This is a genomic window from Mesorhizobium sp. B2-8-1, from assembly GCF_006440955.1.
Taxonomy (GTDB): domain Bacteria; phylum Pseudomonadota; class Alphaproteobacteria; order Rhizobiales; family Rhizobiaceae; genus Mesorhizobium.
Genome location: NZ_VFTX01000012.1, coordinates 169,682 through 251,729, shown reverse-complemented (window position 1 = coordinate 251,729; position 82,048 = coordinate 169,682). Strand labels below are relative to the sequence as shown.

The following is an 82,048-nucleotide window of genomic DNA, read 5'->3' as shown; positions in this document are numbered from 1 at the left end:
CCCAGCCTCCATCCGCTGGCGATAAAACCGGACAACTCACGTGCTACCTAATCCGGACAACTCATCTGCTTACGACAGACAAAACCCGGTCTCGTTGACACGGCGTTTGGTTGCGAGAATAGTGACGGGCGCTGGTCCGAATACCGGTTGCCCGAACCAAAAAAACGGAACTTCAATCGAGCAGGTGGGGTCCTGCATCGTTCGTTTCCGAACCGGGAGAATCGTTTGGCGCTCCAGCGCCTGAGAAATTTGGCCGCATTCACAACAGATATTCTGGGAGGAACATCGATGAAAACAGGTCTCTACGAAACGCTGGTCCGCGCGGGGGCAACCCGACGCGACATATTGAAGGGCGCGGCCTCGATGGCCGCGATCGCTGCCGCATCCGGCGCCGGGCTCGGCGCCCTCACGCGCCCGGCCTCCGCCGCCAGTGAGCTGCGCTCGAAAATCCTGCAGATCCCCGGCGTGGGCAAGGGTCAGCCGACCGACGCCGACTTCCAGAAGGTCGGCGAGCTCTGTCTCGAGGCGACCAAGGCCAATGTCAAGGAAGGCGAATTCGCCGGCGTCGAGCTTACCTTCATGGGTCTCAACAACCAGAACCTGCACAATGTGCTGTTCCGCGGCTTCCTGAAGCCCTGGGAAACCTATACCGGCGCCAAGATCAACTGGATCGATCTGGCGCAGGCCGACTACAATGCCCGTCTGCAGCAGTCGATCGCCACCGGCACGGTCGACTTCGACATCATCGAGATGGGCGCGCCGTTCGAGGGCGACGTCTGCGGCAAGGGCCTCACGTCCGAGATGCCCGACTGGGTCAAGACCCAGATCGATTTCGACGACCTCGTCAACTATCTGAAGCCGCCTGTCGGCACCTGGAACGGCAAGCAGTACCGCGTGACCGTCGACGGCGACGCGCATAATTTCAATTACCGCACCGATGTGTTTTCCGATGCCGACCTCGCCAAGGCCTGGAAGGACGGCGGCGGCGGTGAATGGGGCGTGCCGAAGACCTGGCAGCAGGTCCAGGCTGTCACCAAGTTCCTCAAGGGCAAGCAGGTCAAGGGTCAGGACGTCTACGGCTATCTCGACGCGCCGAAACCCTGGGGCGGATTCGGCTTCTATTTCCTTGGCAGCCGCGCCACCGCCTACGCCAAGCACCCCGACGACAAGGCCTGGCTGTTCGACGCCGACACGATGAAGCCGCGCATCAACAATCCGGCCTGGGTGCGCGCTATACAGGACGTGATCGACGCGCTGCCTTCGGAGCCTGCCGACCAGATCAACGCCGATCCAAACACCACCGCCTTCCAGCAGTTCCTGGCCGGCACCGGCTCGATGGTCACCTGGTGGGGCGATGTCGGCTCGAACGTCAAGACCAACGACTCCTCCGTCGTAGGCGACGTCACCGGCTTCTCGATCCTGCCCGGCTCCGACGATGTCTACAACTCCAAGACCGGGCAGTGGGACAAACTCGCCAGCGGACCGAACTATGCGCCGAACTGCGCCTATCTCGGCTGGGGCGTATACGTCATGGCCCGCGTCGATAGCGACGAGAAGAAGAAGAAGGCGGCATGGTCCGCCGCCGCCCATCTCGGCGGCAAGGACCTGTCGATCTGGACGGCGATGTACCCGTCAGGCTTCCAGCCCTACCGCAACTCGCATTTCGACATTCCGGAATGGGTGGCGGCGGGCTATGACGAAGCCTTCATCACCTCCTATCTCAAGTCGGAATCGGACAGCTACAACCACCCGAACGCGGCGATCGAGCCACGCATTCCCGGCATCTTCCAATACTATTCAGCCGCCGAGGACATTCTGGCTAACACCTTCGCCGGCAAGATGAAGGCCCAGGAGGGCGCAGATGCCATTGCCGCGGCCTGGGAGAAGCTGACCGACCAGATCGGCCGCGACAACCAGATCAAGCTCTACAAGGCCTCGCTCGGCCTGTAGGCAGGCGTTATGATGGATCACGGCCCGGCGGAACGTCGTCGCCGGGCCGTATCTTGGCCGGCTTCGGCCGGTCATTTGCGCAAAAGAGGCAAGAGGCGTGGCTGACCAGACTTCGACCACGAATGCGTGGCCGGCAAATTCCGTACCGACCGATCTGATCCCGCCCGGCCGCAAACGGCTTGGTTGGGCCCTGATGGCCGTCGCGACGCTCGGCCTTCTGGCAACGATCCTGGTGCAAATCCTCTACAAGAGCGAGGTCGACACGATCGGCTTCGAGACATGGCGGCCCGTGGTCTACGCCTATGTGCTGTGGGGCGTGGCACTCGGCGTCGGCCAGGTGCTGACGCGCGGCGAAGACGGCCAGCGGGCGCTGTTCCTGCTGCCGGCGCTGCTGTTCACCATCGCCATGGTGATCTTCCCGACCCTGTTCGGCTTCTACATCGCGCTGACCGACTGGAACCTGAGTTCGTTCTCGGGCCGCAAGTTCAACGGGCTCGACAATTTCTGGCAGATGCTCGGCGATCCCTATTACCGCAACGCGCTGTTCAACATGGTGCTCTATGTGCTGGCGGTGCTGGTCGAATATGTCATCGCCTTCGGCTTGGCGCTGCTGCTCAATGCGCAGATCCGGGCGCGCAAATTCTTTCGCGTCGTCTTCCTGATGCCGCTGATGCTGTCGCCGGTCGCGGTCTCGTGGATGATTGGCAAATCGCTGATGGAGTACCGGTTCGGGCCGGCGGCGACGCTGGCGCGGCATCTCGGCTGGGACAACCCCGCTTTCTTCTCCAACCCGATCACCGCCCGTATCTCGATCATGATGCTCGACGCCTGGACCTTCATCCCCTTCATGATGATCATGCTGCTTGCCGGCTTGCAGGCGATGTCGCGCGAGGTGCTGGAGGCCGCGCGCGTCGACGGCGCCACGGCCTGGCAAACCTTCTGGCAGGTCACCTTCCCGCTGATGCTGCCGGTGTCGGTGACCGCCGTCGTGTTGCGCATCATCTTCAAGCTGAAACTGGCAGACATCATCATCACGGTCACCTCGGGTGGTCCCGGCGGCGCCACCGATTCCGTGTCGAGCTTTATTTATCGCGAGTACCGGGACCGTTCCAATGTCGGCTACGGCACGATGCTGGCGATGGCCTATCTCGTCATCATCGTGGTGTTCGTGACCTGGCTGCTGAAGGTCGCCAACCGCTTCGTGCGCAATGTGAACTAGTGCGGCAGGGATCATGAGCGTTCAGACCACCGACTATACCGTCTCCGAAATCCGCTCACCGGCGAGCTTCATCACCAGCCGCGTCTTCATCTATGGCGCGCTTGTGTTCTGGGCCTTCATCTGCCTCTTTCCGATCTACTGGACGATCACGACCTCGTTCAAGTCGGCGGTAGACGTGACCCAGGGGCATCTGATCCCCTTCGTCGACTTCCAGCCGGACTGGAAGGGCTGGCGATCGCTTGGCCTGTCGCCGGATTCGATCTTCCAGACGTCGACCGTCCGCGACGAATTCTTCAAGCGCTTCATGAATTCGGTCATCACTTCGGTCGGCGCGTCGAGCCTCGCCATCGTCATCGGCAGCCTCGCCGCCTACGGCCTCACGCGCTACCGCTATCACTTCGCCTGGTTCAAGAACGAGGACATTTCCTTCTTCTTCCTGTCGCAGCTCATCCTGCCGCCGGTCGTGCTCGCACTGCCGTTCCTGGTGCTTTACCGCGAAGTCGGACTGCTCGACACGCGCATCGGGCTGATCCTGCTCTACACGCTGATGGTGCTGCCGATCGTCATCTGGATCATGCGCGACCAGTTCAATTCCATCCCGGTCGAGCTCGAGGAAGCGGCCCTCGTCGACGGGTTGTCGATCTGGGGCGCGTTCTTTCGCATCGTCATGCCGATCGCCCTGCCCGGCATGGTCGCGGCTTTCATCCTGGCGATGGTGCTGTGCTGGAACGAGTATTTCTTCGCCGCCCTTTTGACCTCGACCGACGCCAAGACAATTCCGGTCATGGTGGCGAGCCAGACCGGTTCGCAAGGCATCAACTGGTGGTCGATGGCAGCGCTTGCCACGGCGGCAATCGCGCCCTTGGCCGTCATCGGCATCGCGCTGGAGCGCTACCTGATCATGGGTATGACCGCGGGAGCGGTGAAATAGGCGGCGCCGTCCTTACCTTCTCCACAAGGGAGAAGGAGAACCGCGCTAGCCCCTCAGGATCGTGCGCAGGTGATCCATGATCATGGCAACGCCCTCTGCTCCGAGCGCAGCCGAGGCATCCGGAGCGCTGGCCGTATACCAGCTCGTATTGTCGGCGAAATGGCCGGCATCGACAGCCTCAGGGCATAGCGCCAGCATCAGCGAGGTCTCGCCGATGCCGGCATGATCGAACGGGTACTTGCCGTTCATCTCGGCCGGCATCAGCGGATGCACCTGCACCCAGTTGAAAAAATTGCTGCCCTCGGCATGCTCGGCATAGTAGGCGGCCATCGCCTCGGAGCCCCACCAGCCTTCACCTCGTTCCTTCTCAAGGAAGCGGAAGATCGCCTGACGTCCGGCGGCCTTGAAGGCGAGATCGGTCGGCATGCCGGCGGCGAAATTCTCGGTCTGGTGGTGGATTATGGCGTGGATGTTGCGAAAACCGATGCGCAGCAGGCTGTAGAACAGTTCCTCCGCGAAGGGCGCCAGTTGATTGCCGCCAACCTGCACCGAGCCTGTGCCCTCCGGCGGCGCCACGGCGTAGCTCGCCGCGCCGTAGTAGAAGGGCGGCAGGATGACGATCTCCCGCTCCTTCTCAAACAGCTCCAGCGTCTTGACGACCGCCAGCGTGTCCATGCCGACCGCCATGTGCTCGCCATGGTATTCGAGCACGCCGAGCGGCAGGGCGATCGGCCAGTTCTGGGCGATCGCCTTGCGGATCTGGTGCGGCAGCATCAACTCGTAGCGCATCGCACTACTCCATATTGGTGTGACGGGCCCGCATCGCCTCCGGCGAGGCCGCGGTCAGACCCCTGAGTTTCAGCACCATGACCTCGAACAGCAGGAACAGCGCGCCTTCGAACACCGATCCCATCGGCAGGACCGATGTTTTTTGCGGACCCTGGTCGTCGGCCATGGTCTGCGCCGGCACGAGCAGCGTGAAGTCGGCCAAGCGCGCTGCACTGCCGCCGGGCTGAGCGGTCAGAAGCAGAACCGTCGCGCCGGCCTGGCGCGCCACCTGCATCAGGGTTAGCACGGTCGCGGTTTCTCCAGGCCCGGAACTGACCAGGAAGACATCGCCCTGCGCCACGGGCGGCGTGGTCATGTCACCGACCACCGACACCGGCAGGCCCAGATGATGGAGCCGCATGGCGAAGCCCTTGACCTGCAAGGCCTCGCGGCCGCAGCCGTAGACGACGATCTGCCGTGCTCCTGCAAGCATCTCGCAGGCGGCATCGATCCGGCCGTCGTCGACGCGCGCCAGCACAGTGCCGAGCTCGTCCAGAGCGGTCCTGAACATCTGCGAGCCCCCATCGCTCACGACGGTGCCGTCCAACGATCCGAGGTCGAAGAAGAGTGGAAATTCCCGGTCACGTCTCTCCCCGAACAGCTTGTTTTTATTCATGCTATCACCGCCAAAATCCGTGTCCAACGCCCCTGCGCGCTTTTGCTGTGCCACGAGCGTGATAGTGTCATGTCAGACAAATCAATGAGGCAAACGGCAGGATATGAAGACACGGCATTTCGACCGCATCGGCAATGGCGGCATCAGCTTCACCGAACTCGGCTTCGGCACGGCGCCGCTCGGCAACCTCTACCGCGCGGTCTCCGACGAGGACGCCAATGCGACGCTGGAGGCTGCATGGGCGACCGGCTGCCGCTATTACGACACCGCGCCGCTCTATGGGCTTGGCTTGTCGGAGACGCGGCTCAACCCCTTCCTGCGCGGCAAGAAGCGCGACGACTACGTGCTGTCGAGCAAGGTCGGCCGCATCATGCGCGCCTGTCCGCCGCAAGAGCGCACCGGCATCGGCAAGTTCTTCGACACGCCGTCGCGCAAGGAGGTCTACGACTACAGCTATGACGGCGTGATGCGCTCCTTCGAAGCGTCCCTGGAACGGCTCGGCGTCGACCGCATCGACATTCTGTTCGTGCACGACGTCGACATCTTCACCCATGGCAGCAAGGAAGCGTCCGACCAGCGCATAGAGGAGTTTATGCGCTCCGGCTATTACGGGCTGCTTGCCTTGCGCGACCAGGGCGTCATCAAGGCCTTCGGTGGCGGCATCAACGAATGGCAGGTTGCCCAGACATTGGCCGAGCGCGGTGATTTCGATCTGTTCCTGCTCGCCGGCCGCTATACGCTGCTCGAGCAGGAGGCGCTGACATCCTTCCTGCCGCTCTGCCAGAAGCGCGGCATCGGCATCGTTTTGGGCGGCCCCTACAATTCCGGAATCCTGGCCACGGGGCCGAAGCCGGGTGCCTTCTACAACTACACCGAAGCGCCGCGGGACGTGCTCGACCGGGTGGCGCGCATCGAGGCGGTCTGCCGACGGCATGACGTGCGCTTGATCGAAGCAGCGCTGCAGTTCCCGTTGCTGCATCCGTCCGTCGTGTCGGTGATCCCCGGTGGCCAGCGGCCAAGCGAGGTCGAAAGCAATCGGTCACTGCTCGATGCGAGACTGCCGGCGGCACTCTGGGCCGACCTGAAGAAGGACGGCCTGATGCGGGCGGACGCGCCGACCGGGTAGCTCGCAATCACGAACCTATCGACCAGTAGGAGCGCAAAAGAAAAGCCGGGGCTTGCCCGGCTTTTCTGATATTTTGAAATTTAAAAAAGGCGCTTAATTGACGGCGTCCTTGAGACCCTTGCCGGCCGAGAACTTCGGCACGGTGCGCGCCGGGATCTTCACTTCGGCGCCGGTCTGAGGGTTGCGGCCGGTCGAGGCTGCGCGCTTTGACACGGTGAAATTGCCAAAGCCGACAAGCCGGACATCGCCGCCCTTCTTCAGTTCGCCGGTGATGACGGAGAATACCGCATCGACAGCCGACTGCGCGTCACCCTTCGAAATGCTCGCGGCGTCGGCAACAGCGGACACCAGTTCGTTCTTGTTCATAAAAATTCCCTTCCATGAGAACACCGGAACTCACGACTCATCCGGCAGGAAACGGACTTTAGAAAGAAGCGCTCCCGCAACCAAGTCGAAAAGCCGGGAAAGGATGGAAAAAAGCCCGGAATTCCGGGGTTTTTCACATGAAAAAGCCGGGCGCGAGGCCCGGCTTTCTGTTTGTGCGCTGCAACTTTAGCAAGAACTAATGCGCAAGCGACTTTCCGGCGTCATCCGCAGTGTCCGTCGCGGCAGGAGGATTGACCGGTTCGACCCATTCGATTGGCTCCGGCATACGCACCAACGCGTGGCGCAACGCCTCGCCGACCCGCGAGACCGGGATGATTTCCATACCGTTCTTCACGTTGTCAGGAATATCCGCCAGATCCTTGGCGTTGTCTTCCGGGATCAGCACTTTCTTGATGCCGCCGCGCAGTGCAGCAAGCAACTTCTCCTTCAGACCGCCGATCGGCAGCACCCTGCCGCGCAGCGTGATCTCGCCGGTCATGGCGACATCGGCCCTGACCGGAATGCCGGTCAGCACGGAGACGATCGCGGTCGCCATCGCCACACCGGCCGACGGCCCATCCTTGGGCGTGGCACCCTCCGGCACGTGGACGTGGATGTCGCGCTTGTCGAACAGCGGCGGCTCGATGCCGAAATCGAGAGCGCGCGAGCGGACATAGGAGGCCGCCGCCGAAATCGATTCCTTCATCACGTCGCGCAGATTGCCGGTCACCGTCATGCGGCCCTTGCCGGGCATCATGACGCCTTCAACCGTCAGCAGCTCGCCGCCGACTTCCGTCCAGGCAAGTCCGGTGATGACGCCGACCTGGTCGTCTGCCTCGACCTGACCGAAGCGGAAGCGCGGAACACCGAGATAATCGGCGAGATTGTCCGCCGTGATGTTCACAGTCTTCTTCTTCGTCTTCAGGATCTCGGTCACCGCCTTGCGCCCGAGCTTCATCAGCTCGCGCTCCAGGCTCCTGACGCCCGCTTCACGGGTGTAGGTCTGGATGATGGCGCGGATCGCGTCCTCACTGACGGAGAACTCCTTCGGCTGTAGCGCGTGATCGCGCACCACCTTGGGCAGCAAATGCCGCTTGGCGATCTCGATCTTCTCGTCCTCGGTGTAGCCGGCGATACGGATGATTTCCATGCGGTCCATCAAGGGCGCAGGGATGTTCAGCGTGTTCGCCGTCGTCACGAACATCACACTCGACAGGTCGTACTCGACCTCCAGGTAGTGATCCATGAACGTCGAGTTCTGCTCGGGATCGAGCACCTCGAGTAGCGCCGACGACGGATCGCCGCGGAAATCCTGGCCCATCTTGTCGATCTCGTCGAGCAGGAAGAGCGGATTGGATTTCTTCGCCTTCTTCATCGACTGGATGACCTTGCCGGGCATCGAGCCGATATAGGTGCGGCGGTGACCGCGGATCTCGGCCTCGTCACGCACGCCGCCCAGCGCCATGCGGATGAACTCGCGGCCGGTCGCCTTGGCGATCGACTTGCCGAGCGAGGTCTTGCCGACGCCGGGAGGGCCGACGAGGCACAGGATGGGCCCCTTGAGCTTCTTCTGGCGGCTTTGCACGGCGAGATACTCGACGATGCGGTCCTTGACCTTGTCGAGACCGAAATGGTCGGTGTCGAGCACGTTCTGCGCGAACGCCAGGTCCTGCTTGACCTTGGAGTTCTTGCCCCACGGGATCGACAGGATCCAGTCGAGATAATTGCGCACCACGGTGGATTCCGCCGACATAGGCGACATCGTCCTCAGCTTCTTCAATTCGGCTTCCGCCTTTTCGCGGGCCTCCTTGGAGAGCTTGGTCTTCTTGATGCGGGCCTCGATCTCGGCGGCCTCGTCGCGGCCATCCTCGCCTTCGCCGAGCTCCTTCTGGATCGCCTTCATCTGCTCGTTGAGGTAGTATTCGCGCTGCGTCTTCTCCATCTGGCGCTTGACGCGCGAGCGGATGCGCTTCTCCACCTGCAGGACGGAGATCTCGGCTTCCATGAAGCCCATCGCCTTTTCCAGCCGCTCCTTGACCGAGAGCGTGGCCAGCATCTCCTGCTTTTCGGGGATCTTGATGGCGAGGTGCGAAGCGACCGTGTCGGCGAGTTTGGAATAGTCGTCGATCTGGCTGGCGGCACCAACCACCTCGGGCGAGATCTTCTTGTTGAGCTTGACGTAGTTCTCGAAGTCGGTGACGACCGAACGAGCCAGCGCCTCGACCTCAACCTCTTCCTCTTCCGGCTCGACCAGCGCGGTGGCGCGGGCCTCATGGAAGTCGGGACGGTCGGTGAAGGCGGTGATTTTCGCGCGCGAGGCGCCTTCGACCAGCACCTTGACGGTGCCGTCGGGCAGCTTCAGCAATTGCAGCACGTTGGCGAGCGTGCCGATATCAAAGATGGCATCGGGCTCCGGATCGTCATCGGCGGCATTCATCTGGGTGGCGAGCAGGATCTGCTTTTCCTGACCCATCACCTCTTCCAGCGCCTTGATCGACTTTTCACGCCCGACAAAGAGCGGAACGATCATGTGCGGGAACACCACGATGTCGCGCAGTGGGAGGACTGCGAAGACGCCGTCGCTGGGAGCCTTGGTTATTTTGGCCATTGTCCAACCTTTCATGTCGCGGCCGCCAATCGGCCAACCGCGAATCTTATATTAACGACCGGGGATCGTTCCGCCTACCACCGTTGTGACGGGAGTTTTACAGCACAGAAATCGGGCACCTCGGCCTTCTGGTGTTAGGTGGATGCAGGAGGGCCAAAGATCAAGAGTTAACATCGCCGGCTTTCCATTCCCTCGCGAAGGTCGCATGCCTCTCATGGCAAAACGGCGCCCCGAGGGCGCCGTTCCACAAAAATATGGGTTCAAGTGGCATGTCAGGCGCTGACATTGCCCTTCTTTTCCTTCTGTTCGGAATAGATGTAGAGCGGCCGGGCACTGCCGGTCACCACTTCTTCCGAAATCACCACTTCGCGCACGCCTTCGAGCGCCGGCAGTTCGAACATGGTGTCGAGCAGGATCGCTTCCATGATGGAGCGCAGCCCGCGCGCGCCGGTCTTGCGCTCGATGGCGCGCTTGGCGATCGCAGACAATGCGTTCTCGTGGAAGGTCAGGTCGACATTCTCCATCTCGAACAGCCGCTGGTATTGCTTGACCAGTGCGTTCTTCGGCTCGGTCAGAATCTGGATCAGCGCCGGCTCGTCGAGGTCTTCCAGCGTCGCCAGGACCGGCAGACGGCCGACAAACTCGGGAATGAGGCCGAACTTCAAGAGATCCTCCGGCTCCACAAGGCGGAAGACATCGCCGGTGCGACGATCCTCGGGCGATGCCACGGTGGCGCCGAAGCCGATCGAGGTCTTGCGGCCACGATCCGAGATGATCTTATCCAGCCCGGCGAAGGCGCCGCCGCAGATAAACAGGATGTTGGCGGTGTCGACCTGCAGGAACTCCTGTTGTGGATGTTTCCTGCCGCCCTGTGGCGGTACCGAGGCGACAGTGCCTTCCATGATCTTCAACAGCGCCTGCTGCACGCCCTCGCCCGACACGTCGCGGGTGATGGAGGGGTTATCGGACTTGCGCGAGATCTTGTCGATCTCGTCGATGTAGACGATGCCGCGCTGGGCGCGTTCGACATTGTAGTCGGCCGACTGCAACAGCTTCAGGATGATGTTCTCGACGTCCTCGCCGACATAGCCGGCCTCGGTCAGCGTCGTGGCATCGGCCATGGTGAAGGGCACGTCGATGATGCGGGCGAGCGTCTGCGCCAGCAGCGTCTTGCCGCAACCGGTCGGGCCGATCAACAGGATGTTGGACTTGGCCAGTTCGACATCGTTGTTCTTGCCGGCATGGGCGAGGCGCTTGTAGTGATTGTGGACGGCCACCGAGAGCACGCGCTTGGCGTAGGGCTGGCCGATGACGTAGTCGTCGAGAACCTTGAGGATCTCCTGCGGGGTCGGCACGCCCTCGCGCGACTTCACCATCGAGGTCTTGTTCTCCTCGCGGATGATGTCCATGCACAGCTCGACGCATTCGTCGCAGATGAAGACCGTCGGGCCGGCGATCAGCTTGCGCACCTCATGCTGGCTTTTGCCGCAAAACGAGCAATAAAGCGTGTTCTTGGAATCGCCGCTGTTGTTGCCGACTTTGCTCATTTTCATGTCCTTTCATGGCCGCCCGCCGATGGTCTGGCTGAAAGGGCGCATACTCTATTTATCGCGGGAATCCGCCGCCGCCAGTATCCCGGCTCCCGCAACGTATTCCGTACGAAACACAAATCAGAAAACGTGGCAATGATTCGCAGCAACCCCACACAAAGCTAAGCCGTCGAAAATCAACATAGCCTTAACGTAGGCAATCCCGATCGTCGAGGGAACAGCCAATTGTGGCCGAAATGCCGCAAGACACGCCAAAAGCGCGTGATGCCGCCATCCAACTGCCAATATGCCGTTATGCCAGCGCCCCTTCGGCCGCTTCGCGCGACGAAATGACCTTGTCGATCAGGCCGAAGTCCTTGGCCTCGTCCGCGGTCATGAAATGGTCACGGTCGAGCGTCTTTTCAATCTCGTCGTAGCTCTTGCCGGTGTGCTTGACGTACACCTCGTTGAGGCGGCGCTTCAGTTTGATGATGTCCTGGGCATGACGCTCGATGTCAGACGCCTGGCCCTGGAAGCCGCCGGACGGCTGGTGAACCATGATGCGGGCGTTCGGCGTGGCGAAGCGCATGTCCTTGTGGCCGGCGGTCAGGAGCAGCGAGCCCATGGAGGCCGCCTGGCCGATGCACAGCGTCGACACGGCCGGCTTGATGAATTGCATGGTGTCGTAGATGGCCATGCCCGAGGTGACGACGCCACCGGGTGAATTGATGTAGAGGTTGATTTCCTTCTTCGGATTCTCGGCTTCCAGGAACAGAAGCTGCGCGCAGACCAGCGTCGCCATGCCGTCCTCGACCGGACCGGTGATGAAAATGATGCGCTCCTTGAGGAGACGCGAGAAAATGTCGTAGGCCCGCTCGCCGCGATTGGTCTGTTCGACCACCATCGGAACGAGGTTCATGTAGGTTTCGACGGGGTTCTTCATTCGTTATCTCTTGTCTCGCGGTGGGATTCCGGCGCCGGACATGCTGGCAACTCGGGCAGAATCGGTTCTGGATCGTTATTGTGTAAATAGGATGCCGGCTCATCCTTGTGCAAGGCCGACCCCTCCTAGCCATCTGGGTAAGTCGAATCAAGCTTTCCAGGCGAGATTCGCAGCGGCGGGCGCTTCCGCCGGCTCGCGACGGCACCTGCGGCCGAAGACAGGTAGCAGTTTCTTAACCGCATCACTTAACGAAATGCGCCGAAACTGCTTTTCTCGCGGACCGCTTCCCCTACAATTCAACGTTGAACTTGTGTCCACGGTTCAACAGGGGGAATGTCATGTCCAGGAAAACCGCATGCTTCGCCATGGCCGGGCTGACCATGCTTGGCTCGATTTCGCAGACGGCCGCGGGCGGCCGCGCCGTCGAATGCTATGAGCCGGTCCGCACGCCTGATGTCTATGATACCGTCTATGAGGACGTGATGATCAGTCCGCCCAGCCAGCAGGTCGATTATGAAGCGCCGATCTACGGCACGCGCGAGCGCGTGGTGATGACCGTTCCGGCACAGGTGACCTATGAGGTGGTGCCCGCAATCACCCGCACCGTCTACCACACAGTCAAGGTCGACGATGGCGGCTATTCCTGGGAATGGCGCGTCATCCACGGCCGCAAGGTGCTGTGCAAGGTCCGGCACGGGGCGCGCTATGAACGCGTCGCCGAAACGGTGGTGATCCGGCCGGAGCGCACGAGGCGCACCGTCATCCCGGCGCAATATGACAGGATCGCCGAGGAGGTGCTGGTGCGACCGGAGCAAAGGCGCGTCGTCGACATTCCCGCCGCCTACCAGACCGTCGCGCGGCGCGTGCTGGTGCGCGAAGGCTCATCCGGCTGGCGGCGCGTGCATATTCCCAGGCATTGCCAGGACTGAATTCAGGCGATTTCGGCTCGCAACCAACGTTTCAGGCCGGCAATATCGCCATCATCGACAGCCGCCGCCACGCGCCGGCCGACCGCCGCGCCGAATTTATAACCATGGCCCGAGCAGGCCGAGACGATCAGGCATTTGCCCGTCTCATGCGCCAGGAATTTCTCATCGTCCGTGAATGTATAGGCGCAGGTGACCACTTCGGTCACCTCATACTCCTCGATGCGGGCGATCGGCGGCGAAAACAGGTTGCGAATCGCCTCGCCCTCGCCCGGCACCGGCTGCCGGTTCCAGTCGGCGTCGCTGGTCGGCACCCTGTGCAGGCCTGAACCGAATTTCATGCCGGCACCTCGGGTCAGCGGGATCATGTAACCGTCGGTCTTGCCACCTACATCGAGGACTACGGGCGCAACTTCCCAGACGGCCTTGAGGTCCGCCGGCGGTTCGACATAGGCGAGCGCGGTTCGGTACGTCTTCAGTTCGCCGCCGAGTTCGGGGAACAGTTTCAGCACCCAGGCGCCCGCAGCGACGACGATGCGGTCGGCCTGCATCGTCTCGCCGGACGCGAGCACGATATGCCCTGCCTCGGAGTCGACCGCCGTCACCTTGCTGTTCTCGTAGACGTTGGCGCCGTTGGCGCGCAGCCACTTGGCCAGGCCGGACGCGATCTTGCGGCAATGCAGCGCGCCGCCTTCCGGCGAAAAATAGGCGTAGCGGAACGAGCCCGGCTCCAGGAAAGGCCAGCGTTCGACCGCGGCATCAGGTTCCAGCAGGTCGAACGGATAGTTTCCCTCCTCCAGCCCGTCCCGGTATTCCTCGGCTTCGTCGCCCGGCTCGCGCGAGACGCAGAGGAAGCCCCTGGAATCGAGATGGTTCTCGCCGAGGTCGGCCCACATCTCGTCCCAGGCTTCATAGGCCTCGCCGATCAGCCGGCCGTAGCCGGTCCCGGCCCGGTAGGCACGGCGAATGATGCGGTGATGGTCGCCGGATGCCGCCAACGGATTGGGGATCGGCCCCTGCTCGACGATGGAAACGCTATGGCCGGCCTTGACCAGCGACCATGCGGTGGAGAGACCGGCGATGCCCGCGCCGACAACGATCACATTCATCAAATCAGACTTTCCGCAGCCGTTGCGGCTGGCTCAACGCATTGGATTGCGGGCGCCAACATACGGTCTGGAACCAGGCTGGCAAGCCGCGCTATTGGTCTGGCATGACCAAATTGACGCCATCCTACCTCGCCTTTGATCCAGCGACCCGTCACCTGAGGCTTGACCCGCACGAGCGCGCTTTCTTCCAGGATCCGTACGAGGCCTATTCGTTCCTGCACGATGCATCGAATGCCTTTTTCTGGGAAGAATTCGGATTCTGGTGCTTTGGCGGCTTCGACGACGTCAACAAGCTGTTGCGCGACCGCCGCTTCGGCCGCCAGAACCCGGCGGGCATTCCCGACAGTCGTGGCATCGGCCGGGATAGAACACATCTCAAGGCATTCGACGGCATCGAAGCCAATTCCATGCTGGAACTGGAGCCGCCGGTACACACGCGGCTTCGAACACTGGTCAACCGCGCCTTCGTGTCGCGCCAGGTCGAGCGGCTGCGGCCGCGCGTGGAGGCACTCGCCAACGAACTGATCGATCGTTTCGAGCCGGGCAAGCAAGTCGACCTGCTGCCCGCCTTCGCTTCTCCCCTGCCCATCACCATCATTGCCGAGATGCTCGGCGTGCCGGTCGAAATGGGACCGCAACTGCTCGACTGGTCACATCGAATGGTCGCCATGTACGTGCATGGCCGCACTCGCGAGATCGAGGAGACGGCCAATCGCGCGGCGCAGGATTTCGCCGATTTCCTGCGCGGCACCATCGCCGAACGGCGCAAAAATCCCGGCGACGACCTGCTGTCGCTGCTGATCTCGGCGCAGGAGGGCGGCCAAAAATTGTCGGAAGACGAAATGGTGTCCTCGGCGATCCTGCTGCTCAATGCCGGCCACGAAGCGACCGTGCACCAGACCGGCAATGCGGTGCGCTCGATCTTGGCGCAAGGCGGCGACCCGCGCCGTTTCTTCACCTCAGCCGAGGCAACAGCGGCCGCTGTCGAGGAATGCCTGCGCTTCGACGCGCCGCTGCACATGTTCACCCGCTACGCCTACCAGGAGATCGAAATCGCACCCGGGATCGTCGTGCAGCCCGGCCAGACGATTGGCCTGCTCCTCGGCATGGCCAACCATGACCCGCATGCCTTTGCCGAGCCGCGGGCCTTCCGGGCGGGTCGTGTCGACCAGAAGAACGTGTCGTTCGGCGCCGGCATCCATTTCTGCATCGGCGCGCCCCTGGCCAGGCTCGAATTGCAGGTGTCGCTGAAAACCTTGTTCGAGCGGCACCCAAAGCTCCGTCTTGCCCAAAGCCCAAGCTTCCGTGACACGTATCATTTCCATGGGCTGGAAGCGCTCACCGTCGGCTTCTGAAGGAGCGCAGGCCTGAGCTGTGAGCTGCGCGCAGCTCACAGCCTGATCACATACTCCTTGCGGGTGGTTTCAAGCACTTCCCAGCTTCCCTTAAAGCCAGGCCGCAGCACGAAGCTGTCGCCGGCCCTGACGGTGCGCGCTTCGCCACCCTCCTCTTCGATCACCGAAACGCCGGAGAGGATGTGACAGAATTCCCATTCGTCGTAGACGATGCGCCACTTGCCCGGGGTCGATTCCCAGATACCGGCATAAAGGCCGCCTTCGCGCTCCTCGACGTTCCAGGTGCGGAATTTCGGATCGCCCGAGATCAGGCGATCGGGCGCCGGCGCGCCTTCTTCGGCGCCGACAGAATCCGTCGATATCGTCAGGTAATGCTCGGACAGGATTTGCCTCCATGAAGAACCGGCCTCGGGCCGGCTCGCCTTACCCCGGCGTTTTGCGCCGACCCGCCCACGAGGGGGAGGATAGATCAAACTTTGGCGAGTGCCTGTTCGAGATCGGCGACGATGTCGGTGACGTCCTCGATGCCGATGGACAGCCGCACCGTGTCCGGTCCCGCACCCGCCTTGACCTTCTGCTCGTCGGACAGCTGTCGGTGCGTGGTCGACGCCGGATGGATGACCAACGACTTGGTGTCACCGACATTGGCCAAGTGCGAGAACAACTCCAACGCTTCAACGAATTTGACGCCGGCCTCGTAACCGCCCTTGAGGCCGAAGGTGAAGACCGCGCCGGCGCTTTGCGGCGAGTATTTCTTTTGCAGGGCGTTGTTCTTGTCGCTGGGAAGGCCGGGATAGTTGACCCAGGCCACCTTGGGATGGTTGGACAGCCAGCCCGCGACGGTGATCGCATTGTCGCAATGGCGCTGCATGCGCAGCGGCAAGGTTTCGAGGCCTGTCAAAATGAGAAAGGCGTTGAACGGCGAAATCGCCGGGCCGAGATCGCGCAGGCCAAGCACGCGCGCGGCGATGGCGAAGGCGAAATTGCCGAAGGTTTCGTGCAGCACCAGGCCGCCATATTCGGGGCGCGGTTCCGACAGCATCGGGTACTTCCCTGATTTCGACCAGTCGAACGTGCCGCCATCGACGATGGCGCCGCCGATCGAGTTGCCGTGACCGCCAATGAACTTGGTCAGCGAATGGACGACAATGTCGGCGCCGTGCTCGATCGGCCGGATCAGGTAGGGCGAGGCCAGGGTGTTGTCGACGATCAGCGGCAGGCCATGCTTACGCGCGATGTCGCCGATCTTCTCGATGTCGACGAAGGTGCCGCCGGGATTGGCCAGACTCTCGATGAAGATCGCCTTGGTCTTGTCATCGATCTGGCTCTCGAAGGTTGACGGATCGTTCGCTTCGGCCCAGCGCACCTCCCAGCCAAAGTTCTTGAAGGCATGGCCGAACTGGTTGATCGAACCGCCATAGAGCTTGTTGGCGGCGACGAAATTGTCGCTCGGCTGCAACAGATTGTGGAACACGATTACCTGGGCGGCGTGGCCGGACGCGACCGCAAGGGCGGCCGTGCCGCCCTCGAGCGCCGCTATGCGTTCTTCGAGCACCGCCTGCGTCGGGTTCATGATGCGGGTGTAGATGTTGCCGAAGGCCTTCAGCCCGAACAGCGAGGCGGCATGATCGGCGTCGTCGAAAACAAAGGAGGTCGTCTGGTAGATCGGCGTGGCGCGTGCGCCGGTGGCCGGATCGGGCTTGGCGCCGGCATGGACGGCGAGCGTGTTGAAACCGGGCGTGCGGGTCACTGAAACCTCCCTCGAAAAAACTTCTGAAATTCGCCGGCCATTCTTGGCCAAGCTCGACCACGAATGCAAAGAAGAAAATGCCCTTCGGCGTGTCATCTTCGACCGGGCAGCAGGAAAATGCGGCTCCTGCCGGAATAATTTTGCGCCTTCCCGTTGTCTATTTTTGCCGCACGCCGAAACTCTGGAATCCCGACCGCATCAGCGGCTTCTTCGACGACAGCACACCGGAATTGACCCCGGTCCAGCCGATCTCGCCGGACAGCTTGCCGTATTCGATCTTGGGGCAGCGGTTCATCACCACCTTGATGCCGGCGGCTTCGGCGCGCGCGGCGGCCTCGTCGTGGCGCACGCCGAGCTGCATCCAGATCACTTTCGGCAGGGGATCGAGCTTCAGCACCTGGTCGACAACGCCGGGCACCGCCGCCGAGGCGCGGAAGATGTCGACCATGTCGGTGGGCTGCGCAATCTCGGCAAGGCTGCCATAGACCGTACGGCCGAGTATCTCCTTGCCGGCATGGCCCGGATTGATGGGGAACACCTCAAACCCCTTGGCCAGCAGGTATTTCAACACGAAATAGCTCGGCCGCACGTCGTTGGCGGACGCGCCGACCATGGCGATGGTCTTCACCGAATTGAGGATGCCGGCGATGTAGGCGTTGTCGTAGCTATCGTGATTCATGGCTCGTCCTCATACAACGCCTCGGCGAGAAAGCCATCAGGATCACTGCTGAAATCGCGCATCATGCGGAAGTGGTCCGTATCACGAAAATCGGTCGGATCGAGCCCGAACCGGCTGATGCGGAACAGCCGCGCGCCCGGACAGGCCATCAGCAGCGGCGAATGCGTCGCCATGATCACTTGCGCGGTGCCCGACCGATCCATGCGCCGCAGCATCTTGAGAAGCTCGATCTGGCGCGATGGAGACAGCGCGCTTTCGGGCTCGTCGAGGATGTAGATGCCTTGTCTGCGGCAACGTTCCTCGAAGAAGCGGATGAACCCTTCGCCATGCGACCAGGACAGAAAGTCGGGCGGAGGTGGCTTGAACGGATCTTCCAGGGCCACCTGGTCAAGATAGCGAGCCACCGAGTAGAAGGATTCGGCGCGAAAGAACCAGCCGGCGGTGACTTTTGGCAACCAATGGCCACGGAAAGTGTCTGCCAGCGCGGCACCACTCTTGTCGATGGCGCCGGAATGGTCGACGGGCTGATAGCCCTTGCCGCCTCCGGCTTCGTCGTAGCCGGCGAGCGCGCCGATCGCCTCGAGCAATGTCGATTTGCCGGTGCCGTTCTCACCGACGATGATGGTAATTGGTGTGGTGAATTTGAGTTCGAAGGCGTGACCGCGAAACAGCGGCAGGTTCCACGGGTATTTTTCCCAATCGGTCACCCGCTCGGAATCGAGCAGAATGCGCTTGAGATAGGGCGCCTTGAGCCGCGTCAACTGCCTGCGGTGAGCCATCAATCGGGCAGCGAGATCGTACCGTCTTCCGCGATCGGAAAGGCCGGGTTGTGCGCCACTTCCCAGACGTGTCCGTCGGCATCGGCGAAATAGCCGTACCAGCCGCCCCAGAAGGCACGGTCTGCCGGCTTGACGATGCGGCCGCCGGCCTTTTCAGCCATCGCAAGCACCGCGTCCACTTCGGCATCGGAGCGGGTGTTGTAGGCGAGATAGACGGCGGCAGGCGCCTTGGCGAAGGTGATGCCGGAATCCTCCTCGGCGCTGGCGCGCGGGAACAGGCCGAGTATAACACCACCCATCTGGAAGAAGGCGACGCCATCGGTGATGCCCGCATGGCGCTTCAGGCCCATCGTCTCGTAGAAGCGCACCGCACGATCGAGATCGTCGGTGGCGATGGTGATGATGGAGATGCGCGGCTCCATGACTTTCGTCCTTATTCGTCGGTCCATTCCGGCTTGCGTTTGCCGATAAAGGCGCCGATGCCCTCCTGGGCGTCACGCGCCAGCATGTTCTCGACCATGACCCGGCCGGTATAGGCATAGGCATCCGCCAGCCCCATCTCGGCCTGCGCATAAAACGCTTCCTTGCCGGTCTTCACCACCGAAGGTGATTTTGAAGCAATGGTTTGCGCGTATTTGTTGACAATCTGATTCAGGTACTCGCGCGGCACTATGCGGTTGACCAGGCCGAACTCCTTGGCGGTCGCGGCATCGATGGTTTCGCCGGTCAGGAGCATTTCCATGGCGTGCTTGCGCGAGACGTTGCGAGACAGCGCCACCATCGGCGTCGAGCAGAACAGGCCGATATTGACGCCCGGAGTGCAGAACGTCGCCTCATGCGAGGCGATGGCGAGGTCACAACTGGCGACAAGCTGCAGGCCGGCGGCGGTGGCCAGGCCATCGACCTCGGCGATCACCGGCTTGGGGTGGCGCACGATCGCCTGCATCAGCGTAGCGCAGGCGGCAAACGTCTCTTCGAAGAAGGCCTTGCCGCGATCGGCGTCGGCGCGGCGCGCTGTCATCTCCTTGAGATCGTGGCCGGCGCAGAATACCTTTCCGGCCGCCGACAACACTATGACGCGAACGGCCTTGTCGGCCCTGGCACGGTCCAGTTCCTCCGTCAGCGCCGTCATCACCGCCAGGGAAAGCGCGTTCGCGGGGGGATTGGCAAGCGTCAGGCGCAGCACGCCCTCGTCGCGCCTAGCCGCAACCGGCCCTTCAACTGCGACAGGCTTGATGGCAAGGATTTCGGCCATGGCTAAGGTCTCCGCGATTCCGTTCCGCTGGCAGGGTATCTAATATCGGCTGGGGTTTCATCAACACCGTATCGCTTGCGCCAGTAGGATGAAGGTGTTGCCAGAAACGCGCCGCTTCGCCCATACAGGCTTGGCGCAGAATGAGGACCGAGATGCCCGCCCAGACCAAGCTCGAGCCGGTGCTGACAGCAGCCCAGGTCAATGCGCTGATGGAGACCGTGTTTCCGCAGCTCAACGAAAAGGGCGCGGCCTTTGAGGCAACCGACGTGTTTCCCGGCGGCTGCACCGTGCGGCTCAATGCCGGCGAACGGCATTTGCGTCCCGGCGGTACGGTGTCCGGCCCTGCCTTGTTCACGCTGGCCGACATTGGCGGCTATGTCTGCGTGCTCAGCCATGCCGGGCCCGATGCGCTCTCGGTCACCACCAATCTGAACATCAATTTCGTCCGCAAGGCCGAGGCAGGACCGATCGATGGCCATTGCCGCATCCTGAAGCTCGGAAAGAACCTGATGGTCTTCGACATCGACATCGTCGCCGGCCCGGAGGGGCAGACAGTGGCGCACGCCACCGGAACCTATTCGATCCCGCCGAAACGCTGACACGGAGAAGGCCGATCCGGCATCCTGGCCGGAACTCCCGATCGACACGTCCGTTTTGCGGCATGCCCGATCCGACCACATACCTTGCCTTTCTCGGCGCCGTGCTTGCCTACCAGCTTTCCGGCGTCGGGCCCGATATGATGCTTGTGATCAGTCGCGGCGTCGGGCAGGGCTGGCGCCACGCGCTGGCGGCCGCGACAGGCTGCGTATCGGCCGGCGTCGTACAAATTCCATTACTTGCGATGGGACTTGCCACGCTGATCACATCCTCGCAGCCTCTTTACAGCTTTCTCCAAATCGTCGGCGCCATCTATCTGATCGCCATCGGGGTCAAATTCCTGTTGGCGCGCCGGCAGGATGAAAGTCGTACCTCTGCCTTTGCCAACACCGGTGGCACTGCTGCCGCTTTCCGGCAAGGCATGATCTGCAATCTCACCAATCCGACGACGCTTGCCTTCATGTTAGCGATGCTGCCGCAATTCGTTCACCCTTGGGCCGGTCCAGCGGCGTTGCAGTTCGTCATTCTCGGCACGACTATGAAGATGATGGGAATGGTTGTCCTCGGCGCTGTCGCGCTGACCTCCGGCGCGGTCGGCGGCTGGCTGTCGCGCCGAAGCAGCTTCGTCGTGTGGCAGGGAAGGCTGGCCGGAGCCATTATGGTCGCCGTCGGAATCAGACTCCTGCTTGCAGTGACGAGTGGCCGGCGGTGAGCGAAATACCAGCCGTTTTGGCGGTAGGCCGTGTTGTAAAATAATACCACATAGTTTAGTACTTGAAATTTAACGGTTTTTCGTTTTCGTTGACTCCCGATGATGCTTGACGAGGGCTACCCTCCTCCCCTATAAGCCCTCACGAAGCAGCGGCCCGCAAAGGCCGCCGTTTTGTTATTGGCGGCGGGCAAGCGCTTTTCGCCAATCCAAGCAACAAGAAACGCCTTCCTTATCGTTTGTGGATTGGGGAAGGTCCGAACCGAAAGCAGAAAACATGACAACCTTTTCGCAGAAGCCTGCGGATGTGGTGAAAAAGTGGATCCTGATCGACGCCGAAGGTCTCGTCGTCGGCCGGCTCGCCACCGTTATCGCCAATCATCTTCGCGGCAAGCACAAGCCGACCTTCACCCCGCATGTCGACGACGGCGACAATGTCATCGTCATCAATGCCGACAAGGTGGTGTTCACCGGCAAGAAGTTCACCGACAAGGTCTATTACTGGCACACCGGGCACCCCGGCGGCATCAAGGAGCGCACCGCGCGCCAACTGCTCGAAGGCCGTTTCCCCGAGCGTGTCGTCGAGAAGGCCGTTGAGCGCATGGTTCCGCGTGGCCCGCTCGGCCGTCGCCAGATGAAGAACCTGCGCGTCTATGCAGGCGCCGAGCATCCGCATGTCGCCCAGCAGCCAGAAGTCCTCGACGTGGCCAAGCTGAATTCCAAGAACAAGAAGGTCGCATAAGATGGCTGAGCTTTCCTCGCTCGCAGAACTGGGCGCCGCCACCGGCAACACCAATACGCAGGCCGCGGCACCCGTCCATGTCCAGAAGCTCGACAAGTCGGGCCGCGCCTATGCCACCGGCAAGCGCAAGAACGCCATCGCGCGTGTTTGGGTGAAGCCAGGTTCGGGCAAGATCGTCGTCAACGACAAGGAATTCGCGACCTATTTCGCGCGTCCGGTCCTGCAGATGATCCTCAACCAGCCGATCATCGCCGCCAACCGCTCGGGCCAGTACGACATCGTCGCCACGGTCATCGGCGGCGGCCTTTCGGGCCAGGCCGGCGCTGTGCGTCACGGCATCTCCAAGGCGCTGACCTATTACGAGCCGGCGCTGCGTGCCGTGCTCAAAAAGGGCGGCTTCCTGACCCGCGACAGCCGCGTCGTCGAGCGCAAGAAGTACGGCAAGGCGAAGGCCCGTCGTTCGTTCCAGTTCTCGAAGCGCTAAGCGCATCGCAGCTTCACAACCGAAAGGCCGCCTCCGGGCGGCCTTTTTGCGTTGCGCATCACTATTGAGCGGAATGGTCGGCGTCGCGGATGAACAGGAACGCGCAAAGTGCCGAGCCGGCCACCGCGAGCGCCGAGGCCAGGAATGCCAGTTGCATGCCCTCGATCGTGCCCAGCGCCAAGGCGGATCCGAACAGCGCCACCCCGATCGCGCCACCCGACTGGCGCACGGTGTTGAGCACGCCCGATGCCGTTCCCAACATCTCCGCCGGCACGGAAGACAACAGCGCGGTGGTCATGGCCGGTACGGCAAGACCAATGCCGACCGGCAGGAACAGCAGGCGCCACAGCAGCGACAGGTAGGACGTATCGGCCTGGATCAGCGCCATCAGTCCGAAACCGGCTGCCCCGACGAACAGGCCAATCGCCATGGGCGATCGTGGGCCATGATTTGCGGCAATGCGCCCGGCGGCAATGTTCGACAGGGTGACTGCCGCCATGAACGGCAGGAAGGCCAGCCCTGTCATTTCGGGAGAAAAATGCCTTTCCTGCTGGAAATACAGGCTGAGCATGAAGATCGTGCCATAGAGCGTCAGGTTGACGGCCAGTCCCACGAGGCTAGTCACAGCCGGCACGCGGCTGGCAAAGAGACCGAGCGGAAACATCGGCGCCCTCGTCCGGCTCTCGACCAGCAGGAACAGGCTTGCGGCCACCGCCGCCAATACCAGTCCGCCGATGACCGGCATTGAGGTCCAGCCCGATGAACCGGTTTCGATAAAGGCGCCGGTCAGCGAAAACAGCGCCAGCACGACAAGTCCCTGCCCCACCCAGTCGATCGGCGGCCGCTCGGCCTTGAGCGGCGTTTCCTGCAGAAACCGATAAGCCATCCAGATGGCGAGAGCGCCAATGGGCAGGTTGACCAGAAAGATGCTGGCCCAGCCAAGCGACGCGACCATGAAGCCGCCGAGCACCGGCCCTGCCGACAGCGCGATGCCGCCCGCCGCCGTCCACAGCCCAACGGCGCGTGCCCGGCGCGCCTTGTCGGATGCGTAGGCGCGATTGAGGAGTGCCAGCGAACACGGCATCAGCAAGGCGGCACCCGCGCCTTGTGCAGCGCGCGCCGCAATTAGCAACCAGGCACTCTGAGCCAGGCCGCAAGCCAGCGAAGCAATGCTGAACAGCGCCATGCCGCCAACGAAAACGCGGCGAGCGCCGACCCTGTCGCCGAGGGCGCCGCCGGCGAGCAGCAGCGAGGCGAAAGCAAGCGTGTAGGCGTCGACGACCCATTGCAGGCCGCCGACCCCCATCGACAGCCCAGTACCGATCCTGTTCAGCGCGACGTTGACGATGGAGACATCGAGCTGCACGACCACGAAGCCGAGGCTGGTCGCAGCAACGGTGGCGGCATAGGCGGCAGGGCGCTTGATAACGATGGTATCGGGCATGCCCATGGATAACGGGTTTCCCCTGACACCGTTGCGTCAGCAGGCGCCGGCCTGCGACAACCAGGCCGGAACTTCAGCCGCGGCAAATCAATTGATGCTGGCGGTCGCGGCAGGTTCGACGCGTTCGCCCGTCCCCGCATAGGGCACGCGAAACCCATTTGCTGCCAGCCAGCCTATCGCCGCCTTCGGCTCATCGGTCTGGATGATTGTGGCGCCGCGATCGGCCCAGAAGCCCCAGGCTTCACGCGGCAGGCTGGCCTGAACCGCCAGTTCATCGCCCCGACCGCCGGCAAGGAAGCCGCCGGGCTTGTTGACGATGGCGTAGGTGTCGGCCCAGATGTGCCAGTCGCCCCTCACCGCGGCCGCGCGCATGCGCGTGCTGAACAGCGCTCCGCCAGTCTCGGTCAACGTCTCCGCGCCGGCGCGCCAGTTGATCAGCTCGATCGCGCGCGGCGCAAAAGCATGGTCGACCGTCGCGACGAAACCGGCGTCATGCACTGCGTCGTCGGCGATGATCGGCATGAACTGGAAGCCGCTGCCGACCGCTTCCATGGCAGCCTTCACCGTAGCGATCCTGGTCTGGCTCCACAGGTTTTCCTTGACGATGACCTGGTCGGCCATGCCGAGATCTCGCGCCACCGCGACCATACCCGCCAGGTCCCCAACCTCGAGCTTGTTGTCGAGATTGATGAGGATCTTGTCCCGGGTCGCCAGCAGCATCTCGCGCAGCGTCGAGACTGTCTCGTCGGTGACGGCGCCCGTGCCTTCGATCACCAGCCGGCAGCTCTCCAGTTCGGCCAGCGTGTACTTAACCACCTCACCCTTGCAGGTCGTGGTGCGATCAAGCCAGCTGTCATGCATGACGACAAACTCGCCGTCCTTCGAGCGCCGGATGTCGACCTCGACGATCTCGGCGCCAATCGCGATCGAGCCTTCGACGGCGGCGAGCGAATTTTCCGCATACAGCCTCTTGCCGGTCTGCATGCTGCCGGCGCGATGCGCGGCCACCATGACGTGGTCGCGCCAATGGTTGGCATGTTCGAAGCGGTCGAGGATCTGCCTGGCGCGGGTTTCGCCCGCCATTAACTGGCTGGCGGAAGCCGCCAGCGTGACGGAAAGCAGAAGGCTCGGCCAGAAGGTCCGCATCGAGAATCGCTCCATTCCGGATCAAACCGGGAATAGGCGATGCCCGTGACATCTAGGTGAACGAAGCCGGCTAGCGGTTGCCGCGATATGTCGCCTCAGATGCGTTTCGACAGTCGGCGGAACCAGGCCATCGCAGGCATCTCGACACAACGCCAGGTGATCCAGGAGACACCTATCGTGACAAGAAGCATGACGAGGATCGCAACGTCCCCCGCCCAGCCGGCGCCGAAGCCGGTCGCCGGCTCTCCGCGCAAGACGATGTCGCCGACAAGACCGAGGCCGAGCTTGCGCTCGACCAGGCCGGCGACATTGATCATGCGCGCCTGGACGAAGATGTGGACCATGTAGATCGAGTAGGACAGCGCGCCGAGCGTCAGAATGAGTGGGGTTCTCAGAAAGACACTGATCCAGCCCCCCTCATGAGCAAAGAGAAACAATGCCAGTGCAAACACCAGCGGTGCTGCGATCCCGGCATCATTGTCGCCCGCCAGTGCGACGAAAAGCACAATGACAGCCGCCATGACGATTTCGGCAAGGGTCCAGCTCAGCAACGGGCCGGTCCGGGCAAGCGCCTGTCGCGCGCCTGCAATGGAATCATGCTGGAACCAGGCAAGCAAGGCGCCGAGCGAGAAGCCGTACAGGCAGCGTATGAAGCCGAAATCGAAGGACACATCCATATGGTGGGTCGAGAAGCCAAGCAGAAACAGCGGCGCGGTGATGGCGGCGGCGACGAACCACACCCAGGCGCGTGCCCCGGCGGTGAAGACCACTCCCGCGAACAACAGGTAGGCGAAGAACTCCGCCGAAATGCTCCAGCTTGGCGCATTCCAAGTCAATTGGTCCTCGAAGCCGACCCCCTGGAGCAGCAGCAGGTTGGCAAGCAGGCTCTGGAGGCTGAAGCCGCCGGTGAAGGGAGCGGCACCGGCGCCATGCACCTGCGGCAGCATCAGCCGCAGCAGCTCGAATCCGGCAAAGGCGGCGAGCATGAGAAAATGCAGCGGATAGATGCGGCCGAAGCGCACCACCGCAAAGCGTGCGACCTCCCGCGGCTGGTTCAGCCGCCAGCCATAGGAGCTGGCGATGACGAAACCGGAGAGAACGAAGAAGAAGTCGACAAACAGATAGGACGAACCGACAAAGGCGCTTTGCGAGATCGTCGAAGCGGTCGGGAAGTGGAACAGCGCAACCAGCAGGGCGCAGATGCCGCGCCACGAATCGAGAACCAGGAACCGCTCACCCGCCACCGTGCCGGACTGGATCGACGCCGCGCCATGGGGAGAATCAAGAAACGCGGTCTGTGTCATGATGATACAATCCTGTCTCGCGGCGGCACCGCGCCCGCGCCGTTTCGTTTCCCCAAGCTGTGACTGGCATGTTGCGTGCCGGTTCTGTAGTTGTTGCACCCCGATGAAAACCAAGGATCCGTAATGGCGAACAAGAACATCGACCATGCCTTCACAGCCCGCTCGAAGACGGGCGCTTCGCTGGAGCCGACCTATGCCGGCGCGCTGTCGTTCATGCGACGCAAATACACGAAGGATGTGAAGGGCGCGGACGCTGTGGTTTGGGGCATCCCTTTTGATGCCGCCGTCACCAATCGGCCCGGCGCGCGTTTCGGGCCGCAGGCGATCCGCCGCGCCTCGGCAATCCTCGACAACGATCCGCAATATCCCTTTTCGCGCGATCTGTTCGAGCACCTCGCGGTGGTCGACTATGGCGATTGTCTGCTTGATACCGGCAACCACCAGAAGACGCCGGGGACGATCGAACGCGAGGCGGCCAAGATCCTGAAGTCAGGTGCCTTCCTGCTGTCGCTGGGCGGCGACCATTTCGTCACCTGGCCCCTGCTCAAGGCACATGCCGCAATCCATGGCCCGCTCGCTCTGGTGCAGTTCGATGCGCACCAGGATACCTGGGAGGATGACGGCAAACGCATCGACCATGGATCCTTCGTCGGCCGCGCGGTCAAGGAAGGCATTATCGATCCCGACCGCTCGATCCAGATCGGCATCCGCACCCACGCGCCCGACACGTTCGGCATCAAGATCCTCTACGGTCACGAGATCGAGGAGATGCGTGCATCCGACATCGCCTACGCCATCGTCGACAGGACGGGCGGCAAGAAGACCTATCTCACCTTTGATATCGACTGCCTTGATCCCGCCTATGCACCCGGCACCGGCACGCCGGTCGCCGGCGGGCCGTCCTCTGCAAAGATCCTGTCGACGCTGCGCCAGCTCAACCAGATCGATATTGTCGGGGCCGATGTCGTGGAGGTTGCGCCGGCCTACGATCACGCCGATATAACGGCGATTGCCGGCTCGATGATCGCCATGCAGTATCTCGGCCTGCTGGCCGAGCGGAAAGCACGGCTCGAAGAGCTGAACAACGGCAGCCACAACGGTGCCGCGGTGAACCAAGGCAACGGCATATAGTTTTCGATATCAGGGAATTTGATCAGCCAATGAAACCGAAAATCTTCATCGACGGCGAGCACGGCACCACCGGTCTCCAGATCCGGGCGCTGCTTGCCGAGCGCGGCGACCTGGAGATCATTTCAATTCCCGCCGAGCGCCGCAAGGAAACGGCGGCGCGAGCCGAATTCCTCAATGCCGCCGACGTTGCGATCCTGTGCCTGCCGGACGATGCGGCGAAGGAGAGCGTGTCGCTGATCTCCAACGAGACCACCAGGGTCATCGATGCTTCGACCGCGCATCGCGTAGCGCAAGGCTGGGAATATGGCTTTGCCGAGATGGACAAGGAGCAGGCGAAGAAGATCGGGGCGGCGAAACGCGTCGCCAATCCCGGCTGCTGGCCGCAGGGACCGATCGCGACGCTGCGGCCGCTGGTCGCCGCCGGCCTGCTGCCTGCGGATTTCCCGGTCACAGTCAACGGCATCTCGGGTTATTCGGGCGGCGGCCGCCCGATGATCGAGGACTATGTCGCCAAGGGCGAGGACGCCTCTGAATTCCTGCCCTACGGGCTCACCCTCCAGCACAAGCACGTGCCGGAGCTCAGGGCCTATGCGAAACTGTCGCACGATCCGATCATGCAGCCAGCGGTGGGCAATTTCGCGCAAGGCATGATCACGGTGGTGCCGCTGCAGCTCGGTGGCCTCGACCATGTGCCGACCGGTGCGGAACTCCATGCAGCCATCGCCGACCATTTCGCCGCCATCAAGGGCGGCGTGGTCGAAGTGGCGCCCTATGCGCATGTGGAGCGCATTCCGGAGATCGATCCGGAAATCTACAATGGCACCAACCGAATGAAGCTCTACGTCTTTGCCAATGACAAGCGCGCGCAGGCCCTGCTGCTCGCCGTTTACGACAATCTCGGCAAAGGGGCATCGGGGGCTGCCGTACAGAACATGGACCTGATGCTCGGCCTCTGATGGCGGCACCGGCATTTCCGGACCGTTGGAAGATCAGCGCGCCCGAGCTCATCGCCGAGACCTTTTCGAGCCGCATCTGGAAGGTGCGGCGCGAGGACGGCTCGCCGGCGATCGTCAAGGCGCTGAAGCCATTCGATGACGTCGCAGACGAGTTGCGCGGCGAGCATTTCCTTGCCTGGCGGCGCGGCGAAGGCGCCGTGCGGCTGCTGGGCCGCGACGGGCATTCCATGTTGCTCGAATATGCCGGGGAGACCATGCTGTCGCATGTTCTTGCCGAGCAGGGAGATTTGGCCGCCACGGAAATCGCGGCGGAGGTGATGGCAAAGCTGTTTTCGCCATCGGATCACCCCGCTCCGCCCGACCTGCAGCCGCTTCGGGAACGATTTTCCAGCCTGTTCAAGAAAGCGGAGGCCGACCGTGTCGTTGGCCGGAACAGCCTTTATGTCGAAGCGGCGGAAATCGCCGACCGGCTGCTGGGTGGTCCGCATGATGTCAGGCCGCTGCATGGCGACCTCCATCACGACAACATCATGCACGGAGCACGCGGCTGGCTGGCGATAGATCCGAAGGGCGTTCTCGGCGACCCGGGATTCGATGCCGCGAACATGTTCTACAATCCTCTTGATCGCGACGACCTTTGTCTCGATCCCCCACGGATTGCCGGGATGGCTGAAGTCTTTGCGCGAACGCTGAGCCAGACGCCGGCGGCAATACTGGATCACGCCATCGCCTATGGCTGCCTGTCGGCTTCCTGGCACCATGAGGACGACAACGCGATCGAGGAGAACCGCGAACTGTCGGTCGCAGCAGCGATCCGAACGGTACGGCTCGGCTTCTGATCCGTGCCGCCTTGCGTCAGGCGGAATTCGACGGCGACAAGACGATGGCGCAGTCGAACGTTCTGGATGTGACCGGAGAGACTCAGCGTCCGAGGGCGATCTCGTGGGGCAAGGGATATGCGCCCTTGGTGCCGCGCCAATGCGCGGCGGCGAACCCCAGCACGATCAACGCGAATCCCTGGTGGATCAGCGCCATGTGCAGCGGCACATGCATCAACAGCGTGCCGATGCCGACGGAGGCCTGCACCAGCACCAGGGCAAACAACAGCGTCGCGCGACGAGCATGCGTTGAACCGGGCAGACGGCGACGCGCGGCGATCATGTGCCACAAGGCGACGACGAACACCGTATACGCGCCGATCCTGTGCACGAACTGCACCGTCTTGGGGCTTTCGAAGAAATTGCGCCATGCCGGCTCCAGGATCAGCAGATCGCCGGGAATGATCTTTCCGTCCATCAGCGGCCAGGTGTTGTAGCTCAGGCCGGCGTGGAGCCCGGCGACCAGACCGCCGAGATAGATCTGGATCAGCGCCAGAAGCACTACGAGACCAGCCAGTTTCTGGGTCGAACGATCGGCCGCAGGTTCCGAATGCGGCGCCAAGCCGCGCGCGACGACCATGGTCGCCGTGAAGATCAGCGCGGCAAGCGTCAAATGGGTGGCGAGCCGGTACTGGCTGACCGAGACGCGGTCGACCAGACCGGAGGCAACCATCCACCAGCCGATGGCGCCCTGCAGACCGCCGAGAAGCAGGATGCCGACCAGCTTCGGCCCCAGTCCGCGCTCGATGCGGCGCGCCGCCCAGAAGAACAGCAGCGGCAAGGCAAAAACCAGACCGACGCTGCGCGCCAGGAGACGATGCGCCCACTCCCACCAGAAGATCGACTTGAATGCCTCGATGCTCATGCCCTTGTTGAGCTCGGCATATTGCGGGATCTGCTGATAGCGCTGGAATTCCTCTTGCCATTCGGCGTCGTTGAGCGGCGGGATGACGCCGTGGATCGGCTGCCACTCGGTGATCGACAGGCCGGACTCGGTGAGCCTTGTGGCGCCGCCGACCAGCACCAGCGCGAACAGCACCAGAAGCACGACGTAGAGCCAGCCGCGCACCAGCGCGCGGTTGTGCAGATCGCGGTCACGCGCCTCGTAAGGCGCGGCAGTAATGGCGGCCATGGATTTATCCCGGCAGGTTGAAGTCGCGGATTGGTGGACCATCGCATTCCCGCATGCAAGACCGGGCGGCGCGGCACGCCGTCGCGCCGCGTCTGTCGGGTTGCACAGCTTCGCGTCAAGGCCTATGGCGAAGCCGACACATTGAGCTGGGCCGCACTTTACCCCGGCTCCAGGAGGCCAACCATGCCCGTGCGCCTGAAAAAGCTGATCGGAACGTTCCTGCTGGTGGCGCTTGTCATCATCTACGCGCTGGTCGCATCGATCTTCGCGGTCGCCCGGCTGTCCGAGGCGGGCCCGTGGACGCATTTCCTGTTCTTCCTGCTAAGCGGCCTGCTCTGGGTGCTGCCGGCCATGGGCATCATCAAATGGCTGATGCTGGAGCCTCGGCCCAAGCGCTGAACCGTTGCCGGCCGGCCTCAGATGGTGACCACCATCTTTCCGGCGTTGGCGAGCGGCGTCGTCACGCCAGACAGCATGGTGCGGATGTGGGCGAGGTTCTGATAACGGCCGTTGACCGAGATGCGCGGCAATGCGTGCAGGAAGCCGGCGTGTTCGGCGCGCAGCACGCCATGACGGGTGGTCACGGCCGAGGTGTAGCCGGCATCGCGGACAAAGCCCACTTCGCGGCAGCCGACGGCGCTGGCATAGCCGTAGGGATAGGCGAAATGGCGCGGCTCCTCGCCCAGCTCGGCTCGCAGGATGGACTTCACCCCGACGATTTCGTGCCGCGCGTCGGCTTCTGAAAGCCGCTTCAGATTGCTGTGGTTGATCGTATGAGCACCGATCGTTACGAGCGGATGCGCTGCGATCGCGCGGATCTCCGACCAAGTCATCAGCGTGTCGACGCGCGGCCGGCCGGCGTCGACGCCGTTCGCATGCGCCAGTTCGCGCAGCACGGCGCGCAGGTCCTCCTCGCGAACCTCGCTGGTGAGATAGGTGTGCAGCCGTGCGATGGCCTGGAGCTTTTTGGCCGGGCTGGTGCAGTCGATCGTCGTTTTCCCTTCGGACGTCGTCAGGGTCAGGCGATCGCCCGCGTTGACGAGATCCTCGACCACGTCCCACCACAGATCCGCAGTGCCGTTGATAAGCCCCGGAGCCACATAGATGGTGATCGGCGCGCCGTGCTTTTCCAGCACCGGCAAGGCCTCGGTCATGTTGTCGCGATAGGCGTCGTCGGCGGTGATGGCGGCGAACTGGCCGCCCTTGCCGCGCGCCGCGATACGCTCCACCGCCTCGTCCATCGAGACGAAGGCGTAGCCATCCGCCTTCAGGCCGGCGATCATGGCGTCGAGGAAGCCGGGCGCAATGTTGAGATGACGGTTGACGCTGTCGGGCTTTTCGGGCTTTGCCGTAACGCGGTGCAGCATGAGGATGGCGCCAATACCGCCGACCAGCGGTTTGGCCAGCGGTGCGAGGCCGGTATAGCGGGCGACGTTGAGCGCCAGCTTTCGGATTGCCTCCCCGCCGTCGATCATTCCTTCACCTTTTGCGCCTAGGCTGAACCAAGCACGGATACGCCTGAGCGCCCCCAAATCGGCAGCAATACGCCCTAAGGATTGAGGTATGGTTGACGCGGCCGCGTCATTTGACGGCAATCGCCTGGCGGCAATCGAAGCCCCGCCCAGTGTGCCGCCGATAGAGCCGGCTGGGCTGTCGGTTTCCACCGCTTCCGCCGATGGGCTCGCGGCCTATGCCGCGTTCTGCCGCTCCGCCGTGTTCGCGCCGGCGCAGAGCGCGGTTTGGATCCGCAACTGGGCCGCGCAGGTCGAGCCGGACCCGGTCGTGGCGATGCTGAATTGCGAAGGCAGACCGGTTTTCGCACTGGCGCTGGAGGTCGTCGGCCATGGGCCATTCCGTGTTGCGCGCTTCATGGGCGGCCGCCACGCCAATGGCAATTTCGTCGCCGCCGACCCGCAATGGCTTGCCAGGGCGGACAGTGCGGCTATTCGTTCGACCCTGGCGGCCATAGCCGAGGCTCGCCCCGACATCGATCTCGTCGCCTTCGAACGCCTGCTGCCCGACCTCGATGGCGTAGCCAACCCACTCGCCTCGTTCGATTATTTCGACAGCCCGAACCTGTCGCTCGCCGTCGACCTGGTCGGCGGTTTCGATGCACTGCTCTCTCGGGCAAACGGAAAGCGCAAACGCAAGAAGCACCGCTCGCAGACGCGCAAGTTCGAGGCCATCGGCAGCCATCGGCGCATCGAGGCGCGGACCGTGGACGAGGTCGGCCGGCTGCTCGACGGCTTTTTCGAGATGAAGGAATCCCGCTTCCGCAGGATGGGCATCGCCAACGTCTTCGGCGACAATCAAGTGCGCGCGTTCTTCCGTGCTCTGTTCACCGAGGCGCTTGCCGAGGATAAGCCCTCCTTCGTGCTGCACGGGCTCGAGGTCGCCGGCAAGCTTCGCGCCGTGACCGGATCGAGCCGCTCGGGCAAACGGCTGATCTGCGAGTTCGGCGCGATCGCCGAGGATGACCTCGCCCACACCAGCCCCGGCGACTTCCTGTTCTTCGACAATATCCAGGAAGCCTGCGAGGCGGGTTTCGACGTCTATGATTTCTCGGTCGGCGACGAGCCGTACAAGCGTTTATGGTGCGATATCGAAACGCAGCACTTCGAGGTGCTGGTTCCGCTGACGTCGAAAGGCCGCGCACTGGCGCTGGGGCTGCGGCAAAGCGCCAGGCTGAAAGCCGTCGTCAAGAACAGTCCGACGATCTGGAAGCTGACCAAGCTGCTGCGTCGCAAGGCCGCTGGCCAGGCGCCGGCGCCCGCCGAGGACGGTAGCTAACCCGCCCACCTTCCAACGTGATGACCACAAGCGCCGCTCATCGGACTCAAGCCGCCGAGCGCCTTCCCGGCACCGGGGTGCCCGGCGGTTCGTGGCCGAGCGGGGTCACCAGCGTCAACTCCGGATAGCCATTCTCGATAAGCTTGACGGCGGCCTGCGTCACCTCATCATCCGGCTCCAGCATGGAGAGGAACACCTCGGTCGCATCGCCACCCAGACGGCTGATGCCTTGGGCGTCGGCGGGACCGCATTCGACCACCACCAGGTCATAGGCGGTGGTCAGCGATTGCATGATGATCGGCAGCCGGTCGGCGGCGCGCATGGCGCGAACCGGATCGGCGGTGCCGACAGGAATGACATGGCAGTCGGAATAGAGGTCGGGGTGGATGACTTCGCTGAACTGCGCCTGCGACGCGAGCAGATTGGTGATGCCCGGGAACAGTCCGCTGTCGAGCATCGGTCGCGAGGCGGCGCCGGAAGCCGTGAGGTCGAGCAGCAGCACGCGCAGGCCGGCGTCGGAGACCTCACGCGCCACCAGGATCGCGGACGCGGCCGCCTCGTCACCTTCGGGCGACACGAAGATGGCGCGCGCGGCGCCGCTTGCGATCAGCTTTTCCGCCGCTTTTTCAACGTCGATCTCGCCCAGCACCGAACGCGGCCTGGTTTTGGCGACCGGGACGGCCTCGGCAACAGGGACGGTTTCGGCGACCGGTGCGCCGGCGGCGGGTTCGACCTCTATGGCAGATTCCGCCGGCGAGGGCAGATCCGGTTCCACCATCATCTCCGGTTCCACCGCTTTCTCAGCGTGGTGCTCAGGCCCGGACTCTGGAATGATCGTCGTTTCCCTGGCCGCGACCGGCATCGCCACCTCGTCGATCGGCTCGAAGCGAGCGCCGCTGGCCGGGCGCATGGCGCGGCCGGAAAAGAGTTCGCGCAGCAGCGTGAACACCGACATGAGCAAAAGCGAGGCGGCAAAAGCAGCACCGACGATCGGCCCGATCTTGGGGAAGTAGGCCTCGGAAGGCACTACGGCCTTCGAGATGACACGCGCGTCGACCGGCACGTAATTGCGATCCTGGCGCGAAGCCGCCTCGCGGTAGTTGGTCAGGTAAAGTTCGAGCTGCTGGCGCTTGGCGGCAGCGTCACGCTGCAGCGCATCGAGACCGACCTGCTGTTCGCCTGCCTCCGCGGAAGCCGCCTTCAGCGTGTTGACGTCGGCGACGAGCTGGCTCTCACGTGACTTGGCGGCATCGGCCTGCATAGCCAGCCCCTTCATCACCTTCTGAGCTTCGCTGCGGATCTGCGCGTCGAGATCGGCCAGCTGTGATTTTGCCGCGCGAATGCGCGGATGATTGTCGAGCAGCGTCGTCGACAGGTCGGCGATGTTAGCGCGCAGTTCGACCTGCCGTTCGCGCAAGCGCTGGATCAGATCGGATGACAGCACCTCGGGCAGCGAATCCAGCGAGCCGCCATTCTGCAGCGCCTTGCGCACGCTGTCGGCGGTGCCCTCGGCGGCGGCGCGGTTGGCCCGCACCCGCGACAATTCGGTCGACAGTTCGGCCAGTTGTTGGGTGGCGAGCACAGAATTGTTGCCGCCCACCAGAAGGTCCGACTGGGCGCGATAGGCGGCGACCTTGGCCTCGGCATCCCTGACCTGCTTCTGCAGATCGGCGATCTCGGGAGCCAGGAAGTCCGCCGCAGCGGTGTTGGATTCGAGCTTGGCCGCGCCCTGCCCGGCAATGTAGGCGGCGGCAATGGCATCGGGGATAGCAGCCGCGAGCTTGGGATCTTCCGAGGAGAACTCGATGGCGATGATACGCGTCTTTTCGACGCCATAGACGTTGAGCTTCTCGCGCATCTTCTTCAGGACGCGTTCGTCGACCGGAATATCCATGGGATCGTTCTTCAACCCCACCAGGATCAGCAGGCGGTTGAGAGGCGACATATCGACAGTTTCGTCGAATTCGTGCAATCGCGACAGATCAAGCTTCTGCGCTACCTGCTTGAGGATTTCGTTGGACGAAATGATCTGGACCTGGGTGGCGACGCCTTGCTCATCGAGGATAGGCTTGTCGCTGTCATTGCTGCCGGCCGGGCGCGTGTAGACGGATTCACGCGTATCGATCTGAACCTGCGTCTGGGCCTTGTAGTGCTTGGTTGCCAGCGAAGCGAGCGCAAACGCCAACCCGGTAACCACCAGGGAGACGACCAATATTCGCAGCCAGTTCCTCGCCAGGCTGGCGAAGAGCTGCCTGAGATCGACGTCAACGTCTGCGGCCGTGGACTGAACGGACATGCATCCTACTCCGATACGGATCGCATGCACCGTAAACAACTATGGTAACTCAGCCGTTAAGATCACAGGAAGCTTCCGTCAGGACTTACTGGCAGGCGCCAAGCAAAACCGTCAAAGTTATAAAACTCCTGCCGATCGATGCCGTATCGATCGCGCCCTTTACCGGCCATTAACCCTAACAGGACGATAACGGACGCGCTCTCAGATGTTTGCTGCGACGCCGCAGCGGCCAGTCGAAGGTATGTGTCCTGTCATGAAAAGCACTGCTTCCCTCTTTCGCGCGCTGCTTGCCGTGTCGATGCTTGCTGGCTGCTCCAGCTACCGGCCGACGCCGGCCGCCTTCCACGAGGTGCTCGATCAACCCTATCGCCTGGGCGCCGGTGACCGCGTCCGCGTCACCGTGTTCGAGCAGGACGGGCTGACCAACACCTATAGTGTCGACCAGTCCGGATATCTCTCCTTCCCGCTGGTCGGCGCCGTGCCGGCCCGCGGCCACACCGCCCAGCAGATGGAAAAGGAAATCGCCGACAAACTGCGCCAAGGCTATCTGCGCGATCCCGATGTTTCCGTCGAGATCGACCGCTACAGGCCTATCTTCGTCATGGGCGAAGTGGGCGCCGCCGGCCAGTATTCCTATGTGCCCGGCCTCACCGTTCAGAAAGCCGTCGCCATTGCCGGCGGCTTCACGCCGCGCGCCAACCAGGAAAGCGTCGACATCACCCGAGATATCAACGGCAAGGTGATGACCGGCCGGGTTGTCACGTCAGACCCGCTGCTGCCCGGAGATACTGTCTATGTGCGTGAACGTCTGTTCTGACGAACACACGTGGCGGACAAACTCAGGATCGTCCATTGCTTTCGTTCACCTGTCGGCGGGATCTTTCGGCATGTGCGGGACCTCGCGGAAGCTCAGGTCGCCGCCGGCCATTCGGTCGGCATCGTGTGCGATTCGACCACAGGCGGGGAATACGAGGAGCGCCTGTTCGAGCGGATGAAGGCCATGCTGGCGCTCGGCATCCATCGCACGCCGATGCAGCGCCATGTCGGACTGGGCGATCTCGCCTCGGCCTGGCGCACCTACGGAATCATCAAAGAATTGCGGCCGGACGTGCTGCACGGGCACGGCGCCAAGGGTGGCGCCTATGCCCGTCTGTTCGGCTCACTGTTGCGGGTATCAAGGTCTCGCGTAGCCCGCCTTTATTCGCCGCATGGCGGTTCTCTCCACTATGACGAGAGCACGTTCACGGGAAAGCTGTTCTTCGCGCTCGAGCGATCCATGGCTCACTTCACCGACTGTCTGCTGTTCGTCTCGGACTATGAGCGACGCACCTATCGCAGGAAGGTCGGCGAGGCGCCCATTCCGAACGCGCTGGTCTACAATGGCCTGCGCGCGGCTGAGTTCGACCACGTTCCGGAGAAGCCCGGAATGGTGGACCTGCTCTACATCGGCATGATGCGTGACCTCAAGGGACCCGACATCTTCATCGACGCGCTGGCCCTTGCCGGGACACGGCTCGGACGCCCGCTGGGCGCGGTCATGGTGGGCGACGGCGACAACCTGCCTCGGTACCGCGCGCAAGTGAGGCGGCTCGGGCTTGACGGCAATGTGCGTTTCCTGCCGCCGATGCCGGCCAGGGATGCCTTTGCGCTGGCCGCGCTGGTCGTCGTTCCTTCGCGCGCCGAAGCATTGCCGTATGTCGTGCTCGAGACGCTGGCGGCAGGAAAACCGATGATCGCCACGGCCGTTGGCGGCATACCGGAGATCTTCGGCGCCGATTCCCCTGCCCTGATCAGACCTGATCCGTTGCAGCTTTCCGACAAGATGGCCGAAGCGCTGGCCGATCCCGCCGCCTATCGAAAACTGATGCCCGATCGCGCCGATCTGGAGGCACGCTTCGGAGCCGATGTCATGGCCGCCGAGATCGAGAAAGCGTATTTCGCGGCGCTGGCCAAATAAACCACAAGCCCAAGCCCTTCCAAAGCCACGCGTTGTTTCAAGGGTTTCTTAGCTCTCTTTTGCTATTGCCTGGGGGAAGCTTGCGGAAATCCCATGAACGAGATCGATCCCGTGCACCGCTTTTCGGCAGAGGCTGTGCGCAAACTCGACACCCCGACCGATGGCGGCATGCCGGGCGGCATGAATGATGTCGCCCGTCAGGTCGCCTCGCAATACCGGCGCGATACGATGTCGCCGATCATGGTCAGCGGCGTCCTGCGGATGGTCGAGTTCGCAGTGCTGTTCCTTTCCGGCCTCGGCGTCTATTTCTACTTTGTCGGCTTCTTCAACTATTTCGCCTGGCAATATCCGCTGACGATCGCCGCCGCGTCGTTCCTTGCAGTGGTGCTGCTCGACGTCACCGATTGCTACCAGATCGTCTCGCTCATGCGGCCGATCGCCAATTTTGGACGTTTGCTGCTGGTCTGGGCCGGCACGTTCGCCCTCATGGCGCTGACGGCATTCGTGATGAAGATATCTGAAAACTATTCACGATTGCTGTTCGGCACCTGGTTCGCCGTCGGTTTCATTCTCATCTTCGGCCTGCGGCTGGTGATGTCGAAGCTGATCCGGCGCTGGGCGCGCGACGGCCACATGGAGCGGCGCGCCGTCATCGTCGGCGGCGGCAAGGCAGCGGAGGTCCTGATCCGCTCGGTCGAGAGGCAGCCCTACAACGACATCCGCATTTGCGGCATTTTCGACGATCGCAGCGACAAACGCTCGCCGCCTATCGTCGCCGGCTATCCCAAGCTCGGTACAATCTCGGAGCTGATCGAATTCGCCCGCATCGCCCGCATCGACATGCTGATCGTGTCGCTGCCGCTGACCGCCGAGTCGCGCGTGCTGCAATTGCTGAAAAAACTGTGGGTGCTGCCGGTCGACATCCGGCTGTCGGCGCATTCGAACGCGCTGCAGTTTCGTCCACGCGCCTACTCCTACATCGGCTCGGTGCCGATGCTCGACATCTTCGATAAGCCGATCAACGACTGGGATTCGGTGGCCAAGCGCGCCTTCGACATCGTTTTCAGCCTGATCGGCATCGTCGTGTTCTCACCGGTGATGCTGGCGACCGCTATCGCCATCAAGCTCGACAGCAAGGGACCGGTGCTGTTTCGCCAGAAGCGGCATGGTTTCAACAATGAGGTGATCGAAGTCTACAAATTCCGCTCGATGTATGCCGACCGGTCGGACCCGACCGCCAGACAGACGGTCACCAAGAACGACCCGCGCGTTACCCGCGTCGGCCGCTTCATCCGCAAGACCTCGATCGACGAGCTGCCGCAGTTCTTCAATTCGCTGCTGGGTTCGCTGTCGCTGGTCGGCCCGCGGCCGCACGCGATTGCCGCGCAGTCGCACAACCTGCTCTACAACGAAGTGGTCGACGGCTATTTCGCGCGCCACAAGGTCAAGCCCGGCGTTACCGGCTGGGCGCAGATCAATGGCTGGCGCGGCGAGATGGACACCAACGAGAAGATCCGCATGCGGACGGAATACGACCTCTATTATATCGAGAACTGGTCGATGCTGTTCGACCTGCGGATCCTGTTCCTGACGCCGATTCGGCTGCTCAACACGGAAAACGCCTATTGAGCGCGGTCACCCATGACCTGCCGCGCGCGGCGGTCAATGCGAAGCTGATCGCGCTGATTTCCTCGGGCGCGGTCGGGCTCGGCATCCTGCTTTCCGGCTTCGTCATCAGCGAGCCGGCTCCTTACGAGATCTACATGGCCGGCCTGATCGCCATCTGGGCGCTTTTCGGTTTGAGGATTTCGCACGCGGCCGCGCCGCTGCTGGTGCTTCTGGTGACGATGAATATCGGCGGCATGATCGCCATGACGCAGATGTCAGACCTCGCCAACACGCCGCTCTACCTTGCAGTGTCGCTGTTTCTCGCCTTCAGCGCGGTCTTCTTCGCATCGGTCACCGCCACGCAGCCGAGCCTCTACCGGCTGATCTTCATTGCCTATGTCGTATCCGCGGTGATGACTTCGCTGCTCGGCATAGCAGGGTATTTCCATGCCTTCCCGGGCGCGGAGATGTTCACCAAATACGACCGCGCCGCAGGCGCCTTCCAGGACCCGAACGTGTTCGGGCCGTTCCTAGTTCTGCCCGGCATCTATCTGCTCTATCTGCTGCTGACCGGGCCGGTCTCGCGCATGCCGCTGCTGGCGGTGCCGCTGCTCATCATCACATCAGGCATCTTCTTCTCCTTCTCGCGCGGCGCCTGGGGCATGTTTGCCGTCTCTGCCGTTCTGCTTACCGGCTGCCTGTTCCTGCAGAGCAACAGCGGCATGTTCCGGCTGCGCGTGGTGGTGATGACCATCGCGGCATTGTCGCTGCTGACGATCGCCATGATCGTCATCCTGCAGCTGCCGGGCGTGGCGGAAATGTTCTCCAACCGTGCCCATCTCGAACAGAGCTACGACACCGCCCGCCTCGGCCGCTTCGCCCGCTATGCGATCGGCTTCCAAATGGCGATGGAGCACCCGTTCGGCATCGGGCCTCTGGTGTTCGGCACCATCTTCGGCGAGGACACCCACGACATCTGGCTGAAGATGCTGATGGATTATGGCTGGCTCGGCTTCGTATCGTTCCTGACGCTTGTCCTCTGGACGATATGTGCCGGATTCCGCATCCTGCTGCGCGACCGGCCATGGCAGCCCTATCTCCTGTGCGCCTATGTCGCCTTCATCGGCAATGTCGGGCTCGGCACCTTCATCGACATCGACCATTGGCGCCACGTCTATCTGCTGCTCGGATTGGTCTGGGGCGCGATCGCGCTGGAACACCGTCATCAGCGGCAATTACGGCTGGCGATGCCGGGCTCAACAGCCATCGCATTCACACCAGCGCGACAAGCGCCGAATTTCGGTTGACCCGAGCGGGGTTATCACGATACATCGCGACCGGTCCGGAGTGTAGCGCAGCCCGGTAGCGCACTTGACTGGGGGTCAAGGGGTCGTCGGTTCGAATCCGGCCACTCCGACCATTTTAAACAAGGACTTACCCCCAAAGTCCGTCTCATCGATCGCCATCTACCCCTGGCACACATCGACCCATTCGGCGCCGGTGAGATCAGCCATGCGCTGCGGTGCGATCCGCACCGCCGCGTTGGTGGCGCCGGCGGCAGGCACGACCTCTTCGAAACCGCGCAGCGACACGTCGCAATAGACCGGCAGCGGCGCCGGCAGGCCGAACGGGCAGACACCGCCGACCGGATGGCTGGTTGCCTCGATAACCTCAGCGGCCTCCAGCATGCGCGGCTTACTGCCGAACCGATCCTTGAACTTGCGATTGTCCAGCCTGGCGGTGCCGCTGGTCACGACCAGCATGGTGCGTTCGCCGACGCGAAGGCAGATCGTCTTTGCGATCTGCGCCGGCAACACGCCGTGTGCCTGCGCAGCCAATGCTACGGTCGCCGAACTCGCCTCGGTCACGATCACGTCGATATCGGGCGCCTTGCTGGCGAAAAAGGCACGAACGGATTCCAGGCTCATCGAAACCCCGCGGATCGAAATGACGAAGCAGCAAGCTAGGCCGGCGCGTCCATAAACACGTGCCAAGGCCTTCAGTCACGGCAAACAGAAAACCCGCCAAGGTCCCCGGCGGGTTTTCGAACATGCATGGCACTGGCGCTACAGCACGGGGCGGTCTTGCGCGGCCCGCGCCTGCACGGCCGTGCCGAGCAGCGCCTCCTGAGGAAGCCGAAGCGCCGACGCAATACGGCGCAGTTGCGACGGATCGGCCGTCCTGCCGTTCTCGATATCCTCGATTTCGTCGACCGACAGACCGGTTGTCAGGGAAAGCTCCTCGACACTGTATCCCTTGGTTTCCCGAATCGTTCTGAGGGCGCTATGGCCTTGCCCGGCTTCGCTGGCAACCAGTTCCGGGAGGGGTTCGCGCTTTGCACTGTATGGCATTGGCAACTCCGTTGGCTGAAAGAGTTTGATGAAAATGGTGTTGCCTGAGACGGCGAGAACATGCCCGCTTGCGGGTGATTTGCCAAGTCACAAACTGGCCGTCACAGCATCGTGAACCATGCCTGGCGGACGCCGCTCGCAACCGCTCTCGATCAAGTTCTTTTGAACACCTGATCACCTCGTCCCTCGATGATTTTTACGACCCCGTTCGTTGGTTCAATTGCGCCGGCGCGAAACCCAAGACGTTGCCGGCGCGGCTGTCATTTTCCTGAAAGGATCGATGCGATGAAATTGCGGACAATCATGATCGTGCTCGGCACGCTTTCCAGCCTTGGCCTTGCTGCAACCAGCGCGCCGGCGGCAGACACGGTGCGGGTGCGCGGCGTCGTGGCCAGTTCCGACCAATCCCAGCTGACGGTGAAAAACCGCCAGGGTGGCATGGATAAGATCAAGCTCGCTGCCGGATGGAAGATATCGGGCGTCGCGGGCGCGTCGGTAAAGGACATCAAGCTCGGCGATTTCCTCGGCATAGCATCCGTGTCGAAGGCCGATGGCGGCAGCGGCGCGCTCGAGGTCGTGGTGTTTCCCGCAGCCTTGAAAGGCACGGGCGAAGGCGACCGCGCCTGGGACCTCAAGCCCAACAGTCGCATGACCAACGGCACCGTCGCCGACGTGACCGACGTGAATGGCCGCGCGGTGACGCTGACCTATGACAACGGCCAGACAAAGAATATCTCAATCCCCGACAAGACGCCGGTCGTCACCTTCGCGCCGGCCACGCCGGGCGATCTCAAGCCCGGCGCGCCCGTCGTGATCACCGCGACGCGCGGCGTCGACGGCACGCTGAGTGCCAACCGCGTCGTGGTCGGCAACAATGGCGTGGTCCCGCCCATGTAAGCCGGTTGCGTCTGCGGCCCCGTACCGAAATTTCTCCCGCTCATCGGCGCTGTGGGCTCAGCCTGTCGGCGGAGCCCACAGCCTGCGGCGCCAGACACATTCCAGAAACAAAATTCTATATTCGGGAAATACTGACGAAAAAAATCGGGAGCGTAATCCCGCTCGCGGCGAACAGGCTGTTGGCCTGATTCAGATTGCCTGCGAAAAAAGGAAGATATCCATGAAGAAGTCCCTCCTCTCGGCCCTCGGGCTTGCAGTTGCACTTGCATTCACCATGCCAATCCTCGGCGCGACCAGCGCTGATGCCGCGCCGATGCACAAGCATCATCGTCATCATCGCAAGCACCATCGCAGCCACCACTACCATCATCACCACCACCACAAGGTTATGGGCAAGAAGGCCTGAGCTTAACCGACTGCCAATGAGAAGACCGGCTTTGGCTTCTTGTTCGAAGCCGGTCTTCTCCTGGTTTCCTCCGGATACGCGCCGTATCAGCGCGATCTCGCAGCGCTACAACGAGCGCCTGCTCTGACGAAAAAAACCCTGTTCGTGCTGCAGACCGACAAGCTGGGGCTATGGCCCTTTTTTCGTGGCACCCACAGGCGCCGCTGTCCTAAACCGGGTGCACTTTCGGGCAACATGAATCGCCCGCGCACCGATCCAGCGGAACCGAGGAATAAAATAAAGGTCAGCGCCGGCTGAACAGCAGACTGGCGACCAGACCAAGCACCACAAAGCCGATCGCCGCGGCCGCCGCCGGATGCTCGCGGGCGGATTTCTCGATCGCCCTGCCCCGCTCGCGGATCGCCGGCAACGCATCGTGCAGACGTTCCGCAAGGTCGGAATACGTGTCAAGCGCCGCGTCGCGACCGTCTTCGTAATAGGCGCCGCCCCGCCTGGACGCAGCCTTCTTCAGGGCCGCCAATTCCCTGGAGAGTGCAGCGACCCGCCTGTCGAGATCGACGTCCGAGAGGGTCGAGAATAATGCCATGATACGTTTCCTTGTCTGCTCAAGCCTTGTCTTGCTCAAGGAAACGTAACGCATCACCCAAAGGCGGGTTCCCGTTCTTCAGGCGCCGGCCGGTTGCCCGTCAGCGCACTTGGTCGAGGAGGCGCTTGCATTCGAGGAGGTCGAACAACGCTTCCTGCAACAGCGCGCGATTGTCCCGCGACAGTTTCGAAGCGTCCGGCTGGACCGGGCCTTCCTCGTCGCTCTTGCCAAGACCAAAGAAACGGCGGCTGGGCTTGACCCTCGGCTGGCCAACCAGTTCGTCATCTCCGCCGCGCGGCTGCGCTGCCGCCGTCAACGGCACCTGGTCGGCCTGCTTTCGTTGCGAGATCGCCTCGACGGCGGCCATATCGCCATTGCCGATGGCAACCAGGAAATGGTTGCCGTTTTCGCGCAACAGCTTCTGCACGCCCTTGATGGTGTAGCCCTGGTCGTAGAGCATATGGCGAATGCCCTTGATCAGTTCGACATCCTGCGGCCGGTAGTAGCGGCGGCCGCCGCCGCGTTTCATCGGCTTGATCTGGTTGAAACGCGTTTCCCAGAAGCGCAGCACGTGCTGCGGCAGATCGAGGTCTTCGGCGACCTCGCTGATGGTGCGAAAGGCGTCAGGGCTCTTGTCCATGGGCGAAATCCTCACACTGGAGCATGATCCCGGGACATGGGAACCGGCGTTCGAATGAAATTCCCTCGACAGGAGGGAGCTCATTCCGGCCGCGCGTAACGATCACGCGGAACACCAATCCGGCCATGTTGCCGAATCGGGTCTCATTTCAGCGGTTTGTGAGGCAATATTCAAGCCCGGCATCATCGCAAGGCCTGTTTTCAACCGTGCATTTGCAGCGAGCCTACTTGCCGCCCTTTGCCTTGCCGCTCTGGTGGGAGCGCAAGATGCGGTTCTTCAGCACGTTCGACGACTTGAAGGTCATCACCCGGCGCGGCAGGATCGGCACCTCTTCGCCGGTCTTGGGATTGCGCCCGATGCGCTCGTTCTTGGAGCGGACGTGGAACGTCGCGAAAGACGACAGTTTCACCGTCTCGCCACGGACGATCGCCTCGCAGATCTCGTCCAGCACCGCCTCGACGAGTTCGGCCGATTCAGTGCGCGACAAACCTACCTTGCGGTAAACGGCTTCGGCAAGGTCGGCGCGCGTAAGTGTCTTTCCCCCCATGCGACCGTCCCATCAGCTCAAACATAAAATCGACACAACAGCGGCAGAGCCTAAGTAATTGATCCGGCAAGGTCAAGGACCGAACCGGACCGTTCGGCACTTACCAGCGAAGCAGAACCGCGCCCCAGGTGAAGCCGCCGCCCATCGCTTCCAGAAGCACAAGGTCGCCCTTTTTGATGCGGCCATCGGCAACAGCCACGGAAAGCGCCAGCGGCACGGAAGCAGCCGAGGTGTTACCGTGCAGATTGACCGTCACCACCACCTTTTCCTCAGCTATCCCGAGCTTCCTGGCGGAAGCGTCAATGATCCGTTTATTGGCCTGATGCGGCACGAACCAGTCGAGGTCGTCGGCGGTGATGCCGGCCTGCGAAAACGTCGCCTCGATGACGTCGGTGATCATGCCTACCGCATGTTTGAAGACCTCGCGGCCTTCCATCCTGAGATAGCCGACCGTTCCCGTCGTCGAAGGCCCGCCGTCGACAAAGAGCTTGTCCTTGTGCGCGCCGTCGGAGCGCAGGCTCATCGCCAGCACGCCGCGGTCGGCAATACTGCCGCCCCCTTCGCCGGCTTCAAGAACCAGGGCGCCGGCGCCATCGCCGAACAGTACGCAGGTCGAGCGATCGGTCCAGTCGAGGATGCGCGAGAAGGTCTCCGAGCCGATCACCAGCACGCGCTTGGCCAAGCCGCCGCGAATATAGAGGTCGGCCGTGGTTACCGCATAGACGAAGCCCGAGCATACCGCCTGCAGGTCGAAGGCAAAGCCGTGATGCATGCCGAGCCGGTTCTGGATTTCGACGGCCGTGGCCGGAAAAGTATTGTTGGGTGTCGAGGTCGCCAGCACGATCAGGTCGATGTCTCCGGGTGTCAGGCCGGCATCGGCGAGCGCTGCGCGCGCCGCCGCCTCACCCAGCGAAGCGGTGGTCTCGTCGTCGGCCGCGATATGGCGCTGGCGGATGCCGGTGCGCTGGGCGATCCACTCGTCCGAGGTTTCGACCATGCCTTCAAAGTCGGCATTCTTCATGATGCGGCGGGGCAGCGCGGCGCCCATGCCGCGCACGACTGATCTGATCAAAGTTCTTTCCTATTCCTTTGCGTCGCTGACGACGTCGGATTTCCTAGATGTCTGGGCATGCGGATTGCGCGCATGGAACAAGTCCAGGTCGGCCTCGATGCGGTCGAGCAGATTGTTGCGCACCATATCGTAGCCGAGTTCGATGGCGGCGGCGAAACCATCCGAATCGGCGCCGCCGTGGCTTTTCACCACAATGCCGTTCAGCCCCAGGAAAACGCCGCCATTGGAGCGGCCGACATCCATCTTTTCGCGCAGGCGATCGAACGCGCCCTTGGCGAAGATATAGCCGATCCTGGCCATCAGCGTACGGCTCATCGCCGCCCGCAGGTAGCCGCCAATCTGGCGCACCGTGCCTTCCGCCGTCTTCAGGGCGATGTTGCCGGCGAAGCCTTCGGTGACGACGACGTCGACCACGCCCTTGCCGATATCGTCGCCCTCGACGAAACCGTGATAGTTCATCGAGGCCATATTGGCTTCACGCAGCATGCGCCCAGCCTCCTTGACCTCTTCCTGGCCCTTGATCTCCTCGACGCCGACATTGAGCAGGCCGACACTGGGCCGCGAGACGCCGAAGACCGATCGGGCCATGCCGGTTCCAAGGATGGCAAAATCAATGAGCTGGTGCGCATCCGCGCCAATGGTGGCGCCGACGTCGAGGACCACGCTTTCGCCGCGCAGCGTCGGCCAAAGTGCCGCGATCGCCGGGCGGTCGATGGTGGCCATGGTGCGCAGGCAGAATTTCGACATCGCCATCAGCGCGCCGGTGTTGCCGGCCGAGACGCAGGCGTCCGCCGTACCCGACTTGACCGCCTCGACAGCCTTCCACATCGATGACTTCCAGCGGCCATGGCGCAGTGCCTGGCTCGGCTTGTCGTCCATCCTGACGGCCACCTCGCAGTGGAAGAATTCGCTCACACCGGCCAGCTTGGGAAATTTGGCCAGTTCGGGTCGTACGGCCTCCTCCCGCCCGTAGATGACGAAGCGGACGTCGGGACGGCGGGTCGCGACCGTCATGAGCGCCGGAATGACCACGGCTGGTCCGTGATCGCCGCCCATGGCATCGATGGAAATCCTGATCACGCGGTATTCATCTCACGGTTTTGCTTAGGCGGCGGATCGTTTTAGTGATCGCGAAGGTTCGGCGAAAATAGCGGTTTTGGACATTCGCACAACCGACTTTTCCGTCGCGGGTGAGGTTTTCAGGATTTTCCCAACAGCGACCGCAGTTTCTGCTGAAATTCATTCTCCACCGGTTCGGCCTCGCGGCCGGCATCAAGCGACGCACCCGGCTTGCGCGGATAAGGATCGATGGCCAGTCCGAAGAACTGCTCGGCGAGTGCCCCGACATCGATCGTGTCGCCTGAAAATGTTTCGGGACTGTCAGGTCCATCCGCGTCGAGCAGGATCTCGCCGCCGCCTTCGAATCCTTGTCGTCCAAGCTTGGAATCCTCGGGCAGGAACAGAGCCTCGAATGATTCATCGATATGCGCCCCAACCGGATCGAGCGTGACGATACAGGCCTGGGTGATGTCGGCCTCGACCCGGCCGCTGACCTTCACGCCATTGCGTTTCCACGGCGTCACCAGGAATTCAGCACGGTAGGCTTCGACCGAGAGCAAGCTGTGCTCTTCGGCGAGTGTCGCGCGCTGGGTGGCATCGGCCTCGATGACCACCGGCAAGCCCTTCTGCGGCAGGCGGGCGACGTTGGCAAAAAACGATACCGGACTCTGCGGATCGGCGTGCTTCATCGATCTGCCTCCTGGGCGAGCGGAAAGGTCACCGTGCCGGAGACGATCGCCCGGCACGGCTGCGTGGCCAGCCGGTTGCGGGCATCGGCGACATAGTCGGACAGTCGTGACGCTTCCGCCCAGGCCGCAGCGTCGGGCCGGACATTGCGTGCAAGGGCGGCGGTGAGCCCATCATGATCATTGCGCTCCAATGCGTCGTCATAGGCGGCGGTGCGGCCATAAAACATCTTCGCCAGCTTTTTCATGCGCTTGGGCACTCCGACATCGCCAATGCCGAGTTCCCGCAGCGAATGGTCGACGTCGAGAAAAAACTCGTCGATCAGCACCTGCGCGATCTCCTGCGCCACGCCGTCTTCCCCACGCAGCCGGTGCTGGACCAGGAACATGTGCAGCGACAGCATTTCGAAACGCCCAAGCGGCGTGTCCGGCACATTCCAGTGGGAATAAAATACGGTCTGCCGCGCGGCCGCCACGATTTGTGCGTAAAGCGCGTCGGTGATGGCGCGGTTGGCGTGGCGTTCGCGACCAAAAAGGCGCTGGAACATGGGGATGGTCTCCGGGGACCGTTTGTTGAATTGGCCTTGTTGCATCGGCAAGCAAGCTGGTTTACCGGTTTTGCGGCCCAGCGCAAGTTGCGGCGATATAATGGAGAATTGTTGTTGCGCGCGCTGAATTTCAAGTCGACCTTCTCTTCCAGGCCCGCTGGCGCGATCTCGCTGCTGGCCATCATTGCGGCGCTTTCGGCCTGCAACAGTTCCAAGATGATCGGTGATCTGAACCCCAGCGAAACGCTGACGCAGGGGTATGTCATCGATCAGCAGGCGATCGATTCGGTGCCGGTCGGCTCAAGCCGCGAGCAGGTGCTGCTCGCGCTCGGCACGCCCTCGACGACGGCGACCTTCGACAATGAAGCCTTTTACTACATCTCGCAGACTCGCAAGCGCTATGTCGCCTTCGACAAGCCCCGGCTGATCGATCAGCATGTGCTGGCGGTTTATTTCGGGGCCGATGGGCGGGTCACCCAGATCGCCAATTACGGCCTGAAGGACGGCAAGATCTTCGACTTCATCTCGCGCACCACGCCGACTGGCGGCAAGGACCAGAACTTCCTCAGCCAGATCATCAACGGCGCCAGCAAGCTGGCGCCCGGCATTCCCGGCGGCGGCACTCCCTGATCTCAGACCCGCCTCCCCTTGGGGATGGCAGCACCATCTCAGGCGACCAAAAACCCGTGGGAGCGATCCCACGGGTTTTTGTTATCATGGGGCGGGAGAGGCCGGCTCGTGGGCGATGGGCAGACAGCGACGGCAGGACGCGGACGCAGCCGTTGAAATTCGTTTTCCGCGTTCCAAAACCGCCGTCAAATAAAAACCCGCGGGGATTGCTCCCCGCGGGTTTTCAATGTCGAGCTTTGCCGCTCAGCCGTGCGCCAGCACCGCCAGCAGCAGGAGCGCCACGATATTGGTGATCTTGATCGCCGGGTTGACCGCCGGGCCGGCCGTGTCCTTGTAGGGATCGCCGACCGTATCGCCGGTCACCGAGGCCTTGTGCGCCTCGGAACCCTTCAGGTGCTTGATGCCGTCCTTGTCGGTGAATCCGTCCTCGAACGACTTCTTGGCGTTGTCCCAGGCGCCGCCGCCCGAAGTCATCGAGATGGCGACGAACAAGCCATTGACGATGACGCCGAGCAGAGAGGCGCCGAGAGCCGCAAAGGCCGACGCTTTCGAGCCCGAGATCAGCAGCACGCCGAAATAGACGACGAGCGGCGCCAACACCGGCAGCAGCGACGGGATGATCATTTCCCGGATTGCCGCCTTGGTCAGAAGATCTACCGCGCGCGCATAGTTCGGCTTGGACGTGCCGGCCATGATGCCCGGGTCGTCACGGAACTGCTTGCGCACCTCCTCGACGATGGCGCCCGCCGCGCGGCCGACGGCCGTCATGGCGATGCCACCGAACAGATACGGGATCAAGCCACCGAAGATCAGGCCGGCGACGACGTAGGGGTTGGAAAGATCGAAGGAGACCTCGCCCATGCCCTGGAAGTAGGGATATTTGTCGCCATTGGCGGCAAAGAATTTCAGGTCGTTCGAATAGGCCGCGAACAGCACCAGTGCGCCGAGGCCCGCCGAACCGATGGCATAGCCCTTGGTCACCGCCTTGGTGGTGTTGCCGACCGCGTCGAGCGCGTCGGTGGAGTGGCGCACTTCCTTGGGCAGGCCGGCCATTTCGGCGATGCCGCCGGCATTGTCGGTGACCGGGCCAAAGGCATCGAGCGCGACGATCATGCCGGCAAGGCCGAGCATGGTGGTGACGGCGATCGCCGTGCCGTAAAGGCCGGCGAGCTGATAGGTCGAGATGATGCCGCCGACGATGACGATGGCCGGCAGTGCCGTCGATTCCAGAGAGACCGCAAGGCCCTGGATGACGTTGGTGCCGTGCCCGGTCACCGACGCCTGGGCGATCGAGTTGACCGGACGCTTGTTGGTGCCGGTGTAGTATTCGGTGATCACGACGATGAGACCGGTCACCACGAGGCCGATCAGGCCGCAGATGAACAGGTTCTTGCCGGTGATGACCATGCCGGCGACAGTGCCGACCTCGCCCCAGCCAAGCGTGGCCGAGGTGGCGACGCCCAAGCCGACGATGGACAACAGGCCGGTGACGATCAGCCCCTTGTAGAGCGCGCCCATGATCGAACCGTTGGAGCCGAGCTTGACGAAGAAAGTACCGACGATCGAGGTCAGGATGCAGGCGCCGCAGATAGCGAGCGGATAGAGCATCGCGGCACTCAGAACCGCGGTGCCGCCAAAGAAGATGGCGCCCAGCACCATGGTGGCGACGACTGTCACCGCATAGGTCTCGAACAGGTCGGCCGCCATACCGGCGCAGTCGCCGACATTGTCACCGACATTGTCGGCAATGGTGGCGGGGTTGCGCGGATCATCCTCGGGAATACCAGCTTCGACCTTGCCGACCAGATCGCCGCCGACATCGGCACCCTTGGTGAAGATGCCGCCGCCGAGACGGGCGAAGATCGAGATCAGCGAGGCGCCGAAGCCGAGCGAAACCAGCGAGTCGATGACGATACGGTCATTGGGCTGAAGCCCCATGAAATGGGTGAGGATCAGGTAGTAGATCGACACGCCAAGCAGGGCAAGGCCCGCAACAAGCATGCCGGTGATGGCGCCCGACTTGAAGGCGATGTCGAGGCCGGCGGCAAGGCTGTTGGAAGCGGCCTGTGCCGTGCGAACATTGGCCCGCACCGAAACATGCATGCCGATGAAGCCGGCCGCGCCCGAAAGCACGGCCCCGATCAGGAAGCCGATCGCGGCGGTGATGGACAGCAGCCACCAGGCGAGCAGCAGCACGACCACGCCGACGATGGCGATGGTGGTGTACTGGCGCGCCAGATAGGCTTGCGCGCCCTCACGGATGGCGGCGGAGATTTCCTGCATGCGTGCATTGCCCTGGTCCGACGCGAGGACCGAACGTGTCGCCCAGATGGCGTAAAGGACAGAAAGCAGGCCGCAGGCGATGACGGCGGAAATTATGGTCATGCCGGGTTTTCCTCGATTGCTGGCCCAAAAGAACCCCTCCCTGGGCCGTTGAGACAAAGACGGAATCCCGTGCGCGGAATCCCCCTCTTCGCAGCGGTGTATGCGAAACAGGGCCGCGAACGTCAAGATATTGTTCGGTTTTTGCCCGGCTTTCGCCCAAAAGAGCCAGACGGCGGCAGGTGTCGCCATGCCGCTGCTGCTTTATATCGATTGAAATCACGGATCAGCACTCAGGTTTGGCGCAGATCACCGTCTGGCTGGACGACGAAGATCAGCACCGCCAGCATGGTCATGTAGAACATGAATGCCTTCTGCTGGCCGTTCCAGATGCTCGATTGCCACATGGCGAACCACTCGCCGCCCACCACCATAAATCCAAGATACCAGATCAGGAATCCCATCGTCGCGGCGATAACGGCGAATTTCTTGGCATCGTTGAAAACCTCTCCGCTGGCATTGCGCGCTTGCCACAGGTTCCAGGCCGCGATCAGGTAGAGCAGACAGGTCAGCGCCTCGCCGGCGATGATGAGCCAGTAGCCCGTCGTCCATAGCGAGGGGTTGGTGATCGAGCGATACATCAGCGCGTTGCCGGGAAAGGTCGTGTCCATGCTCAGCACATGCTGGACAAAGGCGAAGTTTGAGCCGTAATCGGTGACGTTGCCGAAAGCGACAAGAAAGGCGAAAGCCGCCAGACAGAGACACATGACGATCTTGGAGAAGCGCAAGGTCATGGCAAGAACTCCTGCTGAAGGATCGGGGCATCGGCCCAATCAATCGCCGAGTCCCGAAGATCGCGCAACTGGCAGGCGGGTGTTGATTACGCTCACGGCCAGCGCAAGACATTATGCCGGCAAGCAAGTCATCGCCGAACCCATCGAGGCGCTCCAGCTCGGCAGCGATTGCGCCGTGGGTGATCTTGTCTCGCTCGTGAAAGCCGGCACACAACACGACTTTGCCGTCATCTGCCGCCGCTGGATCTGCAAAGAGCAAGGCATCGAACTCGAACTGACGCTCGACCACCCTGCCCGTTCAAGTGGACGTTGAAAGATCGGAGCACCGGGACAGAAGCCTACTCGGCCTGGCGCCCCATGCGCCGCGCGGCATAGCGTTCGACCGCCGACAACCCATCATAGATCAGCACGGCCAAGGCGGCAACGATCAGGCCGCCCTGCAAGATGAAAGCGAGATTGTTGGACAAGAGCCCGGCAATGATCACCTCGCCCAATGTCTTCGCTGCAACCGTCGAGCCAATGGTGGCGGTGGCCAGGCTGATAACCACCGACAGCCTTATGCCGCCTAGGATGACCGGCGCGCTGAGCGGCAATTCGACCTTCAGCAGCCTTTGCCAACCGGTCATGCCGGCACCGCGCGCCGCTTCCATGACATTGCCGGGCAACGTCGTCAGGCCGGTCAGCGCGTTCTCGAAGATCGGCAGCAGACCATAGAGGAACAATGCGATCAGCGTCGGCTTCTCGCCGAACCCTACCGCCGGCACGGCAAGCGCCAGCACCGCCACCGGCGGGAAAGTCTGGCCGATATTGACCAGGCTGCGTGACAGCGGCAGGAATTCGGCGCCGGCAGGCCTGGTGACCAGGATGGCGAGCGCGACCGCCACGATGGTGGCGGCGAGCGTGGCGATCAGCACGGTGCGCAGGTGCAGCAGCATCAGCGTCAGCAAGCTGCCCTGATTGTAGATCACCGGCGCGCCGTTCTCGGTCAGCGGCTTGAGCAGCGGCTCGAACCAGCCGGGGCTGGTGACGAAAGCGACCAGCAGCACCACCAGCGCAAGCCTGAGCAGCAACGGCAGCCAGGCTTTCATGCCGGCCTCGCCGCACGCTTCACCAAGCCGTCGATGGTAACGCGACCGAGTGGCTTGCCGTCGGCATCCTTGACCGGCAGCGCCGGACGGCCAGACCAGAGAAGTTCGGCCAGCGCGTCGCGCTGGCTGGCGTCGCCAGGAATCCCCTCACCTTCCGCCGCGCCCTTTTCGACTGCGTCGCGCACGCGGCCGAGCGACAGCAGCCGGAACGGTTTTTCGCTGGCGCCGACCAGGGTCTCGACGAAGCCGCTGGCCGGCCTCGCCAGTATCTCCGCCGGCCTGGCATATTGTACCAGCTTGCCGGCATCCATGACGGCGATCTTGTCGCCCATATGCACGGCCTCTTCCATGTCGTGGGTGACGAGGATGATGGTGGTGCCGAAGCGCCTCTGGATCGCAAGAAGGTCTTCCTGCGCCTTGGTGCGGATTATGGGGTCAAGCGCGCCGAACGGCTCGTCCATCAACAGCACGTTGGGTTCGGCCGCGAGCGCGCGGGCGACGCCGACGCGCTGCTGCTGGCCGCCGGAGAGCTCGTGCGGGTAGCGCGGGCCGTAGGCCTGCGGGTCGAGCTGATAGAGCGTCATCAGTTCGTCGACGCGCGCCTTGATGCGATCCTTATCCCAGCCAAGCAGCACCGGCACGGTGGCTATGTTCTGCGCCACCGTTCGGTGCGGGAACAGGCCGTGGCCCTGGATGGCGTAGCCGATGCTGCGCCGCAGCTCGTAGCCGGGCACCGAGCGGTTGTCGGCGCCGTCGAGCTTGATGACGCCGGAAGTCGGCTCGACCAGCCGGTTGATCATGCGAAGCAGCGTCGTCTTGCCGGAGCCCGAGGTGCCGACGATGACGCAAAGGGTGCGGGGCTCTATGATCATCGAGACTTCATCGACCACCGTGGTCGCATCGTAGCGCTTGGTAATGCCTTCGATCTCGATCATGCGGGGTCCGCCCTGCGCTTGGTTGAGGTCATTTCGATCACCGCGTCGAGAATGATGGCAGCAGCGAAGGCGAGCGCAACCGTCGGCACGGCGCCAAGCAGCACCAGGTCCATCGCGGTCTGGCCGACGCCCTGGAACACGAACACGCCGAAGCCGCCGCCGCCGATCAGGGCGGCGATGGTGGCGAGGCCGATGTTCTGCACAAGCACGATGCGGATACCGGTGAGGATCACTGGGAAGGCCAGCGGAAACTCGACGCCGAACAGGCGTTGGCGATCCGTCATGCCCATGCCGCGCGCCGCGTCATTGGCGGCACGCGGCACACCGGCAAGGCCGACCACGGTATTGGCGACGACCGGCAGCAGCGAATAGAGGAACAGCGCCACGAACGCAGGTGCCGTTCCGATGCCGCGGATACCGAGCGCGGCCGCTCCCGGCACATGCGCCGCCACCCAGCCGAGCGGTGCGATCAGCAGGCCGAACAGCGCGATCGAGGGAATGGTCTGGACGATGTTGAGCACGTTGAGCACGCCGGCGCGCAGGCGCTCGACGCGATGACACAGGATGCCAAGCGGCAGGCCCAGTATCACCGCCGCCGCCAGCGAACCAAGCGCCAGCGTGACATGTTTGGCGCCCTCGGCCCAGAAACTGTCGGCACGGTTGAAATATTCCTTGAGGATCGAAAGGCTGTCCCAGGATCCCGATATGAGCAGCAGCCCGATGGCGAGCGCGGCAACGACAAGCACGCCGACACGTGACCAGGGAGACAGGTTCATTCTCGTCAGCACGTCGGCCAGCAGGAGGGTAAAGGCAAAGATCAGCAGCCAAAACCCGGAGGCCGGCGAAACGCGCGCGAAGGTATTGCCTGCCGGGGTCAGGAATGTCCCGGTGACGCCGATCAACAGCGCGAGAGCCGCCAGCGTGATCACGCTGGCGGCAAGGCGCAGGACGAGCGGCGTTTTCAGCAGCGCGACAAGCGCGGCTGCGACAACGATGGCCAAAAGCAGCGGGCCGGCCATTGCCGGAAGTGCCTCTACGATCGAGCGCGCCTGGCCGGGCACGATGCGATTGGCGCGGAACGTGGCGAAGGGTGCTACGAAAGCCGCATAGGCAGCGATCGCAGCGATGACCACGCCGAGCTTGTCGAAGCGGAGGGTCATGGCTGCCCCTCAAAGGGGGAAATCTGCCACGAGGTACACAGTTGGCTGGCGACTGGCGAAAGCCGACGCGATTTCCGATCTCCCCCCTTGCGGGGGAGATGGCCGGCAGGCCAGAGGGGGGTGTGAAGGATCGCCAACTTTCGAGCGTCGGCTTGTTCGAAAACGGTCCTGTCCGAGCGCGCAGCTGTGACGAGTTGAGAGGTCGGCGGGACAGCACCCCCCTCTGTCCTGCCGGACATCTCCCCCGCAAGGGGGGAGATCGGCAGCTTCCAGAGGGGGGCGCCTCGCACCAGCATCACGGTCAGCTAAGCGCTGACTACTTCAAGAACCCATTCTTCTTCAAAAAGTCTTCCGCCACACCCTTGACCGGCTCTCCGCCGACCTGGACGCGGCCGTTGAGTTCCTGCAGCGTGATGAGGTCGAGCTTGGCGAAGACCGGCTTCAACAACGTCTCGATCTCGGGATGCTCCTTCAGCACCGCCTCGCGGATGATCGGCGCCGGCTGGTAGACCGGCTGCACGCCCTTGTCGTCGTCGAGCACGACCAGCCCGGAGGGCGCGATGCCGCCGTCAGTGCCGTAGACCATGGCGGCGTTGGCGCCATTGGTCTGGTTGGCTGCCGCCGCGATGGTCGCGGCCGTGTCGCCGCCGGAGAGCGTGATCAACTGGTCAGGCTTCAACGTGAAGCCGTAGGTGGTCTGGAACGCCGGCAGGGCCGCAGCTGAATTGACGAACTCGGCCGAGGCCGCGAGCACCACCTTGCCGCCGCCGGCGACATATTTGCCGAAGTCGGACAGGGTGGCGAGCTTATTGGTTTCGGCCACCTCCTTGCGCAGTGCGATCGCCCAGGTGTTGTTGGCCGGCGACGGCGACAGCCAGACGATCTTGTTGGCGTCGTAATCGAGCTTCTTGGCCGTCTCATAGGCCTTGGCGGCGTCCTTCCAGACCGGGTCGTCGGCCTTCTCGAAGAAGAAGGCGGCATTGCCGGTGTATTCGGGATAGATGTCGATCTCGCCGGCGGTGATCGCCTTGCGCACCACCGGCGTGCCGCCGAGCTGGATGCGGTCAGTGGTCTTGATGTTGTTGGCGTTGAGGACGAGCTGGATGATGTTGCCGAGCACGCCGCCCTCGGTGTCGATCTTCGAGGAGACGACCACCTGAGCATTCGCCGATGCTATCGCAATACCGAGCGCGAGCGCCGCGCCAGCCAGAAGCTTGATTGAAAACATTGTGAAAATCCCTTGCTGTGAACCGGAATTCGGTGCCGCATATGAGCACGGCTCCAACGTCTCGTCGGGGCACACGGTTTCATAACAAGTGGTACAGACGCAATATTTTTGTTCGGAAGGCCAATTGCGACGCGACGCTGGCGATCTGCTGCCATCTGGCGGATAATGCGGTGAGGGTGCGGGTGGCAAACACGGAGAGCGTGTCATGGCTATACACAAAGTCGGTTACCTCATCGGCAGTCTTGCCCGGGAATCCATCAACCGCAAGCTCGCGAAGGCGCTCGTTCAACTTGCCCCTCCCGAACTCGACATGACCGAAATCGCCTTCAAGGATCTGCCACTGTACAGCTACGACTATGACGCCGACTTCCCACCGGCAGCCCGGGATTTCAAAAAGGCGATCGCCTCCGTCCAGGCCGTATTGTTCGTCACCCCGGAGTACAACCGCTCGATCCCTGGAGGATTGAAGAACGCAATCGACTGGGCCAGTCGGCCCTACGGCAAGAATTCGTTCGCGCGCAAACCGTCAGCCGTCATCGGAACATCGCCGGGCGCCATCGCGACCGCCGTCGCCCAACAAAGCCTTCGAAGCGTTCTGAGTTTCTGCAATTCGCCCCAGATGAATGCGCCTGAAGCCTACATACAGTTCACGCCGGGGCTGATCACCGACGACGGCGAGGTGACGGTCGAATCCACTGAGGAGTTCCTGCGCAACTACATGGCTGAGTTTCACATGTTCATAGCGCGAGTGCTTCAGGTTCTGCCGCCGGACGCATAAATTCAAATTGGGGCGTCAAGCCAGACGCAAGCTCGCCATCCTCAGCGCGCCGAGCGCGACGAAGCACAGCACGGTGACAGGAAAGATCATCCAGTTCAGCATGGTCCAGCCCCAGGCATTGTAGACCATGCCCGACATCAGCGAGGCGCAGGCCACGGAGCCGAACAGGACGAAGTCGTGGAACCCCTGCACCTTGCCCTTTTCGGAAGGCCGGTAGCTGGCCGCGACCATGGCCGTGGCGCCGATGAAGCCGAAATTCCAGCCGAGGCCGAGCAGGATCAGCGCCGTCCAGAATTGCCATAGCGCCAAGCCGGACAGCGCGACGACCGCACAGCCGATCAGCAGCAGGAGGCCGACCGCGACAATGCGTTCAGCACCGAAGCGATGGATCAGCGATCCGGTGAAGAAGCTCGGCCCGAACATTGCCATGACATGCCACGAAATGCCGAGCGTCGCATCGTCCTCCGACAGGCCGCAGCCGACCATGGCGAGCGGCGCGCCGGTCATGACGAAGCTCATCAGGGCATAGCTGCCGACCGCGCAGAAGAGTGCCGCGACGAAACGCGGCTGCGTGACGATCTCGGCCAAGGGCCGGGCATCGCTGCCGGCAATTTCCGTTCCGCCGGCGGCGGCCCTCGCCGGCAGGCGCAGCAATGACAGGATCGCCGCGCCGACGGCGGCTAGCACCAGGATGGATGCGAACGAACCGGCAAACATCACCGGTGCGAACAACTCGCGGGTGAAGATGACGATCTGCGGCCCCAGAATGGCGGTGATGATGCCGCCCGCCAGCACGAAGGAGATGGCGCGCGCCTTGAACTGCGGCGGCGCATTGTCGGCGGCGGCAAAGCGGAACTGCTGGACGAAGGCGCCACCGACACCGATCACTGTCAGGCCGAAGGCAAACAGCCAAAAACTGCCATGGAAGAGTGCCAGCGTCGCGACCAGACCGCCAAGCGCGGTGACGATCGTACCGGTCATGAAGCCGCCGCGCTGGCCCATGGCGCGGATGATGGCCGCCGCCGGCAGCGCACCGAGTGCCACGCCGAGATTGAAGCCGGTGATCGGCGCCGTCGCCAGCGACTTGTCCGGGCCGAGCAGATATTGACCGGCAAGCGCGCCCATGGAGATGGCGATGGGCGCTGCCGAACCGATGATCGCTTGCGAGGCGGCGAGGATCAACGCGGTGCGCCGCGCCTCCCTGGCCGCCTCGATGGCGACCGCCGTCATGAAGCGTCCTTGCCGCGTCCCTCGCCACGCACCCGACGGGAGACGCGATCGAGCACGGCGTTGACCAGCTTCGGCTCGTCTTCCTCGTAGAAAGCCTTGGCGATATCGACGTATTCGGAAACGATCACCGCCACCGGCACGTCTTCGCGCTTCATCAGTTCGTAGACACCGGCGCGCAGGATTGCGCGCAGTGTCGAATCGAGGCGCGACAGCGGCCAGTCATCGGTCAGCGCCTGGCGGATAACCGGATCGATGGTTTTCTGGTCCTCGACGACACCGGTGAGGATGGCGCGGAACCATTGGGCATCCGCCTCGCGGTAAAGCGCGCCATCGACTTCCTTGCCAAGGCGAAACGCTTCGTATTCGGCAGTGATCTCGAAGACGCCGCTGCCGGCGACATCCATCTGATAGAGGGCCTGCACGGCGGCAAGCCGCGCCGCGCCGCGCTTGTTGGCGTGGCGCATCGTGGGCTGTCCGGGCGAAGCGGGGTCGCTCACGATCGCGCTCCCAGTCGTTCCTTGAGCGCGATCATGGTCAGCGCCGCGCGCGCGGCAAAGCCACCCTTGTCGCCCTCCGAACGCTTGGCTCGCGTCCAGGCCTGTGCGTCGTTTTCCGTGGTCAGGATGCCGTTGCCGATACAGACCGAGTCCTGCACGGACAGGTCCATCAGTGCGCGGCTGGATTCATTGGCGACGATATCGAAGTGATAGGTGTCCCCGCGGACGACGGTGCCAAGCGCGACGAAGCCGTCATAGTTCATGCCGCCTTCCGCCGCGCCGTCCAGCGCGAAGGTAATGACGGCGGGAATTTCGAGCGAACCTGGAACGGTGACGACGTCGTAGGTCGCACCCGCTTCGTCAAGCGCGCTCGTCGCGCCTTCGAGCAGCGCGTCGGCAAGATCGTCGTGGAATCGTGCCTCGATAACGAGAAGGTGGGCCTTCTTCTTCGGGCGAATGAACGCTTTGCCGTGTTGGGATGTGCCAGCCATAAATGTCTCCGGGATCGCCGGTGACTTAGGCCGAAGCCGGATCGATCGCAAGCACAAGATTGCCTCAGGCTCTCAGTCCAGACAACAATGGCTTCGTGATCTACCAACGGCCTGCATCTATATCGACCAAGGCTTCCCGCGGAGGCGCTCCTGCTGTTTGGAGTTTCTCCTTTCCACCCCAGTCATCTCATTCGAACAGCTCTGCGATGTCGACCATCGGCCGAAAGAGCTTCATCGACTGATCCGGGAATGGCAGAAAACTTTCGCGTTGGTAGAAACCGCGTGCGTCTTCATCCATGGCATCGACCACAACGGCAAACGAAGCTATCTCGTTCTTGAGGCAACGCGACAGAGCGTCGGCCAGGAGATAGCGGCCGTAGCCCTGTCCCCGATACCGCCGGTCGACGGCAAGACGTCCCAGCAACGTGGCCGGAATGAGTGGGTAGCGGGGCAGCTTGCGAACGGTTTGGGCAGGCCAATCGCCGATAGCTACGGCGGTTGCGGACAGCGTGTAATACCCGGCCACAGTTCCGTCCGGCAAAACAAGAACAAAGGGTGCCGCGATGTTCTTGCGCGCATCCTGCCCAGCCTGCACCCTGAGATACCGATCGAGCGCCTCTACGCCGCTCTCGAAGGATGCCCTGTCGTGCTGGAGACCAAGCACTTCGACCCGAAGAGTACTTCCGGCCGAACTGCTCACCTTCAGGTACCAGTGGCTTGACGATAGCGGCGCACCGTTTCGCGCAGACGATCATTCACGGGTTGCGGATTGATCAAAGCATCGACGAAGGCGCGACTGTCGCGGACGGAAAGATCGAGGCGCTGATGCTCCTCGATGGCTCGGGTGGCTGCTTCTTGGACACTGGTCAGCACAAAATCTGTCACTGTCCGGCCCTGAAGGGCGGCGGCGTGTTCGATAAGACTCTTCTGGTCGGCCGTAATACGTGCCTCCAGGCGTTCGCCACGGACACGGCTGCGAGTTGGGTGAGCATGTGCTGTCATCATCTTTCTCCCGAAGACAGTGTACGGCCAATGGCCGGCAATTTCAAGTGGCTCAAAGCCCCTCTTTCGCCGCTTCCGCCAGGCGGGCCGCATAGCGGGCCATCGTGTCGATCTCGAGATTGACGCGGTCGCCGACCTGGCGCTCACCCCAGGTGGTGACGGTCAGCGAATGGTGGATCAGAAGCACGTCGAAGCGGGTGCCTTCCACCTTGTTGACGGTGAGCGAGGTACCGTCGAGCGCGACGGAGCCTTTCGGCGCGATGAACTTCGCCAGCCCGCGCGGCGCTTCCAGCGTGAAGCGAACGGCGTCGCCCTCATCCTTGCGCTCGACGATCTCGGCGGTGCCGTCGACATGGCCCGACACGATATGGCCTCCAAGCTCGTCGCCGATCTTCAGCGCCCGCTCAAGATTGATGCGCGTGCCTGACTTCCAGCCCATCGCCGTCGTCAGCCGGAGCGCCTCCTCCCAGGCCTCGACTTCGAACCAGCGCGCGTTCGAGCCGCTGTCGGGCAAGGCCGTCACGGTAAGGCAAACGCCGCCGCATGATATCGAGGCGCCGATGGCGATGGTTTCGGGATCATAGGCGGTGTCGATACGCAATCCCACGCCTTCCCGCAGCGGCTTGACGGCCGCGACGGTACCTATGTCTGTAACAATGCCGGTAAACATCGGTGTTGATCCTAAAAGTCTCTTATCCACTCGGCGTAGCTGTCCTCGCCGAACCGCATCTCGCGCAGTTTGCGAAATCCCGCTGGGACATGGTTGGCATCGATGGGCGATGCAATGCCCCCCTTGCCGATCGCCTCCGGCCCCCGGAACAGCACGATGCGGTCGACCAGGCCTTCCGACAGGAAGGCGCTGGCCACCCTGGCTCCGCCTTCGACCAGCACGCTGGCCATGCCGAGCGCGGCAAGATCCTCGAGCAGTTCCGGCAGCGCCACGCCGCCTGCATGCGTCTCGGTGCCGATGAAACGCACGCCGGCGCGTTCGAGCGTTGCCCGCCGCAGAGGATCGGCTTCCAGGCAAGCCGCGACGTAGAGCGGCACCCGGTCGACACCGGACACCAGTTTCGAAGTCTCAGGCAGCCTGATCTGCCTGTCGAGCACAATGCGCGCCGGCGACCGGTTCTCCAATCCCGGCAAGCGCACCGTCAGCGCCGGGTCGTCCTCCAGCGCCGTGCCAATGCCGATCAGGATGGCATCGGCTTCGGCGCGCATTAGATAGACTTCACGGCGCGCAATGTCGCCTGTGATCGACACCTGCCCAGCCCCTTCCATGCCGATCTTGCCGTCGCTGGAAAGCGCTAGCTTGAGAGACACTTCCGGCCGTTTCCTAAGCGATCGAATGAGATAGCCGGCCATCTGCTCGGCGGCCTCCGCCGCCAGGACATTCTCCACAACCTCGACGCCCGCGGTGCGCAGGATCGCGTAGCCTTGGCCTGACACGCGCGGATCGGGGTCGCTGGCGGCGCCAACGACGCGCGCGATGCCGGCAGTGACCAGTGCATTAGCGCAAGGCGGCGTGCGTCCGTGATGCGCGCAAGGCTCCAGCGTGACATAGGCGGTGGCGCCGCGCGCCAGTTCGCCCGCTTCGGCGAGCGCCTCGGTCTCGGCATGCGGGCGGCCGCCGACAGCGGTGACGCCGGTGCCGACAATCATCGGACCCAAGCCATCGTCGCGCACGATGAGTGTACCAACGGAAGGATTGGTTGAGGTCCGGCCCGCATTCCTGCGCGACAGTCTGAGTGCGGCTGCCATGAAACGGCGGTCAAGGGCTGCCTGTCCGGCCTCGCTGCGTTCCGCCATGCTCAGCCGGCGTCCTCTTCGCTCTTGTCCTCGTCGCCTTTCAATTCCCCCAGCAGCTCATGGAAATCCTTGGCCTCGCGGAAATTGCGGTAGACCGAGGCGAAGCGGACGTAGGCGACGTCGTCGAGCGACTTCAGCGCTTCCATGACCAGCCGCCCAACCTCGCCCGAGGCCACTTCGGTCTCGCCGGAGCTTTCCAGCTGGCGCACGATGCCGGTCACGGCACGATCGATGCGCTCGGGATCGACATTGCGCTTGCGCACCGCGATCTCGACGGAGCGCAAGAGCTTGTCGCGGTCGAAAGGCACTTTTCGCCCCGACTTCTTGACCACGACGAGGTCGCGCAACTGCACGCGCTCGAAGGTGGTGAAACGGCCGCCGCAATCGGGGCAGACGCGACGCCTGCGGATCGCCGCGCCATCCTCGGCGGGGCGCGAATCCTTCACCTGCGTATCTTCGGACTGGCAATAGGGACAGCGCATTGAGAGCCTTGGGTTCACGAATCTGGTGAGGCGAAAAGGCTTAGAGCCTTTTGCCACGATGGCAAGGCACGCAGACCCTTTCGCGTCAGAGATAGCGAGCCGCGAGGCAGATTGCCAGCACCCGCCTTCGCGCGCTTGGCTAGGGTGCAACGTCCTTGGTCGGAAAGCCGCATGATGTGCCGAGGTTGCGGTAGGCCTTGGTGAAGCCGTCCATCGGAATGCTGGCGAAAGCCTCTTTGCCGAAAGCGACATCGAGCGAGGTGACTTTGCGCATGGCTCGCAAGAGCGCGAGACTGGTCTTGGGCTGGTTGTCGACCGTCCAGCTGGGACGGCCGTTCACGGCATCGTTCGAATAGACGGTGGCGGAAACCTTGACGCCAGGATCACCAAAAGTCGCGGCGATCTTCTTGCCAGTGGGCAGGTTCCGGTTGTCGACAATAAGCATGATGGCCGGGTAGGCGTCCGGCGGCATGGCGTCGCCGTTCGAGATCGACAGCGTCAGCGTGCCCGAATTGCCGCTGGCATCGAAAAAGGCAGTCGAAGCGGCGCAGGTCTTGCGCGCATCCTGCCCGGTGTCGAGCGTATCGACGATGGTTGTCCATCTGCCGAACGTAGCGGTGGCGGGCATTTCTGGGGCGGGTTGGGTCTGCGCAAGGGCAGCGCCGGGCAATGTCAGGAAAACGGCCAGCAAGCCATGGGCGCCAAGGATGGCGGGACGGAAATTACGCATCGTCTGGTCTCCAGTTCGGCGCGTCGACCGATCGGGGGTCGGCGCGCCGCTGGCGGATAAGAGATGACGCGTGGCGCGAGGTCAACCGAGATAAGGGTAGAGCGGGAATCGATCGGTCAGCGCCACGACCTTGGCCTTGACCGCGGCCTCGACCGAGGCATTGCCCTCATCGGAATTGGCGGCCTTGAGGCCATCCAGCACCTCGGCGATCAGCTTGCCTATTTCGCGGAACTCGGCCTGGCCGAAGCCGCGCGTTGTGCCGGCGGGCGTGCCGAGCCGCACGCCGGAGGTGACGAAGGGCTTTTCCGGGTCGAAGGGGATGCCGTTCTTGTTGCATGTGATGTTGGCGCGCCCAAGCGCTGCCTCGGCGCGCTTGCCGGTGGCATTCTTGGGGCGCAGGTCGACCAGCATCAGGTGGTTGTCGGTGCCGCCCGACACGATGTCGAGGCCAGTCTCCTGTAGGCTGGACGCCAGCGCCTTGGCGTTGGCGGCGACGCTCTCCGCATAGAGCTTGAAACTCGGCTTCAGCGCCTCGCCGAAGGCAACCGCCTTGGCGGCGATGACATGCATCAGCGGTCCGCCCTGCAGGCCGGGGAACACCGCCGAGTTCATCTTCTTGGCGATCTCCTCGTCGTTGCACAGGATCATGCCGCCGCGCGGGCCGCGCAGCGACTTGTGCGTGGTGGTCGTCACCACATGGGCATGCGGCAGCGGCGAGGGATGCACGCCGCCGGCGACGAGGCCGGCGATGTGGGCCATATCAACCATGAGGTAGGCGCCGACCGCATCGGCGATCTCGCGAAAGCGCTTCCAGTCCCAGATGCGCGAATAGGCGGTGCCGCCGGCCAGGATCAGCTTCGGCTTCGTCTCATGCGCCGTCTTCTCGATGGCGTCCATGTCGAGCAGGTGGTCGTCCTTACGCACGCCGTAGGACACGACCTTGAACCATTTGCCGCTCATGTTGACTGGCGAGCCGTGCGTCAAATGCCCGCCGGAATTGAGGTCGAGGCCCATGAAGGTGTCCCCCGGCTGCAAGAGAGCCAGGAACACCGCCTGGTTCATCTGGCTGCCGGAATTGGGCTGCACATTGGCGAAGTTGCAGCCGAACAGTTTTTTCGCGCGCTCGATCGCCAGCTCCTCGGCGACATCCACGAACTGGCAGCCGCCATAGTAGCGCTTGCCCGGATAACCCTCGGCGTATTTGTTGGTCATGATCGAACCCTGCGCTTCGAGCACGGCGCGCGAGACGATGTTCTCAGACGCGATCAGTTCGATCTCGTGGCGCTGGCGTCCGAGTTCGTTGCGGATCGCGCCGAAAATTTCCGGATCGGCATCTTCCAGCGTGGTTTCGAAGAAGGATTCGAATTTGTTCGACGCTGCCGCTGCTGTTGCCATGGCCTGAATTCCTTAGGTCCGGAGGTCGGTTCTGTCTTGCGCATGCCGTTGTCCCAAACCCCTGCACATTTTTGTGTGACAGGATTGGGTTCGCCGCGCCATTAACACAGTTGTTTTCGCCTCGCCACGTTTGCGGCGCGAAATTTGCTGGCCCGATTGCGGCAAGCAGAGCGGCGAACCGTTATTTCCTGTCGCGCCGCTGCTTCAGAAGAGCCTCGGTCAAGGTGATCTCGGAAAACAGCGCCCGCATCGTATGGTCATTGATCTTGCGGCTGAGAAACATGGCGCGTAGCGCGGCGCGCTCGGCTTCTATGCCGGCCGCCCTGAGTTCAAGCTCCAGACGGCTCGCCTCACGCGCCTCGGCACGCGCTTCGTCGGCCTCGTCGGAGGCGGCGATGCGGCGCCGGTAGCCGGCGACGATGCTGTCGGCAACGGCGAGCCGTGCCTCGACGGCCCCGCCCTCGCCTGCCTCATTGGCGATGCTCTCGATCCTGGCGATCGCCGCATTGGCTGCGCCGACCCGCGCCCGGCGCTCCTCGGCCGCTGCCGGGTCCTCGCCCGGTTCGACCAGCCCGCGAGCGATCTTCGGCAGCGCGAGGCTGGCGATGGCCAGCGAGCAGATGATGACCCCGGCGGCGAGGAAGATCACCACGTCGCGGGCCGGGAACGGCGAGCCGTCCTGCAAGGTGAGCGGCAGCGACAGGATACCGGCCAGCGTGATCGCTCCGCGCACGCCGGCGACCGATCCGGCGAGCCGCACGCGCAGGCCGAACGGCTCGGCCTTTCGCTTGCCGAGCCGCGCCGCCATGGCGCCCGCCATGTCGCCGATCCATATCCACAGGAAACGCAGGCCGATCAGGCAAAGGGTCAGCAGCAGGACTGTCAGCACCGGCTCGATGATCCAGTGCCGGCTGGACAACTCCGGCGGCACCTTACGGATGATATCGGGAAATTGCAGGCCAAGCAGGATGAAGAGCGCGCCGTTGAAGACGAAGGACAGCGTCGACCACAGCGACATCGTCTGCATGCGCGCCGAGACACCGAGAAAGCGGAACATGCCGGAAACTCCGGTCAACAGGCCGGCGGTGACCGCCGCCAGGATGCCCGAGGCGCCGATATGCTCGGCGCCGAGATAGGAGACGAAAGGCACCAGGATCATGACCAGAACCTGCGCCTCCGCCGGCACGCCGCCGATGCGGTTGAGCAGTTGCAGCGCCTTGGCGGCAACGAACAGCGCCGCCATGCCGGCGAGGATGCCGGCAGCCACGGCATAGAGAAAGCTCAGCGAGGCCGCGGCGAAGGAAAAGCTGCCGGTCAATGCCGCCGCCACGGCAAAGCGGAACATGACTAGGCCCGAGGCGTCGTTGAGCAGCGACTCGCCTTCCAATATATGCATCAGCCGCGCCGGAACGATGTTCCTGTCGACTATGGAAGACACCGCCACCGCGTCAGTCGGCGACAGCACCGCGGCGAGCGCGAAAGCGACGACGAGCGGGATGCTGGGCACCAGCCAATGCAAGGCGTAGCCAAATCCGACGATGGTGAAGAAGACCAGTCCGATGGCAAGGTCGAGGATGGGGCCACGCAAGGCGACAAGCTCGCGCTTGGGCGCAGCAAAGGCATCGGCGAACAGAAGCGGCGGAATGAATACGAGCAGGAACAGTTCCGGATCGATCTCGACATGCAGCCCGCGCGCCGGCCAGGCCAGCGCAGCACCCATGGCGATCTGCAGCACCGGCAGCGGCAGCCGCACCAGCCGCACCAATGCACCGGAAAGCGCCACCAGGACGAGCACTACGAGGATGAAGACGGCAACTTGCATGGTCCGATTTCCGGCAGTTTTGCCGACCATGCGCAATCGCCCGCGCTTCGTCCAGCCGGAGCGCGCCTACGCAGAGTTGGAGGTCAGCGGCGGTGTGAACGGCCTGGCGGCGACGACAGAAAAGGCCGCTCAAGAGCGGCCTTTTCCCTGAATAATCAATTGCTTAGAGCGACGAAGTGATCTGCAGCTCGTTGTTTCCGTCGAGGCCATATATGTCGTCGCGGAACTGGACAACGCCGGGGCCCGTCGACCAGGCCGAGAGATAGAGAAAATGCACCGGCACCGGGTTGGTGACCTGGATCGGCGTGTTTTCGCCGGTCTTGATCGCAGCCTCGAAATGCTGGCGGTCCCAGCCGGGCGTGTCGCGCAGGATCCAGGTGACGAGGTCGCGCACGTTCTGCACGCGCACGCAACCCGAGGAATCGAAGCGCATCATCTTGCCGAACAGGCTCTGCTGCGGTGTATCATGCATATAGACACCGTCCGGGCTCGGGAAATTGATCTTCACCGACGCCATGGCGTTGTCCGAACCGGGATCCTGGCGGAAACGGTACTTGGCCGCGTCATCGGTCGACCAGTCCACATTCATCGGATCGACTTCGCTGCCGTCTGGCGCAAACAGGCGAATATGGCTGTTCTTGAGATAATCGGGGTCCTTGCGCATCAATGGGATGATGTCCTTGCGCACGATCGACACCGGCGCGTTCCAATATGGATTGACGATGATCTCGTTGATCTTGGAATTGACGATCGGTGTCTGGCGATCGATCTTGCCGACGATCGCGGTATGGCGAAGCACGACGCGATCGTTCTCGACCGCCTCGACCTGCGCTGCCGGAATATCGACCAGCACATAACGGCTGCCAAGCGTGCCCGCCTTCTCCTTCAATCGCTGGAGATTGGTTTGCAACTGGCCGAGCCGGATCTGCGCCGAAACGTTCATCGCCGCGTAGGTATATTTGCCCAGCGCTCCGTCGGCCGGCAGGCCGTGGCGCAATTGGAAGCGCTTGACCGCCGAGTCGACATAGGAATCGAAGGCCGTCGAGATGCCGGCGCTCTGCGACAGGTCGCCGGCGACCATCAGGCGCTTGCGCAGCGGCACGACATCGGGATCGTCGACGCCGAGCTGCAGTTTCTTGGTCGCGGGAACCTCGACCCAGCCGCCCTGCCCGACAATGTTCTGGTACTGCGCCACAGCCTGCTCGGTGAAGGCGACGGTCTGCGGGCTGAAGATCGGCAGCGTCGAGGCCACCTTGCCGCCTGCGCTGGCGCGGGCGTCGAACTGATCGTCCCAGTTGCCGCGCGCCGAGGACTTCAGGATGTCCCCGATCACGTCCTGCGCGCTGGCGCGGCCGGCAACAACGGCGGCTGCGAGCGCGGAGGCTCCGGAAAGGAAGAAACGGCGGCTGGTTCTCATGGACGTTCCAGACATTTGTAGCAGTTCGAACACTTGCTGCGTTGATCATCGGGCGATCTCGCCCGCACTCTAAAATTGGCAATCTTAACAATTAGCCAACCATGGTCCGCATCACCTCGGTGTGAAAACGCGCAAGGCTACCGCGGCTGCGGGTGAACTCATGGTCTTCACCACAGCATCACTGCCATCTTCGGTTCCATTGGAATATGGCGGCAACGTGGCCTTGGCCCCCAATTTGCTTCGGCCAGCGCAACGAAAAGAAAAGACCGATGCTTTTCGGCACCGGCCCTGACTGGAGGTCGCTGTTGCGGCCGCGCTTCTGTGGCGCGGCTTCTGATTGGGGATGTGGCTTACATCCGGTAAGCGATGGTGTCGTTCCAGAAGCGGTCGAGGCGCTGGAGGGCACGGTTCATCTGCTTGAATTCGTCGGTGTTGATGCCGCCGACCTGCTCGATCGAGCCGACATGGCGCTCATAGAGACCGGCGACCACGTCCGCCACCTCGTTGCCCTTCGGCGTCAGCGAGACGCGGACCGAACGACGGTCGATGCGCGAGCGCTGGTGGTTGATGAAGCCGAGATCGACAAGCTTCTTGAGATTGTAGGAGACGTTCGAGCCGAGATAGTAGCCCCGCGAGCGCAACTCGCCGGCGGTCAGCTCCGAATTGCCGATGTTGAAGAGCAGCAGCGCCTGGATGGCGTTGATGTCGGAACGGCCATTGCGGTCGAACTCGTCCTTGATCACGTCGAGCAGACGGCGGTGCAGGCGCTCGACCAGTTGGAGCGATTCCATGTAAAGGGAACGGATTGCCTCGCGGCGATCGTCGGAAACGTTGGCGGTCTTTGCCGCCGGACGCGAATTGATCATTGTCTTTGCCTCTCGTTTGTCGCCCTGGTGATTTTTTGTTTTTCACCTTGATCGCGACACTATCGAATACTCATAAAATTCGACTTAAACGCCAAGGCTAACAAGAGCTTACCGGTAATAGGTTTCGCAAGACGCTTAACGAACGGTCACTCGAGCAAGGATAATTAACCTAAAGATTTAGCCAATGATTTCAGGGCGAAATCCGATCCGCCGGATCGCCGGCGGCGCGTGCCGGCTTCAGGTCCGGGGCGACCGCTTCTGCAGATAGATGACGAGGCGGAAAACGACATAGAGCAGCGCCACCCCCGCATGCGAGACGACGATGAGCGGGCGGCGGCCGAAGAGTTCGGGAAAGCCGGCATACATGACGATCTCCGTCGCGGCGCAGATGAACCAGATCACCGGCCCCCAGGAAGCCAGCATCCATAGGCCGGCTGCGGCAAAGGGAAAAAACACGGCGAGCATCACCGCTGTCACCTGCCAGTGGACCGGCATCAGGTCGAAGCGCCACAGCGAGCCGGGATAGAAGCCGATAAGCCTGATCCAGTACAGGATACCGAACAGCAGGCAGTATCCTGATATGATTCGCTGGAACCAGGCGAAGATAACCTCCACCCCTGAAGGCTGAAGCACGACGCGTCTGGACGTCACCTCACTCATAGCGCGAGTTCCCGTTCACCGAGCGAGGCAAAATAGGCATCGACATCCGCGTCGTCGACCGCATCGAGGGTTGCCGGCAGCCATTGCGGCTTGGAACCCTTTTCGATGATGGTGGCGCGTATGCCTTCGTAGAAATCGTGGCCCGCGAGCATCCGGTTGAGGATGCGGAACTCCATCTTCATGCATTGATCCATCGGCAGCGTCAGGCCGGCAGTGATCTGGCGCCAGGCGACACGAAGGCTGGTCGGCGAGCGCGTCAGGATCGTCGCCAGCGTCCTTGCCGCAAACTCATCGCTCCCTGCCGCCTGCTCCAGGCTGCCGATGATATCGGCAAGCGACGCCTGCGCGAAGTGATGGGCGATCGCCTCCAGCACCTGCCTGTCCGTCTCGCGCTTCGCCGGGATGAAGAAGCCGCGCAGCACCGATTCGGGATCGCCGGTGGCGGCGAGCTGGTCGAGAAAGCCAGCCTGGTCCTGCGCCTTGATCGTATGCGTGGCCAGCCCGGACCACAACGCGTCGCCATAGCGGATACGATTGCCGGTTAGCGCCAGGTACATGCCGAAGGAACCTCCAAGATCGGGCAGCAGATGGCTGGCGCCGACATCCGGGAAAAAGCCGATACCCACCTCCGGCATGGCGAACTGCGCATTTTCCGTCATCACCCGGTGCGATCCATGAAAGGAGATGCCGACGCCGCCGCCCATGACGATGCCGTCGATCAGCGCCACATAAGGTTTTTTGAAACGCGCGATCTGGGCGTTCAGCCGATACTCGTCGGCGAAGAACTCGACAGGCGGCTTACCGGCCCGGCCGGCCTCATAGATGTGGAGAATGTCGCCCCCGGCCGAAAACGCCCTACCCTCGGCCTTGACGACGACGACGTCGACGCTCCAGTCCCGCTCCCAAGCGTGCAATGCCTTGGCGAGTGCATTGACCATGCCGTGCGTGACCGCATTGAGTGCCCGCGGCCGCGTCAACGTGACGATGCCGGCCCGGCCCAGATGTTCAAAGCGGATCTCGTCGCCTCCGCCAAAATCCATCGTGAAAGAATCCCTCCCCCGCTCCGCCGGGACTGAAGTGCTAAAGCGTGGCCCATGGCCGCGTCAATGCCGGCATGCCGGCAGCGCGTCTTGGCTCGTGCCGGAGCCTAGTGCTAAAAGAGCCGTTGTCGCCGCAACGCCGGGAACCGCACGGCGACTGCGCAGCTGTAGCGGGTTTCCAATGGGGTGTTGCTCATGGCTGGATTTGCGCGCCTCGTGCCGATGACGATCGGGCTGATCGTCATTTGCCTGGCTTTGCAACCGACCCTGGCGGCAAGCCTCGCCGATCTTTACCAGTCGCAGACCATCGTCAACGGTCGGTACGAGAAGAACCGCCAGGCCGGCTTCAAACGTTGCCTCGACGCGGTTCTGGTCCGGGTTTCCGGCGACCAGCGCCTGCCGGCGAAACCGGAGATGGCGGCGCTGCGCGACAAGGCCGGCAGCTTCGTGGCGGCCTTTCGCTACCGCGATCGCATGGAAGGCATTCCCAACCATGACGATCAGGGCACGTATGATCGGCCTCACAATCTCTACTGCCAGTACAGCCCGGCGATGATCGATCCGGTGCTGGCTTCGCTCGGCAGCAGGCCATGGCTGACCGAAAGGCCACGGCTGGCGGTGTTCTTGTCGACCGAGCGCGGCGTCAAGCATTTCGCGCTCGATGCCGATGACGAGCGCGGCGTGCTGATGCGCGAGTCGTTCGGCAATGCCGCCGCGCCGATCGCCATGCAGGTAACCTTCCCCACGGCAGCGCTGCTGTCGAAGGCGGGGCTGGACGACAGGATCATGCGCGACGCCGACATGGCGAAGCTGGACACGGTTGCGAAAATGGCCGGCGCCGACCAAGCGCTTTCCGGCAGCATCGTCTGGAGCGACAAGGAGTTGGGCTGGATCGCCGACTGGCGGCTGGCGAAGGCCGGCAAGACCTATGCCTGGCAAGTGCGCGGCGTCGGCTTCGACGAGGCGTTCCGCGTCGGCATGCGCGGTGCGGCGCAGATCCTTTCGGGCAATGGGCAACCCGAATAGAGACCCGATCGGATTGCTGGCACAAACGTGTCGCATTGGTCAGCACCACGGGTGCGTGATAAAAGCCGGCCAAACGAGAGTTTTGGCGATGAACAGATTCACCCCCGCAAAACCTGCCGGCGCGCGCAGCGTCGACGACATCACCGGCAGCCGCCGCTTGCGACGCATGCGCAAGGCCGACTGGTCGCGGCGCCTGGTGCAGGAGAACAGGCTTTCCGTCGACGACCTGATCTGGCCGATCTTCGTCGTCGACGGCAGACAAGTGCGCGAGCCGATCGCCGCCATGCCGGGCGTCTTCCGCCTGTCGATCGATCTTGCCGTCAAGGAGGCCGAACGCGCGGCGAAGCTCGGCATCCCCGCGCTCGCCACCTTTCCCAATGTGGACATTTCGCTGCGCGACCAGACCGGCTCGCATATCCTCGACCCCGACAACGTCATCAACCGCGCCACGCGCGCGATCAAGGACGCGGTGCCTGAGATCGGCGTCATCACCGACGCCGCGCTCGACCCGTTCACCAGCCATGGTCATGACGGCATCCTGCGCGACGGCCTCATCGTCAATGACGAGACGGTGGAACAGGTAACCGCGGCGGCCGTCATACAAGCAGCGGCCGGCGCCGACATCATCGCGCCGTCCGACATGATGGACGGCCGCATCGGCGCCATCCGCGACGCGCTCGACGCAAACGGTTTCCAGGACGTGGCGATCATGTCATATGCAACGAAATTCGCCTCCGCCTTCTACGGGCCGTACCGCGAGGCGGTCGGCACGGCCGGCCTGCTCAAGGGCGACAAGAAGACCTATTACATCGACCACGCCAATTCAGACGAAGCGGTGCGCGAGGCCGAGCAGGACCTGGCCGAAGGCGCCGACATGCTGATGGTCAAGCCCGGCCTGCCCTATCTCGATATCATCCGCAGGCTGAAGGACGAATTTGCGATGCCGACCTTCGCCTACCAGGTGTCGGGCGAATATTCGATGATCAAGGCGGCGGGCGCCAATGGCTGGATCGACGGCGAAAAGGTCATGCTGGAATCGCTTCTTGCCTTCAAACGCGCCGGCTGCGACGGCATTTTGACCTATTTCGCCCCTGAGGTGGCGGAGATGCTGAGAGCATAGTTTCCCCAGCGCCTTCAAACCATATGCTCTTCATGGACCCACCGGCAAATGAGCCGGTATAGCGGCTGTCTCGGCAACCGCCATTTTGGCATCCGCACCAACCATCAGGCAACACTCTGGACATCGCATAGGCGAAGTACGGATATGCATCTTTTCGATCGCGGAAAATACTACTTGCAATTTGCAATCGGTTTGCTAGAAAGTAACTGCTTGCAAAATACAACTGGTCTGAGGAGGCTTTCCATGTCCAGACTTCGCGTCAACGCATTCACCTTGTCGCTCGACGGTTACGGCGCCGGTCCCGACCAGGATTTGAAAAACCCGCTCGGCGTCGGTGGGGAAGCCCTGCACAAATGGATGATCGGTACCCGCACCTTCCGCAAGATGGTGCTCGGAGACGATGGCGGCACAACCGATATCAACGAGGCGTTCGCGGCGCGCAGCTTCGAGAATGTCGGCGCCTGGATCCTCGGCCGCAACATGTTCGGGCCGATCCGCGGCGAATGGCCTGACGAAAACTGGAAGGGCTGGTGGGGCGACAACCCGCCCTATCATGTGCCGGTCTTCGTGCTGACCCACCATGCGCGCGAGCCGATCGTCATGGAGGGCGGCACGACCTTTTACTTCATTACGGATGGCATCCATTCGGCGCTCGAGCAGGCAAGGGCAGCGGCCAATGGCAGCGATGTGCGGGTCGGCGGCGGCGTCGCCACCATCCGGCAGTACCTCCAGGAGAGGCTCATCGACGAGATGCATCTGGCGATCTCGCCGGTGCTGCTCGGCTCCGGCGAGCACCTCTTCGCCGGGATTGATATGCCGAAGCTCGGCTACGCGTGCAGCGAACAAGTAGCGACGCCGCTTGCCACGCATGTCGTCATCAAGCGGACTTAGGAACTAGTTGTCTGCGACAGTGGGAATTGGCAACCCTTGGTGCAGATCCTTTCTCCCCGTCACTATACGGGGAGAAGGACAAACTCTCGTTCAATACTTCTCGGGCACGTAGAGCTCGCGCGGCAGCACCTGGCGCTCGTATTCGGGATTGAAGACCCGCTCGGGCAGCGTGATCTCCTCGTGCGGCACCTCTTCATAGGGAACCTGCTGCAAGAGGTGGTCGATGCAGTTCAGCCGGGCGCGCTTCTTGTCGTTGCCCTCGACGATGAACCAGGGCGCCTCCGGAATGTTGGTACGGGCGAAGGTCTCTTCCTTGGCCTTGGTGTACTGTTCCCAGCGCACCCGCGACTGCAGGTCCATCGGCGACAGCTTCCACTGCTTCATCGGATCGTGGATGCGCATCAGGAAGCGCATCTGTTGTTCCTCGTCGGTGATCGAGAACCAGTATTTGACCAGCGTGATGCCCGAACGGACCAGCATGCGCTCGAACTCCGGCACGTCACGGAAGAATTCCTCCACCTGATCGGGCCCAGCGAAACCCATCACCCGCTCGACGCCGGAACGGTTGTACCAGGAGCGGTCGAACAGAACGATCTCGCCGCCGGCCGGCAGGTGCGGCACATAACGCTGGAAATACCATTGCGACGTCTCTCGCTCGGTCGGTGCCGGAAGCGCCACGACGCGGCAGATCCGCGGGTTGAGCCGCTGGGTGATGCGCTTGATGACGCCGCCCTTGCCAGCCGAATCGCGGCCTTCGAAGATCACCACAAGCTTCTTCTTGTGGTAGGCGACCCAGGATTGCAGCTTGATCAGCTCGGATTGCAGCCCGATCAGGTCGCGAAAATACTGCATGCGGTCGATAGAAGGCGGATGCGCGTTCTTGTAGATCCTGGCGATCTCCAGCGACAGCGCCGGTTCCGACATCTCCAGTTCATAGTCCTCGTCGAGCGTGTCGGCGAGTTCGGCTTCCAGCCAGTCCCGGGCGCCGGACTTGGGTATGGATTCATTCATCGGTGTTCCTCCATCTGCAAGCTGCCGCCTCCGGCAACGACCGGGCGCACTGGTCGCGTCCTGACGGCGGCGCGCAACGCCCTGATCGACTGAGTATAGGCCGGCAATGACGGTTTTATTGCAGGGGCACGCCACGGCCGCTCATCGGTGTGCTGGGGCCGGAGGGCGACAAGCCGCACGGATTGTCCTACAAATCCAGCAACCTGATCGGGCCATTCTTCTCAATCGCGAGGACTGACATGGAATACCGCACTCTCGGCCGTTCCGGCCTGAAGGTTTCGGCGCTGACGATGGGCACCATGACCTTTGGCGGCGCCGGCCCGTTCGCGGCTGTGGGCAACAGCGATCTCGCCGAGGCGAAGCGCATGATCGATCTGTGCATTGATGCCGGCATCAATCTCATCGACACGGCCAATGTCTATTCGGACGGCCTGTCGGAGGAGATCATCGGCGAGGCACTCGGCGGCAAGCGCAGGAACGACGTGCTGATCGCCTCCAAGGCGCGCATGCGCATCGGCGACGGCCCCAATGACGAAGGCCTGTCGCGCCATCATTTGATCCGCGAATGCGAGAAAAGCCTTAAGCGGCTCAAGACCGACGTCATCGATATCTATTTCCTGCACGAATGGGACGGCGTGACGCCACTCGAAGAGACCATCGCCGCGCTCGACACGCTGGTCGGCCAGGGGAAGATCCGCTATATCGGCTGCTCCAACTATTCCGGCTGGCAGGTGATGAAGGCGCTCTCCATCAGTGACACCCGCCATCAGCCGCGCTTCGTCACCCAGCAGATCCACTACACGCTCGAAGCACGCGAAGCCGAATACGAGCTGCTGCCGATCTCGGTCGACCAGGGATTGGGCGTGCTGGTGTGGAGCCCACTGGCGGGAGGCCTGCTGTCGGGCAAGTATCACCGTGACAACCCGACCGCGCGCCAGGTCGCCGGCTGGTCCGAACCGCCAATCCGCGACGAGGACCGGCTGTGGCGGATCGTCGATGTGCTGGTCGAAATCGGTAAGGCCCGCGGTGTGTCCGCCGCACAGGTGGCGCTTGCCTGGCTGCTTGGCCGGCCGGCTATCAGCTCGCTTGTGATCGGCGGGCGCAACGAGGCCCAGTTCAGGGACAATATCGCGGCGGCCAGCCTGACGCTGGCCGGCGAGGAACGTGATCGCCTCGACGCGGTCAGCCGCCCGCCCCTGCTCTATCCCTATTGGCATCAGCAGCTGACGGCAAAGGAGCGTTTCGGCGCCGCCGACCTTGTGATCGACCGAAGCAGCTTATAGGAACCCTGGTGCCGGCTCCGAGACGTCGGAAGGCGAACGACGCGTAGTCAGCCCACAAGAACAGCAAAAAAGGAGCCGCTATGGCACGAGCACCAAATTACGATCAGGAACGCAAAGAACGCGATCGCCAGAAGGCGGCCAAGAAGGCCGAAAAGCTGGCGGCCAAGGCTGCGGCGCGGGAGCGTCAGAAACCCGAGACTGACGCCGAGATTGAAACAGAGGAATGACGGCGCGCGCGGCGGCAATCCGGCCTGGATCAGGCCGGCGCCTTGTCGCTGACGAAGACGTCCACTTCACGCGCCGCCGCGATAAAGGCGCGCCTTGCGTTCATGGCCGGCTTGTCGCCGGCCAGCGCATCGTGGCAGGCCTGCAGCGCCGCGCGATGCTTGGGGGTGCGCTTGCCGGGCCAGCTGTTCATGAGATAGTCGGAAGCCTCGCGGGCCGAGCGTAAGAGCTGTGTACTTCCCGCCGTGACTGATTTGACGGTCACGGGTACTTCAAATCGGTTGTTTTCCATCGCCCGGTCCTACGCCATCGGCGTCCGCGAAGCGAGGCCGAAAGTGGGGCTCGGGGCCGGTGGTCCTTTTTTCGGCGGCGAGTGGCCTGCCCTGCAGGCCGCATTATGCCGCCACGACGGCAAATCCCCTGGCGCGAAGGCCGCGGCGATCATTGGCCAGCGACGTCAACAGACGGTCGCGACTGCCCACGATATGCTGCGAGAGCAAGCGCGCGGCTTCCTGTGCATCGCCGCTCCGCACGGCGGCCAGGATGGCATGATGTTCGGCCCAGGCGCGGCCAAGGGCCGCTCCATCGCGTACCTCCAGCCAACGGGCGCGCGAAAGCCTGGTCATCGCGTCGCGGACGGCCCGAAACAGGAATTCATTGCCGGACAGTCGCGCCAGCTCGATGTGGAAATCCATGCCGACGCGATGCCATTCCTCGCGCGGAGTGTCGTCGTCGCAGGAGACGAGCATAGCCTCGATGACATCGACGGCACTTCTGTCGGCAAGCCCGCATGTCAGCCGCAAGGCCGCGACCTCGACCGCTTCGCGGTAGACCGCGATCTGCTCGAGTTCGGCCAGGTTGATGGGCGAGACCGTCCAGCCGCGCCCGTCCCTGCCGACCAGCCCTTCGGTTTCGAGCCGCAGCAGCGCAGCCCTGACCGGCGTGCGCGAGGCGCCGAAGCGGCTTTCGATCCAGCGCTCGGTGAGTTTCTCACCCGGGCCGATCTCAAGTCCAAGGATCATCTCGCGGAGCTGCCGTTCGACGTTGTGCATCTGCGACATCGTTGTTGCCTTTTCACGTGCCCGCATTGACAGCGGTCGGGCTGTGGGTCCATGACGGATACCGACTTGGTATCCCAAAATGGTATCCACAACAATCCCTGACACACGCAGGCACGGCATGACGCAGAACGATACGGAACAGGGCGGCTACAATATCCACTGGCGGCGCAATCTCGCCGTCTGCTTCGCGGGTTCGTTCAGCACGCTCATCGCCATGACCCTGCTCTTGCCGTTCCTGCCGCTCTATGTCGAGCAACTGGGCGTCGAGGGCCATGCGGCGATCGTGCAATGGTCGGGCATCGCCTATGGGGCGACCTTCTTCGCGGCGGCGCTCGTTGCGCCGTTATGGGGACGGCTCGGCGACCGCTACGGCCGCAAGCTGATGCTGGTGCGCGCCTCCTTCGGCATGGCGATCTGCATGTCGCTGACCGGAATGGTCGAGACGGTCTGGCAATTGGTGCTGCTGCGCCTGCTGATCGGCTTTGCCGGCGGCTATTCCTCCGGCTCGACCATATTGGTGGCCATGCAGACGCCGAAGGACCGCTCCGGCTGGGCGCTCGGTGTCTTGTCCGCTGGCATCACGGCAGGTTCGCTGGTCGGCCCCTTGCTCGGCGGCGCGCTGCCGCCGGTAATCGGCATCCGCGCGACCTTTCTGTTGTCCGGCGGCGTCATCTTCCTTGCCTTTCTGGCGACGACATTCCTGATCAAGGAGAACCAGCGCCCGCAAGCAAGCAAAGCCGCGACGGCGGCAAAGCCGAAGAGCGGCTGGTCGCAAATTGCCGACAAGCGTCCGGTCGTGGCCATGCTGACGACCGGCATGCTGCTGGCCTTCGCCACCATGTCGATCGAGCCGATCATCACCGTCTATGTGCAGCAGCTGATCGAGGACCAGAGCCGGGTGACGCTCGTTGCCGGCGTGGTGATGTCGGCGGCCGCCCTTGGCGCAATCCTGTCGGCGTCATGGCTTGGCAGGCTCGCCGACCGCGTCGGTCACTGGAACGTCGTCGTCGGCGCGCTGGCCGTGTCGGCGCTGCTGCTCATTCCGCAGGCCTTCGTCACCGACGGCTGGCAACTGATCGGGCTGCGCTTCCTGATGGGCCTGGCGCTCGGCGGTTTGCTGCCTTGCATCACCAGCGTCATCCGCCACAACATTCCCGACGGCGTCGGCGGCAACGTGCTCGGTCTTTCGATCTCGGCCCAATATGTCGGCCAGGTCGCCGGACCGCTTGCCGGCGGTTTCGTCGGCGGCCATTTCGGCATGCGGGCGGTGTTTCTCGGCACGTCGGTGCTGATGGCGCTCGGCGCGGTCTACAACTGGATTGTCCAGGCGCGGCGGACGCGGAATATGTTGATGGAAGCGGGCAAGCCCTGACGAACTGCCCAGCCGATCAACCGAAGGAGCGTCGACATGAACCTGACCGAAACGACCGGCAGCCGTCTGCTTGTGCTCGCCGCCGGCATCGTGGGCGCGGCCGGCGTGGCGCTGTCGGCGGCCGCCGCACATCTCGGCGGCGCCTTCACCGGTACGGCGGCATCGTTCCTGCTGATGCACGCACCGGTGTTTCTCGCCGTCGGTCTCCTCGACGCGAATCGCCCGCTGCGGTTAGCCAGCCTGGTGCTGCTCGTCGGGCTCGTGCTTTTCACGGGCGATCTTCTCGCCCGCGATTTTCTCGGATCGAGGCTGTTTCCGATGTCGGCGCCGATCGGAGGCACCCTGCTCATCGCAGGCTGGCTGACCATAGCTGTCTCCGCCGTGGTGCGTCGGCGACCCTGAGATGCGCGGCCGGTTTCAATCCCGGCGACGTTCAAGTCGGATCCAAAGATCGCGGTTGCGCGCCGAGAGCGTCGCGCGGCGCGGCGCCTCTGGCCGCTCCGCGGCCGTGCCGATACCCCAATAATTGCGATAAATGTCGTCGAACAGATGCTTCATGGGATGCATGGCTCTTCTCCTCTTGATTTGAATTGAATCGATCCAATAGGCCGACGCAAAAAATTCACGCCAGTCAGCTCCGCTTGCGCGCCACCAGGAAGCGCAGATCGCGAATCCACGGGCTTGTTCCGCCGCGGCGCTTGGACTTGTTGGCGGCCGACCCGATGCTCCAGTCGTTGCGGTAGATGTCTTCGAACAGATAGTTAACAGGATGCATGGCGCACCTCCCATCTAGGTTTAATCCAGCAGGCAGATCTTAGTTGGATCGATTCAAAGATAGGCCTATGGAAGCCGCCGGTCAAGCAAAATTTGAATCGATCCAACGAAAATGCTAGATGCAAATCGGGAACGTGCTAAATGCATGTCAGGAGGCACGCGCAAATGGCGTCACTCACCGCAGGCAATCGACGACCCGTCCGGCTGGCCGACATCGCCAAGGCCGCCGGTGTTTCGCATGGCACTGCCTCCAATGTTTTCAGCCGCCCCGAGATCGTGCGCGAAGAGGTCCGCGAACGCGTTCGCGCGACAGCCGAGGCGATGGGCTATGCCGGCCCCGACCCCAAGGGCCGCCTGCTGCGGGCCGGCAAGGTCAACGCCATTGGCGTGGCCACCGCGGAGCCCCTCTCCTATTTCTTCGAGGATCCCTTCGCGCGCGTGATGATGGCGGGTATCTCGCAGGCCTGCGATGCGACCGGGGCCGGGATCTCATTGGTCTCGGCGGCCAACACCGAACAGCTTGCCTGGAATATCCAGAGCGCCCTTGTCGACGGCTTCATCGTCTTCTGTATCGAAGGCGGCTCGCGCCTTGTCGAATTGGCGCGTGAGCGCAAACTGCCGTTCGTGGCGCTGGATCTGGATTCGGAAGACGGGTCCGTCGCGGCGATCGGCGTCGACAACATCGCCGGCGCCAGCCTGGCGGCGCGCCATCTGACGGAACTCGGGCATCGCCGCTTTGCCGTGCTGGCGCTGCCTTTCGCCGACGGCAGGACAGGCATCATTTCGCCCGAGGAGCTTCGCGCCGCGGCCTATGCGGGGACACGCGATCGCCTCACCGGCTACTTCCGGGAGCTTTCGCGGGTTGGCATCGATACATCCAAAGTGCCCGTCTACGAAACCGCCAACGATGCCGCCACCACAAAGGCGGGGCTGGAAACGATCTTTGCTTCCGGCGAACCACCCACGGCCATCCTGGCGATGTCGGACAGGATGGCCTTGGCAACGCTTGAATGGCTGAGCGCGCGCGGGCTGAATGTCCCCGATGATGTTTCGGTCATCGGTTTCGACGGCGTTCCCGAAGCAGCGCTATCCGAGCCGCCACTGACCACCGTCGCACAGCCGATCGCCGAGATGGGCCGGCTTGCGGTCAAGGCGATCCTGGAAAACGACGGCAAGGTCAGTCGGCAATTGCTGCCGGTCGAACTGATCGTGCGCGCCTCCTCGGCTCCACCGCGCCGCTGAACCGGCTCGCCGACCTCAGCGGTTGGCTCTAGCCACGGCCGAGATACCGAACGACGCCTGGACGGGCTTGGCGTCCTTTTGCGTCGTCCTGGCTTTCCCCGAACCCCCGATGGTCGACAACCATTCGAGGTAGAAAGCGAGCGCGAACTGCATGGCGATGCCGGCGGCGAGCAGCAGGCTGTCATAGGCGAGGCCGCCGGGATTGATCAGCTTCATCACCTGGGCGACCATGGCGATCAGCGTGCCGGCGATGAACACCGGCAGCGAGCGCTTGCCGAGTATCGCCAGCGGATGGTCGGGTCCGGTGCGGAACAGGTTCGAGACCACAGGCAGTGCCACCACCAGATAGCTGACCGCCAGGATGTGCAGCAGCCGCGGGAGCGACAGGAATGTCTTGTCGAAGCCGGTCAGCACCACCGGCAGGTCGAACCAGGTCACCTGGCCCCAAAGCGGACTATGCACCCATGCCAACGCGGCCAGCACATAGGCCGCGGCGGCACCGATCAGCCAGCGGTTGGCTGGAATGACGCCGCCGCGCCTGACATGCAGCATGGCGGCAAGGCCGATATTGAACAGGAATTGCCAAGACAGCGGGTTGAGGAACCAGAGGCCGGGCTCGGGATAGTTCGGCGGGGCGATCTGCCAGATGCCGGCAACAAGCCATAGCAAGCCGGACACTGTCAGCGCTGCAAGCGGCCTGTAGCTGATGAACAGCAAGAAGGCCGGCGCCAGCAAAAGCAGCACCGCGTAGACCGGCAGGATGTTGTTGTAGCCGAGTTGGTGGCCGAGCGTGACGATGCCGACCAGCACCTCGGGCGTGTCCTTCATCAGCGGTTCGATGTTGATCAGCTTCAGCAGTTCCGGCCGCCGGCCGAACACCGCCGCGGCACAGAACAATGCCATCACCGCCATCGTGGTGACGATATGGGCGATATAGAGCACGCCTGCCCGCCGCCACATTTTCAGCGTCGCGAGCAGCCGGCCTCCCGGGCGGAACTTCGTGCCATAGGCAAGCGCGACCGAAATGCCCGATATCAGCACGAAAGCCTCGGCCGCATCCGAAAAGCCGAAATTCTTGTAGGTCAGGGTCTCAAAAGCCGTGCCCGGCACATGGTCGACGAAGATCGTCAGCAGCGCGAGCGCACGCAGCACATCGATGCGCGTATCGCGCTCGGTTGGAACTGGGGTGGTCATCGACAAAAGGCCTCAAAGCTGGTTGTTCATGCCCAGCAATGCGACCCCCGGCGCACCGCTTCGATTCCTCCGCGATGGAGTATATCGGCGCAGAAACGGACTGAAATGCGCCCGGTTCAATCAACTTTCGCGGAGCATGAAAATATTGCGTTTTGAAGCCGGCAAATTGAGTGAAACGAAATGTAATCAAAAGGATACGGCATGAGCGATACAAGCGTCGAAAACAGCCTGCCGCGGCTGGATCTGGCCTTTCCCTATCGCTTCTTCGGATCCGGCGGGGCCAGCGACGAATGCCTGTTCCTGCTGCATGGATCAGGTGTCGACGAGACGACCCTGGTGCCGCTGGCGAGGCAGATCGCACCGCATGCCTGCCTGGTCGCCGTGCGTGGCCGCATCGTCCAGGACGACGGCTTCCGCTGGTTCGAGCGGATCACGCCGACCAGCTTCGAGCAGGCCAGCATCCGCCGCGAGACGGCCGCTTTCGCACGCTTCATGGCCGAGGCCATGAAGCGGCACCGAATCGATCCGAAGCGCGCGGCTT

89 protein-coding genes and 1 tRNA gene (1 of these 90 only partly in view) are annotated in these 82,048 nt (G+C 62.9%); 34 read left to right on the top strand and 56 right to left on the bottom strand.

From position 1 onward, the window contains the following. The first annotated feature begins 288 nt into the window (after positions 1 to 288). The 3 genes from FJ428_RS26960 (at position 289) to FJ428_RS26950 (ending at position 4,100) form a co-directional block, all read left to right on the top strand. A complete protein-coding gene (locus FJ428_RS26960; RefSeq protein WP_140670011.1) occupies positions 289 to 1,950 on the top strand; it encodes a sugar ABC transporter substrate-binding protein in 1,662 nt (553 codons plus the stop codon). A gap of 97 nt (positions 1,951 to 2,047) precedes the next feature. Next, a complete protein-coding gene (locus tag FJ428_RS26955) occupies positions 2,048 to 3,169 on the top strand; it encodes a sugar ABC transporter permease (protein WP_140521848.1) in 1,122 nt (373 codons plus the stop codon). Between the two features lie 13 nt (positions 3,170 to 3,182). Further along, positions 3,183 to 4,100, top strand: a complete 918-nt coding sequence (locus FJ428_RS26950; protein ID WP_140515758.1) for a carbohydrate ABC transporter permease — start codon at positions 3,183 to 3,185, stop codon at positions 4,098 to 4,100. 45 nt (positions 4,101 to 4,145) lie between these two features. Here FJ428_RS26950 and FJ428_RS26945 read toward each other — a convergent pair whose 3' ends face one another. Further along, entirely contained in the window at positions 4,146 to 4,889 is a 744-nt protein-coding gene (locus tag FJ428_RS26945) for a creatininase family protein (RefSeq protein ID WP_140515756.1), read from the bottom strand. A 4-nt stretch (positions 4,890 to 4,893) separates the two neighbouring features. Further along, positions 4,894 to 5,439: an SIS domain-containing protein gene (locus FJ428_RS26940; RefSeq protein ID WP_140515824.1), complete on the bottom strand. Its 546-nt coding sequence runs from the start codon at positions 5,437 to 5,439 to the stop codon at positions 4,894 to 4,896. Between the two features lie 208 nt (positions 5,440 to 5,647). On the opposite strand from FJ428_RS26940, the gene FJ428_RS26935 reads away from it, so the two are divergent. Beyond that, positions 5,648 to 6,670 carry an aldo/keto reductase gene (locus tag FJ428_RS26935; RefSeq protein WP_140515754.1) on the top strand — a complete coding sequence of 341 codons (1,023 nt, stop codon included), beginning with the start codon at positions 5,648 to 5,650 and terminating at the stop codon, positions 6,668 to 6,670. A 93-nt stretch (positions 6,671 to 6,763) separates the two neighbouring features. On the opposite strand, the gene FJ428_RS26930 is transcribed toward FJ428_RS26935, so the two are convergent. The 4 genes from FJ428_RS26930 to clpP form a co-directional block, all read right to left on the bottom strand. Then, a complete protein-coding gene (locus FJ428_RS26930; protein ID WP_006201846.1) occupies positions 6,764 to 7,036 on the bottom strand; it encodes an HU family DNA-binding protein in 273 nt (90 codons plus the stop codon). A 196-nt stretch (positions 7,037 to 7,232) separates the two neighbouring features. Then, positions 7,233 to 9,644: an endopeptidase La gene (lon, locus tag FJ428_RS26925; protein ID WP_140493937.1), complete on the bottom strand. Its 2,412-nt coding sequence runs from the start codon at positions 9,642 to 9,644 to the stop codon at positions 7,233 to 7,235. Between the two features lie 272 nt (positions 9,645 to 9,916). Continuing rightward, entirely contained in the window at positions 9,917 to 11,191 is a 1,275-nt protein-coding gene (gene clpX, locus FJ428_RS26920) for an ATP-dependent Clp protease ATP-binding subunit ClpX (protein ID WP_140493939.1), read from the bottom strand. Between the two features lie 295 nt (positions 11,192 to 11,486). Further along, a complete protein-coding gene (clpP, locus tag FJ428_RS26915) occupies positions 11,487 to 12,116 on the bottom strand; it encodes an ATP-dependent Clp endopeptidase proteolytic subunit ClpP (RefSeq protein ID WP_027028064.1) in 630 nt (209 codons plus the stop codon). 338 nt (positions 12,117 to 12,454) lie between these two features. On the opposite strand from clpP, the gene FJ428_RS26910 reads away from it, so the two are divergent. Next, positions 12,455 to 13,045 (top strand): hypothetical protein, encoded by a 591-nt coding sequence (locus tag FJ428_RS26910; RefSeq protein ID WP_140521843.1) that lies wholly within the window; start codon positions 12,455 to 12,457, stop codon positions 13,043 to 13,045. Positions 13,046 to 13,047: 2 nt separating this feature from the next. Here the strand turns inward: FJ428_RS26910 and FJ428_RS26905 are convergent, their stop codons facing one another. After that, on the bottom strand, positions 13,048 to 14,151 hold the full coding sequence (locus tag FJ428_RS26905) for an FAD-dependent oxidoreductase (RefSeq protein ID WP_140880514.1): 1,104 nt from the start codon (positions 14,149 to 14,151) through the stop codon (positions 13,048 to 13,050). Positions 14,152 to 14,255: 104 nt separating this feature from the next. On the opposite strand from FJ428_RS26905, the gene FJ428_RS26900 reads away from it, so the two are divergent. Next, entirely contained in the window at positions 14,256 to 15,506 is a 1,251-nt protein-coding gene (locus FJ428_RS26900; protein WP_140880513.1) for a cytochrome P450, read from the top strand. A gap of 35 nt (positions 15,507 to 15,541) precedes the next feature. On the opposite strand, the gene FJ428_RS26895 is transcribed toward FJ428_RS26900, so the two are convergent. The 6 genes from FJ428_RS26895 to FJ428_RS26870 form a co-directional block, all read right to left on the bottom strand. After that, a complete protein-coding gene (locus tag FJ428_RS26895) occupies positions 15,542 to 15,892 on the bottom strand; it encodes a cupin domain-containing protein (protein WP_181167405.1) in 351 nt (116 codons plus the stop codon). A gap of 83 nt (positions 15,893 to 15,975) precedes the next feature. Beyond that, entirely contained in the window at positions 15,976 to 17,256 is a 1,281-nt protein-coding gene (locus tag FJ428_RS26890; protein ID WP_140880512.1) for an O-acetylhomoserine aminocarboxypropyltransferase, read from the bottom strand. A gap of 157 nt (positions 17,257 to 17,413) precedes the next feature. Continuing rightward, positions 17,414 to 17,935 carry a CoA-binding protein gene (locus FJ428_RS26885; protein WP_140880511.1) on the bottom strand — a complete coding sequence of 174 codons (522 nt, stop codon included), beginning with the start codon at positions 17,933 to 17,935 and terminating at the stop codon, positions 17,414 to 17,416. Beyond that, positions 17,932 to 18,714, bottom strand: coding sequence for an AAA family ATPase (locus FJ428_RS26880; RefSeq protein WP_140880510.1), 783 nt, complete (start codon positions 18,712 to 18,714; stop codon positions 17,932 to 17,934). Before FJ428_RS26880 ends, FJ428_RS26885 begins: the two co-directional genes overlap by 4 nt. Next, positions 18,714 to 19,136 carry a VOC family protein gene (locus FJ428_RS26875; RefSeq protein WP_140880509.1) on the bottom strand — a complete coding sequence of 141 codons (423 nt, stop codon included), beginning with the start codon at positions 19,134 to 19,136 and terminating at the stop codon, positions 18,714 to 18,716. The genes FJ428_RS26880 and FJ428_RS26875 overlap by 1 nt, the downstream gene beginning before the upstream one ends. Before the next feature lie 11 nt (positions 19,137 to 19,147). Next, positions 19,148 to 19,969 carry an enoyl-CoA hydratase gene (locus FJ428_RS26870; RefSeq protein WP_140880508.1) on the bottom strand — a complete coding sequence of 274 codons (822 nt, stop codon included), beginning with the start codon at positions 19,967 to 19,969 and terminating at the stop codon, positions 19,148 to 19,150. 152 nt (positions 19,970 to 20,121) lie between these two features. Here FJ428_RS26870 and FJ428_RS26865 point away from each other — a divergent pair, with 152 nt between their 5' ends. From FJ428_RS26865 to rpsI, 4 genes are all read left to right on the top strand, one after another. Beyond that, a complete protein-coding gene (locus FJ428_RS26865) occupies positions 20,122 to 20,568 on the top strand; it encodes a PaaI family thioesterase (protein WP_140493956.1) in 447 nt (148 codons plus the stop codon). Between the two features lie 62 nt (positions 20,569 to 20,630). Continuing rightward, entirely contained in the window at positions 20,631 to 21,278 is a 648-nt protein-coding gene (locus tag FJ428_RS26860; RefSeq protein WP_140880507.1) for a LysE family translocator, read from the top strand. 274 nt (positions 21,279 to 21,552) lie between these two features. Then, positions 21,553 to 22,017, top strand: coding sequence for a 50S ribosomal protein L13 (gene rplM / locus FJ428_RS26855; RefSeq protein ID WP_010915638.1), 465 nt, complete (start codon positions 21,553 to 21,555; stop codon positions 22,015 to 22,017). A 1-nt stretch (position 22,018) separates the two neighbouring features. Beyond that, complete coding sequence (gene rpsI / locus FJ428_RS26850) at positions 22,019 to 22,501, top strand: 30S ribosomal protein S9 (protein WP_140493960.1); 483 nt, start codon at positions 22,019 to 22,021, stop codon at positions 22,499 to 22,501. A gap of 61 nt (positions 22,502 to 22,562) precedes the next feature. On the opposite strand, the gene FJ428_RS26845 is transcribed toward rpsI, so the two are convergent. From FJ428_RS26845 to FJ428_RS26835, 3 genes are all read right to left on the bottom strand, one after another. Then, positions 22,563 to 23,951 carry an MFS transporter gene (locus tag FJ428_RS26845; RefSeq protein WP_224519178.1) on the bottom strand — a complete coding sequence of 463 codons (1,389 nt, stop codon included), beginning with the start codon at positions 23,949 to 23,951 and terminating at the stop codon, positions 22,563 to 22,565. 81 nt (positions 23,952 to 24,032) lie between these two features. Then, a complete protein-coding gene (locus FJ428_RS26840) occupies positions 24,033 to 25,091 on the bottom strand; it encodes a glycerophosphodiester phosphodiesterase family protein (RefSeq protein ID WP_140880506.1) in 1,059 nt (352 codons plus the stop codon). Positions 25,092 to 25,186: 95 nt separating this feature from the next. Further along, positions 25,187 to 26,395, bottom strand: a complete 1,209-nt coding sequence (locus tag FJ428_RS26835; RefSeq protein WP_140880505.1) for an acyltransferase — start codon at positions 26,393 to 26,395, stop codon at positions 25,187 to 25,189. Between the two features lie 123 nt (positions 26,396 to 26,518). Here FJ428_RS26835 and speB point away from each other — a divergent pair, with 123 nt between their 5' ends. From speB to FJ428_RS26820, 3 genes are read left to right on the top strand one after another with little or no spacing between them, the layout of a single operon-like run. Beyond that, entirely contained in the window at positions 26,519 to 27,526 is a 1,008-nt protein-coding gene (gene speB, locus FJ428_RS26830) for an agmatinase (protein WP_140493966.1), read from the top strand. 29 nt (positions 27,527 to 27,555) lie between these two features. Continuing rightward, the gene (argC, locus tag FJ428_RS26825; RefSeq protein WP_140493968.1) at positions 27,556 to 28,482 is read left to right on the top strand and encodes an N-acetyl-gamma-glutamyl-phosphate reductase; all 927 of its coding nucleotides are present in this window, start codon (positions 27,556 to 27,558) and stop codon (positions 28,480 to 28,482) included. Continuing rightward, a complete protein-coding gene (locus FJ428_RS26820; RefSeq protein ID WP_210240547.1) occupies positions 28,479 to 29,321 on the top strand; it encodes an aminoglycoside phosphotransferase family protein in 843 nt (280 codons plus the stop codon). Before argC ends, FJ428_RS26820 begins: the two co-directional genes overlap by 4 nt. Positions 29,322 to 29,403: 82 nt before the next feature. On the opposite strand, the gene FJ428_RS26815 is transcribed toward FJ428_RS26820, so the two are convergent. Then, a complete protein-coding gene (locus tag FJ428_RS26815) occupies positions 29,404 to 30,492 on the bottom strand; it encodes a COX15/CtaA family protein (protein WP_140493972.1) in 1,089 nt (362 codons plus the stop codon). Positions 30,493 to 30,675: 183 nt separating this feature from the next. Here FJ428_RS26815 and FJ428_RS26810 point away from each other — a divergent pair, with 183 nt between their 5' ends. Further along, on the top strand, positions 30,676 to 30,891 hold the full coding sequence (locus tag FJ428_RS26810; protein ID WP_140493974.1) for a DUF2842 domain-containing protein: 216 nt from the start codon (positions 30,676 to 30,678) through the stop codon (positions 30,889 to 30,891). A 17-nt stretch (positions 30,892 to 30,908) separates the two neighbouring features. Here FJ428_RS26810 and FJ428_RS26805 read toward each other — a convergent pair whose 3' ends face one another. Next, positions 30,909 to 31,967 carry a polysaccharide deacetylase family protein gene (locus tag FJ428_RS26805; RefSeq protein ID WP_140521815.1) on the bottom strand — a complete coding sequence of 353 codons (1,059 nt, stop codon included), beginning with the start codon at positions 31,965 to 31,967 and terminating at the stop codon, positions 30,909 to 30,911. Positions 31,968 to 32,055: 88 nt separating this feature from the next. On the opposite strand from FJ428_RS26805, the gene FJ428_RS26800 reads away from it, so the two are divergent. After that, complete coding sequence (locus tag FJ428_RS26800) at positions 32,056 to 33,282, top strand: GNAT family N-acetyltransferase (RefSeq protein WP_140493978.1); 1,227 nt, start codon at positions 32,056 to 32,058, stop codon at positions 33,280 to 33,282. Between the two features lie 46 nt (positions 33,283 to 33,328). On the opposite strand, the gene FJ428_RS26795 is transcribed toward FJ428_RS26800, so the two are convergent. Then, on the bottom strand, positions 33,329 to 35,578 hold the full coding sequence (locus FJ428_RS26795) for an exopolysaccharide transport family protein (RefSeq protein ID WP_140880504.1): 2,250 nt from the start codon (positions 35,576 to 35,578) through the stop codon (positions 33,329 to 33,331). A gap of 253 nt (positions 35,579 to 35,831) precedes the next feature. Between FJ428_RS26795 and FJ428_RS26790 the strand changes: the two genes are divergently transcribed. The 5 genes from FJ428_RS26790 to FJ428_RS26770 all read left to right on the top strand — a co-directional run bounded on the left by FJ428_RS26790 (position 35,832) and on the right by FJ428_RS26770 (position 40,563). Then, on the top strand, positions 35,832 to 36,395 hold the full coding sequence (locus tag FJ428_RS26790) for a polysaccharide biosynthesis/export family protein (RefSeq protein ID WP_140493982.1): 564 nt from the start codon (positions 35,832 to 35,834) through the stop codon (positions 36,393 to 36,395). A gap of 9 nt (positions 36,396 to 36,404) precedes the next feature. Beyond that, a complete protein-coding gene (locus FJ428_RS26785; protein ID WP_140880503.1) occupies positions 36,405 to 37,535 on the top strand; it encodes a glycosyltransferase family 4 protein in 1,131 nt (376 codons plus the stop codon). A 93-nt stretch (positions 37,536 to 37,628) separates the two neighbouring features. Then, complete coding sequence (locus FJ428_RS26780; RefSeq protein ID WP_140493986.1) at positions 37,629 to 39,164, top strand: undecaprenyl-phosphate glucose phosphotransferase; 1,536 nt, start codon at positions 37,629 to 37,631, stop codon at positions 39,162 to 39,164. Further along, positions 39,161 to 40,450, top strand: coding sequence for an O-antigen ligase family protein (locus FJ428_RS26775; RefSeq protein WP_140583467.1), 1,290 nt, complete (start codon positions 39,161 to 39,163; stop codon positions 40,448 to 40,450). The genes FJ428_RS26780 and FJ428_RS26775 overlap by 4 nt, the downstream gene beginning before the upstream one ends. 36 nt (positions 40,451 to 40,486) lie before the next feature. Beyond that, a tRNA-Pro gene (locus FJ428_RS26770) sits at positions 40,487 to 40,563 on the top strand. A gap of 46 nt (positions 40,564 to 40,609) precedes the next feature. On the opposite strand, the gene FJ428_RS26765 is transcribed toward FJ428_RS26770, so the two are convergent. Together FJ428_RS26765 and FJ428_RS26760 are read right to left on the bottom strand one after the other, a co-directional pair. After that, positions 40,610 to 41,071: a YbaK/EbsC family protein gene (locus FJ428_RS26765; RefSeq protein ID WP_140624656.1), complete on the bottom strand. Its 462-nt coding sequence runs from the start codon at positions 41,069 to 41,071 to the stop codon at positions 40,610 to 40,612. Between the two features lie 138 nt (positions 41,072 to 41,209). Then, positions 41,210 to 41,494 (bottom strand): helix-turn-helix transcriptional regulator, encoded by a 285-nt coding sequence (locus tag FJ428_RS26760; protein ID WP_140624655.1) that lies wholly within the window; start codon positions 41,492 to 41,494, stop codon positions 41,210 to 41,212. Positions 41,495 to 41,779: 285 nt separating this feature from the next. On the opposite strand from FJ428_RS26760, the gene FJ428_RS26755 reads away from it, so the two are divergent. After that, positions 41,780 to 42,391: a hypothetical protein gene (locus FJ428_RS26755; protein ID WP_140624654.1), complete on the top strand. Its 612-nt coding sequence runs from the start codon at positions 41,780 to 41,782 to the stop codon at positions 42,389 to 42,391. Positions 42,392 to 42,611: 220 nt separating this feature from the next. Beyond that, the gene (locus FJ428_RS26750; RefSeq protein WP_140494001.1) at positions 42,612 to 42,797 is read left to right on the top strand and encodes a hypothetical protein; all 186 of its coding nucleotides are present in this window, start codon (positions 42,612 to 42,614) and stop codon (positions 42,795 to 42,797) included. Positions 42,798 to 43,080: 283 nt separating this feature from the next. On the opposite strand, the gene FJ428_RS26745 is transcribed toward FJ428_RS26750, so the two are convergent. The 7 genes from FJ428_RS26745 to FJ428_RS26715 form a co-directional block, all read right to left on the bottom strand. Beyond that, complete coding sequence (locus FJ428_RS26745; protein ID WP_140494003.1) at positions 43,081 to 43,383, bottom strand: hypothetical protein; 303 nt, start codon at positions 43,381 to 43,383, stop codon at positions 43,081 to 43,083. Between the two features lie 100 nt (positions 43,384 to 43,483). Next, on the bottom strand, positions 43,484 to 44,023 hold the full coding sequence (locus FJ428_RS26740; RefSeq protein ID WP_140494005.1) for a MerR family transcriptional regulator: 540 nt from the start codon (positions 44,021 to 44,023) through the stop codon (positions 43,484 to 43,486). A 223-nt stretch (positions 44,024 to 44,246) separates the two neighbouring features. Then, entirely contained in the window at positions 44,247 to 44,570 is a 324-nt protein-coding gene (locus tag FJ428_RS26735; protein ID WP_140494007.1) for an integration host factor subunit alpha, read from the bottom strand. Positions 44,571 to 44,670: 100 nt separating this feature from the next. Further along, positions 44,671 to 45,642, bottom strand: coding sequence for a beta-ketoacyl-ACP synthase III (locus tag FJ428_RS26730; RefSeq protein ID WP_140494008.1), 972 nt, complete (start codon positions 45,640 to 45,642; stop codon positions 44,671 to 44,673). A gap of 9 nt (positions 45,643 to 45,651) precedes the next feature. Beyond that, positions 45,652 to 46,722, bottom strand: coding sequence for a phosphate acyltransferase PlsX (gene plsX / locus FJ428_RS26725; RefSeq protein ID WP_140494009.1), 1,071 nt, complete (start codon positions 46,720 to 46,722; stop codon positions 45,652 to 45,654). A 119-nt stretch (positions 46,723 to 46,841) separates the two neighbouring features. Further along, a complete protein-coding gene (locus tag FJ428_RS26720) occupies positions 46,842 to 47,390 on the bottom strand; it encodes a DUF177 domain-containing protein (RefSeq protein WP_140515709.1) in 549 nt (182 codons plus the stop codon). After that, a complete protein-coding gene (locus FJ428_RS26715) occupies positions 47,387 to 47,935 on the bottom strand; it encodes a ubiquinol-cytochrome C chaperone family protein (RefSeq protein WP_140494013.1) in 549 nt (182 codons plus the stop codon). Before FJ428_RS26715 ends, FJ428_RS26720 begins: the two co-directional genes overlap by 4 nt. A 114-nt stretch (positions 47,936 to 48,049) precedes the next feature. On the opposite strand from FJ428_RS26715, the gene FJ428_RS26710 reads away from it, so the two are divergent. Beyond that, positions 48,050 to 48,565: an outer membrane protein assembly factor BamE gene (locus tag FJ428_RS26710; RefSeq protein WP_140494015.1), complete on the top strand. Its 516-nt coding sequence runs from the start codon at positions 48,050 to 48,052 to the stop codon at positions 48,563 to 48,565. Positions 48,566 to 48,808: 243 nt separating this feature from the next. Here the strand turns inward: FJ428_RS26710 and FJ428_RS26705 are convergent, their stop codons facing one another. Both FJ428_RS26705 and FJ428_RS26700 read right to left on the bottom strand, forming a co-directional pair. Further along, a complete protein-coding gene (locus tag FJ428_RS26705) occupies positions 48,809 to 50,950 on the bottom strand; it encodes a sodium-translocating pyrophosphatase (protein ID WP_140521791.1) in 2,142 nt (713 codons plus the stop codon). Positions 50,951 to 51,180: 230 nt separating this feature from the next. Next, complete coding sequence (locus tag FJ428_RS26700; RefSeq protein ID WP_140880502.1) at positions 51,181 to 51,681, bottom strand: DUF2165 domain-containing protein; 501 nt, start codon at positions 51,679 to 51,681, stop codon at positions 51,181 to 51,183. Here FJ428_RS26700 and FJ428_RS26695 point away from each other — a divergent pair. Further along, the gene (locus FJ428_RS26695) at positions 51,653 to 51,994 is read left to right on the top strand and encodes a hypothetical protein (RefSeq protein ID WP_224519177.1); all 342 of its coding nucleotides are present in this window, start codon (positions 51,653 to 51,655) and stop codon (positions 51,992 to 51,994) included. The two genes, FJ428_RS26700 and FJ428_RS26695, sit on opposite strands and share 29 nt — an antisense overlap. Before the next feature lie 25 nt (positions 51,995 to 52,019). Here the strand turns inward: FJ428_RS26695 and FJ428_RS26690 are convergent, their stop codons facing one another. The 5 genes from FJ428_RS26690 to FJ428_RS30430 form a co-directional block, all read right to left on the bottom strand. Continuing rightward, a complete protein-coding gene (locus tag FJ428_RS26690) occupies positions 52,020 to 52,769 on the bottom strand; it encodes an ABC transporter permease (protein ID WP_140494023.1) in 750 nt (249 codons plus the stop codon). Then, on the bottom strand, positions 52,766 to 53,704 hold the full coding sequence (locus tag FJ428_RS26685; protein ID WP_140494025.1) for an ABC transporter ATP-binding protein: 939 nt from the start codon (positions 53,702 to 53,704) through the stop codon (positions 52,766 to 52,768). The genes FJ428_RS26690 and FJ428_RS26685 overlap by 4 nt, the downstream gene beginning before the upstream one ends. After that, positions 53,701 to 54,864 carry an ABC transporter permease gene (locus tag FJ428_RS26680; RefSeq protein ID WP_140556991.1) on the bottom strand — a complete coding sequence of 388 codons (1,164 nt, stop codon included), beginning with the start codon at positions 54,862 to 54,864 and terminating at the stop codon, positions 53,701 to 53,703. Before FJ428_RS26680 ends, FJ428_RS26685 begins: the two co-directional genes overlap by 4 nt. Before the next feature lie 316 nt (positions 54,865 to 55,180). Further along, positions 55,181 to 56,092 (bottom strand): ABC transporter substrate-binding protein, encoded by a 912-nt coding sequence (locus tag FJ428_RS26670; RefSeq protein ID WP_140556993.1) that lies wholly within the window; start codon positions 56,090 to 56,092, stop codon positions 55,181 to 55,183. Positions 56,093 to 56,171: 79 nt separating this feature from the next. Continuing rightward, complete coding sequence (locus tag FJ428_RS30430; RefSeq protein WP_181167407.1) at positions 56,172 to 56,381, bottom strand: hypothetical protein; 210 nt, start codon at positions 56,379 to 56,381, stop codon at positions 56,172 to 56,174. Here FJ428_RS30430 and FJ428_RS26665 point away from each other — a divergent pair. Continuing rightward, positions 56,298 to 56,870, top strand: coding sequence for an NADPH-dependent FMN reductase (locus tag FJ428_RS26665; protein ID WP_140817066.1), 573 nt, complete (start codon positions 56,298 to 56,300; stop codon positions 56,868 to 56,870). The genes FJ428_RS30430 and FJ428_RS26665 overlap by 84 nt on opposite strands. 15 nt (positions 56,871 to 56,885) lie before the next feature. Here the strand turns inward: FJ428_RS26665 and FJ428_RS26660 are convergent, their stop codons facing one another. From FJ428_RS26660 to FJ428_RS26590, 15 genes are all read right to left on the bottom strand, one after another. Then, the gene (locus tag FJ428_RS26660) at positions 56,886 to 58,100 is read right to left on the bottom strand and encodes an MFS transporter (protein WP_140880501.1); all 1,215 of its coding nucleotides are present in this window, start codon (positions 58,098 to 58,100) and stop codon (positions 56,886 to 56,888) included. After that, positions 58,097 to 58,597, bottom strand: a complete 501-nt coding sequence (gene nusB / locus FJ428_RS26655) for a transcription antitermination factor NusB (RefSeq protein ID WP_140880500.1) — start codon at positions 58,595 to 58,597, stop codon at positions 58,097 to 58,099. The genes FJ428_RS26660 and nusB overlap by 4 nt, the downstream gene beginning before the upstream one ends. After that, positions 58,594 to 59,088, bottom strand: coding sequence for a 6,7-dimethyl-8-ribityllumazine synthase (gene ribH, locus FJ428_RS26650; protein ID WP_140494037.1), 495 nt, complete (start codon positions 59,086 to 59,088; stop codon positions 58,594 to 58,596). The genes nusB and ribH overlap by 4 nt, the downstream gene beginning before the upstream one ends. A gap of 187 nt (positions 59,089 to 59,275) precedes the next feature. After that, the gene (locus FJ428_RS26645; protein ID WP_140880499.1) at positions 59,276 to 59,788 is read right to left on the bottom strand and encodes a GNAT family N-acetyltransferase; all 513 of its coding nucleotides are present in this window, start codon (positions 59,786 to 59,788) and stop codon (positions 59,276 to 59,278) included. Between the two features lie 2 nt (positions 59,789 to 59,790). After that, positions 59,791 to 60,093, bottom strand: a complete 303-nt coding sequence (locus tag FJ428_RS26640) for a DUF1778 domain-containing protein (protein ID WP_140556998.1) — start codon at positions 60,091 to 60,093, stop codon at positions 59,791 to 59,793. Positions 60,094 to 60,142: 49 nt separating this feature from the next. After that, entirely contained in the window at positions 60,143 to 60,760 is a 618-nt protein-coding gene (locus FJ428_RS26635) for a riboflavin synthase (RefSeq protein WP_140515697.1), read from the bottom strand. Positions 60,761 to 60,771: 11 nt separating this feature from the next. Further along, complete coding sequence (ribD, locus tag FJ428_RS26630) at positions 60,772 to 61,902, bottom strand: bifunctional diaminohydroxyphosphoribosylaminopyrimidine deaminase/5-amino-6-(5-phosphoribosylamino)uracil reductase RibD (RefSeq protein ID WP_181167404.1); 1,131 nt, start codon at positions 61,900 to 61,902, stop codon at positions 60,772 to 60,774. After that, complete coding sequence (gene nrdR / locus FJ428_RS26625; protein ID WP_010915593.1) at positions 61,899 to 62,378, bottom strand: transcriptional regulator NrdR; 480 nt, start codon at positions 62,376 to 62,378, stop codon at positions 61,899 to 61,901. Before nrdR ends, ribD begins: the two co-directional genes overlap by 4 nt. A 139-nt stretch (positions 62,379 to 62,517) precedes the next feature. Beyond that, positions 62,518 to 63,108 carry a hypothetical protein gene (locus FJ428_RS26620; protein WP_140728258.1) on the bottom strand — a complete coding sequence of 197 codons (591 nt, stop codon included), beginning with the start codon at positions 63,106 to 63,108 and terminating at the stop codon, positions 62,518 to 62,520. Between the two features lie 81 nt (positions 63,109 to 63,189). After that, complete coding sequence (glyA, locus tag FJ428_RS26615) at positions 63,190 to 64,503, bottom strand: serine hydroxymethyltransferase (protein ID WP_140494046.1); 1,314 nt, start codon at positions 64,501 to 64,503, stop codon at positions 63,190 to 63,192. 181 nt (positions 64,504 to 64,684) lie between these two features. Beyond that, positions 64,685 to 66,325: a Na+/H+ antiporter gene (locus tag FJ428_RS26610; RefSeq protein ID WP_140880497.1), complete on the bottom strand. Its 1,641-nt coding sequence runs from the start codon at positions 66,323 to 66,325 to the stop codon at positions 64,685 to 64,687. A gap of 163 nt (positions 66,326 to 66,488) precedes the next feature. Further along, on the bottom strand, positions 66,489 to 67,742 hold the full coding sequence (locus tag FJ428_RS26605) for a murein L,D-transpeptidase (RefSeq protein ID WP_140557007.1): 1,254 nt from the start codon (positions 67,740 to 67,742) through the stop codon (positions 66,489 to 66,491). A 350-nt stretch (positions 67,743 to 68,092) separates the two neighbouring features. Beyond that, the gene (locus FJ428_RS26600) at positions 68,093 to 68,608 is read right to left on the bottom strand and encodes a winged helix DNA-binding protein (RefSeq protein ID WP_013896002.1); all 516 of its coding nucleotides are present in this window, start codon (positions 68,606 to 68,608) and stop codon (positions 68,093 to 68,095) included. A gap of 237 nt (positions 68,609 to 68,845) precedes the next feature. Continuing rightward, positions 68,846 to 69,268, bottom strand: a complete 423-nt coding sequence (locus FJ428_RS26595) for a DUF6163 family protein (protein WP_140557009.1) — start codon at positions 69,266 to 69,268, stop codon at positions 68,846 to 68,848. After that, the gene (locus FJ428_RS26590) at positions 69,265 to 70,308 is read right to left on the bottom strand and encodes an enoyl-CoA hydratase/isomerase family protein (RefSeq protein WP_140494054.1); all 1,044 of its coding nucleotides are present in this window, start codon (positions 70,306 to 70,308) and stop codon (positions 69,265 to 69,267) included. The genes FJ428_RS26595 and FJ428_RS26590 overlap by 4 nt, the downstream gene beginning before the upstream one ends. A gap of 195 nt (positions 70,309 to 70,503) precedes the next feature. Between FJ428_RS26590 and FJ428_RS26585 the strand changes: the two genes are divergently transcribed. From FJ428_RS26585 to FJ428_RS26575, 3 genes are all read left to right on the top strand, one after another. After that, the gene (locus FJ428_RS26585) at positions 70,504 to 71,334 is read left to right on the top strand and encodes a DUF2066 domain-containing protein (RefSeq protein ID WP_140800872.1); all 831 of its coding nucleotides are present in this window, start codon (positions 70,504 to 70,506) and stop codon (positions 71,332 to 71,334) included. Between the two features lie 88 nt (positions 71,335 to 71,422). After that, a complete protein-coding gene (gene hemB, locus FJ428_RS26580; protein ID WP_140728256.1) occupies positions 71,423 to 72,454 on the top strand; it encodes a porphobilinogen synthase in 1,032 nt (343 codons plus the stop codon). A gap of 243 nt (positions 72,455 to 72,697) precedes the next feature. Then, positions 72,698 to 73,345, top strand: coding sequence for a dihydrofolate reductase family protein (locus tag FJ428_RS26575; RefSeq protein WP_140521763.1), 648 nt, complete (start codon positions 72,698 to 72,700; stop codon positions 73,343 to 73,345). 90 nt (positions 73,346 to 73,435) lie between these two features. On the opposite strand, the gene ppk2 is transcribed toward FJ428_RS26575, so the two are convergent. After that, complete coding sequence (gene ppk2, locus FJ428_RS26570; RefSeq protein WP_140494062.1) at positions 73,436 to 74,356, bottom strand: polyphosphate kinase 2; 921 nt, start codon at positions 74,354 to 74,356, stop codon at positions 73,436 to 73,438. Positions 74,357 to 74,595: 239 nt separating this feature from the next. Between ppk2 and FJ428_RS26565 the strand changes: the two genes are divergently transcribed. Both FJ428_RS26565 and FJ428_RS26560 read left to right on the top strand, forming a co-directional pair. Beyond that, positions 74,596 to 75,639: an aldo/keto reductase gene (locus tag FJ428_RS26565; protein ID WP_140494064.1), complete on the top strand. Its 1,044-nt coding sequence runs from the start codon at positions 74,596 to 74,598 to the stop codon at positions 75,637 to 75,639. An 80-nt stretch (positions 75,640 to 75,719) separates the two neighbouring features. Next, positions 75,720 to 75,866 (top strand): hypothetical protein, encoded by a 147-nt coding sequence (locus FJ428_RS26560; RefSeq protein ID WP_140494066.1) that lies wholly within the window; start codon positions 75,720 to 75,722, stop codon positions 75,864 to 75,866. Positions 75,867 to 75,895: 29 nt separating this feature from the next. Here FJ428_RS26560 and FJ428_RS26555 read toward each other — a convergent pair whose 3' ends face one another. Next, entirely contained in the window at positions 75,896 to 76,129 is a 234-nt protein-coding gene (locus FJ428_RS26555; protein ID WP_246670991.1) for a DUF982 domain-containing protein, read from the bottom strand. A gap of 130 nt (positions 76,130 to 76,259) precedes the next feature. Continuing rightward, the gene (locus FJ428_RS26550) at positions 76,260 to 76,925 is read right to left on the bottom strand and encodes a GntR family transcriptional regulator (protein WP_140494070.1); all 666 of its coding nucleotides are present in this window, start codon (positions 76,923 to 76,925) and stop codon (positions 76,260 to 76,262) included. 118 nt (positions 76,926 to 77,043) lie between these two features. On the opposite strand from FJ428_RS26550, the gene FJ428_RS26545 reads away from it, so the two are divergent. Further along, positions 77,044 to 78,297, top strand: a complete 1,254-nt coding sequence (locus FJ428_RS26545; RefSeq protein ID WP_140521761.1) for a multidrug efflux MFS transporter — start codon at positions 77,044 to 77,046, stop codon at positions 78,295 to 78,297. 36 nt (positions 78,298 to 78,333) lie between these two features. Then, positions 78,334 to 78,699 carry a DUF423 domain-containing protein gene (locus FJ428_RS26540; protein ID WP_140521759.1) on the top strand — a complete coding sequence of 122 codons (366 nt, stop codon included), beginning with the start codon at positions 78,334 to 78,336 and terminating at the stop codon, positions 78,697 to 78,699. A 15-nt stretch (positions 78,700 to 78,714) separates the two neighbouring features. Here FJ428_RS26540 and FJ428_RS30425 read toward each other — a convergent pair whose 3' ends face one another. Together FJ428_RS30425 and FJ428_RS26535 are read right to left on the bottom strand one after the other, a co-directional pair. Continuing rightward, positions 78,715 to 78,855, bottom strand: a complete 141-nt coding sequence (locus FJ428_RS30425) for a hypothetical protein (protein WP_181167406.1) — start codon at positions 78,853 to 78,855, stop codon at positions 78,715 to 78,717. 73 nt (positions 78,856 to 78,928) lie between these two features. Further along, the gene (locus FJ428_RS26535) at positions 78,929 to 79,072 is read right to left on the bottom strand and encodes a hypothetical protein (protein ID WP_140494076.1); all 144 of its coding nucleotides are present in this window, start codon (positions 79,070 to 79,072) and stop codon (positions 78,929 to 78,931) included. Between the two features lie 164 nt (positions 79,073 to 79,236). Between FJ428_RS26535 and FJ428_RS26530 the strand changes: the two genes are divergently transcribed. Further along, positions 79,237 to 80,313 (top strand): LacI family DNA-binding transcriptional regulator, encoded by a 1,077-nt coding sequence (locus tag FJ428_RS26530; protein WP_140650034.1) that lies wholly within the window; start codon positions 79,237 to 79,239, stop codon positions 80,311 to 80,313. A gap of 15 nt (positions 80,314 to 80,328) precedes the next feature. On the opposite strand, the gene FJ428_RS26525 is transcribed toward FJ428_RS26530, so the two are convergent. Further along, positions 80,329 to 81,507, bottom strand: coding sequence for an OpgC family protein (locus FJ428_RS26525; RefSeq protein WP_140880496.1), 1,179 nt, complete (start codon positions 81,505 to 81,507; stop codon positions 80,329 to 80,331). 201 nt (positions 81,508 to 81,708) lie between these two features. Between FJ428_RS26525 and FJ428_RS26520 the strand changes: the two genes are divergently transcribed. Further along, positions 81,709 to 82,048, top strand: the 5' portion of a protein-coding gene (locus FJ428_RS26520) for an alpha/beta hydrolase (protein WP_140515667.1). Its footprint extends 320 nt past the window's final position; 340 of the gene's 660 nt are visible here — the first part of the coding sequence; the start codon lies at positions 81,709 to 81,711; the stop codon falls past the right edge of the window.

Coding starts and splice junctions, on each gene's coding strand:
- FJ428_RS26960 (WP_140670011.1), top strand. CDS start 289: ATGAAAACAGGTCTCTACGAAACGCTGGTCCGCGCGGGGGCAACCCGA.
- FJ428_RS26950 (WP_140515758.1), top strand. CDS start 3,183: ATGAGCGTTCAGACCACCGACTATACCGTCTCCGAAATCCGCTCACCG.
- FJ428_RS26945 (WP_140515756.1), bottom strand. CDS start 4,889: ATGCGCTACGAGTTGATGCTGCCGCACCAGATCCGCAAGGCGATCGCC.
- FJ428_RS26940 (WP_140515824.1), bottom strand. CDS start 5,439: ATGTTCAGGACCGCTCTGGACGAGCTCGGCACTGTGCTGGCGCGCGTC.
- FJ428_RS26935 (WP_140515754.1), top strand. CDS start 5,648: ATGAAGACACGGCATTTCGACCGCATCGGCAATGGCGGCATCAGCTTC.
- FJ428_RS26930 (WP_006201846.1), bottom strand. CDS start 7,036: ATGAACAAGAACGAACTGGTGTCCGCTGTTGCCGACGCCGCGAGCATT.
- lon (WP_140493937.1), bottom strand. CDS start 9,644: ATGGCCAAAATAACCAAGGCTCCCAGCGACGGCGTCTTCGCAGTCCTC.
- clpX (WP_140493939.1), bottom strand. CDS start 11,191: ATGAGCAAAGTCGGCAACAACAGCGGCGATTCCAAGAACACGCTTTAT.
- clpP (WP_027028064.1), bottom strand. CDS start 12,116: ATGAAGAACCCCGTCGAAACCTACATGAACCTCGTTCCGATGGTGGTC.
- FJ428_RS26910 (WP_140521843.1), top strand. CDS start 12,455: ATGTCCAGGAAAACCGCATGCTTCGCCATGGCCGGGCTGACCATGCTT.
- FJ428_RS26905 (WP_140880514.1), bottom strand. CDS start 14,151: ATGAATGTGATCGTTGTCGGCGCGGGCATCGCCGGTCTCTCCACCGCA.
- FJ428_RS26900 (WP_140880513.1), top strand. CDS start 14,256: ATGACCAAATTGACGCCATCCTACCTCGCCTTTGATCCAGCGACCCGT.
- FJ428_RS26885 (WP_140880511.1), bottom strand. CDS start 17,935: ATGAATCACGATAGCTACGACAACGCCTACATCGCCGGCATCCTCAAT.
- FJ428_RS26880 (WP_140880510.1), bottom strand. CDS start 18,714: ATGGCTCACCGCAGGCAGTTGACGCGGCTCAAGGCGCCCTATCTCAAG.
- FJ428_RS26875 (WP_140880509.1), bottom strand. CDS start 19,136: ATGGAGCCGCGCATCTCCATCATCACCATCGCCACCGACGATCTCGAT.
- FJ428_RS26870 (WP_140880508.1), bottom strand. CDS start 19,969: ATGGCCGAAATCCTTGCCATCAAGCCTGTCGCAGTTGAAGGGCCGGTT.
- FJ428_RS26865 (WP_140493956.1), top strand. CDS start 20,122: ATGCCCGCCCAGACCAAGCTCGAGCCGGTGCTGACAGCAGCCCAGGTC.
- FJ428_RS26860 (WP_140880507.1), top strand. CDS start 20,631: ATGCCCGATCCGACCACATACCTTGCCTTTCTCGGCGCCGTGCTTGCC.
- rplM (WP_010915638.1), top strand. CDS start 21,553: ATGACAACCTTTTCGCAGAAGCCTGCGGATGTGGTGAAAAAGTGGATC.
- rpsI (WP_140493960.1), top strand. CDS start 22,019: ATGGCTGAGCTTTCCTCGCTCGCAGAACTGGGCGCCGCCACCGGCAAC.
- FJ428_RS26845 (WP_224519178.1), bottom strand. CDS start 23,951: ATGGGCATGCCCGATACCATCGTTATCAAGCGCCCTGCCGCCTATGCC.
- FJ428_RS26840 (WP_140880506.1), bottom strand. CDS start 25,091: ATGCGGACCTTCTGGCCGAGCCTTCTGCTTTCCGTCACGCTGGCGGCT.
- FJ428_RS26835 (WP_140880505.1), bottom strand. CDS start 26,395: ATGACACAGACCGCGTTTCTTGATTCTCCCCATGGCGCGGCGTCGATC.
- speB (WP_140493966.1), top strand. CDS start 26,519: ATGGCGAACAAGAACATCGACCATGCCTTCACAGCCCGCTCGAAGACG.
- argC (WP_140493968.1), top strand. CDS start 27,556: ATGAAACCGAAAATCTTCATCGACGGCGAGCACGGCACCACCGGTCTC.
- FJ428_RS26815 (WP_140493972.1), bottom strand. CDS start 30,492: ATGGCCGCCATTACTGCCGCGCCTTACGAGGCGCGTGACCGCGATCTG.
- FJ428_RS26810 (WP_140493974.1), top strand. CDS start 30,676: ATGCCCGTGCGCCTGAAAAAGCTGATCGGAACGTTCCTGCTGGTGGCG.
- FJ428_RS26805 (WP_140521815.1), bottom strand. CDS start 31,967: ATGATCGACGGCGGGGAGGCAATCCGAAAGCTGGCGCTCAACGTCGCC.
- FJ428_RS26800 (WP_140493978.1), top strand. CDS start 32,056: ATGGTTGACGCGGCCGCGTCATTTGACGGCAATCGCCTGGCGGCAATC.
- FJ428_RS26795 (WP_140880504.1), bottom strand. CDS start 35,578: ATGTCCGTTCAGTCCACGGCCGCAGACGTTGACGTCGATCTCAGGCAG.
- FJ428_RS26790 (WP_140493982.1), top strand. CDS start 35,832: ATGAAAAGCACTGCTTCCCTCTTTCGCGCGCTGCTTGCCGTGTCGATG.
- FJ428_RS26780 (WP_140493986.1), top strand. CDS start 37,629: ATGAACGAGATCGATCCCGTGCACCGCTTTTCGGCAGAGGCTGTGCGC.
- FJ428_RS26765 (WP_140624656.1), bottom strand. CDS start 41,071: ATGAGCCTGGAATCCGTTCGTGCCTTTTTCGCCAGCAAGGCGCCCGAT.
- FJ428_RS26760 (WP_140624655.1), bottom strand. CDS start 41,494: ATGCCATACAGTGCAAAGCGCGAACCCCTCCCGGAACTGGTTGCCAGC.
- FJ428_RS26755 (WP_140624654.1), top strand. CDS start 41,780: ATGAAATTGCGGACAATCATGATCGTGCTCGGCACGCTTTCCAGCCTT.
- FJ428_RS26750 (WP_140494001.1), top strand. CDS start 42,612: ATGAAGAAGTCCCTCCTCTCGGCCCTCGGGCTTGCAGTTGCACTTGCA.
- FJ428_RS26745 (WP_140494003.1), bottom strand. CDS start 43,383: ATGGCATTATTCTCGACCCTCTCGGACGTCGATCTCGACAGGCGGGTC.
- FJ428_RS26740 (WP_140494005.1), bottom strand. CDS start 44,023: ATGGACAAGAGCCCTGACGCCTTTCGCACCATCAGCGAGGTCGCCGAA.
- FJ428_RS26735 (WP_140494007.1), bottom strand. CDS start 44,570: ATGGGGGGAAAGACACTTACGCGCGCCGACCTTGCCGAAGCCGTTTAC.
- FJ428_RS26720 (WP_140515709.1), bottom strand. CDS start 47,390: ATGAAGCACGCCGATCCGCAGAGTCCGGTATCGTTTTTTGCCAACGTC.
- FJ428_RS26715 (WP_140494013.1), bottom strand. CDS start 47,935: ATGTTCCAGCGCCTTTTTGGTCGCGAACGCCACGCCAACCGCGCCATC.
- FJ428_RS26705 (WP_140521791.1), bottom strand. CDS start 50,950: ATGACCATAATTTCCGCCGTCATCGCCTGCGGCCTGCTTTCTGTCCTT.
- FJ428_RS26695 (WP_224519177.1), top strand. CDS start 51,653: ATGACGATCTTGGAGAAGCGCAAGGTCATGGCAAGAACTCCTGCTGAA.
- FJ428_RS26700 (WP_140880502.1), bottom strand. CDS start 51,681: ATGACCTTGCGCTTCTCCAAGATCGTCATGTGTCTCTGTCTGGCGGCT.
- FJ428_RS26690 (WP_140494023.1), bottom strand. CDS start 52,769: ATGAAAGCCTGGCTGCCGTTGCTGCTCAGGCTTGCGCTGGTGGTGCTG.
- FJ428_RS26685 (WP_140494025.1), bottom strand. CDS start 53,704: ATGATCGAGATCGAAGGCATTACCAAGCGCTACGATGCGACCACGGTG.
- FJ428_RS26680 (WP_140556991.1), bottom strand. CDS start 54,864: ATGACCCTCCGCTTCGACAAGCTCGGCGTGGTCATCGCTGCGATCGCT.
- FJ428_RS26670 (WP_140556993.1), bottom strand. CDS start 56,092: ATGTTTTCAATCAAGCTTCTGGCTGGCGCGGCGCTCGCGCTCGGTATT.
- FJ428_RS26665 (WP_140817066.1), top strand. CDS start 56,298: ATGGCTATACACAAAGTCGGTTACCTCATCGGCAGTCTTGCCCGGGAA.
- FJ428_RS26660 (WP_140880501.1), bottom strand. CDS start 58,100: ATGACGGCGGTCGCCATCGAGGCGGCCAGGGAGGCGCGGCGCACCGCG.
- ribH (WP_140494037.1), bottom strand. CDS start 59,088: ATGGCTGGCACATCCCAACACGGCAAAGCGTTCATTCGCCCGAAGAAG.
- FJ428_RS26640 (WP_140556998.1), bottom strand. CDS start 60,093: ATGATGACAGCACATGCTCACCCAACTCGCAGCCGTGTCCGTGGCGAA.
- FJ428_RS26635 (WP_140515697.1), bottom strand. CDS start 60,760: ATGTTTACCGGCATTGTTACAGACATAGGTACCGTCGCGGCCGTCAAG.
- nrdR (WP_010915593.1), bottom strand. CDS start 62,378: ATGCGCTGTCCCTATTGCCAGTCCGAAGATACGCAGGTGAAGGATTCG.
- FJ428_RS26620 (WP_140728258.1), bottom strand. CDS start 63,108: ATGCGTAATTTCCGTCCCGCCATCCTTGGCGCCCATGGCTTGCTGGCC.
- glyA (WP_140494046.1), bottom strand. CDS start 64,503: ATGGCAACAGCAGCGGCAGCGTCGAACAAATTCGAATCCTTCTTCGAA.
- FJ428_RS26610 (WP_140880497.1), bottom strand. CDS start 66,325: ATGCAAGTTGCCGTCTTCATCCTCGTAGTGCTCGTCCTGGTGGCGCTT.
- FJ428_RS26605 (WP_140557007.1), bottom strand. CDS start 67,742: ATGAGAACCAGCCGCCGTTTCTTCCTTTCCGGAGCCTCCGCGCTCGCA.
- FJ428_RS26600 (WP_013896002.1), bottom strand. CDS start 68,608: ATGATCAATTCGCGTCCGGCGGCAAAGACCGCCAACGTTTCCGACGAT.
- FJ428_RS26595 (WP_140557009.1), bottom strand. CDS start 69,268: ATGAGTGAGGTGACGTCCAGACGCGTCGTGCTTCAGCCTTCAGGGGTG.
- FJ428_RS26590 (WP_140494054.1), bottom strand. CDS start 70,308: ATGGATTTTGGCGGAGGCGACGAGATCCGCTTTGAACATCTGGGCCGG.
- FJ428_RS26585 (WP_140800872.1), top strand. CDS start 70,504: ATGGCTGGATTTGCGCGCCTCGTGCCGATGACGATCGGGCTGATCGTC.
- hemB (WP_140728256.1), top strand. CDS start 71,423: ATGAACAGATTCACCCCCGCAAAACCTGCCGGCGCGCGCAGCGTCGAC.
- FJ428_RS26575 (WP_140521763.1), top strand. CDS start 72,698: ATGTCCAGACTTCGCGTCAACGCATTCACCTTGTCGCTCGACGGTTAC.
- ppk2 (WP_140494062.1), bottom strand. CDS start 74,356: ATGAATGAATCCATACCCAAGTCCGGCGCCCGGGACTGGCTGGAAGCC.
- FJ428_RS26565 (WP_140494064.1), top strand. CDS start 74,596: ATGGAATACCGCACTCTCGGCCGTTCCGGCCTGAAGGTTTCGGCGCTG.
- FJ428_RS26560 (WP_140494066.1), top strand. CDS start 75,720: ATGGCACGAGCACCAAATTACGATCAGGAACGCAAAGAACGCGATCGC.
- FJ428_RS26550 (WP_140494070.1), bottom strand. CDS start 76,925: ATGTCGCAGATGCACAACGTCGAACGGCAGCTCCGCGAGATGATCCTT.
- FJ428_RS26545 (WP_140521761.1), top strand. CDS start 77,044: ATGACGCAGAACGATACGGAACAGGGCGGCTACAATATCCACTGGCGG.
- FJ428_RS26540 (WP_140521759.1), top strand. CDS start 78,334: ATGAACCTGACCGAAACGACCGGCAGCCGTCTGCTTGTGCTCGCCGCC.
- FJ428_RS30425 (WP_181167406.1), bottom strand. CDS start 78,855: ATGAAGCATCTGTTCGACGACATTTATCGCAATTATTGGGGTATCGGC.
- FJ428_RS26535 (WP_140494076.1), bottom strand. CDS start 79,072: ATGCATCCTGTTAACTATCTGTTCGAAGACATCTACCGCAACGACTGG.
- FJ428_RS26530 (WP_140650034.1), top strand. CDS start 79,237: ATGGCGTCACTCACCGCAGGCAATCGACGACCCGTCCGGCTGGCCGAC.
- FJ428_RS26525 (WP_140880496.1), bottom strand. CDS start 81,507: ATGACCACCCCAGTTCCAACCGAGCGCGATACGCGCATCGATGTGCTG.